This is a genomic window from Amycolatopsis sp. NPDC045836, from assembly GCF_056431745.1.
Map to the genome: position 1 here is coordinate 115,343 of NZ_JBWKKF010000003.1, position 115,343 is coordinate 230,685.

The 115,343-nt window shown below is 71.7% G+C and carries 70 protein-coding genes, 2 pseudogenes and 1 riboswitch (2 of these 73 running past the window's edge); of the genes and pseudogenes, 31 read left to right on the forward strand and 41 right to left on the reverse strand.

Annotation, left to right across the window (positions count from 1 at the left end):
* The 4 genes and pseudogenes from AC07EG_RS05600 to AC07EG_RS05615 form a co-directional block, all read right to left on the reverse strand.
* A protein-coding gene (locus tag AC07EG_RS05600) for an SDR family NAD(P)-dependent oxidoreductase (RefSeq protein ID WP_478252151.1) crosses the window boundary here: on the reverse strand, positions 1-10,177 show its 5' portion. The gene continues 5,027 nt to the left of window position 1, outside the view; only the first 10,177 of its 15,204 coding nucleotides appear in the window; the start codon lies at positions 10,175-10,177; the stop codon falls past the left edge of the window.
* Positions 10,178-10,192: 15 nt separating this feature from the next.
* Positions 10,193-15,079: pseudogene (locus tag AC07EG_RS05605) on the reverse strand (type I polyketide synthase); the annotation flags it as partial.
* A 38-nt stretch (positions 15,080-15,117) separates the two neighbouring features.
* On the reverse strand, positions 15,118-20,412 hold the full coding sequence (locus tag AC07EG_RS05610; protein ID WP_478251827.1) for a type I polyketide synthase: 5,295 nt from the start codon (positions 20,410-20,412) through the stop codon (positions 15,118-15,120).
* Between the two features lie 38 nt (positions 20,413-20,450).
* Positions 20,451-40,565, reverse strand: a complete 20,115-nt coding sequence (locus AC07EG_RS05615) for a type I polyketide synthase (protein ID WP_478251828.1) — start codon at positions 40,563-40,565, stop codon at positions 20,451-20,453.
* A gap of 1,055 nt (positions 40,566-41,620) precedes the next feature.
* On the opposite strand from AC07EG_RS05615, the gene AC07EG_RS05620 reads away from it, so the two are divergent.
* Both AC07EG_RS05620 and AC07EG_RS05625 read left to right on the forward strand, forming a co-directional pair.
* The gene (locus AC07EG_RS05620) at positions 41,621-43,054 is read left to right on the forward strand and encodes an NDP-hexose 2,3-dehydratase family protein (RefSeq protein ID WP_478251829.1); all 1,434 of its coding nucleotides are present in this window, start codon (positions 41,621-41,623) and stop codon (positions 43,052-43,054) included.
* 172 nt (positions 43,055-43,226) lie between these two features.
* Positions 43,227-43,997: an NAD-dependent epimerase/dehydratase family protein gene (locus tag AC07EG_RS05625; protein ID WP_478251830.1), complete on the forward strand. Its 771-nt coding sequence runs from the start codon at positions 43,227-43,229 to the stop codon at positions 43,995-43,997.
* 14 nt (positions 43,998-44,011) lie between these two features.
* On the opposite strand, the gene AC07EG_RS05630 is transcribed toward AC07EG_RS05625, so the two are convergent.
* Both AC07EG_RS05630 and AC07EG_RS05635 read right to left on the reverse strand, forming a co-directional pair.
* Complete coding sequence (locus AC07EG_RS05630; RefSeq protein ID WP_478251831.1) at positions 44,012-45,250, reverse strand: nucleotide disphospho-sugar-binding domain-containing protein; 1,239 nt, start codon at positions 45,248-45,250, stop codon at positions 44,012-44,014.
* A 79-nt stretch (positions 45,251-45,329) separates the two neighbouring features.
* A pseudogene (locus AC07EG_RS05635) lies at positions 45,330-46,012 on the reverse strand (TylF/MycF/NovP-related O-methyltransferase).
* A gap of 377 nt (positions 46,013-46,389) precedes the next feature.
* Here AC07EG_RS05635 and AC07EG_RS05640 point away from each other — a divergent pair.
* Positions 46,390-47,367: an aldo/keto reductase gene (locus AC07EG_RS05640; protein ID WP_478251832.1), complete on the forward strand. Its 978-nt coding sequence runs from the start codon at positions 46,390-46,392 to the stop codon at positions 47,365-47,367.
* An 18-nt stretch (positions 47,368-47,385) separates the two neighbouring features.
* Here AC07EG_RS05640 and AC07EG_RS05645 read toward each other — a convergent pair whose 3' ends face one another.
* Positions 47,386-48,618: a class I SAM-dependent methyltransferase gene (locus AC07EG_RS05645; RefSeq protein WP_478251833.1), complete on the reverse strand. Its 1,233-nt coding sequence runs from the start codon at positions 48,616-48,618 to the stop codon at positions 47,386-47,388.
* A gap of 499 nt (positions 48,619-49,117) precedes the next feature.
* Between AC07EG_RS05645 and AC07EG_RS05650 the strand changes: the two genes are divergently transcribed.
* Positions 49,118-49,870, forward strand: coding sequence for a thioesterase II family protein (locus AC07EG_RS05650; RefSeq protein ID WP_478251834.1), 753 nt, complete (start codon positions 49,118-49,120; stop codon positions 49,868-49,870).
* A 182-nt stretch (positions 49,871-50,052) separates the two neighbouring features.
* Positions 50,053-53,136, forward strand: coding sequence for an AfsR/SARP family transcriptional regulator (locus AC07EG_RS05655; protein WP_478251835.1), 3,084 nt, complete (start codon positions 50,053-50,055; stop codon positions 53,134-53,136).
* Positions 53,137-53,205: 69 nt separating this feature from the next.
* Here the strand turns inward: AC07EG_RS05655 and AC07EG_RS05660 are convergent, their stop codons facing one another.
* Entirely contained in the window at positions 53,206-53,343 is a 138-nt protein-coding gene (locus tag AC07EG_RS05660; protein ID WP_478251836.1) for a hypothetical protein, read from the reverse strand.
* 254 nt (positions 53,344-53,597) lie between these two features.
* On the opposite strand from AC07EG_RS05660, the gene AC07EG_RS05665 reads away from it, so the two are divergent.
* A complete protein-coding gene (locus tag AC07EG_RS05665) occupies positions 53,598-54,266 on the forward strand; it encodes an O-methyltransferase (RefSeq protein ID WP_478251837.1) in 669 nt (222 codons plus the stop codon).
* Positions 54,267-54,340: 74 nt separating this feature from the next.
* Here the strand turns inward: AC07EG_RS05665 and AC07EG_RS05670 are convergent, their stop codons facing one another.
* From AC07EG_RS05670 to AC07EG_RS05695, 6 genes are all read right to left on the reverse strand, one after another.
* Positions 54,341-55,414, reverse strand: coding sequence for an HAD-IIIC family phosphatase (locus AC07EG_RS05670; RefSeq protein WP_478252152.1), 1,074 nt, complete (start codon positions 55,412-55,414; stop codon positions 54,341-54,343).
* Between the two features lie 29 nt (positions 55,415-55,443).
* Positions 55,444-56,568: an acyl-CoA dehydrogenase family protein gene (locus AC07EG_RS05675; RefSeq protein WP_478251838.1), complete on the reverse strand. Its 1,125-nt coding sequence runs from the start codon at positions 56,566-56,568 to the stop codon at positions 55,444-55,446.
* Positions 56,561-56,854 carry an acyl carrier protein gene (locus AC07EG_RS05680; protein ID WP_478251839.1) on the reverse strand — a complete coding sequence of 98 codons (294 nt, stop codon included), beginning with the start codon at positions 56,852-56,854 and terminating at the stop codon, positions 56,561-56,563. The genes AC07EG_RS05675 and AC07EG_RS05680 overlap by 8 nt, the downstream gene beginning before the upstream one ends.
* Positions 56,851-57,687 carry a 3-hydroxyacyl-CoA dehydrogenase family protein gene (locus tag AC07EG_RS05685; RefSeq protein ID WP_478252153.1) on the reverse strand — a complete coding sequence of 279 codons (837 nt, stop codon included), beginning with the start codon at positions 57,685-57,687 and terminating at the stop codon, positions 56,851-56,853. Before AC07EG_RS05685 ends, AC07EG_RS05680 begins: the two co-directional genes overlap by 4 nt.
* A 244-nt stretch (positions 57,688-57,931) precedes the next feature.
* Positions 57,932-58,876: a ParB/RepB/Spo0J family partition protein gene (locus AC07EG_RS05690; RefSeq protein WP_478251840.1), complete on the reverse strand. Its 945-nt coding sequence runs from the start codon at positions 58,874-58,876 to the stop codon at positions 57,932-57,934.
* Between the two features lie 553 nt (positions 58,877-59,429).
* Positions 59,430-61,637 (reverse strand): AfsR/SARP family transcriptional regulator, encoded by a 2,208-nt coding sequence (locus AC07EG_RS05695; protein ID WP_478251841.1) that lies wholly within the window; start codon positions 61,635-61,637, stop codon positions 59,430-59,432.
* A 386-nt stretch (positions 61,638-62,023) separates the two neighbouring features.
* Between AC07EG_RS05695 and AC07EG_RS05700 the strand changes: the two genes are divergently transcribed.
* On the forward strand, positions 62,024-62,254 hold the full coding sequence (locus AC07EG_RS05700) for a hypothetical protein (RefSeq protein WP_478251842.1): 231 nt from the start codon (positions 62,024-62,026) through the stop codon (positions 62,252-62,254).
* Between the two features lie 305 nt (positions 62,255-62,559).
* On the opposite strand, the gene AC07EG_RS05705 is transcribed toward AC07EG_RS05700, so the two are convergent.
* Positions 62,560-63,204 carry a TetR/AcrR family transcriptional regulator gene (locus AC07EG_RS05705; protein WP_478251843.1) on the reverse strand — a complete coding sequence of 215 codons (645 nt, stop codon included), beginning with the start codon at positions 63,202-63,204 and terminating at the stop codon, positions 62,560-62,562.
* Positions 63,205-63,378: 174 nt separating this feature from the next.
* On the opposite strand from AC07EG_RS05705, the gene AC07EG_RS05710 reads away from it, so the two are divergent.
* Positions 63,379-64,635, forward strand: a complete 1,257-nt coding sequence (locus AC07EG_RS05710) for a YncE family protein (RefSeq protein WP_478251844.1) — start codon at positions 63,379-63,381, stop codon at positions 64,633-64,635.
* Positions 64,636-64,804: 169 nt separating this feature from the next.
* On the opposite strand, the gene AC07EG_RS05715 is transcribed toward AC07EG_RS05710, so the two are convergent.
* Complete coding sequence (locus tag AC07EG_RS05715; protein ID WP_478251845.1) at positions 64,805-65,470, reverse strand: O-methyltransferase; 666 nt, start codon at positions 65,468-65,470, stop codon at positions 64,805-64,807.
* Positions 65,471-65,780: 310 nt separating this feature from the next.
* Between AC07EG_RS05715 and AC07EG_RS05720 the strand changes: the two genes are divergently transcribed.
* Entirely contained in the window at positions 65,781-68,627 is a 2,847-nt protein-coding gene (locus AC07EG_RS05720) for an AAA family ATPase (protein WP_478251846.1), read from the forward strand.
* On the opposite strand, the gene AC07EG_RS05725 is transcribed toward AC07EG_RS05720, so the two are convergent.
* The 4 genes from AC07EG_RS05725 to AC07EG_RS05740 all read right to left on the reverse strand — a co-directional run bounded on the left by AC07EG_RS05725 (position 68,624) and on the right by AC07EG_RS05740 (position 74,145).
* Entirely contained in the window at positions 68,624-71,566 is a 2,943-nt protein-coding gene (locus AC07EG_RS05725; RefSeq protein ID WP_478251847.1) for an AfsR/SARP family transcriptional regulator, read from the reverse strand. The two genes, AC07EG_RS05720 and AC07EG_RS05725, sit on opposite strands and share 4 nt — an antisense overlap.
* Positions 71,567-71,704: 138 nt before the next feature.
* Positions 71,705-71,953, reverse strand: a complete 249-nt coding sequence (locus tag AC07EG_RS05730) for an RICIN domain-containing protein (RefSeq protein ID WP_478251848.1) — start codon at positions 71,951-71,953, stop codon at positions 71,705-71,707.
* A 249-nt stretch (positions 71,954-72,202) separates the two neighbouring features.
* Positions 72,203-72,943, reverse strand: coding sequence for an MBL fold metallo-hydrolase (locus AC07EG_RS05735; protein WP_478251849.1), 741 nt, complete (start codon positions 72,941-72,943; stop codon positions 72,203-72,205).
* Between the two features lie 29 nt (positions 72,944-72,972).
* On the reverse strand, positions 72,973-74,145 hold the full coding sequence (locus AC07EG_RS05740; RefSeq protein WP_478251850.1) for a PP2C family protein-serine/threonine phosphatase: 1,173 nt from the start codon (positions 74,143-74,145) through the stop codon (positions 72,973-72,975).
* Positions 74,146-74,252: 107 nt separating this feature from the next.
* Here AC07EG_RS05740 and AC07EG_RS05745 point away from each other — a divergent pair, with 107 nt between their 5' ends.
* The 4 genes from AC07EG_RS05745 to AC07EG_RS05760 are packed head-to-tail and all read left to right on the forward strand — an operon-like array spanning position 74,253 to position 77,679.
* Positions 74,253-74,726: a MarR family transcriptional regulator gene (locus AC07EG_RS05745; protein ID WP_478251851.1), complete on the forward strand. Its 474-nt coding sequence runs from the start codon at positions 74,253-74,255 to the stop codon at positions 74,724-74,726.
* Between the two features lie 42 nt (positions 74,727-74,768).
* A complete protein-coding gene (locus tag AC07EG_RS05750; protein WP_478251852.1) occupies positions 74,769-75,461 on the forward strand; it encodes a hypothetical protein in 693 nt (230 codons plus the stop codon).
* Entirely contained in the window at positions 75,458-76,498 is a 1,041-nt protein-coding gene (locus AC07EG_RS05755; protein ID WP_478251853.1) for an anti-sigma regulatory factor, read from the forward strand. The genes AC07EG_RS05750 and AC07EG_RS05755 overlap by 4 nt, the downstream gene beginning before the upstream one ends.
* Positions 76,495-77,679 carry a PP2C family protein-serine/threonine phosphatase gene (locus AC07EG_RS05760; RefSeq protein WP_478251854.1) on the forward strand — a complete coding sequence of 395 codons (1,185 nt, stop codon included), beginning with the start codon at positions 76,495-76,497 and terminating at the stop codon, positions 77,677-77,679. Before AC07EG_RS05755 ends, AC07EG_RS05760 begins: the two co-directional genes overlap by 4 nt.
* A gap of 10 nt (positions 77,680-77,689) precedes the next feature.
* On the opposite strand, the gene AC07EG_RS05765 is transcribed toward AC07EG_RS05760, so the two are convergent.
* The 3 genes from AC07EG_RS05765 to AC07EG_RS05775 all read right to left on the reverse strand — a co-directional run bounded on the left by AC07EG_RS05765 (position 77,690) and on the right by AC07EG_RS05775 (position 79,587).
* Positions 77,690-78,094, reverse strand: coding sequence for an anti-sigma factor antagonist (locus tag AC07EG_RS05765; RefSeq protein ID WP_478251855.1), 405 nt, complete (start codon positions 78,092-78,094; stop codon positions 77,690-77,692).
* A gap of 47 nt (positions 78,095-78,141) precedes the next feature.
* Complete coding sequence (locus AC07EG_RS05770) at positions 78,142-78,609, reverse strand: ATP-binding protein (RefSeq protein ID WP_478251856.1); 468 nt, start codon at positions 78,607-78,609, stop codon at positions 78,142-78,144.
* A 90-nt stretch (positions 78,610-78,699) separates the two neighbouring features.
* Positions 78,700-79,587: a MerR family transcriptional regulator gene (locus tag AC07EG_RS05775; protein ID WP_478251857.1), complete on the reverse strand. Its 888-nt coding sequence runs from the start codon at positions 79,585-79,587 to the stop codon at positions 78,700-78,702.
* Between AC07EG_RS05775 and AC07EG_RS05780 the strand changes: the two genes are divergently transcribed.
* Genes AC07EG_RS05780 through AC07EG_RS05795 form a run of 4 tightly spaced genes read left to right on the forward strand, consistent with a single transcriptional unit; the run spans position 79,586 to position 83,281 of the window.
* Positions 79,586-79,906: a hypothetical protein gene (locus tag AC07EG_RS05780; RefSeq protein ID WP_478251858.1), complete on the forward strand. Its 321-nt coding sequence runs from the start codon at positions 79,586-79,588 to the stop codon at positions 79,904-79,906. The genes AC07EG_RS05775 and AC07EG_RS05780 overlap by 2 nt on opposite strands.
* A 38-nt stretch (positions 79,907-79,944) precedes the next feature.
* Complete coding sequence (locus tag AC07EG_RS05785) at positions 79,945-80,700, forward strand: carotenoid biosynthesis protein (RefSeq protein WP_478251859.1); 756 nt, start codon at positions 79,945-79,947, stop codon at positions 80,698-80,700.
* Positions 80,697-81,812, forward strand: a complete 1,116-nt coding sequence (locus tag AC07EG_RS05790) for a glycosyltransferase family 2 protein (RefSeq protein ID WP_478251860.1) — start codon at positions 80,697-80,699, stop codon at positions 81,810-81,812. The genes AC07EG_RS05785 and AC07EG_RS05790 overlap by 4 nt, the downstream gene beginning before the upstream one ends.
* The gene (locus AC07EG_RS05795; protein ID WP_478251861.1) at positions 81,812-83,281 is read left to right on the forward strand and encodes a phytoene desaturase family protein; all 1,470 of its coding nucleotides are present in this window, start codon (positions 81,812-81,814) and stop codon (positions 83,279-83,281) included. The genes AC07EG_RS05790 and AC07EG_RS05795 overlap by 1 nt, the downstream gene beginning before the upstream one ends.
* Here AC07EG_RS05795 and AC07EG_RS05800 read toward each other — a convergent pair.
* Complete coding sequence (locus AC07EG_RS05800) at positions 83,243-83,929, reverse strand: CDP-alcohol phosphatidyltransferase family protein (RefSeq protein ID WP_478251862.1); 687 nt, start codon at positions 83,927-83,929, stop codon at positions 83,243-83,245. The two genes, AC07EG_RS05795 and AC07EG_RS05800, sit on opposite strands and share 39 nt — an antisense overlap.
* 29 nt (positions 83,930-83,958) lie before the next feature.
* Between AC07EG_RS05800 and AC07EG_RS05805 the strand changes: the two genes are divergently transcribed.
* Entirely contained in the window at positions 83,959-84,771 is an 813-nt protein-coding gene (locus AC07EG_RS05805) for a YhjD/YihY/BrkB family envelope integrity protein (protein ID WP_478251863.1), read from the forward strand.
* Here AC07EG_RS05805 and AC07EG_RS05810 read toward each other — a convergent pair.
* From AC07EG_RS05810 to AC07EG_RS05840, 7 genes are all read right to left on the reverse strand, one after another.
* Complete coding sequence (locus tag AC07EG_RS05810; RefSeq protein WP_478251864.1) at positions 84,752-86,272, reverse strand: hydroxysqualene dehydroxylase; 1,521 nt, start codon at positions 86,270-86,272, stop codon at positions 84,752-84,754. The two genes, AC07EG_RS05805 and AC07EG_RS05810, sit on opposite strands and share 20 nt — an antisense overlap.
* Positions 86,269-87,207 carry a phytoene/squalene synthase family protein gene (locus AC07EG_RS05815; RefSeq protein WP_478251865.1) on the reverse strand — a complete coding sequence of 313 codons (939 nt, stop codon included), beginning with the start codon at positions 87,205-87,207 and terminating at the stop codon, positions 86,269-86,271. The genes AC07EG_RS05810 and AC07EG_RS05815 overlap by 4 nt, the downstream gene beginning before the upstream one ends.
* Positions 87,204-88,685: a phytoene desaturase family protein gene (crtI, locus tag AC07EG_RS05820; RefSeq protein ID WP_478251866.1), complete on the reverse strand. Its 1,482-nt coding sequence runs from the start codon at positions 88,683-88,685 to the stop codon at positions 87,204-87,206. The genes AC07EG_RS05815 and crtI overlap by 4 nt, the downstream gene beginning before the upstream one ends.
* A gap of 65 nt (positions 88,686-88,750) precedes the next feature.
* Entirely contained in the window at positions 88,751-89,593 is an 843-nt protein-coding gene (locus AC07EG_RS05825) for a nucleotide disphospho-sugar-binding domain-containing protein (RefSeq protein WP_478251867.1), read from the reverse strand.
* 36 nt (positions 89,594-89,629) lie between these two features.
* A complete protein-coding gene (locus tag AC07EG_RS05830; protein WP_478251868.1) occupies positions 89,630-90,790 on the reverse strand; it encodes a TetR/AcrR family transcriptional regulator in 1,161 nt (386 codons plus the stop codon).
* A gap of 270 nt (positions 90,791-91,060) precedes the next feature.
* The gene (locus tag AC07EG_RS05835; protein ID WP_478251869.1) at positions 91,061-92,134 is read right to left on the reverse strand and encodes an alcohol dehydrogenase catalytic domain-containing protein; all 1,074 of its coding nucleotides are present in this window, start codon (positions 92,132-92,134) and stop codon (positions 91,061-91,063) included.
* Positions 92,131-92,616 carry a DUF4334 domain-containing protein gene (locus AC07EG_RS05840; RefSeq protein WP_478251870.1) on the reverse strand — a complete coding sequence of 162 codons (486 nt, stop codon included), beginning with the start codon at positions 92,614-92,616 and terminating at the stop codon, positions 92,131-92,133. The genes AC07EG_RS05835 and AC07EG_RS05840 overlap by 4 nt, the downstream gene beginning before the upstream one ends.
* A gap of 180 nt (positions 92,617-92,796) precedes the next feature.
* On the opposite strand from AC07EG_RS05840, the gene AC07EG_RS05845 reads away from it, so the two are divergent.
* Complete coding sequence (locus tag AC07EG_RS05845; protein ID WP_478251871.1) at positions 92,797-94,002, forward strand: oxygenase MpaB family protein; 1,206 nt, start codon at positions 92,797-92,799, stop codon at positions 94,000-94,002.
* A gap of 104 nt (positions 94,003-94,106) precedes the next feature.
* Here AC07EG_RS05845 and AC07EG_RS05850 read toward each other — a convergent pair whose 3' ends face one another.
* The gene (locus AC07EG_RS05850; RefSeq protein WP_478251872.1) at positions 94,107-95,114 is read right to left on the reverse strand and encodes a HEAT repeat domain-containing protein; all 1,008 of its coding nucleotides are present in this window, start codon (positions 95,112-95,114) and stop codon (positions 94,107-94,109) included.
* Positions 95,108-95,773, reverse strand: a complete 666-nt coding sequence (locus AC07EG_RS05855; RefSeq protein WP_478251873.1) for a HEAT repeat domain-containing protein — start codon at positions 95,771-95,773, stop codon at positions 95,108-95,110. Before AC07EG_RS05855 ends, AC07EG_RS05850 begins: the two co-directional genes overlap by 7 nt.
* Positions 95,774-96,031: 258 nt before the next feature.
* On the opposite strand from AC07EG_RS05855, the gene gad reads away from it, so the two are divergent.
* The 6 genes from gad to AC07EG_RS05885 all read left to right on the forward strand — a co-directional run bounded on the left by gad (position 96,032) and on the right by AC07EG_RS05885 (position 103,079).
* On the forward strand, positions 96,032-97,405 hold the full coding sequence (gene gad, locus AC07EG_RS05860) for a glutamate decarboxylase (protein ID WP_478251874.1): 1,374 nt from the start codon (positions 96,032-96,034) through the stop codon (positions 97,403-97,405).
* A 4-nt stretch (positions 97,406-97,409) separates the two neighbouring features.
* Positions 97,410-98,570 (forward strand): cytochrome P450, encoded by a 1,161-nt coding sequence (locus tag AC07EG_RS05865; protein WP_478251875.1) that lies wholly within the window; start codon positions 97,410-97,412, stop codon positions 98,568-98,570.
* Between the two features lie 382 nt (positions 98,571-98,952).
* Positions 98,953-100,848 carry an asparagine synthase-related protein gene (locus tag AC07EG_RS05870; RefSeq protein ID WP_478251876.1) on the forward strand — a complete coding sequence of 632 codons (1,896 nt, stop codon included), beginning with the start codon at positions 98,953-98,955 and terminating at the stop codon, positions 100,846-100,848.
* Positions 100,776-101,366, forward strand: coding sequence for a lasso peptide biosynthesis B2 protein (locus AC07EG_RS05875; RefSeq protein ID WP_478251877.1), 591 nt, complete (start codon positions 100,776-100,778; stop codon positions 101,364-101,366). Before AC07EG_RS05870 ends, AC07EG_RS05875 begins: the two co-directional genes overlap by 73 nt.
* Positions 101,299-101,574: a lasso peptide biosynthesis PqqD family chaperone gene (locus tag AC07EG_RS05880; RefSeq protein WP_478251878.1), complete on the forward strand. Its 276-nt coding sequence runs from the start codon at positions 101,299-101,301 to the stop codon at positions 101,572-101,574. The genes AC07EG_RS05875 and AC07EG_RS05880 overlap by 68 nt, the downstream gene beginning before the upstream one ends.
* A gap of 5 nt (positions 101,575-101,579) precedes the next feature.
* Positions 101,580-103,079 carry an aKG-HExxH-type peptide beta-hydroxylase gene (locus tag AC07EG_RS05885; RefSeq protein ID WP_478251879.1) on the forward strand — a complete coding sequence of 500 codons (1,500 nt, stop codon included), beginning with the start codon at positions 101,580-101,582 and terminating at the stop codon, positions 103,077-103,079.
* Here AC07EG_RS05885 and AC07EG_RS05890 read toward each other — a convergent pair.
* Positions 103,072-103,380, reverse strand: a complete 309-nt coding sequence (locus AC07EG_RS05890; RefSeq protein ID WP_478251880.1) for a hypothetical protein — start codon at positions 103,378-103,380, stop codon at positions 103,072-103,074. The genes AC07EG_RS05885 and AC07EG_RS05890 overlap by 8 nt on opposite strands.
* Before the next feature lie 377 nt (positions 103,381-103,757).
* Here AC07EG_RS05890 and AC07EG_RS05895 point away from each other — a divergent pair, with 377 nt between their 5' ends.
* The 5 genes from AC07EG_RS05895 to AC07EG_RS05915 all read left to right on the forward strand — a co-directional run bounded on the left by AC07EG_RS05895 (position 103,758) and on the right by AC07EG_RS05915 (position 106,819).
* A complete protein-coding gene (locus tag AC07EG_RS05895) occupies positions 103,758-104,762 on the forward strand; it encodes an alpha/beta fold hydrolase (protein ID WP_478251881.1) in 1,005 nt (334 codons plus the stop codon).
* Positions 104,763-104,850: 88 nt separating this feature from the next.
* Entirely contained in the window at positions 104,851-105,021 is a 171-nt protein-coding gene (locus tag AC07EG_RS05900; RefSeq protein WP_478251882.1) for a hypothetical protein, read from the forward strand.
* Positions 105,018-105,440 carry a GNAT family N-acetyltransferase gene (locus AC07EG_RS05905; protein WP_478251883.1) on the forward strand — a complete coding sequence of 141 codons (423 nt, stop codon included), beginning with the start codon at positions 105,018-105,020 and terminating at the stop codon, positions 105,438-105,440. Before AC07EG_RS05900 ends, AC07EG_RS05905 begins: the two co-directional genes overlap by 4 nt.
* 61 nt (positions 105,441-105,501) lie before the next feature.
* On the forward strand, positions 105,502-106,461 hold the full coding sequence (locus AC07EG_RS05910; RefSeq protein ID WP_478251884.1) for a TIGR03557 family F420-dependent LLM class oxidoreductase: 960 nt from the start codon (positions 105,502-105,504) through the stop codon (positions 106,459-106,461).
* 58 nt (positions 106,462-106,519) lie between these two features.
* Entirely contained in the window at positions 106,520-106,819 is a 300-nt protein-coding gene (locus tag AC07EG_RS05915) for a hypothetical protein (RefSeq protein ID WP_478251885.1), read from the forward strand.
* Positions 106,820-106,901: 82 nt separating this feature from the next.
* Here AC07EG_RS05915 and AC07EG_RS05920 read toward each other — a convergent pair whose 3' ends face one another.
* From AC07EG_RS05920 to AC07EG_RS05950, 7 genes are all read right to left on the reverse strand, one after another.
* Positions 106,902-107,954, reverse strand: coding sequence for a glucose 1-dehydrogenase (locus tag AC07EG_RS05920; RefSeq protein ID WP_478251886.1), 1,053 nt, complete (start codon positions 107,952-107,954; stop codon positions 106,902-106,904).
* An 84-nt stretch (positions 107,955-108,038) separates the two neighbouring features.
* A complete protein-coding gene (gene metE / locus AC07EG_RS05925) occupies positions 108,039-110,342 on the reverse strand; it encodes a 5-methyltetrahydropteroyltriglutamate--homocysteine S-methyltransferase (protein WP_478251887.1) in 2,304 nt (767 codons plus the stop codon).
* Between the two features lie 118 nt (positions 110,343-110,460).
* A riboswitch (cobalamin riboswitch) is annotated at positions 110,461-110,708 on the reverse strand.
* Positions 110,709-110,723: 15 nt separating this feature from the next.
* Complete coding sequence (locus AC07EG_RS05930; RefSeq protein WP_478251888.1) at positions 110,724-112,322, reverse strand: 3-hydroxyacyl-CoA dehydrogenase family protein; 1,599 nt, start codon at positions 112,320-112,322, stop codon at positions 110,724-110,726.
* A gap of 74 nt (positions 112,323-112,396) precedes the next feature.
* A complete protein-coding gene (locus AC07EG_RS05935; RefSeq protein WP_478251889.1) occupies positions 112,397-112,594 on the reverse strand; it encodes a hypothetical protein in 198 nt (65 codons plus the stop codon).
* A gap of 78 nt (positions 112,595-112,672) precedes the next feature.
* On the reverse strand, positions 112,673-112,822 hold the full coding sequence (locus tag AC07EG_RS05940; RefSeq protein WP_478251890.1) for a hypothetical protein: 150 nt from the start codon (positions 112,820-112,822) through the stop codon (positions 112,673-112,675).
* Positions 112,819-114,168, reverse strand: a complete 1,350-nt coding sequence (locus AC07EG_RS05945; RefSeq protein ID WP_478251891.1) for a HAMP domain-containing sensor histidine kinase — start codon at positions 114,166-114,168, stop codon at positions 112,819-112,821. The genes AC07EG_RS05940 and AC07EG_RS05945 overlap by 4 nt, the downstream gene beginning before the upstream one ends.
* Positions 114,165-114,833 (reverse strand): winged helix-turn-helix domain-containing protein, encoded by a 669-nt coding sequence (locus AC07EG_RS05950; RefSeq protein ID WP_478251892.1) that lies wholly within the window; start codon positions 114,831-114,833, stop codon positions 114,165-114,167. Before AC07EG_RS05950 ends, AC07EG_RS05945 begins: the two co-directional genes overlap by 4 nt.
* 357 nt (positions 114,834-115,190) lie before the next feature.
* Here AC07EG_RS05950 and AC07EG_RS05955 point away from each other — a divergent pair, with 357 nt between their 5' ends.
* Positions 115,191-115,343: the 5' end (the start) of a hypothetical protein gene (locus AC07EG_RS05955; RefSeq protein WP_478251893.1), read on the forward strand. It continues 384 nt past the right edge of the window; only the first 153 of its 537 coding nucleotides appear in the window; the start codon lies at positions 115,191-115,193; its stop codon lies off the right edge, out of view.

Here is a 115,343-nt window from a genome sequence, read left to right on the forward strand (position 1 = left end):
TCTCCACACCCTCCGGCATCACGCAGGAGCGCAGGCCGTGTTCATGGTTCATCACGCCCGCGAACACCCCGGTCGCGCTACCGCGCAACGACTCCGGGTCGATCCCGGCCCGTTCGAATGCCTCCCACGAGGTTTCCAGCAACAACCGCTGCTGCGGATCCATCGCCAACGCCTCACGCGGCGAAATTCCGAAAAAGCCAGGATCGAACTCCACCGCGTCATACAAGAACCCGCCCGCACGGGCATAACCGTTCTCGGATTCAGGGAGCTCCCAGCCTCGGTCGTCCGGAAAACCAGAAATAGCGTCTCGCTCAGCGGACACCAGCTCCCAGAACGCTTCCGGTGAATTCGCTCCGCCGGGGAAGCGGCAGGCCATTCCCACGATGGCGATCGGCTCCTCGGTGGACTTGGCCACCACAGCCGGTGCGGCAGGCCGGGTGTCGGCGCCGACGAGCCGGGTGCACAGGTAGCGGGCGAGGGCGGTAGGCGTGGGATAGTCGAAGACGAGAGTCGCGGGGAGCCTCAGGCCGGTGCCGGTGTTCAGGCGATTGCGCAGTTCCAGCGCGGTCAGCGAATCGAATCCGAGATCGGCGAACGCCCGACCCGCCCCGATCGCCTCGGGCTCGGTGAAGCCCAGTACACCGGCCACCTGCGTGCGGACCAGCTCAACCAACAGCTGTTCCCGCTCGGCCTCGGCCACGCCGGCCAACCGTCGCCGCCACACCTCCGCCGAACCAGAACCGGACCTGCTCGCGCGCCGCGCCGGCCCTCGCACCACACCGCGGAACAAATGCGGAACCTGCTCACCAGCCCGCAGCGCACTCGTGTCCACACCCGCTGGAACCAGCACTCCGTCCCCCGCGCCGAGGGCTGCGTCGAACAACGCGAGCCCTGCCTCGGTGGTCAACGGGACGACACCGTGCGCGGCCGCTCGATCGACATCCACGTCGCCGGTCATCTCACTGGACTGTTCCCACAAACCCCACGCCAACGACACGGCCGCAAGCCCCTGCGCCCGCCGGTACTGCGCCAACCCGTCCAAGAACGCATTCGCCGCCGCATAACTGCCCTGGCCCGCACTGCCGGACACCCCAGCCAACCCTGAGAACAGGATGAACGCCTCCAGGTCGAGGTCGCCGGTCAACTCGTGCAGGTTCACCGCCGCGTCCACCTTCGGGCGCAACACGGCGTCGAGACGCTCCGGGGTGAGCGATTCGATCACACCGTCGTCGAGCACTCCGGCGGCGTGCACCACACCGGTCAACGGGTGCTCCGCCGGAATGCGGGCCAGGAGATCCGCCAACGCTTCCCGATCAGCCGCATCACACGCCGCGACCGTCACCTCAGCACCCAACTCGGTGAGCTCAGCGACCAGCTCAACCGCACCCGGCGCCTCGTTCCCACGCCGACTGGTCAACACCACGTGCCCCACGCCGTGCGCTCCCACGAGATGCCGAGCCACCAAACCACCCAGGGTCCCAGTACCCCCAGTGATCAACACGGTGCCCTGCGAGGCAAAACCGGGAACACCGCCCTCGTCGAGCACCCGATCGGACAGGGCCGCTGCGCGTTGCAACCGCAGCACCCGCACCACACCACCACTGATCGCCACCTGCGGCTCGTCCAACGCAAGCGCCGCCGGCAACGCCTCGAACGACTCCCGGTCGTGATCGACATCGGCCAGCACGAACCGACCCGGGTGCTCCGACTGCGCCGACCGCACCAAACCCCACACCGCGCCGGCCGCCGGGTCCCCACCATCCACCGCGCCCCGCGTCACCACCACCAGCCGAGCATCCGCCAACCGCTCATCCGCGAGCCACGACCGGAGCACGCCCAGCACGGAACCCACCACACGCCGCACCGCATCCGCACCCACACCGCCGGGCAGGCACTCGACCAGCACCACATCCGGCACCGCATCCTCAACCAGCGAAGCCACGTCACCGTGCCGAACCACCGCCAACCCAGCCACATCGGACAACTCAGCGAGCTGATCACCCAGCACACCCCACCGCGCCGGCACGACACCAGCAACACCCGACGGCTCCACCCACTCAAGGCGGAACAACGAACCGTCATCACCACGGCGCGCCGCCCGCAACTGCTCCACCGACACCGGGCGCGTCACCAACGACTCGACCACCCCCACCGCAACCCCGTCGCCGTCGGCGAACTCCACCGACACACCACCCGGACCCACCGGAGCCAACCGAGCACGCAACACCGACGCACCACGCGTGAACAACGACACCCCGGTCCACGCGAACGGCAACCGCGTTCCACCCCGCTGCCGAGCCCCAGCCAGGCCCATCGCGTGCAGAACCGCATCCAGCAACGCCGGGTGAATCCCGAACGAACCCGCCTCGCCGGCCCCGTTCTCACCCAGCGCCACCTCGGCGAAGACCTCGTCCCCGTGTTGCCACGCCGCCGTCAGACCCTGGAAAACAGGCCCATAATCGAGCCCGGCCTCGGAGAACCGATCGTAGAGATCGGCGGTCTCCAACGGCACAGCCCCCGCAGGCGGCCAGGCCGTCAGGTCGAACGACGCCGTCTCGGCTCCGGTCCCCAGGACACCCGTGGCGTGCCGGGTCCACGGCCGCTCCAGCCCGTCCCCGGCCACGAAGTCGTTCGGCCGGGTGTGCACACTCACCGACCGGCTACCGGACTCATCGGCGCCCCCGACCACGACCTGGACCTGAACCCCACCCTGATCCGGCAAGACCAGCGGGGCTTCCAGAGTGAGCTCCTCGACCACATCGCAGCCAACCCGATCACCGGCCTGGAAGGCGAGCTCGACGAACCCGGTCCCGGGGAACAGCACCGTGTCCATCACGGCGTGGTCCGCCAGCCAGGGTTGTGCTTCCAGGGACAGACTGCCCGTGAACACCACGCGATCCGAATCGGCCAGCCCCACGGCGGCACCCAGCAACGGGTGGTCGGCCGCGATGAGACCGAAGTCGCGCGCGTCCCCGGCCGGGGCGCGTGTGTCCAGCCAGTAGCGTTGCCGCTGGAACGCATACGTCGGCAACTCCACCCTGCGTGCGCCGGTGCCGGTGAAGAACACCTCCCAGTCGACCGCCGCGCCGTGGGTGTGCGCCTCGCCCAGCGAGGTCGTGAACCGGTCCAGCCCACCGTCATCACGACGCAAGGTCCCCACCGCCGCCGCGGCGAAACCAGCGTCCTCGATGGTCTCCTGGATCCCCACGGTCAGCACCGGGTGCGGGCTCGATTCCACGAAGACCCGGTACCCGTCGGCCAGCAACGCGCGGGTGGTGTCCTCGAATTCCACGGTGTGCCGCAGATTGCGGAACCAGTACTCCGCGTCCAATGCCGCCGTATCGATCAACCCACCGGTGACCGTGGAGTAGAACGGAACACCACCGGTCACCGGGGTGATCGGCGAAAGGGCCTCGACGATGTCGTCGTGGAGGGCCTCCACGTGCGGCGAATGCGACGCGTAGTCCACCGGCACCGGACGGACCCGCACCCCCTCGTCCAGACACGCGGCGACCAGCTCGTCCAGCGCATCCACATCACCCGACACCACCGCCGAACCCGGACCGTTCACCGCCGCCACCGACACCCGGCCGCGCCACGCCTCGATGCGCCGGCGCACCTGTTCTGTCGGTTCGGCCACCGACACCATGCCCCCAGCACCAGCCAAGGCCACCAGCGCCTGGCTGCGCAACGCCACCACCCGCGCGCCGTCCGCCAGCGACAACGCCCCCGCCACACACGCCGCCGCGATCTCACCCTGCGAATGCCCCACCACCGCGGCGGGCACCACGCCACACCCGCGCCACAGCTCGGCCAGCGACACCATCACCGCCCACAACACCGGCTGCACCACATCCACCCGACCCAAATCCGGTGAGCCCTCCACCCCGCGCAGCACGTCCAGCAGCGACCAGTCCACGAACGGATCCAACGCCGCCGCGCACTCGCCCAGGCACCGCGCGAACACCGGACTGGACTCCAGCAGGTCCACGGCCATGCCGGTCCACTGCGAGCCCTGGCCCGGGAACACCCACACCACACCACCAGCACCCTCCGCCGACACCGCCGGCACCTCACCGGCGGCAACCCCCTCCAGACCACGCAGGAACCCATCCCGATCACCAGCGGTCACCGCAGCCCGATACTCCAGCGACGCGCGCGTCGTCGCCAGCGAAAACGCCACATCCAGCGGCGAAAGGTCCTCATCAGAACGCACCGACGCGGCCAGCCGCCGAGCCTGCTCCCGCAGGGCTTCCGGCGTCTTGGCCGAGAGCACCCACGGCACCACACCCAACTCACGGTCCGGCCCCTCGGCAGGGGCAGCCACCGGCCGCGGTGCTTGTTCCAGGATCACATGCGCGTTGGTGCCGCTGATCCCGAACGACGACACCCCAGCACGCCACGGCCGCCCCACGACCGGCCACGACCTCGACTCCGTCAACAGCTCCACCGCACCCGCCGACCAATCCACGTGCGACGACGGCTCGTCGATGTGCAGGCTCTTCGGCAACACCCCATACCGCATCGCCTGCACCATCTTCACCACACCCGCCACACCCGCAGCCGCCTGCACGTGACCGATGTTCGACTTCACCGAACCGAGCCACAACGGACGATCCACCGGCCGATCCCGGCCATACGTCGCCAGCAGTGCCTGCGCCTCAATCGGATCACCGAGGGTTGTCCCGGTTCCGTGCGCCTCCACGGCGTCCACGTCGGACGGATCAAGGCCCGCGTTGGCCAACGCCGCCCGGATCACCCGCTGCTGCGACGGACCATTGGGCGCCGTCAGCCCGTTCGACGCACCATCCTGGTTCACCGCAGAGCCACGCACCACAGCCAGAACCTCATGCCCGTTGGCCTGTGCATCCGACAACCGCTCGAGCAGGAGCAGCCCAGCACCCTCACCCCAACCCGTGCCGTCCGCGGCCTCGGCGAACGACTTGCACCGCCCATCCACCGCCAACCCGCCCTGCCGCGAGAACTCCACGAACGCACCGGAGTTCGCCATCACCGTCACCCCACCGGCCAGCGCGACCGTGCATTCGCCCGCCCGCAGGGATTGGGCGGCCATGTGGAGGGCGACCAGCGACGACGAGCAGGCCGTGTCCACCGTCACCGCAGCACCCTCGAACCCGAAGACATAGGAGAGGCGACCGGACAGCACGGAGCTCGCGTTTCCGGTCATCAGGTGGCCGGCGAACTCCTCCGCGGTCCCGCTGAAGTCGGTGCCGTAGCCGGAATAGCCGGAGCCGACGAAGACACCGGTCCGGCTGCCGCGCAGCGAATGCGGGTTGATGCCGGCCTGTTCGAAGGTCGCCCACGCCACCTCGAGGAGCAGGCGCTGCTGGGGGTCCATCGCGAGGGCTTCGCGTGGCGAAATGGCGAAGAAGCCAGGGTCGAAGTCGGCCGCGTCGGTGAGGAATCCGCCTGAGCGCGTGTCACTGGTGCCCTTGTGCTGCGGGTCCGGGTGGTGGAGCGCGTCCAGATCCCAGCCCCGGTCGGTGGGGAACCCGGTGATGGCGTCGATGCCGTCGGACACCAAACGCCAGAACTCTTCGGGGGTGGCCACCCCACCCGGCAGGCGGCAGCCCATCCCGATGATCGCGATCGGCTCGCCCGGGTCGGCCGCCACCGTCACCGGTGCCGCGGCCTGTTCGGCCAGGCCGAGCAATTCCATGCGCAGGTATTCGACGACCGCGTTGGGGGTCGGGTGGTCGAAGACCACGGTGGCAGGCAGCTGGGTCCCGGTGCTCGCGCCGAGTCCGTTGCGGAACTCGACCGCCATCAGGGAGTCGAAGCCGAGGTCGCGGAACGCCCGGTCGGGTTCGACGCTTTCCGGGCCCGGGTGTCCCAGCACTTTCGCGGTCTCTGTGCGGACCAGTTCCAGGAGCACGCGGTCCTGCTCGCCAGGGGGCAGCCCGGCGAGGCGGTCGTCGAGCAGCGAGCCACCGGCGCCGGTGTTCGGTTCGTCGAGTGCCTGTCGCACTTCGGGCAGGTCACCGAGCAGCGGGCTCGGGCGGGCCGCGTTGAAGGTCGGCGCGAACAGCTCCCAGTCCACGTCCGCGACGACCACGTTCGTCTCGTCCGCTTCGAGCGCCTGCTGCAACGCGGTGATGGTGAGTCCGGGCGCCATCGGCGTCACCCCGCGGCGGCGCAGCAGCCCGGCCCCTTCCGCGGTGACCATCCCGCCTCCGGCCCACGGGCCCCACGCGATCGCGGTCGCCGCGAGGCCCCTGGAACGGCGCTGCTCGGCCAACGCGTCCAGGAACGCGTTCGCCGCGGCATAGGCCGCCTGGTTGGCGCTGCCCCACACCCCGGCGATCGACGAGAACAGCACAAAGGCATCCAGCGGCCGGTCGCCCAGTAGCTCGTCCAGGTTCGCCGCACCGAGGGCCTTCGCCGCCAGTGCTTCCTGGAGGTGGTCCGGGGTGCCGGCGACGAGCGGGGCCGAGTCCGGTGATCCCGCCGCGTGGACAACTCCGGTTATCGGGAACCCGGCAACCAGCTCCGCCGCCGAGTCGCGGTCGGCGACATCGCACGCCACGATCGTCACCCGAGCTCCCAGCGCGGTCAGCTCCGCCTCCAGCTCGTCAGCGCCCGGCGCCTCCCGGCCTCGGCGGCTGGTGAGCACGAGGTGCTCCACGCCCTGGCCGGCCAGCCACCGCGCCGCCCTCGCACCCAACGCACCGGTACCACCGGTCACCAGGACCGTGCCCCTCGGCGTCCACTCACCGCCGGCAGCCGGGGATCCGGCATGCGCCAGCCGCCGGCCGAACACCCCGGCCTCGCGCACCGCCACCTGGTCCTCGGCGCCCGACAGCACCTCGGCCAGACGGGCGATCGCCGGCTCGTCCCACCGCTCGGGCAGATCGACCAACCCACCCCAGCAATCCGGGTGTTCCAGTGCCACCACCCGGCCCAGGCCCCAGACCGCGGCCTGAGCGGCGCTCGCCACGCCCTCCGCGCGTTCCACCGACACCGCACGTCGGGTCACCGCCCACATGCGCACACCACAGCCGGCCGTGTGCAACGCCTGCACCAGATCGACCGTCTTCGCCAACCCGGAAGGCACCGCCGGGAATCCCGCCAACGGCTGTTCGTCGAGGGCCAGCAAGGACAGCACGCCCGTCACCGGACCCTCGGCCAAGGCTTGACGCAGGCGGTCGGTGATCACCTCGGGAGCATCCGAGCCGGAAACCACCATTCGGCGCCCCGGCAAACCCTGCAGGACAGCGCTCGCCCCCGCGTCCTCGGCATGGCTGCCGGGAACCACGACCAGCCAGCTGCCCGCACCCGCGGACGGCGTGGTGGTGAGCGGTTTCCAGGTGACCCGATACCGCCAGAGGTCCGCTGTGGCGTCGTTGCGCCGCGCCCGGCTGACCAGTTCCAGCCAGTAGCTCTGCCGCTGGAAGGGGTAGGTCGGCAGGTCGACCTTGTGTGCGCCGGTTCCGTCGAAGAACGCCGCCCAGTCCACCGGGCTGCCGTGGACGTGGAGCGTGGCCAGGGCTTCGCCGAGTGCTTGTGCTTCACCGCGGTTCTTCCGCTGCGCGGGGACGAGCACCGCGTCGGTGGTGAGCGATTCGCCGATCATCGAGGTCAGCGCGCTGCTCGGGCCGATCTCCACGAACCTGGTGACACCGTGCGCCTCCAGAGCGCGCACCCCGTCGCTGAACCGCACCGCTTCCCGCACGTGCCGAACCCAGTAGTCCGCCGAATACGCCGCAGCGAGTTCACCGGACACATTGGACACGATCGGGATTCGCGGGTCACTGTACCCGATACCCTCGGCCAGCCTGCGGAACTCGTCGAGCATGGGTTCCACGTGTGGTGAATGGAACGCGTGGCTCACCCGCAATCGCTTGGTCCGGCGCCCCTCGGCCGCCCACCGCGCCGCGACCTCCAACACCACACCTTCGTCTCCGGACACCACCACCGAGTCCGGTGCGTTGACCGCCGCGATACCGACCTGGGATTCCTTGCCCGCCAGCGACGGCCGCACCTCGGCCTCGGTCGCCTGAAGCGCCACCATCGCACCGCCCACCCGTCGCCCATCGCCACCCCCAACGGAGCCGCTGCGCGACACTGGATCAACTCCGGGCAACGCCTGCATCAACCGCCCCCGCGCGGCCACCAGCAGGCTTGCGTCCTCGAGCGTCAGCACTCCGGCGACGTGCGCGGCCGCCAGCTCACCGATCGAATGCCCGCCCACGACATCCGGTGCCACGCCCCAGGACTCCAGCTGGCGGAACAACGCCACCTCGAAGGCGAACAAGCCCGCCTGGGCCCACAGCGTCTGGTCCAGCAGGTCACCACCGGCGAAGACGACCTCCTTCACCGGCTGGTCCAGGTGCTGGTCCAGCTCCGAGCAGACGGCATCGAACGCCGCCGCGAACACCGGATGAACCCCGTACAACTCCCGGCCCATCCCCGCACGTTGCGAACCCTGACCGGCGAACAGGAACGCGGTCTTCCCCCTGGCCGCCGAGCCTTCGGCCACCCCTGCGGCGCCGCGTCCCTCCGCGAGGGCCCGCAACCCCGCCAGCAGGTCGTCCCGGTCGCCGCCCACCACTGCCGCACGGCGCTCCAGACCCGCACGCGTCGTCGCCAGCGAATACCCCACATCCACCGGCGAAAGCCCAACCTCACGGTTCACGAAGGACACCAAGCGCTCAGCTTGCGCCCGCAACGCCTGCGAGGTCCTTGCCGAGATGACCCACGGCACCACCTCCAGGCCACGGCCCGGCGTCTGCTCCTCGGCAGGCGCCTCCTCCGGCGCCGGCGCCTGCTCCAGGATCACGTGCGCGTTGGTGCCGCTGATCCCGAACGACGACACCCCGGCGCGCCGCGGCCATTCCGCCGCCGGCCACCGTTTCGCTTCGGTCAGCAACTCGACCGCGCCCGCCGACCAGTCCACGTGCGACGAGGGCTCGTCAATGTGCAAGCTTTTCGGCAGCATCCCGTGCCGAATCGCCTGCACCATCTTCATCACCCCGGCGACACCCGCAGCCGCCTGCGTATGGCCGATGTTCGACTTGATCGACCCAAGCCACAACGGACGGTCAGCCGGCCGATCCTGCCCGTACGTCGCCAGCAACGCCTGCGCCTCGATCGGATCACCCAACGTGGTGCCGGTGCCGTGCGCCTCCACGACATCGACCTGATCAGCGGGAACCCGCGCGTTGGCCAGCGCCTCCCGGATCACCCGCTGCTGCGAGGGACCATTCGGCGCCGTCAGCCCATTCGACGCACCATCCTGGTTCACCGCCGAACCCCGCACCACAGCCAGGACCTGGTGCCCGTTCCGCCGGGCGTCCGACAACCGCTCCACCAGCAGGAGGCCGACACCCTCACCCCAACCGGTGCCATCGGCGGACTCGGCGAACGACTTGCACCGCCCATCCGACGCCAGGGCACCCTGCCGGGAGAACTCGGCGAAGGCCAAGGGGGTCGACAACACGGTCACCCCACCGGCCACCGCCAGCGAACACTCGCCCTGGCGGAGGGACTGCACCGCCAAGTGCAGCGCCACCAGTGACGACGAACAGGCCGTGTCCACCGTCACCGCCGGACCCTCGAAACCCAAGGTGTACGAAACCCGACCCGACAGCACACTCGCCGCATTACCGGTGCTCCAGTGCGCCTGGCTTTCTCCCCCGGGTTCGCCATCCAGCCGGAAGAGGTAGTCCTGCCCGTTGGTGCCGACGAAGACCCCGACGTCGTCGCCGCGCAACGACTGCGGGTCGATGCCGGCCCGCTCGAACACCTCCCACGACATCTCCAGCAACAGCCGCTGCTGCGGGTCCATCGTCAACGCCTCACGCGGCGAGATCCCGAAGAAGCCGGGATCGAACGCACCCGCGTCGGACAGGAACCCACCCTCACGAAGGGAGAACTGCGCCAAGGAATCCGCCGCGTCCCAACCGCGGTCGTCCGGGAAGGCCGAAATCCCGTCGGCACCATTGGCGACCAGCTGCCACAAGCCCTCCGGCGAACTCACCCGGCCCGGGAAGCGGCATGCCATCCCGACGATCGCGATCGGCTCCCGTGCACTGTCCTCGACCTCGCGCAGTTGTTTCCGAGCCTGCCTGAGCTCGCCCATCGCCCACTTGAGGTGGTCGAGCAGTTCCTGGTTATCCGCCATCGGTAAAACTCCCGTTCGAGGCCAAAGAAGGATTCACGCTCGCGGTGGTCAAGGTCGACCGAACTCTTTTTGCAAGATCTCGTAGAGCTCGTCCTCCGTCGCCGATGCGATGTCGTGCCCGGTAGCAGCTTGATCCTGGCTTTCCTTCCAGCGCGTGAGCAGGTTCTGCAGGCGGACGGTGATCGCGGTGCTTTCGCTTTCGCTGACGGTCGCGGTGAACAAGCTCGCCTCGAACCGGTCCAGCTCGGCGTCCAGGCCGTCCTCTTCCGCCGGGCCGTCCGCCGCGAGTTCGCCGAAGAGGTACTCCGCCACGGCGACCGGGGTGGGGTGGTCGAACACCACCGTGGCGGGCACCCGGATGCCGCTCGCCGAACCGAGCCCGTTGCGGAACTCCACCGCCGTCAACGAGTCGAACCCGAGCTCGTCGAACGCCCGCTCCGGTTCGATGCTCTCCGTCGACGGATAGCCGAGCACCTTCGCGACTTCCTCCTGGACCAAGGTCAGCAGGACTTCGAGTTGATCGTTTTCGGACAGCCCGGTGAGCCCTTCCCGCAACGAGCCGGCCTCGCCGGAGCCGGTCCGCGCCACGTCCCGCACCTGCCGGAACTCCGGCAGGTCGGCGAACTGCGGGTTGGGTCCGGCCGCGATCAGCGAAGGCGTGAGCAGTTCCCAATCGAGGTCCGCGACCGTGACCGTCGTCGTGGCGTGGGCCACCGCGTGCTCGAGGGCCGTGATCGCCAGCTCCGGCGGCATCGGTGTCGTGCCACCCCGCCGCAACCGGTCGGTGACCGCGGCGCTTCCGGTGGCCATGCCGCTGTCCGCCCACGGGCCCCAGGCCACCGCGGTCGCGGCCAGCCCCAGCGCCCTCCGCTGCTCGGCCAGCGCGTCCAGGAAGGCATTCGCCGCAGCGTAGTTGGCCTGACCGGCGCTTCCCGCGACGCCGACGATCGAGGAGAACAGCACGAACATGCCGATGTCGGTGTCCTTGGTGAGTTCATGCAGGTTCACCGCGGCGTCCACCTTCGGGCGCAGCACCGTGTCGAGCCGGCCGGGCGTCAAGGATTCCAGTACCCCGTCGTCGAGCACCCCGGCCGCGTGCACGATGCCGCTCAGCGGGAACTCCGGGGGAATCCTGGCCAGCAGCTCCGCCAGCGCATCCCGGTCGGCGGCGTCGCATGCGGCCACCGTGACCGTGGTCCCGAGTTCGCTGAGTTCCGCTTCGAGTTCGGCCACGCCGGGGGCAGCGCGCCCCCGGCGGCTGGTGAGCACCAGGTGTTCGGCGCCCTTGCGGGCGAGCCAGCGGGCGATGTGCGCACCGAGCGCACCGGTACCACCGGTGATGATGACGGTTCCGGAACGGGGAGCCCACCCGTCGGCAAGATCATCATCCGGTTGCGCGCGGATGAGCCTGCGCACGAGCACCCCGGAGTCACGTACGGCCAGCTGGTCCTCGTCGCCCATCCCGCTCAAGGCGTCGACGAGGTGGGAGATCGAACGGTCGTCCACGGCCTCCGGGAGGTCGACGAGCCCGCCCCAGCGCTCCGCGTGTTCCATCGCCACCACACGGCCGAGTCCCCACGCCTGCGCCTGCGTCGGATTGCGCATGGCGTCCGAGGGCCCCACGGACACCGAGCCCTGGGTGACGCACCACACCTTGAGTTCGGCTGCCATGTCCCCCAGCGCCTGAACCAGCCCCATGGTCGCGGCGAGACCACCGGGCACCGAAGGCGACGCTGGATGTGGCGTCTCGTCGAGGGCCAGCAAGGACACGATGCGGGAGACCGGCTCTTCGGCCGTCAGTTCGCTCAAGCAGGTGGAAATCGCCTCGCGATCCGCACCTTCGGGCAGCGTCAACGTGCGTACCAGCGCGCCGCGTCCGGTCAGCTCCCGGACGAGGGAGTCGGTCCACCCGCCGGCGGGCAGGTTCGGCGGCCGGACGACGAGCCAGGTCCCTGACACGTTCTTCGCCGGGGCCTCGTTCGACGGCTTCCAGACCACCCGGTACCGCCACTGATCCAGGGTCGACCGTGTGCGGTGCTGCTGGTGCCAGGACGACAGCGCGGGCAACAACGCGGTGACCGAAGCCCGTTCCTGGGCGCCGTCGAGCGCCAGCACCTCGCACACCGCGTCGCCGTCCTCGCGCTCGACGGCTTGCCAGAAGCCGCTCTCCGCCGAAGTCACCAGATCGGCCTGCCTGCCCTCCCCTGTGGCCGGTTCCAGCCAGTAGCGTTGGCGTTGGAAAGCGTATGTCGGCAACTGCACCCGGTGAGCACCGGAAGGGCCGAAGAACGCGGCCCAGTCCACAGCGCAACCATTCACGTAGACCGTGGCCACAGCCTCGACAAGCGACCGCGACTCACCCCGGTCCGCCCGCAGCGCAGGAACCAGCACCGCACCATCCCCGCCGAAGGAATCACTCATCATCGAGATCAACGTGCCGGCTGGACCGATCTCCACGAACCTCGAAACACCCTGCGCCTCCAGCGCGCGGACACCAGCACAGAACCGCACTGTCTCCCGCACATTCCGAACCCAGTACCCGGCCGAGAACTCGGTGATCAGCTCACCGGACACAGTGGACACGATCGGGATTCGCGGCCGCCCATACTCGATCCCCTCCGCGACCCCGCGGAACTCCTCCAGCATTCCCGCCATCCGGGGAGAGTGGAACGCATGACTCACCCGCAGCCGTTTCACCTGGCGGCCCCGCTCCCGCCAGTACGCCACGATGTCCTCGACGACGTCCTCGTCACCGGACACCACAACGGAATCCGGTGCGTTGATCGCCCCGATCGCGGCCTGGGCCTCCCGGCCGGACAACAGCGGCAGCACCTCGGCCTCGGTGGCCTGAACAGCTGCCATGGCGCCACCGGCAGGCAGTTCCTGCATCAACCCCCCGCGCGCCGCCACCAGCACCGCCGCGTCCTCCAGCGACAGCACACCGGCGACGTGCGCCGCGGACAGCTCACCGATCGAATGCCCGCCCACGAAGTCGGGAGTCACTCCCCACGACTCCAGTAGCCGGAACAACGCCACCTCGATCGCGAACAAGGCCGTCTGGGTGAACACCGTCTGGTCCAGCAGCTCGGCGTCCGCCGAACCCCCGGCGGCGAACACCACCTCCCGCACCGAACGGTCCAGGTGCTTGTCCAACTGCTCGCACGCCGCGTCGAAGGCATCGGCGAACACCGGGAACCGGTCGTACAACTCCCGGCCCATACCCGGGCGCTGCGAACCCTGGCCGGCGAACACGAACGCCGTCTTCCCCTTGGTCACCACGCCCTGGATCACCTCGGTGGCACCACGCCCCCGAGCCAGCGCCGCCAGCCCCCGGTGCAACGGCTCCCGGCTCTCACCGACGACGACAGCACGGTGGTTCATACCGGCACGAGTCGTCGCCAGGGAGAATCCCACGTCCGCAGGTGACCACTCACCCACATGGGACGCAAGGCGTTCCGCCTGTGCTCGCAACGCCGCGGCGTTCTTCGCGGAAAGCGGCCAGGGCGTGACGGGAACCGGCGCACCGGCACCGCCGGATGCCTCCGTCTCGATCTCGGGAGCCTGCTCCAGGATCACGTGTGCGTTGGTGCCGCCGATGCCGAACGAGGACACGCCTGCCCGGCGCCGTTCACCGTTCTCCGGCCACGGCACGGCTTCGGTCAGCAGCTCCGCCGCACCGGCCGACCAGTCCACCTCGGAGTTCGGCTCGTCGCTGTACAGGCTCTTCGGCAGCACGCCGTGCCGCATCGCCATCACCATCTTGATCACGCCGGCCACCCCGGCAGCCGTCTGCGTGTGACCGATGTTCGACTTGATCGAACCGATCCGCAGCGGCCGGTTCCGCGGCCGATCCTGACCGTAGGCCGCCAGCAGTGCCTGCGCCTCGATCGGGTCACCGAGATTGGTGCCGGTCCCGTGCGCCTCGACCACGTCGACCTGATCGGCCGACAACCGGCCGCTGGCCAGAGCGTTCTTGATCACCCGCTGCTGCGACAGCCCGTTGGGCGCGGTCAGCCCATTGGACGCGCCATCGTGGTTCACCGCGGAACCGCGCAGCACGGCCAGCACCGGCCGGCCGTTGCGCACCGCGTCGGACAGCCGCTCGACCAGCAGCAACCCGACGCCCTCGCTCAAACCGGTGCCGTCCGCCGCGGCGGCGAAGGACTTGCACCGGCCGTCCAGGGAAAGGAGGCCCTGGCGGGAGAAATCCACGAAGCTGGTGGGCCTCGACATCACCGTCGCGCCACCGGCCAGCGCCAGCGAGCACTCGCCCCGCCGCAACGCCTGCGCCGCCCAGTGCAACGCCACCAACGACGCGGAGCAAGCCGTGTCCACCGTCACCGTGGGGCCTTCGAAACCGAACACGTACGCGATGCGACCAGAAAGGACGCTCAGGGAGTTGCCGGTCAGCACATGCCCCGCGACGTCGTCCTGCTGCTGTCCGCCCACCGTCTCGTAGCCGTAATAGGTGGCGCCGACGAACACGCCGGTCTCGCTGCCCGCGAGGGAGCTCGGGTCGATCTCCGCCCGTTCGATGGCCTCCCACCCGGTTTCCAGCAGCAGCCGCTGCTGGGGGTCCATCGCCAGCGCTTCGCGTGGCGAGATGCCGAAGAAACCCGCGTCGAACTGGGCGGCCTCGTGCAGGAAGCCACCCTTGCACGTGTAACTGGTGCCGGGGCGGCCGGCGGGGTCGTACAGCGCTTCCATGTCCCACCCCCGATCGAGCGGGAAGCCGGAAATGGCGTCGCCGCCCGCGGCGACCAGATCCCACAACTCCTCCGGGGAACTCACACCGCCCGGGTACCGGCAAGCCATGCCCACGATCGCGATGGGCTCCCGATCCTTTTCTTGGACCTCCTGCAGCCGATCGCGGGTCTCGTGCAGGTCGGCGACGGCCCGCTTCAGGTAGTCGCGGAGCTTCTCTTCGTTCGACATCAGGCATTCCCCTTGACCAGCAGAGCTACTGTGAACATCTAGTTCCCGGGTTTGTCGTCGATGAGGGCGAAGAGTTCATCGTCCGTTGCCTCACTCAGCCTTTCCGCCACCGAACCCGTGCGGGGCTGGGCGTTCTTCTCCGGCAGCCGGGACAGCATGTCGGTCAGCCTGGTCGCCACCCGTTCCCGCGCCTGCTCGTCCTCGGCGACCGCCGCGAGGACCGTTTCCAGCCGGTCCAGTTCCTCGAGTGCGGTGACCAGACCCGATTCCCCGGTCGGGGCCGCCAGCTCCGCACGCAGGTAACGGGCCAGCACGGTCGGTTTCGGGTAGTCGAACACCAGCGTCAGCGGCAACCGGAGGCCGGTAGCGGAGCTCAGCCGGCTGCGGAGCTGGACGCCGGTCAGCGAGTCCAGCCCGAGGTCCCGGAACGCCTTGGTCTCATCGATGGCGTCCGCGACGTCGTAACGCAGAACCGCCGCGGTGTGCGTCGCCACCAGTTCAGCGAGTAGTTCTTCCTGTGCTTGTTCGGACAGGCCCGCCAGACTCTGCCGCAGATCGGCTTCCGTGGCCACCCCACCACCCGGGGCGGGCTCAGGCGGGACACGGATGTGCCCGCGCAGCGAAGCGGGGAGCGCGCCCGACGCCGCCAGCGACGCCAGCTTCGCGGTGTCCAGGCGGACCGGGACCAGCAGCGCGTCGCCGGCAGTGAGCCCGGTGTCGAACAGCGCGAGCCCGTCCGCCCGGGACAGCGGCTCGACCCCGCCGGGTGCGGCCGGCGCGGATTCGCCGTCACCGCCGGACCGGTTCCACGGTCCCCAGGCCAGCGACACCGAGGGAAGTCCCACCGCCCGGCGGGACTGGGCCAGCGCATCGAGGAAGGCGGCCGCCGCCGCGTGGCTGCCCTGACCGTGCCCGCCGAGCACGCCGGCGACCGACGAGAAGAGCACGAAACCGCCCAGATCCCGGTCCTTGGTGAGGTCGTGCAAGTTCAGCGCCGTGTCGATCTTCGGCCGCAGCACGGCGTCGAGACGTTCCGGGGTCAGTGAACCGATCACCCCGTCGTCGAGTACGCCGGCGGCGTGCACCACACCGGTCAGCGGGTGCTCCGCCGGAATCCGCGCCAGCACGTCCGCGAGCGCGCGGCGGTCGGTGGCGTCGCACGCGGCGATCGTGACGTCAGCACCGAGCGCGGTGAGTTCCGCCTCCAGTTCCGCGGCACCGGGGGCCTCGCCACCCCGCCGGCCGATCAGTACCAGGTGCCGCACCCCGTGCTCGGCCACCAGGTGCCGCGCCACCACACCACCCGAGGCGCCCGTGCCGCCGGCGATGAGCACGGTGCCGCCCGGGGCGAAGGCGACGCCGCCGGTTCCGGACGCCGCACGTTCGAGCCGTGGTACCAGTACGACACCCTCGCGCAGCGCGAGTTGCGGTTCGTCGACGGTCAGCGCGGCCGGCAGGGTGCGGAAGGAGCTCTCGCTGCCGTCCAGGTCGATCAAGGTGAACCGCCCCGGGTGCTCGGCCTGCGCCGAGCGCACCAAACCCCAGACCGCGGCCCCCGGCAGGTCCCCGATGGTCTCGCCCACTTCGGTGGCGACCGCACCCCGTGTCACCACGGCCAGGTGGGATTCGGCGAACCGCTCATCGGCCAGCCACGATCGGATCAACGCGAGAACGGACTTGGTGACCGCGTACGCCGAGCCGGCCTCGTCACCCGGACCGGATTCGGCGAACACCACGTCCGGCACGCCCGCTTCGGCGATCGAGGCCAGGTCGCCGTACCTTGCGGCCTTGACCCCTTCCAGCCCGAAAATGCCTTCGAGCAGGTCCGGTCCGTCGCCGAGAACCGCCCACCGGCACACATCGGGGGCGGAATCGGTCTCCGCCCCGCGCCACGTCAGGCGGAACAGCGTGCCCGCACCGTCCGGGCGGGCGGCTTGGAGCGCCCCCGCGGAAACCGGCCGGGACACCAGGGACCGCGCCGCGGCAACCGGGGCACCGCGCTCGTCGGTGATCTCGAGGGACAACTCGTCCGGCGTGCTGGCAGCGATCTTCACACGGAGCGCGGAAGCTGCCGAAGCGCTCCAGGAGAAGCCGTTCCAGGCGAACAGGAGCCTGGTCTGCACGGGCGAATCAGCGCCCATGATCCCGGTGACGTGCAGGGCGGCGTCCAGCAGCGCCGGGTGCATCGCGAACGAGTCCGGGTCAACACCGGCGTCTTCGGGAACCCGGATCTCGGCGAACAGCTCTTCCCCACGCCGCCAGCCCGCGGTCAGCCCCCGGAAGGCGGGACCGTAGTCGATCCCCACGGTGGACAGCTGCTCGTACACGCCTGGGATGTCGATCGGAGTGGCGTCCGCAGGCGGCCAGTCGCCGAGGTCGACCGTCAGCTCCTCGGCAGCGGTGGTCAGCGTACCGGTGGCGTGCCGGGTCCAGATCGTGTCGGACTCGTCGCGGTTCCCTGCTTCCGAATGCACGCTCAACGACCAACGGCCCGATTCCTCGGCGCCGACCACGACCTGGAACCGAACGCCGCCGTGCTCGGGCAGCACCAGCGGCGCTTCGAGGGTGAGTTCCTCCAGCAGCTCGCACCCGATGCGGTCACCGGCGCAGATCGCCAGTTCGACGAACACCGATGCGGGCACCAGAACGGTGCCGAGCACCACGTGGTCGGACAACCAGGGATGGGTTTCCAGGGACAGCCGGCCGGTGAACAGCATCCCGTCCGAATCCGGCAGCGGTACGGCCGCGCCCAGCAAGGGGTGCTCCGCCGGGAGGAGACCGAGCGTGCTCACATCGCCGGCCCCCCAGGACGTCCGGGGCCAGTAGCGGCGCCGCTGGAACGCATACGTCGGCAAGGCCACCCGGCGAGCGCCCGAATCCGCGAAGAAGCGGTGCCAATCCACGGCAACGCCCCGCGTGTGCAGTGTGGCGACGGCTTCGGTCAGCGCCACGGCTTCGGTCAGCGTCTCGCGCAGCGCCGGAACCGGTGCCACGTCCTGATCGGTCAGGCATTGCGGGATCAGCGCGGTCAGCACCCCGCCCGGGCCCACTTCGAGGAACGTGGACGCCCCTTCCGCAGCCAGGGCGCGAACACCGTCGCGGAACCGGACGGTTTCGTGCACCTGCCGCACCCAGTGTTCGGCCGAGCACAGCTCGGCCACCGTCCCGAGCCGGCCAGACACATTGGACACGACTGGGATGCCGGGTTCGTGGTAGGCAACGCCTTCCGCCGCTCGGCGGAAGTCCCGCAGCACGGCGTCCAGGTGCGGCGACTGGAACGCACGACTCACCTGCAACCGGCTGCGCGCCGCCACCAGCGCGGCTGCGTCGGACAGCGACAGCACCCCGGCCACGTGCGCCGCCGAGAGCTCGCCGATCGAATGCCCACCGACGAAATCGGGCGTCACACCCCACGACTCGAGGAGGCGGAACAGGGCGACCTCGACGGCGAACAGACCGGCCTGCGCCCACACCGCCTGGTCCGGCAACTCGCCACCGGCGAACACGACCTCCCGCACCGACCGGTCGAGGTGCTTGTCGAGTTCCTCGCACACCGCGTCGAAGGCCCGTGCGTAAACCGGATACTGCTCAGCGAGTTCCCGGCCCATACCCGGCCGCTGCGAACCTTCGCCGGGGAACACGAAGGCCAGCTTGCCTTCCGCGACCACGTCCCGGATCGCTCCGGCCCGTGCCGCACCGCCGGCGAGCACGTCCAGCCCGCGGAGGAGTCCGGCGCGGTCCCCGGCCACCACCGCTGCCCGGTGGTCGAGCCCGGTACGGCCGGTCGCCAGCGAGTACGCGACATCCAGCGCTTCGAGTCCGGGGTGGGACCGGACGTGCTCGGCAAGCCGCTCCGCTTGCGCCCGGAGTGCATCGCCGCTGGTCGCGGACAGCACCCACGGCAACACCGGAATCCGCGCGGTCGCCTCCCCGACCTCGTCCTCGGGTTCCGGGGCCTGTTCGAGGATCACGTGCGCGTTGGTGCCGCCGACGCCGAATGCGGACGCCGCGGCCCGGCGCGGTCGTTGCGCCTCCGGCCACGGGACCGGCTCGGTCAGCAGGCGAACCGCGCCGGCGGACCAGTCCACGTGCGGCGATGGCGCATCGATGTGCAGGGTTTTCGGGAGCTCACCGTGCCGCATCGCCAGTACCATCTTGATCACCCCGGCCATCCCGGCGGCGGCCTGGGTGTGCCCGAGGTTGGATTTCACCGAGCCAAGCCACAACGGACGGTCGTCCGAATGGTCCTGGCCGTAGGTGGCGAGCAGTGCTTGGGCCTCTATCGGATCGCCCAAGGTCGTGCCCGTGCCGTGCGCCTCGACCGCATCGACCTCACCGGCCGATATCCCCGCGTCGGCGAGCGCCTGGCGGATCACCCGCTGCTGTGACGGGCCATTCGGCGCCGTCAACCCGTTGGACGCACCGTCCTGGTTCACCGCGCTGCCCCGAACCACCGCGAGGACTTCGTGCCCGTTGCGCCGCGCGTCCGAGAGTCGCTCCAGTAGCAGCAGGCCGACACCGTCGGAGAACCCGGTGCCGTCGGCGGCCGCGGCGAACGGCTTGCACCGCCCGTCCGCGGCGAGCCCGCGCTGCCGGGAGAATTCCACGAACGCGATGGGGGTGGAAGTCACGGTCACCCCACCGGCCAGTGCGAGCGAGCATTCGCCGGACCGCAGCGACCGCGTGGCCAGGTGCAGCGCGACCATCGACGACGAGCACGCGGTGTCCAGGGTCACCGCGGGCCCTTCGAGCCCGTACACGTACGACAACCGGCCCGAAGCAACCGCACCGGCACGGCCGACGATCAGGTGGCCGTCGACCCCCGCGGAATCCCCGGCGAAGAAATCATCGTAGCCGGATTGACCGGCACCGACGAACACCCCGGTCGCGGTGCCGCGCATCGAGCGCGGATCGATCCCGGCCCGTTCGAACACCTCCCACGAGGTCTCCAGCAGCAACCGCTGTTCCGGATCCATCGCGAGCGCCTCACGCGGCGAGATGCCGAAGAAGCCGGCATCGAAGTCGGTCGCGGCGTCGATGAAGCCGCCCTTGCGCACGTAGGACTTCCCGGACCGTTCCGGGTTCGGGTCGTAGAGGCGCTCGACGTCCCACCCGCGATCGTCGGGGAAGTCGGTGATCGCGTCCCTGCCGTCGCGGAGGACCTCCCAGAACTCGTCCGGTGACCCCACTGAACCGGGAAAGCGGCAGCCCATGCCGATGATGGCGATCGGCTCGCGATCGCGGTCCTCCAGCTCTCGCAGTTGTCTGCGGGTGTCGTGCAGATCGGCAGCCACCCGCTTGAGGTAGTCACGGAGCTTTCCGTCATTCGCCATGCAACCCTGCCTTGTTCGGGCTCGTCCGGGACCGGGGATCAAGCGAGTTCGTTGTCGATGAAATCGAACACCTCCTCGTCCGAGGCGGATTCCAGTAGCTCGGCCGCGGAAACCGGGCTCGTCTCCTGGTCGTCGTCCAGCTCGCGCAGCAACGCCTCGAGGCGGGTCCTGACCGCGCTGCGCCGGTCGCCGTGCCGGTCCATCGCGGCGATCGCGTTCTCCAGCCGGTCCAGCTCCGACTCGATCACGGGTTCCGCGTGACCGACCAGCTCGGCGCGCAGGTGCCGCACGAGCGCGGTCGGCGTCGGGTGGTCGAAGACGACGGTCACCGGGAGCGTGAGCCCGGTTGCCGAGTTCAGCCGGTTGCGCAGGTCGATCGAGGTCAACGAGTCGAAACCCTGGTCCTTGAACGCCAGTCCGGCCGCGACCGAGTCCTCCCCGCCGTGCCGGAGAACGGTCGCGACGGCCGAGCGCACCAGGCCGAGCAACAACTCCTCCTGCTCCTCGGGCGACAGGCCGGCCAGCCGGTGCGCCAAGGCACCGCCGTCACCGGGCGCCTCGTCCTGGGTGGCCTGGGTGGCCGCGAGGATCTGCCGCACCTCCCCCAGTTCCTTGAGCAACGGCCGCTGCCGCGCCACGGTGAAGGTGGGCACGAAGCGTTCCCAGTCCACCTCGGCGACCGCGAGGAACGTCTCGTCCTGCGCCACCGCCTGCCGCAGCGCCACCATCGCCAGTTCGGGCCGCATCGGCAGGACACCGCGCTTGTTCAGGTACTCCACGGTCGAGCTTTCCGCCGCCATCCCGGATTCGCCCCAGGCACCCCACGCGACCGAGGTCGCGGCCTGGCCACGGTCGCGCCGCTGCTGGGCGAGTGCGTCCAGGAACGTGTTGGCCGCCGCGTAGGCACTCTGGCCGCCGCTGCCCCACACGCCCGCGTTCGAGGAGAAGAGCACGAACGCGTCCAGCTCCCGTTCGCCGAGCAGCTCGTCGAGGTTGATCGCGCCACCCACCTTGGCGGCCGTGATCCGGGCGAAGTCGGCGAGCCCGGTTTCGGCCAGTGGGGTCACGTCCACGACGCCGGCCGCGTGCACGACGGCGCGCACGTCCGCGAGACCATCGAGGAGCGCCGCGAGCGCCGCACGATCGGCCACGTCGCACGCCGCGATCGTCACGGTGGCTCCGCACGCTTCCAGCTCGGCGCGCAGCTCGTTCGCTCCCGGCGCGTCCTGGCCGCTTCGGCTGGTCAGCACCAGGTGTTCCGCACCGTCACGGGCCAGCCACCGCGCCACGTGCGAGCCGAGCGCTCCGGTGCCGCCGGTGATCAGCACGGTCCCCCTCGGCCGCCAACGCGCCGTCGTGCCGGAGTCCTGGTAGGGCGCGCGCACCAGCCTGCGGGCGAACACGCCGGAGGAACGCACCGCGAGTTCGTCCTCGCCGAGCTCACCGGTGAGCAGGCCGACGAGCCGTTTCAGAGCGCGGGCCTCGAGCACGGCGGGCAGGTCGATCAGCCCGCCCCAGGTGTCCGGGTGCTCGAGCGCGACCACCCTGCCCAGCCCCAGGACCTGCGCCTGCACCGGGTTGGACAGCGGGTCGCCGGTACCGGTGGACACCGCGCCGCGCGTGAGGCACCACAGCCGCGCCTTCACCCCGGCGTCGGTGAGCGCCTGCGCCGCGACCACCGTCGCCGCGAGGCCGAGTTCCACCCGGTGCAGCGGGTGCTGCCCCTCGGCGAACGCCAGCAGGGACAGCACCCCGGCAGCCGGGTCGGCGTCGAGCACACCGCTGAGGCGTTCGGCGAGCACCCCGCGGTCGGCGGCCGCCGCGTCGATGACCATCGGCGTGGTCCTGGCGCCGTGTTCGGACAGCGCGGCGAGCGTCTTCACCACGGGTTCGCTGTCTTCGAGTCCTGCGGGTACCAGCACCAGCCACGCATTGGCCAGGGCAGCCGCGGTGGGCTCGGCGACCGGACGCCACACCACCCGGTATCGCCAACTGTCGACGATCGATTGTTCCTGGCCGCGGTCGCGCCAGGAAAGCAACGCGGGTAGCACGGCCTTCAACGAATCCTCGTCGTCGACGCCCAGGACGGTTCCGAGAGCCTCGTGGTCCTGCCGCTGGACCGCCTGCCAGAACCGGTCGTCCGCCAAGGGGCGCGCGACCGGTTCGGTACCGCCCTCGGTCTCCGGCCAGTAGCGTCGGCGTTGGAAGGGGTAGGTGGGCAGGTCCACCCGGTGCGCGCCGGTTCCGGCGAAGAAGGCGTTCCAGTCCACGCTCGCGCCGTGGGCGTGCGCCTCGGCCAGTGAGAGCAGGAACCGGTCGAATCCGCCTTCGTCGCGGCGAAGGGTTCCGACGGCCGCCGCGGCGGTACCGGTGTCCTCGATCGTCTCCTGCAAGCCGAGCGTCAGCACCGGGTGCGAACTGACCTCGACGAACACCCGGTGACCGTCGGCCAGGAGCGTGCGCGTCACCTGTTCGAACTCCACGGTGTGCCGCACGTTGCGGTACCAGTACTCGGCGTCCAGGGTCGCGGTGTCGATCAGCTCACCGGCGAGCGCCGAGTAGAACGGAACAGCACCGGACCTCGGGGTGATCGGCGCCAGCGCCTCGAACACCTCGTCGCGGATCTGTTCGACCTGGGCCGAATGCGCCGAGAAGTCCACGCCCGGAACCGTCCACCGCATCACCCCCGCCTTCCTCAGGACCCGGCCCAGTTCCCGCAAGGCGTCCGGGTCACCGGTGACCACCACCGACTTCGGGCCATTGACCGCCGCCACCGAGATTCGTCCGCCGAACGGCTCGATCTGCTCCCGCACCCACTCGGCCGACGCCACGATCGACAACATCTCACCGTGACCCGCCAACGCCAACAGGGCTCGACTGCGCAACGCAGAGATCCGGGCCCCATCCTCCAGCGACAACCCACCAGCCACACACGCCGCAGCGATCTCACCCTGCGAATGCCCCACCACCGCCGCGGGCACCACGCCGTGCGCACGCCACACCTGCGCCAGCGACACCATCACCGCCCACAACACCGGCTGCACCACATCCACCCGATCCAACGACGGCGCACCCGCAACGCCACGCAGCACGTCCAGCGGGGACCAGTCCACAAACGACGACAACGCCGCGGCACACTCACCCAGCCGTTCCGCGAACACCGGACTGGACTCCAGCAGTCCGAGCGCCATCGCGGCCCACTGCGACCCCTGACCCGGGAACACGAACACCACATCGCCGGAGCCCTGAGCCGAGCCCTGCACCACGCCCTGGGGCAACTCACCTGCGGCAACCGCGTCCAAGCCACGGAGGAACCCGTCCCGATCACCGGCCACCACCACCGCGCGGTGCTCCAGCGCTGTCCGGGTCGTCACCAGCGAGTACGCCACATCCACCGGCGACACGTCCTCATCACCCCGCACCCGCGCGGCCAACCGCCCAGCCTGCTCACGCAGCGCTGCCTCGTTCTTGGCCGACAGCACCCACGGCACCACATCCGGTTCAACACCGGACGAGTTCGGCGCGGGAGTCTCCTCCGGGGCTTGTTCCAGGATCACGTGCGCGTTGGTGCCACTGATCCCGAACGAGGACACCCCGGCGCGCCGCGGATGCGCCTCCGCCAGCCACGGCCTCTCCTCGTTCAGCAACTCCACCGCACCCGCCGACCAATCCACCCGCGAGGACGGCTCGTCGATGTGCAGGCTCTTGGGCAACACCCCACGGCGCATCGCCTGCACCATCTTGATCACCCCGGCGACCCCAGCAGCCGCCTGCGTGTGCCCGAGGTTCGACTTCACCGACCCCAACCACAGGGGGCGATCCGCAGGCCGATCCCGTCCGTAGGTGGCCAGCAACGCCTGCGCCTCGATCGGATCACCCAGGGCCGTCCCCGTCCCGTGTGCCTCCACCGCATCGACCTGCTCGGCCGACACCCCGGCGTTGGCCAAGGCTTGGCGGATCACCCGCTGCTGCGCCGGACCATTCGGCGCGGTCAACCCATTCGACGCACCGTCCTGGTTCACCGCCGAACCCCGCACCACCGCGAGGACTTCGTGGCCGTTGCGCCGAGCATCCGACAGCCGCTCCACCAGCAACAGGCCCACGCCCTCAGAAAAACCAGCACCATCCGCCGACTCCGCGAAGGGCTTGCACCGCCCATCCGGCGCCAACCCACCCTGCCGGGAAAACTCCGTGAAGATCTCGGGCGTCGACATCACCGTCACGCCACCGGCCAACGCCAGGGCACACTCCCCCGACCGCAACGACTGCGCCGCGAGGTGCAACGCCACCAACGACGACGAACACGCCGTGTCCACCGTCACCGCAGGACCCTCGAAACCGAACACATAGGACAGCCGCCCGGACAGCACACTCGCCGCGTTCCCGATACCCGCGTGCCCGGTGGACTCCGCCGCGCTCGCCGCCAGCAGGTTGAGGTAGTCCTGACCGCTGCTCCCGGCGAAGACCCCGACGTCACGCCAGGTTCCGGGGTCGATTCCAGCCCGCTCGAACACTTCCCACGCGGTTTCCAGCAACAACCGCTGCTGCGGGTCCATCGCCAGCGCCTCACGCGGCGAAATACCGAAGAAGTGCGCGTCGAAATCCGCCGCGTCGTACAGGAAACCGCCCTCGCGGGTGCGGCTGGCACCCTCCCGCTCCTGGTCGAGCAGCGCAGCGAGATCCCAGCCGCGGTCGGCGGCGAACGCGGAGATCGTGTCGGTCCCATCGCTGATGACCTGCCACAGGTCTTCCGGCGAACGCACGCCGCCGGGAAAGCGGCAGGCCATGCCGACGATCGCCAGCGGCTCTTCGGTCACCGTCCCCGCCGCGGCCGGGGTGTCGACCGGGGCTCGGGTACCGAGCAGCTCGGCGCGCAGGTGCTGTGCCGCTGCCACCGGTGTCGGGTAGTCGAACGCCAGGGTGACCGGGAGGCGCAAGCCGGTCGCCGCGGCCAGCCGGTTGCGGAATTCGACGGCGGTCACCGAGTCGAAGCCGAGGTCCTTGAGGGACCGGCGCGGCTCGACCTCCTCCGGCCCGGGATGACCGAGCACGACCGCCGCCTGGGTGCGGACGAGGTCGAGCAGCACCCGGCTCTGCTCCGCTTCGGCCAGGCCACCGAGTCGCCGGGCGAGGGAGTCCTCGTCCGCCGTGGTCTCCGCCGTCCGCGCGGTGGCTCGCGTCAACTGCCGGGCCTCGGGCAGCTCGGCGAGCAGCGGGCTGGGACGGGTCGCGGTGAACGCGACGAAGAACCGCTCCCACTCGATGTCCGCGACGACGAGGGTCGTCTCGTCGTCGGCCAACGCCTGTCGCAGCGCGGCGAGGGCCAGGTCGGGAGCCATCTCCGGCACCCCGTGCCTGCGGAACACCTCGCCGACCGCACCGGCGGCCATGCCACCGTCCGCCCACGGGCCCCAGGCGATCGAGGTCGCGGCCAACCCGGCTGCCCGCCGACGCTCCGCCAGGGCGTCCAGGAACGCGTTGCCCGGTGCGTAGTTGCCGAGCCCCGGTGTGCCGATGACGGCCGAGGTCGAGGAGAACAAGACGAACAGGTCCAGGTCGTGTGCTCGGGTGAGCTCGTGCAGGTTCACCGCGGAGACCACCTTGGCCCGCAGCACCGCGTCCATGCGGGCCGGCGTCAGCGAAGCCACCGCGCCGTCGTCCAGCACACCCGCGGCGTGCACGATCCCGGTGACCGGGAACCGGGTGAGCAGCTCAGCCACCGCCTCCCGGTCGGCGACGTCACAGGTCACGATGTCGGCCCGGACTCCGAGCGCGGTCAGCTCCGCTTCGAGGTCCGCCGCGCCCGGTGCCTCCCGGCCGCGGCGGCTGGTCAGCACCAGGTGCTCGGTGCCGTTGTCGGCCAGCCAGCGCGCGACCCGGGCACCCAACGCCCCCGTGCCACCGGTCACCAGCACGGTGGCGGGCGCCGACCAGTCCCCGTTGCGGGCGGGCTCGGCACGCACCAGCCGGCGCCCGAACACTCCGGACGCGCGCACCGCCACCTGGTCCTCGGCACCGGCCAGCACCGCGGCCAGCCGGGTCAGCGCGTGCTCGTCCAGCTCCTCGGGCAGATCGACCAACCCACCCCACCGATCGGGGTGCTCCAGTGCCGCGACCCGGCCCAGCCCCCACACCAGGGCCTGCGCGGGCCCGGCCGCGTTCGCCGAGTGCTCCACCGGCATCGCGCCCCTGGTGGCCACCCACATCGGTGCGTCCTCGTCGATCTCGATCCACGCGCGGAACAAACTCACGGTCGCGGCCAGTCCGCGGGGCACGGCGCCGAACTCCGCCAGCGGCTGCTCGTCCAGCGCCAGCAACGACAGCACACCGGCCACCGGGCCGTCGGCCAGCGCTTCCCGCAACCGCCGGGTGATCGTCTCCGGATCATCGATGGCCGACACCACGACCCGGCGGCCCGCCAGGCCGGACATCCACTCGTCGTTGGCTTGGTGGTCCGGAACGACCACCAGCCAGGTGCCCGAAGGCGTCACGGGCACGGGATCGGGCAACCGCTTCCACCGCACCCGATACCGCCAACCACCCACCACAGACTTCAGCGCACGCCGCTCCCGCCACGAAGACAACACCGGAAGCACCACACCCAGCGACGAACGCACCTCATCGCCGTCCACCGCCAGCGCCGTAGCCACCGCATCAACATCCGCCCGCTCCACCGCCCGCCAGAACTCCCCCTCCACCGGCTCCACCCCACCAGCCGCAACACCCGCCTCCAGCCAGAACCGCTGCCGCTGGAACGGGTAAGTAGGCAGGTCCACCCGGCGAGCACCGGTCCCGGCGAAGAACGCCTCCCAATCCACCGCGGCACCATGGGCGTGAGCCGCACCCAGCGAGGTCACGAACCGGTCCAACCCACCATCGTCACGACGCAAGGTGCCCACGGCCGCCGCCGCGGTACCGGTGTCCTCAATGGTCTCTTCAATACCCAACGTGAGTACCGGATGCGGGCTGACCTCCACGAACACCCGATACCCATCAGCGAGCAGCGTGCGAGTCACCTGCTCCAACTCCACCGTCTGCCGCAGGTTGCGGAACCAGTACTCCGCACCCAGGCCCGCGGTATCGATCAGCGCACCGGTCACCGTCGAATACATCGGGACCGAAGCCGACACCGGCGACACCGGAGCCAGGACTTCCCGCAGCTGCTCATGGATCTGCTCCACCTGCACCGAATGCGAGGCATAGTCCACCGGGACCCGGCGGGCCCGCACACCCCCCGACTCACACGCCGTGATCAACTCGTCCAAGGCACCCGGATCGCCCGACACCACCACCGAGGACGGGCCGTTCACCGCCGCCACCGACACCCGGCCGGTGAACGGTTCGATGCGCTCGCGCACCCGCTCGGCCGGCTCCGCCACCGACACCATGCCGCCACGACCAGCCAAAACAGTCAACGCCTGACTACGCAGCGCGGAAATCCGGGCACCATCCTCCAGCGACAACCCACCAGCCACGCACGCGGCGGCGATTTCACCCTGCGAGTGGCCGACCACAGCCGAAGGCACCACCCCGTGCGCACGCCACACCTCGGCCAGTGACACCATCACCGCCCACAACACCGGCTGCACCACATCCACCCGATCCAACGACGGCGCACCCTCAACACCACGCAGCACATCCAGCAGGGACCAGTCCACAAAGGCGGACAACGCCGCAGCGCACTCACCCAGCCGCTCCGCGAACACCGGACTCGACTCCAGCAGCCCTACCGCCATCCCACGCCACTGCGACCCCTGCCCTGGGAAAACGAACACCACATCCCCAGCCCCCGAGGCCGCCGCTACCGGCCACTCACCCCCAGCAACCGCATCCGCACCCCGCAGCAACCCGTCACGATCACCAGCCACCACCACCGCGCGATGCTCCAGCCCCGCGCGACCAGTGGCCAACGAGTACGCCACATCCACCGATGAAACGTGCTCATCGCCCCGCACCCGCGCGGCCAACCGCCGAGCCTGCTCACGCACCGCAGCCTCGTTCTTGGCCGACAGCACCCACGGCACCACATCCGGTTCGGCACCGGGCGAGTCCGGAGCGGGGGCCTCCTCCGGCTCCGGTGCTTGTTCGAGAACGACGTGCGCGTTGGTGCCGCTGATGCCGAACGAGGACACCCCAGCCCGCCGCGGCCACTCAGCCTGCACCCACGGCTTGTCCTCGGTCAACAACTCCACCGCACCGGCAGACCAGTCCACATGCGACGACGGCGCGTCAATGTGCAGGCTCCGCGGCAACACCCCGTGCCGCATCGCCTGCACCATCTTGATCACCCCAGCGACCCCAGCGGCAGCCTGGGTGTGGCCGATGTTCGACTTGATCGACCCCAACCACAACGGACGGTCTTCGGGCCGATCCTGCCCATAGGTCGCCAGCAACGCCTGCGCCTCGATCGGATCGCCGAGCGTGGTGCCCGTCCCGTGCGCCTCCACCGCATCGACCTGATCGGCAGAAACCCCCGCATTGGCCAAGGCTTGGCGAATCACCCGCTGCTGCGACGGACCGTTCGGCGCCGTCAGCCCGTTCGACGCACCATCCTGGTTCACCGCCGAACCCCGCACCACCGCCAGCACCTCATGCCCCAGCCGCCGGGCATCCGACAACCGCTCCAACAACAGCAATCCGGCGCCCTCACTCCAACCGGTGCCGTCCGCCGCCTCCGCGAACGGCTTGCACCGCCCATCCGCCGCCAACCCACCCTGACGCGAGAACTCCGTGAAGATCTCGGGCGTCGACATCACCGTCACCCCGCCCGCCAACGCCAGCGAACACTCCCCCGACCGCAACGACTGCACCGCCAGGTGCAACGCCACCAACGACGACGAACACGCCGTATCCACCGTCACCGCAGGACCCTCGAAACCGAACACGTACGACAGTCGCCCGGACAGCACGCTGGACGCGTGCCCGGTCAGCAGATAGCCGTCGACCTCGGCCTCGACCTGGTCGTTGTTGCCGTATCCGGAACCACCGGAACCGACGAACACGCCCGTCGCGCTGGTCCGCAAGGTCTGCGGGTCGATGCCCGCGTTCTCGAAGACCTCCCACGAGGTTTCCAGGAGCAGGCGTTGCTGCGGGTCCATCGCCAGCGCTTCACGCGGTGCGATGCCGAAGAACCGCGCATCGAAGTCCGCCGCGTCGAAGAGGAAACCACCCTCGCGGGCGTAGCTGGTGCCTCGGCGTTCCGGATCCTGGTCGAACAACCGCCCGAGATCCCAGCCACGGCCGTCGGGGAAACCCGTGACCGCGTCCGTCCCCGAGGCGACCAGCTCCCACAGCAGGTCCGGCGAGGTGACGCCGCCCGGGTAGCGGCAGCCCATCGCCACGATCGCGATCGGTTCTTCCGAAGCCGTGCCCACCGGCGTGACCGCGGCGGCTTCCGGTTCCGAGCCGACCAGTTCGGTACGCAGGAACTCGGCGAGTACCAGTGGTGTCGGGTGGTCGAACACGACGGTGGTGGGAAGGCGTACCCCGGTCGCGACGTTCAGCCGGTTGCGCAGTTCCACCGCGGTCAGCGAATCGGAACCCAGTTCGCGGAACGTCTTGGTCACCTCGACGGACTCGGCCGAGGGGTGGCCGAGAACGCGCGCCGTCTCCTCGCGCACGAGACCCAATAGCACGCGGTTCTGTTCGTCCGCCGCGTGTCCGCTCAGGCGTTGCTGCAGCGAGGAAGCCTTCGCGGTGGAGCGACCGGCTGCGCCGGCCCGCCGGGCCGGCGACCGCACCAGTCCGCGGAAGATCGGGGGAACTGCCGACTGGCCACCGATCGTGGCCAGATCGACGGACATGGCCACGACCGCACCGCGGTCGCCGGCGAGCGCGGCGTCGAACAGCGCGAGACCATCCGAGTCGGACAGTGGCAGGGTTCCGGCCCGCGCCAGCCGGGCCATATCCGCCTCACCCAGTTCTCCGGCCATCCCGCCCGAACGCGCCCACGCGCCCCACGCCACCGACACCGCGGGGAGACCGAGGTGGCGCCGGTGCCGCGCCAGCGCGTCGAGGAAGGTGTTCGCGGCGGCATAGTTGCCCTGACCGGCGGCACCCAGCACGCCCGAACTCGACGAAAACAGGACGAAGGCGGCCAAGTCCTGGTCTCGGGTGAGCTCGTGCAAGTTCACTGCCGCGTCCACCTTCGGGCGGAACACCGCGTCGATCCGCTCCGGCGTCAACGACTCGATGACACCGTCGTCCAGCACCCCCGCGGCGTGCACCACCCCGGTCAGCGGGTGCTCGGCCGGAATGCTCCACAGCAGGCTCGCCAGCTCGGCACGGTCGGCCACGTCGCAGGCGGCGACGGTCACTTCGGCGCCGAGGGCGGTCAACTCGGCCTCCAGCTCCGCGGCGCCGGGGGCTTCCGGACCGCGACGGCTGGTCAGCACCAGACGCCGCACCCCGTGCTCGGCCACCACGTGCCTGGCCACCAGCGCACCCAGCGCACCGGTCCCGCCGGTGACCAACACCGTGCCCCGGGGATCGAGTTCCCTCGGCGGGGTGAGCACCACCTTGCCCACGTGCCGTGCCCGGCTCACGAACCGGAACGCCTCGTCAGCGCGCCGCACGTCCCATGTCGTCACCGGCAGCGGCCGCAACGCCCCGGCGCCGAACAACCCGGCCAGCTCGGCCAGCATCTGCCGGATCCGCTCCGGTCCCGCCTCCAGCAGGTCGAACGCCTGATAGGCCACGCCGGGGTACTCGGCCGCGACCTGCTCGCCGACCCGGACATCGGTCTTGCCCATCTCCACGAACCGGCCGCCCCGCGGCAGCAGGCGCAACCCCGCGTCGACGAACTCCCCCGCCAGCGAGTCCAGCACCACGTCCACACCGCGGCCGCCGGTGACCGAGAGGAACCGCTCCTCGAATTCGAGGGTGCGCGAGGAGGCGAGGTGCTCGTCGTCGAAGTCGTGTGCCCGCAGCACGCCCCACTTACCGGGGCTGGCGGTACCGAAGACCTCGGCGCCCCAGTGCCGCGCCAACTGCACGGCGGCCATGCCCACCCCACCGGCGGCGGCCTGCACCAGCACCGACTCACCCGGCCGCACGTCAGCCAGGTCCCGCAGGGCGTAGAACGCCGTCAAGAACACCAGCGGCACCCCGGCCGCCTCCGCGAACGACCACCCGGGCGGCACGCGCGTGACCAGCCGCTCGTCCGCGACCGCGACCGGGCCGAAGGCACCGGAGAGCAGGCCCATCACCCGGTCCCCCACCGAGAACTCGGACACCCCGGGACCGACCTCGGTCACCACACCCGCACCCTCGAGCCCGGGCAGCCCCGCGTCGCCGGGATACACGCCCAAAGCGTTGAGCACATCCCGGAAGTTCACCCCGGCCGCCCGTACCGCGATCCGCACCTGGCCCGCGCCCAGCGGAGCCGACGCCTCCGGGTACTCCACCAAGCGCAGGCTCTCCAGCGTGCGCTGATCCGACACCGCCAACCGCCACGCGTCCGCGCCGGCGGGTGGCACCAGGCCGTCCCCGCCCGGCACCCGCGCCAGCCGCGGCAGCCGCACCACCCCGTCGCGCACCGCGATCTGCGGTTCGCCCAGGCTCAACGCGGCGGGCACCCGGTCGAGCGAGGCCGCGCTGTCGTCGAGGTCCAGCAACACGAACCGGCCGGGGTTCTCCGACTGCGCCGACCGCACCAGACCCCATACGCCGCCCGCCGCCACGTCCCGCACGTCCTCGTGCGGCTCGACCGCCACCGCGCCCCGCGTCACCACCACCAGCCGCGAGCCCGCGAACCGGTCCGCCGCCAACCACTCCCGCACCACACCCAAGACCTCGCTGGCCACCGCGTGCGCGGCCTCGGCGGCGGGTTCACCCTGCGAAACACACTCGACGAGCACCGTCTCCGGGGTCGCACCGCTGTCCACCAGCGCCGCCAGGTCCCGGTACCGGTCGGCCTCGACGCCCGGTACCGACTCCCCCAGCACCGCCCAGTCGGACAGGCCGGCCGCCGAGGGCGCAACCGCTTCGACCCAGTCCACCCCGAAGAACGAACTGCCGACCCGGGCCGCCTTGCCCAGCTGGTCTCCGGAAACCGGCCGCAGCACCAGCGACTCCACCGCGGCGACCGGCGCGCCGGTGTCATCGGCGAGGTGGAGGGACACCTCGTCCGAGCCGGTGGGAGAAAACCTCACGCGCAGTGCCGAAGCACCCGTGGCGAACACGGTGACGCCGGTCCAGGTGAACGGCAACCGCGTCCGGTCCGCCTGGTCGGTGGTGAAGCCGACCGCGTGCAGCGCGGCGTCCAGCAAAGCCGGGTGCAACCCGAAATCCGCGGCTTCGGTCGCATCGGGCAGGGCGACCTCCGCGAACACCGTGCCGCCCTTCTCCCAGGCCGCGGTCAGCCCCTGGAAGGCCGGACCGTAGGCCAGTCCCCCGGCTGCCAGCCGGGGATAGAGATCCTCGACCGGCAGTGCGGAAGCGCCTTGCGGTGGCCACTCGGCCAGGTCGAACTCCGGTGCCCGCCCGCCGGGCGAAACCACACCGGTGGCGTGCCGGGTCCATGGCCGGTCCGCCGCGTCCGATGCCGCCGGGTCGTCCGGCCGGGCGTAGACGTCCAGCGGCCGGGCCCCGGCGTCATCGGGCTCGCCGACCTTGACCTGGACCTGGACCCCACCCCGGTCGGGCAGCACCAGGGGAACCCGCAGGGTCAGCTCGTCCAGCACCCCGCAACCGAGCTCGACGCCGGCCCGCGCCGCCAACTCGACGAAACCGGTGCCGGGGAACAACACCGACCCCAGCACCACGTGATCGGCCAGCCACCGCTGGGTTTCCACCGACAACCTGCCGGTCAACACCACGCCAGCCGAATCCGGCGACGGCACGGCCGCCCCCAGCAACGGGTGCTCGGCCGGTACCAGGCCCACGCTGCGGGCGTCGGCCTTCGCCCCCGGCATCAGCCAGTACCGCTGCCGTTGGAACGCATACGTCGGCAGGTCCACCCGGCACGCACCGGTACCCGCGAAGAACGCGGTCCAGTCCACTGCCCTCCCGTGGGCGAACAACCGGCCGATGGCGTCGACCAGCGCACGCGATTCACCGCGGTCGTTGCGCAGCACGGGGACCAGTACCGCGTCGGCGGTGATCGAGTCGCCGATCATCGCGGTCAGCACACTGCCGGGCCCGATCTCCACGAACCGGGTCACGCCCTGCGCCGCCAGCGCGCGGACACCGGCGCAGAACTGGACCGCTTCCCGCACGTGCCGCACCCAGTAATCGGCCGAGAACTCCGCGATCAGTTCGCCAGAGACGTTGGACACCACCGGCATCCGGGGTTTGCCGTGCTCGATCCCCTCCGCCACCCGCCGGAAGTCCTCGAGCATGTCGTCCATCCGGTGCGAATGGAACGCATGGCTCACCCGCAGCCGCTTGACCCGCCGCCCCCTGGCTTCCCAGTGCCCCGCGACTTCCAGCACCCGGTCCTCGTCACCGGACACCACCACCGAGCCGGGCGCGTTGACCGCCGCGACGTTCGCCCGCCCGTGCCCACCGGACAGCAACGGCGCGACTTCGGCCACGCCGGCCTGGATGGCCACCATCGCTCCGCCCGCAGGCAATGCCTGCATCAACCGGCCCCGCGCGGCCACCAACCGGCCCGCATCGCCCAGCGACAGCACACCGGCCACGTGCGCCGCCGTGAGTTCCCCGATCGAATGACCGCCGACGAACTCCGGCGTCACCCCCCACGACTCCAGCAACCGGAACAGCGCGACCTCGACCGCGAACAACCCGGCCTGGGTCCACACCGTCTGGTTCAGCAGATCCGCATCCGCCGATCCGGCGGCGGCGAACACCATGTCCCGTACCGGACGGTCCAGGTGCTTGTCGAGTTCACCGCACACCTCGTCGAAAGCCCGCGCGAACTCGGGGAACCGGTCGTGCAGTTCCCGGCCCATGCCCGGACGCTGCGAGCCCTGACCGGCGAACAAGAACGCCGTCTTCCCCCCGTCCTGCGCGCCTTCTCCGGATCCGCCGTCCGCCACCGCGCCCAAGCCCGACAGCAACTCCGCTCTGTCCGCACCCACGACGACGGCCCGGTGCGCCAACCCGGCGCGACCGGTGGCCAGCGAGTACGCCACGTCCACCGGGGAGAGCGCAGGCTCGGCTTCCACCAGGGAGAGCAAGCTGTCGGCCTGTGCCCGCAACGCCTCCGGCGTCCCGGCCGACAGCACCCACGGAACCACGTCCAGCGAGCGACCCGGTGCCTCCTCGGCAGCCGCCTCCGGTGCTTGCTCCAGGATGACGTGCGCGTTGGTGCCGCTGATGCCGAACGAGGACACCCCAGCCCGAAGCGGACGTGACACCTGCGGCCACGGCCTCGCTTCGGTGAGCAACTCCACCGCCCCCGCCGACCAATCCACGTGCGACGACGGCGCATCGATGTGCAGGCTCTTGGGCAACACCCCATGCCGCATCGCCTGCACCATCTTGATCACCCCAGCGACCCCAGCGGCAGCCTGCGTGTGCCCGAGGTTCGACTTCACCGACCCCAACCACAACGGACGATCCGCAGGCCGATCCTGCCCATAGGCCGCCAGCAACGCCTGCGCCTCGATCGGGTCCCCGAGAGTCGTCCCGGTGCCGTGCGCCTCCACCGCATCGACTTCATCGGCCGACACCCCGGCATTGGCCAACGCCTGACGAATCACCCGCTGCTGCGACGGACCATTCGGCGCCGTCAAACCGTTCGACGCACCGTCCTGGTTCACCGCGCTCCCCCGCACCACCGCCAACACCTGATGACCGTTGCGCTGCGCATCCGACAACCGCTCGACCAACAGCAAGCCGACACCCTCGGAGAACCCAGCTCCGTCAGCCGCATCGGCGAACGACTTGCACCGCCCGTCCGCCGCCAAACCGCGTTGACGGGAGAAGTCCGCGAAAACCCCGGGGTTGGACAGCACGGTCACCCCACCGGCCAACGCCAGCGAGCACTCCCCCGACCGCAACGACTGCACCGCCAGGTGCAACGCCACCAACGACGACGAACACGCCGTATCCACCGTCACCGCAGGACCCTCGAAACCGAACACATACGACACCCGGCCCGACGCCACACTCCCGGCGTTCCCGTTCCCGAGATACGCCTCGACACCCTCCGGCACCACACCGGCATGTGCGCCGTAGTCGTGGTACATCACGCCCGCGAAAACGCCCGTCGCACTGCCGCGCAACGAATGCGGATCAATCCCGGCGCGCTCGAAGGTCTCCCACGCGGTCTCCAGCAACAACCGCTGCTGCGGATCCATCGCCAGCGCCTCACGCGGCGAAATCCCGAAGAACCCCGGATCGAACTCCGCGGCGTCGTACAAGAACCCACCCACCCGGGCGTAGCCGTTGGCGGAATCCGCCACCTCCCACCCTCGATCGGCGGGAAAACCGGAAACCGCGTCACGACCGTCCTTGAGCAGGTCCCAGAACGCCTCCGGCGACACCGCCGTCCCCGGGAAGCGGCAGGCCATGCCCACGATGGCGACCGGTTCGCCCAGCACCGCGCCCGCCGGGGCCGGGGTGGCCTGCCGGGTGCCGGTGCCGAACAGTTCGGCGCGCAGGAACGCGGCGACCGCCGAGGGGGTCGGGTGGTCGAACTGCAGTGTGGTGGGCAGTCGCAGGCCGGTGGCGGCGGCCAGCTGGTTGCGCAGTTCGACGGCGTTGAGCGAGTCGAAGCCGAGCTCGCGGAAAGTGAGGTTCGGCCTGATCGCCGAGTCGGTCCGGTGCCCGAGGATCGCCGCGGACCGGGACCGGACGAGTTCCAGCAGTGCGTGGTCCTGCTCCACCGGGGACACCGCCGAGAGCCGGCCGACGAACTCGGTTTCGTTCGGGGCGAGCTCCGGGGTGGCCTGGGCGATGTGGTGCAGGACGCGGACGGCTTGCGGTACGCGGCTGAACAGGTTGCTGGAACGGGTCGAGACGAAGGCGGGAACGAACCGTGTCCAGTCGACGTCGGTGATGGCGACGGTGGTGTCGCGATGACCGATCGCCTGGGCCAGCCCGGCAAAGGCGAGGTCCGGGTCCATGGACCGCAGCCCGCGGCGGCGCACCGGCTCGGCGGCGGCCTCCCGGGGTCGATCACGCGGGCTCGGTGAGCCCCACATGCCCCAGGCCACCGAGATCGCGGGGTGCCCGCGGTCGCGGCGGTGCCTCGCCAGCGCGTCGAGATAGCTGTTCGCCGCCGCGTAGGCGCCGTGTTCCGCGCTGCCCCACACCCCGGCGATCGAGGAGAACAGCACGAACGCGTCCAGTTCGTGGTCACGCAGGAGGGCGTCCAGGTTGGCGGCTCCGCGGGCCTTGGCCGAGACGACCTCCGCGAACTCCGCGAGGCTGGTCTCGGCCAGCGGGGCCAGCCGCATCACCGACGCGGCGTGCACCACCGCCCGCAGGGTGTCGCCGCCGGCGGCCAGTCCGGACAGCAGCGCTTCCAGCGCGGCGCGGTCGGTCACATCGACCGCGACGACCGTGACCCGGGTACCCAGTTCGGTCAGCTCCGCACGCAGTGCGGGCAGGCCGTCCGCCGCCTCGCCGCGGCGGCTCGTCAGCACCACGTGTTCGGCCCCGTGACCGGCCAGCCACCGCGCCACCAGCGGACCGAGCTCACCCGTCGCGCCGGTGACCAGCACCGTGCCCCGCGGCGCCCACCCCGGCTGCGGGTCTTCGCGGAGCGGGGCGGGTTCGAGGCGGCGGCCGAACAGCGCGGACGGGCGTAGCGCGAGCTCGTCCTCGCCGTCGATGCCGCCGAGCGCATCGCCCAGCCGGGTCCGGGCCCGGTCGTCGAGGGTTTCCGGCAGATCGACCAGCCCGCCCCAGCGGTTGGGGTGTTCCAGAGCGGCGACCCCGCCGAGGCCCCACAGCATGGCCTGGGCGGGATTGGTCACCGGGTCGGACTCCGCCACCGAGACCGCGCCGCCGGTCGCCACCCAGATCCGTGCCGGTGCGTCGAGCACCGCCTCCGCCTGCAGCAGCGCGATCGTGCCGGCCAGGCCCACGCTGAGTGCCGGGTGGTCGTGGTGTTCCCGCTCGTCCAGCGCCCACAGGGACAGCACCCCGGCGACCGGTTCCGGCACCTGCTCGAGCAGCACGGCCAGCGCCTCGCGGTGGGTGTCGGCCTCGGTGACCTCGACGACGCGGGGGTGCGCGCCGCGCTCGGTCAGCGCTCGCACGCACCCGGCCACCCGGGGATCGCCCGCCTGCCCTCGCGGTACGAGCACGAGCCACACCCCGGTCGGACGGGCGACGGGGCGGGTGGTGACCTCCTGCCAGCCGACCCGGTACCGCGAGGAATCCAGCGCGGACAGCTCCTGGTTCCGGTGCCGCCACGACGACAACGCCGGCAACGCCTCGCTCAGCGGCACACCGGCGTCCACCCCCAGGACCGAGGGCAGCTCACCGCGATCCACCGCGTCCCAGAACTCGGCCTCGAACGGCTGCCGGTCCGGCCCCGCCTTCGGTGCCGCCGGGGCCGGCCAGTACCGCCCGCGTTGGAACGCATACGTGGGCAGCTCGACGCGCCGGGCTTCCGGCAGGACGGCGGTCCAGTCGATCCGGACACCGCTGACGTGCGCGGCGGCGACCGAGGACAGCAGGCGCTGGTTGTCCCCTTCACCCAGGCGAAGGGTGTGCACCGCCGCGACCGGCTTGTCGTGATCGTCGGCGATCTCCTCGACCGGAACCGCCAGCATGGGGTGCGGGCTGGGTTCGACGAACACGTCGAACCCCCGGTCCAGCAGGGTACGCACGGCCTGGTCGAAACGCACGGTCTGGCGCAGGTTCCGATACCAGTACTCGGCGTCCAGTTCACGGGTGTCCAGGACGCCGCCGGTCACGGTCGAGCAGAACAGCGTCTGCGAGCTCCGGGGACGCAACCCCTCGACCGCGGCGCGCAGTTCGTCGCGAACCGACTCGATCTGGGGTGAGTGCGAGGCGAAATCGGACTGGATCCGGGCCGCCGGCACACCGGCCCCGGCCAACCGCTGCGCCAACCGGCCGATCGCCTCCGGATCGCCCGCGACGGTCACCGCGCGCGGGCCGTTCACCCCGGCGACAGCCAGCCCGCCGCCCGCTTCCGCCAGCCACCCCTCGACCTCGGCCACCGGGCGGGACACCGACAGCATCGCCCCCCGGCCGGACAGCCTCGCCGCGATGATCCGGCTGCGCGAGGCCACCAACCGCGCCGCGTCCGCCAGGGACAACCCCCCGGCGACGTGCGCCGCGGCGATCTCACCCTGCGAGTGGCCGACCACGGCCGCGGGCACCACGCCCAACGACCGCCACACCGCCGCCAGCGACACCATCATCGTGAACAGCGCGGGCTGCACCACATCCACCCGCCTCAGCGAGGCCGCACCACGACGCCCCCGCACCACGTCCACGAGCGACCAGTCCAGATGGGGCTCGAACGCTTCCGCGCACGCCGCCACCGACTCCGCGAACACCGGCGACGAGTCCCACAGGCTCGCGCCCATCCCACGCCACTGCCCACCGGCGCCGGAGAACACCATGGCGATCCGGCCACGTCCGGCTGCCCCGTCTGGTACCGCACCGCGCACCACACCCGCGTGGGCCCCGCCGGCGGCCACCGCGTCCAGTCCGGCCAGCAGTTCCGCACCGCTGCCGACGACCACCGCCCGGTGCTCGAACACCGACCTCGCGGTGGCCAGCGAACGCGCCACGTCCGCCGCGGCCAGTTCCGGTCGTTCGCGGACGTGTTCGGCCAATGCCGCCGCCTGCGCACGCAACGCCCCCTCGGACCGCCCGGAAATCAGCCACGGCACCGGACCGGCTTCGGCCGAGGGGTCAGCTGCGGCCGCATCGGGTGGCTGCGGCGGTTCGGCGAGAACGACGTGGCAGTTGGTGCCGCCCATCCCGAAAGCGCTCACCCCGGCCAGCAACGGCCGGTCCGCGCTCGGCCACTCGCCCGGTTCCCGCTGGACGCGCAGGTTCATTTCGTGCAGTGGAATACGCGGATTGGGGGTTTCGTAGTTGAGGCTCGCCGGTATCCTGCGGTGCTTGATGGCGAGCACGGTCTTGAGCAGACCCGCGATTCCCGCGGCGGCGGCGAGGTGCCCGATGTTGGTCTTCACCGAGCCGACCAGCAGTGGGGCGCCGGCCGCCCGACCGAGTCCGGCCACCTCCTGGAGCGCGGCCGCCTCGACCGGGTCCCCGGCCCTGGTTCCGGTGCCGTGCAGCTCGACGTACTGCACGTCCGAAGGGTCCACGCCGGCCCTCCGGTACGCCATCCGCAGGTTTTCCGCCTGGGCTGCGGGATTCGGCACCGTCAGGTCGTCGCCCGCACCGTCGTTGTTCACCGCGCTGCCGCGGATCACGCAGTAGACCCGGTCTCCGTCGGCGATCGCGCGGGACAGCGGTTTGAGCACGACCGCACCGCCACCCTCACCCAGCACGGTGCCGTTCGCCCTGGCGTCGAAGGTGAAGCACCGGTCGTCCGGGGAGAGGGCACCGAGCTTGTCGAGCGCGACGCGGTAGTCCGGGGTGACCGCCAGGTTCACCCCGCCCGCGATGGCCAGCGTGATTTCCCCACGACGCAGGCTCTCGCTCGCCAGGTGCACCGCGACCAGCGAGGAAGACTGCGCCGAGTCCACGGTGAGGCTGGGACCGTGCAGGCCCAGCGTGTACGAGACGCGGTTGGAGATGATGCCGCGGTTGGTTCCGGTGGCGGTGTGCGCGGCGACGTCAGCCGCACCGTTCCGAAAGAGCAGCTTCTCGTAATCCCCGGAACTCGCACCCGTGAACACCCCGGTCTGACTCCCGCGGAGGGTGGCGGGCACGACACCGGCGTCCTCGAGCGCCTCCCAGCTCAGCTCGAGCATCAACCGTTGCTGCGGATCCATCGCCACGGCTTCCCCCGGCGATATACCGAAGAAACCCGGGTCGAAGCGATCGATCCCGTCCAGGAAACCGCCCTTGCCGAGTCGGGGGCTCCCCGCCCCGGACGGATCTCCGGCGTACCAGGCGTCGGCGCCCCATCGATCGACCGGGGGTTCCGCGATGCTGTCCAGCCCCTGCTCCAGCAGGCGCCAGAACGCCGCCGGGCCGGGGGCCTTCGGCATACGGCACGCGATGCCGACCACAGCGACCTCATCGTCCTGCGCGAAACTCCCTGCACGATCCAGATCAGCCACGACAGCACAACCTCTACAATCCGTGCCTGGTCGACACATCGCGGTGCCGCCGTGACCGGACAGCACAACGGCCGCATGACAGCTTTACCGAATTTGTCAACAACGAGTCCGAACGCCGCACCGCGACGAGCGCTTTCCGGCCAACCCGGAAATCCGAAAAGGGATCGAGTTCCACGTTGCCGCCCGAGAACCACCGTCCCCAGGGCCGGCACCACGGGGGAGCTTACGGCTCAGCATGTCACCCGTAAAGCACCACGACCGGGCATGAATCACCGGGTGCAGTTGAGCGTTCTGGCAGTTCCGGGTGAATGAATCGCGCGACAAGAAATATTACTCAGCATATTGCGATTAATCCAACGACCGGAACGGGGTCACGGCAGCCAGGCGGTCCGGGACGAGCGCGGGGGAGCTGAGCCAGCGCGGCAGCACGCGGCCGGACTCGCGCTGCCGCCGGGACGGGTCGTTGGCCAGTTCGGCCGGGCACAGCGCTCAGCGGCCGGGTCCGCCCGTCCAGCTCCACCCTGTTCAAGTGATCATTTTGCGCGGTTGAACAGCTCCGGATCGCGCCGGGCGCGGGGCGTCCACGCCCGCCAGGCGGGGCGAGTCAGCGGGCCGCAACGCACCGGGGGGCGCCGAAACCGTGCGGCCGCGTTCCGCCGCCTCCTCCGGTTCCGGCCGGCTCACCCCGGGCAGCGAGGCAGTCCGCTCGCGGATGGGCACCGCCTCGTTGTCCACCAGTCCCCCAACACTTCAGGTCCTTCGCCACCGCCGTGCCGACTCGGCTCGGCGAGCAGGTTAGCAATGACGGATTTCACGCCAATAACACCAATGACCGGCTCCGGGTCGTCGTGCCGAGGAGCCGCAGGTAGCTCCGGGCCGCACCGCCCCCGGCGTATTGCCACAATCGGCCCGGCAGGCAATGATTGGCGCGAAGTGGTCGTTGGAACCGGAAACCAACGTGGTTCAGCGATCCTCGCCGGAGCGAGCTGGGGTATCACCCGCCCCGCCGCAGCACGGTCAGCACGCGGAGATCCACACCGTGGTGAGGAGACCCAATGGCACCCCCGTTCGGAACCGGGTTGCTGCGCAAGCCGGACACGACGTTGCCGTACCGGCTGGCGCGCTCGGCGCGCACCGTGCAGGACGCGCTGATCCCGACCCCGCAGCTGCGCGACTGGATCGCCGAGCGCAACGCCGCGCAGTTGCACCACGTCGAGCGGATCCCGTTCGCCGACCTGCACAAGTGGCAGTTCGACGACACCACCGGAAACCTCACCCACGACAGCGGCAAGTTCTTCAGCGTGCAGGGACTGCGGGTGCGCAGCGACTACGGGCCGGTACCGTCCTGGACGCAGCCGATCCTCAACCAGCCCGAGATCGGCATCCTGGGCATCCTGGCCCGGGAAATCGACGACGTGCTGCACTTCCTGGTTCAAGCCAAGACCGAACCGGGCAACGTCAACGGCGTGCAGCTCTCCCCCACCGTGCAGGCGACCCGCAGCAACTACACCCGGGTGCACCAGGGCGATCCGGTGCCGTACCTGGACCACTTCCGCCACGTCGGGGCCCGGCACGTGCTCTGTGACGTGCTGCAATCCGAGCAGGGTTCCTGGTTCTACCGCAAGCGGAACCGGAACATGGTGGTGGAGGTGCGTGAACCGGTCCCCGAGCACGAGGACTTCCGCTGGGTCACCCTGGGACAGCTGCACGAGCTGCTGGTCGAAGACAACCTGGTGAACATGGACGCACGCACGGTGCTGTCCTGCCTCCCCGGCGGCTTCGAGGGGTCCGCTTCGGACGATTCGGAGCTGGCCGCCGCACTGGCCCGGTCCTGCGATCCGCTCCCCGGGAGCTTGCACACCACCTTGGAGGTGCGCAGCTGGATCGTCGCGCAGCAGTCCGAGCACTTGGTGCACGCTGAACTGATGCCGCTCAACGAGGTGCACCGGTGGCGGTGCGCGCCGGAGGAAATCCATCAGGAGCAGCACAACTTCTTCAGCATCATCGCCGTCGACGTGCGCAGCAACAGCCGCGAGGTCGGCCGCTGGACCCAGCCGCTGCTGCGGCCGCACGGCACCGGCATAGTCGCGCTGCTGGTGAAGCGGGTCGACGGCGTGCTTCACGCGCTGATCAATGCACGGGTCGAACCGGGGTACTTCGACATCGTGGAACTCGCGCCGACGGTGCAGTGCACCCCGGAGAACTACGAACGCCTGGAGGTGGACTACCGCCCGCCGTTCCTGGACGTGGTGCTCAACCGCGCACCGGAGCAGGTGCTGTTCGACACCGAGCTCTCCGAGGAAGGCGGCCGGTTCTACCAGGCCCGCAACCGGTACCAGATCATCGAGGTCGCACCGGACGCGCTGGACACCGACCTGCCGGGCTACCGGTGGCTGGCCTTGTACCAGCTCATCGAACTCCTCCAGTACCGCAACTACGTCAACGTGCAGGCCAGGAGCCTGATCGCCTGCCTGCGGGGGTTGTCATGAGCCCGGTGCGCTCCGGTGCCGCACGCGCTTCCCGATGAGTGGACGCGGCGGTCTCCGTGCAGTACAAAGAAGAGCTGGGTGCCGACGAAGGGCCCCCAGCGAGAAGGCGCGAATCGCACCAGCCACACCCCGGCGAAGCCCGGCTCGTGCGCCCTGCCAGGACGGGAACCGGATGGAGATCATAGGCAACGGCTTCCTGGCGCGGCACCTGGCTGCGCCCTTCCACGACACGCACCCGGAGGTCACGGTGATCGCCGCCGGGGTGTCCAGCGCCACCAGCACGGACCTCGCCGCCTTCGACCGGGAGAGCGAACTGGTCACCGAGGTGCTGCGCCGCTGCCGTCTCACGAGGCGCACGGTGGTGTTCCTCTCCACCGCCTCAGCCGGCATCTACGGTGCGGAGGACTCGCCGGGGACCGAGGACGGGCCGGTGTTCCCGCCCACCGCCTACGGACGGCACAAGCTGGCGCTGGAACGGGTGTGCGCGCTCTCCGGAACGCCGCACCTGATCATCCGGCTGGCCCACGTCATCGGTCCCGGGCAGCAGCCGAACCAGCTGCTGCCCGCGCTCACCCGCAGCGTCCTCTCCGGGGTGGTCACGGTGCAGCCCGGCGTGTACCGGGATCTGCTGGACGTGCGGCACGTCGCGCCCACGCTGGACGCATTGCTACGGCGGGGTGTGTGCGACGAAGTGGTGAACATCGCCTCGGGGGCGCCGATCCTGGTGCAGGACATCGTCGACGCGCTGGAGGCCAAGCTGGGCATCCGGGCGGAGCGGCGCGTCGTCGCGGGCCAGCCGGGGCGGACCGTGGTCAGCACGGAGAAGCTGCGCCGGCTGGTGCCGGAGTTCGCCGCGCACGACTTCGGCCCCGGCTACCTGGACGAGCTGCTGGACCGCTACTTGAGCTCGTTCGTGCAGGACGCCCGCGCGCTCAACGTCTGACCCCCTGAGCTGCTTCAACCCACCAGATCCCGCAGTTCACCGACCACATCGGACGGTGGTTGCAGCGCGTTGGCCGACTCCGCGAGCTCGCGAGCCGACGTGGTGAACGACGACTCGCCGAGCAGCCTGCTCAACGCCGACTTGATCCGGTCGGCATCGGCCTCGTGGTTGGGGATCTCCAGACCCGACCCGGAATCGGCGATCCGGCTCGCCACGGTCGACTGGTCGAAGCCGCAGGGCAGCAGGAGCTGCGGAACACCGGAGACCACCGAGGTCATCGTCACCCCGCCGCCGCCGTAGTGCACCACCGCGTCACAGCCGTGGAGCACCAGGCTCAACGGCAGGTTTTCGCCCACGTGCACGGTGTCCGGCAGCGGGCCGGCCTCGGCGGCATCGCTGGGGGTGGCCAACAGCAGCACCTCGGCTCCCAGTGCGGTCGCCGCCGCCACGACCTGGGACATCTTGTTCACCGAGGGACCGAAGATCTGCGAGGCCGAACGGCCCCACACCACGCACACACGCGGGCGGTCACTGCGCTCGGGCAGGTCCAGCGGCACCGCGCCCGGGCCGTTGTAGGGGATGAACCGGCTCGGGATCCGCTTCGCCTCGCTGAGCGGGCGGATGGCTTCCGGACACGGGTCCAGCACGTAGTCGACGCTGTCGGAGCTCATGTCGCCGAGGCCATAGCGCTCGAAGGCCCCGCTGAAGTCCAGCGTCGGCTTTTCGGGTTTCCCCGGGTCCCCGTTGATCGGGTTGTACTGGTCTCCCGTGCTCCACGGTCCCCACAGCTGCAGCACGTCCGGCACGCCGGTGACCTTCGCGGCGAGCGCCCCTTCCAGGCTCGCGATGTCGTGCACCACCAGGTCCGGCTTCCACGAGCGCGCATACGCCACGGCGGCATCGGTGTTGTGGGTGGCGTTTTCCAGCATCTTGGGCGAGAAATCCTCGTACCAGGCGGCGAAGTCGAACGCCTCGAAGTCCACCGGTTCCGCGGTGTCCGGGTGCAGCGGCGGAACCGGGTAGGGCCAGGCGCCGTGCATCGCCAGGAGCAGGTTGACCAGCCGCGCGCCGCGCATCAGTTCCGTGGAGACCAGCACCGGCACCGGCGTCATCCCCGCCCGGGTCAGGTGCTCCACATCGGTCCCGCTGCACAGCACCTGCACTTCGTGCCCGGCCGCGCGCAGCGCCCAGCCGAGCGGGACCATCGGGAAGTAGTGCCCCGGCCACGAGGACACCACGAACAACACGCGCATGCGCTTTCTCCTTTTCGTGTGATGCCGCGGATCCCGGTGGTCGACACCGCGGCGGGCTCGGACTTCACCGTTCAACCGCTTACCATGAACACTTGTACGGCATGGGGCAGAAGCGCCCACTGCGGAACCGGAAGCGCCGAAACGGCGGGCAGGTGCTGCGTCGCCGGAAAACGCTGTGGTCGTCGATCGCTTCCAGTGGGTCATCGATTCGTTCGGTGTCGCGGAATTGCTCGACCGCCTTCCGGCAGGCCGGGATGGAGTGGCCGTCGAGGCGCATCACGGCCAGTTTCCCGATGGGGGCGCTCGGCAGCGTGTCTTCGAACCAGCCCGGCAGGAACCGCACCTGCTCGTCGAGGGGGTCGGAGCGCGTGAAGTTCTCCCTGACGGTCTCCGCCGAGACGCCGAGGACCTCGTTCTGCTGGTGCAGGACCAGCTCCCGGTCCATCGGTGCCCGTCCTCGCCGGTCCGGGATGCCCTGGAAGGAGTCAGCCACCCAGACCCGGCGATCGGTGATGCCGTGCGCCTTCAGGAATCCCTGGCGAAGATGCGGGCACCACCGCGCCAGACGCCGGTCTCGATGGAGTCGCCCGGCACGCCGTCCGCGACGACCCGGTCGAGGCGGGAGCGGACGTTCCGCACCCGCTTGAGGCCGACCACGGTGGGCGCCTCGCTGGGCCGGTCCACCCCGGTTTCCCGGTGCTCGCGGGTGAAGTGCTCGTTGGGAACCCAGGTGTTCGGTATCGGGTCGTCGCCGTAGCTCATGCTGGTGACCACCTGCTCCAGGAGGTCGAGGTACGACCGCTCGGTTCCATCTTCGGCCCCTTCTTCCGACGGCTTGACCGCGTGGTGTGCACGGCCGCGAGACCCGGTGCCCGCATGGCAACGATCGAGAACTGGGTGGCGTGGGTGCACGATACCTTCGGTGCCCAGGTGTGGGAACGCCCGATCAGGCCGCCTTTACGCCTGCGGCCCGGTGTGTAGGCTCCACTCGGGAATGGTGGGCCCTGACCCTTCCGGCACCGGGGCCGGTGAATTCAGCGGTTCGGCGGCCTACTGGGAGGCGCCCCGCAGGTGAGCGCCGCTACCCGACCGAACGGGAGACCGCGAAGATGACCGCATGGCCCGATCAACCACCGCAGGTGAAGCTCGGTCGGTCCGCGCTGCGCACCGGCAAGCTCTGGCTGGGCACGGTGAACTTCAGCGGGCGCGTGGCGGACGCCGACGCGATGCGCCTGCTGGACCACGGCCGCGACCGGGGGATCAACTGCGTCGACACCGCCGACATCTACGGCTGGCGGATCCACAAGGGACACACCGAGGAACTCGTCGGGGCCTGGCTGGCGCAGGGCGGCGGGCGGCGCGAGGACACCGTGATCGCCACGAAGGTCGGTGAGCCGATGAGCGACCGGCCCAACGACCGCGGCCTGTCCGCCCGGCACATAGTCACAGCCTGCGAAGCATCGCTGCGCCGGCTGAAGGTCGACTGCATCGACCTCTACCAGATGCACCACATCGACCGCGCGGCCCCGTGGGACGAGGTGTGGCAGGCCATGGACCTGCTGATCTCCAGTGGGAAGGTGTGCTACGTCGGCTGTTCCAACTTCGCCGGCTGGCACCTCGCCGCCTGCCAGGAGCACGCGCTGCGCCGGAACGCGCTGGGCCTGGTTTCGCTGCAGTGCCTGTACAACCTGGCGGTCCGGCACGCCGAACTCGAGGTGCTGCCCGCCGCGCAGGCCTACGGAGCCGCGGTACTGGCGTGGTCGCCGCTGCACGGCGGCCTCCTCAGCGGCGTGCTGGAGAAGATCGAGGCCGGCACCGCGGTGAAGTCGGCGCAGGGCAGGGCGCAGAGATCGCTTCCCAGCCTGCGGTCCTCCGTCGAAGCGTACGAGGTGTTCTGCCGGAAGGTCGGCATGCCGCCCGCGGAGGTCGGCCTGTCCTGGGTGCTTTCCCGGCCGGGCATCAGCGGAGCCGTCATCGGGCCGCGCACCCCGGACCACGTCGACTCGGCGCTGCGAGCGGCCGCGACCGTGCTCGGCGAGGGGGAACTGGCCGAGCTCGACGCGATCTTCCCGCCGGTGGGCCGCGGCGGCCCGGCGCCCGAAGCCTGGTCGGGCTGACCCGGCGCCGCCGGCTGCTCAGACCACTTCGAGATCCGGCAGTGGGAAGACCAGCCTGCCACCGCCTGCCAGGAACTCGCGTTCCCGTTCGACGAACCCGTCCCGGTAGATCCACGGCAGCACCAGGAGCTGGTCGGGACGGCGCGAGCGCGCCTCCTCCTCCGAGACGATCGGAATGCCCGTACCGGGGGTGAAGGTCCCGGTCTTCTCCGGGCTGACCTCCCCGATGCAGGGCAGGTGTTCCTCGGTGAGCCCGCAGTACTGCAGGATGACGTTCCCCTTCGTCGACGCACCGTAGCCAAGGGTCAGCCTGCCCTCGGCGGCCGACCGGTCGAGGAACTCGCACAGCTGTTCGCGCTGCCGCCGCGCACGCCGCGCGAATTCCTCGAACGGCTCCGACGAAGCCAGCCCCGCCGCCGCCTCCTTGGCGCGGAACTCCGCCAGCGCGGCTTCGTCCGGGCGGTGCGGACCGGCGTCCTTGGCCAGCACCACGCAGAGGCTGCCACCGTAGACGTCGACGACCTCGGCCGAGATGACCCGCAGCCCGGTCCGCTCGGCCATCCACTCGATCTGGCGCAGCGCGTAGTATTCGAGGTGCTCGTGGCACACGATGTCGTAGGCGCCGCTGCTCAGCATCGACGACAGGTAGCTCATCTCCAGCAGCCAGATGCCGTCATCGGCGAGGATGTCCCGCACCTCCCGCATGAACCGCGTGGGATCCGGCAGGTCGTAGAACATGGCGACCGAGGTGACCACCTTCGCCCGGCGGTCGCCGAGTCGCTGCTCGAACGCCTCACTGGAGAAGAATTCGGCGATCAGCTCGGCCTTGGGCGGGTAGTACTCCCGGAACTTCTCGCCGACCGGGTCGAACCCGACCAGCAGCGGCCCGTCCGGCGGGTAGGCGCGCAGCAGCGTCGAGTCGTTGCTGCCGATGTCGACCACCACGTCCCGCGGTCCGAGTTCCACTATGCCGCGCACCTTCTCCACCTTGCGTGCCAGGTGCCGTACCATGAACGGGCGGATCCCCGACCGGTAGCCGTAGCCGTCGTGGTACATCAGCTCGAGCGGCGGCTCGTGGCGCAGCTGCACCAGTCCGCACCCGATCGGCGAGCAGCGCACGAGTTCGAGCGGGAACGAGGGCACCACCTCGTCCCGGCTGCGCGGGAACACTCCGGTAAGCGCCTGATCACCCAGCTCGAGCACGGAGACGAGTTCGCGGTTCCCGCAGATGCGGCATCCATTGATTTCCACCAGGACTCCAGATTCGTGAGTTGAGCTCAGCGCCCTCGATAGCACTCGGTCAGTCGTTCCACGGCCGGGACGACCTCCGCGGCGGTCAGCTTGCCGGAGTCCGCGACGTGGCCGCCTGCCCCTCGCTCGTGCGCCAGCGCCGCGAGCGTCCCGGATCCGCCCGCCGAGCACACCGGTACACCGCACTCGAACTCCTTCGACGTCGAACGAATTGTTCGTCCACAACGCACTGGTCAGGGAAGAGCCGACGGGTTACCAGGGTATTGCAAGAATACGCGGTACAGAAGAACGCGGAAGCCGCTGCGCCACGGACTGGACGGGCGGGCCAGCAGCGTGCGGCCTCGACGTTGGCGTAGTGGCTGTGCTTGTCCAAGCCGTATTCGAAGTGCAAGAATTTTCGTGGCCGAGCTGTATTCCAGCGTCGCGGGTGACCAACGCGCTGGACTCGATCCGATGTGCCGCAGAACCGGCCGGAAGAGTGGAGAGGATTCCCTCCCAGATGTCAAGAACTTCCGGAAGCAGCCCCTGGATCCGGCGTTTCCACCCGGCTCCGGACGCGCCCGCGCGCCTGGTCTGCTTCCCCCACGCCGGCGGTTCGGCCAGCTTCTACTTCCCGGTGTCGCAGGCGCTGTCGGGCAGCCTGGACGTGCTGAACCTCCAGTACCCCGGCCGCCAGGACCGGCGACACGAACCCCTGGTCGACGACCTCGCCGAACTGGCCGACGAGGTGACCGGCGTCCTGCGCCCCTGGCTGGACCGCCCGGTGGCCTTCTTCGGGCACAGCATGGGCGCGATCCTCGCCTTCGAGGTGGCCCTGCGCCTGGAACGCGGATCCGGCCCCCGCCCGGTGCGCCTGTTCGCCTCCGGTCGGCGCGCGCCGTCGACCCACCGGGACGAAACCGTGCACCAGCGTGACGACGAAGGCGTACTCGCCGAGATGAAGCTGATGAGCGGGACCGACGCCCGCCTCCTCGGCGACGACGAGATCCTCCGGATGATCATGCCGGCCATCCGGGGCGACTACCGGGCGATCGAGACCTACCGGGCCCAGCCGGATTCGGTGGTGCACTGCCCGATCGACGTGCTGGTGGGCGACGACGATCCGAAGACCACGGTGGACGAGGCACGGGCCTGGCGGGAACACACGACCGGCGGCTTCGACCTCCGGGTGTTCACCGGCGGCCACTTCTTCCTGGCCCACCACCAGCAGGAGATCAACGCGCTCATCCGGGACCGGGTGGCGGGCGGCTAGACGGCGGTGTGCAACCGCGGGAATCCAGCGGTTGCACACCGCTTCCACTGGACGTCCGGATTATACCCGGCCCATCTCCTCGTCGGCAGCTGATTGTCGGAAAATCACGACCTCGTGGACTTCACCCGCAGGTCGGTGCGTTTGTTCTAGAGTTCCCCTAACCAAACCCTTGGGGAGCATCGGTGATTCACCCACCTTTCGAGTTCGGCGTGCTGGGGCCACTGGAGTTGCGTGCCCAGGGTGCGCCGGTGCCGGTCAACGCGCCGAAGCAGCGGGTCGTGCTCGCGGCGCTGCTGCTGCTGCGCACGAACCGGGTCGTGACCCTCGGCGAACTCACCGAAGTGGTGTGGGACGGTGGCGCACCCGCCCAGCCGACGACCGCGCTGCGCGTCTACATCATGCGGCTGCGCCGCCTGCTCGGGTGTCCCGAGATCATCCGGACCACGCCGACCGGCTACCTGCTGGAGGTCCCGGACCAGGCGCTCGACCTGCACCGCTTCCGCGATCTCACCGGCCGCGCCGGGCGGGAAGCGGCGTCCGGTGAACTCGAACGCGCCGTCCGGCTGTGGGACGAGGCCCTGGCGCTGTGGCGGGCCGAGCCCCTGCTGGACGTGCCCTCGGATGCCCTGCGCCGGTCGGAAACCCCGCAACTGGTGGAGATCCGGCTCCGAGCCGAGCGTGAGCGGATCGACGCGAAACTGCGCTTGGGCGAGCACCACGAGGTGATCAGCCATCTCCGCACGCTGACCACCGAATACCCGTTGCGCGAGCAGTTCTGGCACCAGCTCATGCTCGCCCTGCACCGCGCCAACCGGCAGGCGGAGGCGCTCTCCGCGTACCGCACGATCGCCGACGCGCTCGCCGACAAGCTGGGGGTCGAGCCGGGCCGGGAGCTGCAGGAGCTGTTCCACGCCATCCTCAACGGCGATCCGGACCTCACGGCGCCGTCGGCGGCGGTGGTCATCCCGAGCCCCCGGCGTCCCGAACCGGCCCCGGCGGTGTCCCAGCTGCCCCCCGCCCTCGGCCGCTTCGTCGGGCGATCCGCCGAAACCTCGCAGCTCACCACACTGCTGGAGACCAGCGGGAACGGGGCGGTGCCGGTGGTCACCGTGTCCGGCCCGCCCGGCGTCGGCAAGACCGCGCTGGCCGTGCGGGTGGCGCACAAGCTGCGTTCCCGCTTTCCGGACGGCCAGCTCTACGTCGATCTGCGCGGCTACTCGGCCAAACCGGCGCTCGCGGCCACCACCGTGCTCGCCCGCCTGCTGCGCGCGCTCGGCCTGCCCGCCGAACAGGTCCCGGTGGCGGAAGAGGAGCAGATCGCCGCATACCGCGCAGCGATCGCCGGCAAGCGCGTGCTGGTCACCCTGGACAACGCCGCGTCGGCCGGCCAGGTCCGGCCGTTGCTCCCGGGCGCGCCGGGATGCGCCGTGCTGATCACCAGCCGGCGCGAGCTGCGCCCCCTCGTCGCACTGGACGGCGCGCGTCTGCTCCGGCTCGACCCGCTCGAGCCGGCGGCTTCGGTGTCCCTGCTCGGCACGCTGCTCGGCGAGCGGACCATCCGGGACCAGCCGGAAGCCGCCGCCCAGCTGGCCGATCTCTGCGGTCACCTGCCGCTGGCGCTGCGGATCGCGGGCGGCAACCTGGTGGGCCGGCCCCGGCCCGACCTCAGCGCCTACAACCGGTCCTTCGCGGACGGGTTCCCGGCCGAGGCGCTGACCGTGGACAACGACGAGGACATCGCGGTCCACCAGGCGTTCGACCTTTCCTACGCCGGGCTGGAACCCGATGTCCGGACGGTGTTCCGGCTGCTTTCGCTGGTGCCGGGCGCCGATTTCACCGCCGAGGCCGCCGCCGCCCTCGCCGATTCCACGCTCGCCGACACGGTGCGCCCCCTGGAACAGCTGGCCGAGGCGAGCCTGCTGCAGCGCGTGCCCGGTGGCCGGTACCGGATGCACGACCTGCTCAGGGACTACGCGGCGCGGCGCGGGGAGCCCGGCGACGATCCGGACCTCCGGGCCCGGGCGCAGGCTCGCCTGTACGGCTGGTACCTGCGCACCGCGGAGCGGGCGGTCCGGACGCTCTACCGCGAACTCCCCCTGTTCGCCCGGCCGCGCCCGGCCGCCGCCCCGGGAGCACCGACTTCCCGGGGACGTGCGGACGCGCTGCGCTGGCTCGACGCCGAGCGGGCCAACCTGGTGGCGGTGGTGGAGCACTGCGCCGAGAACGGTCCCGCCGAAGTGGCCTGGCAGCTCACCGAGACGCTGGCCGCCTACCTGAGCCTCACCGGTCACCACACCGACCTGTTGGCCGCGGCGACGGCCGGCCTGCGTGCCGCCCGCCGGGCGGGCGATGCCGCCACCGAGGTCGCCATGCTGCTCCCGCTGATCCGCGAATGCCAGGTGACCGGCGAGCTGGCGGCGGCGCAGCGCTACCTCGACGAAGCGCTGGACGAGGCCAAGGCGAGCACCCCGGGGTGGCCGATGGTGCTGGTCCTGGACGGGAGCGTCCGGCTCGACCTCGGCGAACTGGACGCCGCGCACACGCGGTTCCGCCAGGTCCTCGAGCTGGCCGAGACCCGGCCGCGGGAGCCGACCGTGCGCATGAGCGCGTTGCTGGGGCTGGGTCACGTGCACGTGCTGCGCGGCGAGTTCGCCACCGCGCTGCCGCTCCTGGAGCCCGCGCGGGAACTGGCCGAGCAGACCGGGGCGACGATCCAGCTGGTGGAGACCCTGCTCCTGATCGGGCGCTGCCAGCTGGCACTGGGCGAGCCCGGGCTCGGGTTCGAGTACCTCCGTGAGGCGTCGTACCGGGCGAATGCCTCCGGAACGCGCTACCACCACGCGGAAGGTCTCGGCCTGCTCGCGATCGCGCTGCTGGAGGCCGGCGATTCCGCCGACGCCGCCGCCACCGGCGAACGGGCCCTCGCGTCCGCCGTGCGACTGGGCAATCCGCGCACCACGGCCAACGCCTGGAACGTCCTCGGGACCGTCCGCCGCCGGATGGGTGAGCTCGACGAAGCCGTGCACGCGCACGAGAACGCGCTGGAGCACTCGACCCAGAGCGCGGCGCACCACTACGGCAGGCTCGAAGCGCTCCTCGGGCTCGCCCGGGCACACGCCGAAGCCGCGCGCCACGCGGACGCGTTCGGCCACGCGTCCTCCGCCCTCACCGGCGCCCGCGACAGCGGCTACCGCTACCACGAAGGCGAGGCGAATCGGATCCTCCTGGAGATTCCGTCCGGCGCCGTGCCGCAGCCGCTCCGCTGAGGGTGCGGGACGGACCGCCGTGAGCGGTCGGACCGGTTGGCACCAGCCGGAACACTCGTGATCGGGAACTCAGCTCGGCAGCAACAGGATCGAGTCCGGGGTGGCGAGCCGGAGGACCGTCCGGCAGCTGCGCGCGGCCGCGCCCCCGGGCTGCTGGGCCCAGATCGGGCGCAGGAGGGTCAGCCAGGTGGTCAGCGAGGTGGTCATCAGGCCCGCGAGCCATGAGGGCCGAAACGACCGACAGGTACATCAGTACCTCGTGCATTCGGGGTGCCTTCCTTTCACCGGCTGCGCCGGGCCGGGGTTCACGGGACCGTCCGTTACGGACAGATCAGGACGGGCGGAAGACCCCCGCCATTCTCGCGAATAGGCTAACCGGACGGTTCTCGAGCCACAAGAACACAATGTTCTCCAGTCGGCCTCACCGTCCGGAATAGCCGTCGAAGCGATAGATTGGGCGCATGGCCACTCAGCTCACCATTACCGAAGAACTGCTCGACTACGTCCGGGAAATTTCCGGCTCCGAGGACGAATTGCTGGCCGAACTCCGCACCGAGACCGCCGGGTTGCCCGGCGGAACGGCCATGCAGGTGCTTCCGGAAGAAGCGCGGTTCCTGGCACTGCTGGTGCGGTTGACCGGCGCCACCAGGATCCTCGAAATCGGCACGTTCACCGGGTACAGCACGCTGTCCATGGCCCGCGCGCTCCCCGCAGGCGGGCGGGTGATCACCTGCGACCTCAACCCGAAGTGGGTCAAGTTCGCGAAAACCTACTGGGAACGGGCCGGCGTCGCCGACCGCATCGAACCGCGGCTCGGTGACGCGGGCGCCAGCCTGGACACGCTGGCCGACGAACCGGGCGCGGGTGGTTTCGACCTCGTCTTCATCGACGCGGACAAGGCGAACTACCCGAAGTACTACGAGAAATCCATCGAGCTGGTCAAACCCGGCGGCTTGCTCGTCCTGGACAACACGCTGTTCCTCGGCCGGGTGGTCGATCCGGCTTCCGACGATCCGGACACCAACGGCATCCGCGAGGTCAACCAGCTCATCCGCAAGGACGACCGGGTGGAGATCTGCGTGCTGCCGCTCTCCGACGGCGTCACCCTCGCCCGCCGCAAGGACGCCTGAGAGCGGGGTCGTGAGTGGGCAGACCGGTCAGCACCGGTCGGCACACCCACGCCCCCGCAGGCAGCCCACCGGGCTCACGCCGGGCTGGCCACCCCGGCGCCGAGTTCCGGCGCGATCAGCCGCATGGTGGTGGGCGGGTTGCGCCGGGCGGCTTCCAGGTGGAGCCGCTGGACGCCGTCCACCCCGGCGCCGGTGAGGTCGCCGCGGCACGCGCAGTCCTGGTCGTCGAACCCGGCGAACCGGTAGGCGATCTCCATCATCCGGTTCCGGTCGGTCCGCCGGAAATCGGCGACCAGGTGCGTGTTCGCCCGCGCGGCCTGGTCGGCCAGCCAGTCCAGGAGCACCGCGCCCGCGCCGAAGGACACCACCCGGCACGAGGTGGCGAGCAGCTTCAGGTGCCACGCCCTGGCGAGCTTTTCCACCAGCAGCACGCCGACCGCACCATGCGTGCCGAACCGGTCCTGCAAGGTGGTCACCAGCACCTCGTGCGCCGGATCGGCCAGCAGGCCGCGCAGCGCTTCGTCGGAGTAGTGCACCCCGGTGGCGTTCATCTGGCTGGTCCGCAGCGTGAGTTCCTCGACCCGGCTCAGCTCCACCTCGGTGGCGCGGAAGATCCGCATCTCCAGCTCGAGCGAACGCAGGAACTCCTCGTCCGGTCCGGTGAACTCGGCGCGCTCGGTGTCGCGGCGGAAACCCGCCTGGTACATCTCGCGCCGTTTGGCCGAATCGACCGTCCGCGCACGCGGGGTGAACTCCGGGAGGTCGAGCAGGCCGGTCGCCTGCTCCGCCTCGTAGCACCGCACCTCGGGCAGGTGGAACTCCACCTCGGCCCGCTCGGCGGGCTGGTCGTCGATGAAGGCGATGGTCTTGTGCGCGAAGTTGAGCTTGTCCGCGATGTCGCGCACCGAAGCCGATTTGGGGCCCCAGCCGATCCGGGCGAGCACGAAGTATTCGGCCACCCCCAGCTCCTCCAGGCGCTGCCAGGTCGGTTCGTGGTCGTTCTTGCTCGACACGGCCTGCAGGATGCCGCGCGCGTCCAGTTCGACGATCACCCGGCGGATCTCGTCGGACAGCCGCACTTCGCCGTCCTCGATCAGGGTGCCCTGCCACAGCGTGTTGTCCAGGTCCCAGACCAGGCACTTGACCATCACCGGCTGGGCCGCGGAACTCTTGTCGCTCAACGATCTTCTCCCCGTTTCGCCCCGACGAGCACGTGCTCGGACAGGATCAGCTGGCAGATCTCGTTGCTGCCTTCGATGATTTCCATCAGTTTCGCGTCCCGGTAGGCGCGTGCGACCGGGTGGCTGTCGCGGGCGCCCCGCGACGCCAGCACCTGGACCGCCGAGGCCGCCCCGTCGGCCGCGTGCCGGGAACTGACGTACTTCGCCATGACCGTGGCCACCACCATTTCCGGTGACCGTTCGTCCCAGCGGCGGCTGGCGTGTTCGCACGCGCGGGTCGCGGTCTGCTCGGCCACCAGCAGGTCCGCCACGTGCCGCGCGACGAGCTGGTGCTGCCCCAGCGGTTTCCCGAACTGCTCACGGGCGCCCGCGTGCCGGGTGACCTCGGCCAGGCACGCGCGCAGGATCCCCACGCACCCCCAGGCGACCGAGATGCGGCCGTAGGCCAGCGCGGTGGTGACCAGCATGGCGGTGGACTGGCCGACGCCGCCGAGCAGGTTCCCGGCCGGGAGCCGGACGCCGTCGAGCCGGATGTTCGCGTGCCCGGCGGCCCGGCAGCCCATGGGTTCGGGAACGCGCTCCACCCGCACCCCGGGGGCCGTGGCGGGCACCACGACCGCCGCGGCGCCGCCCTCGTACCGGCCGAACACCACGAGCAGGTCGGCGTAGTCCGCGGCGGTCACCCAGACCTTGTGCCCGTCGACGACCACCGAGTCGCCGTCTGGCCGGATCCGGGTGGCCATCGTGGACAGATCGCTGCCCGCGCCCGGCTCGCTGAACCCGACGGCGGCCAGTTCGCCGCCGGTGAGCCGGGGCAGGAACTCCTTGCGCTGCGCCCGGTCCCCGAGTCGCTGGATCGTCCAGGCGGCCATGCCCTGCGAGGTCATCAGGCTGCGCAGCGAGCTGCACCGGCTGCCCACCGAAGCGGTGAGCTCGCCGCTGTCCGAGTTGCTCAGGCCGAGGCCGCCGTACCGGGCCGGGACCTCGGCGCACAGCGCACCGGCCCCGGCGAGCTCGCGCACCAGGTCCTCGGGGATCACCCCGGCCCGGTCCCACGCGTCGGCCCGGTCGCCGATCAGGTCGTCGGCGAGGGCGATGAGCCCGGGCAGCTGGTCAGCCACGGCCGTCCTCGGCGTCCTCCGCCCGCAGGCGTTCGACCAGGCCCACCATGATCCGCGCGGTGCGGAAGTTGGCCAGTTTCAGGTCGGGGCCGGCGATCTCGAGGTCGAAGGCACCTTCCAGGAACACGACCAGTTCCATCGCGAACATCGAGGACACCGTGCCCGAGTCGAAGAGGTCCACCTCGGGCTCCCAGCGAACCTTGGTGCGCTCCTCGAGGAAGTCGAGGATCTTCTCCTCGATCACCGCGGAGGTGAGTTCGGTGCGCTGTTCCGGCGTCGTGGTCATGACTGTTGGCCCCCGTATTCGTAGAATCCCCGGCCGCTCTTCTGGCCGAGGTGGCCTTCACGGACTTTTTCCAGCAGCAGTTCGTTCGGTTTGCAGCCCTCGTCGCCGGTCCGCTCGTGGAGCACCCGGAGCGAGTCGGCGAGGTTGTCCAGGCCGATCAGGTCCGCGGTGCGCAGCGGGCCGGTGCGGTGGCCGAGGCAGCCCTCGAACAGCGCGTCGACGGTTTCCGGCGGCGCGGTGCCCTCCTGCACGACCCGCACCGCGTCGTTGATCATCGGGTGCAGCACCCGGCTGGTCACGAAGCCCGGGTTGTCCCGGACCACCAGGGCCTTGCGCCCGAGCCGCTCCAGCGCGGACCTGAGGGTCTCCTCCACCGCGGCCCCGGTGCGCCTGCCGCGGATCACCTCCACCATCGGGATCAGGTACGGCGGGTTCATGAAGTGGGTGCCGATGAAGTCCTCGGGCCGGGCCACCGAGTCCGCCAGCTCGTCGACCGGGATCGACGAGGTGTTGGTCACCACCGGGGTCCCGGGGCTGACCAGCGCGGAAACCTTGGCCAGCGCGGCGGCCTTGACGTCGGCCAGCTCGGTCACGGCCTCGATGACCACGGTCGCTTCCGCGCCCCCTTCGGCCGACACCGTCGTGACGAGTTCGCCGTGGGCGGTACCGGCGGGCAGCGTGCCCATGATCTGCGCCAGCTTCAGCTGCCGGCGGATCTTCTCGCGGGCCAGCGCCAGCGTGCCCTCATCGACGTCGACCAGGGTGACCGGCAACCCGAACCCCAGTGCCAGCGTGGTGATGCCCACGCCCATCACACCCGCGCCCAGAATCATCAGCCGGTGGGCTGTCTGGTCCTCCGACACGACACCTCCATCGAAAAAAATCGCCTGTCAGCTTTTGCTCGGGATCCGGAATATCCGTTCTCGGGCAACACCGTTGCCCACCCCGGTTCGCGGAGGGTTCCCGTCGCGGAAACCATTCGCCGGCCACGTGCCCGCGGCTCGACGATACTCAGTCGTGGCCGGGCGGTCGATGAACGCGCTTGTTCGCCCGGCGTCGTGGTGGATTCCCGTTCTCTCAGGCGCTGGCCCGGCCCCGCTCCTCCAGTTCATCGGCGAACCGCTGCCAGGTACCCGCGCAGCGCAGCGCGAGCCTGCGTACCGACTCCACGCCGTGCCCGGGGACCGCATCCATCAGCTGGTCGAACTCGTCCGGCAGGATCGACTGGAAGCTGAGCCACCGCAGCAGCGCTCGCCCGGTTTCGGTCAGCCGCAGGGACGGATCCCTGGCCAGCTTCTGCCACTGCAGCAGCAGGTCGGCCTCGTTGACACCGTCCGCGGCCTTCTTCTCGGGTGGCGCGGGCCGTTGCGCGGGTACGGGGATGTTCGTCGTCCCGGCCGGCCGCAGGCCCGCGGGGATGGGGCTTTCCCCCCGGCTGAGCCGCTGGCGCACGTCCCGCGCGGTGCCGACCGAGATCCCGGCCTCCCGGGCGACTGCCCGCAACGAGGCGTCCGGCCGCGCCGCGATCACCTCGCTGGCACGCAGCCTGCCCACGACGCTGTTCAGCGGGCGGATGCGGCCGTCCAGCCCGACCCTGGCGTTCAACTGTGCATTTCCAGCGGTTGAACCCGTCCTGATCACGCTGACCGTCCGCGCGGCGAGACCGGTCCGCGCCGCGATCGCGCGGTCCGACCAGTGCGGGTAGGACTCGATGACCCGCGCGGCCGCGGCCTCCCGGTCGGCGAGGGAGAGCGGCAAGCCACGGCCGACGTTCGACTCGACGGCGAGCACGAACGCCTCTTCCGGCGTCCCTTCGAAGAACTGGGCCTCGATCTTGTCGAGCTTGCGCCGCTTCGCCGCCCACAGGCGGTGCATCCCGTCGATCACGCGCATCGTCGGGCGGTGCACCAGGATCGGCGGCAGGATCGCATTGGTCTCGGCCAGCGCACGGGTGTGTGCGCAGTCCTCCCCGGCGAGGCGCGGCGAGTCGGCGGGCAACAGCGCGTCGACCGGCACCAGCACCGTACTGCTCCGCCGCTCCGGGTGGTGGAAATCTTCCGGAACCGGGTCGCGGATTTCCGCGGGAGTCGGGAACTCCCGGTGGTCAAGCACGGAGTTCCACCCCCTCCGACGACGCTCCGACCGGTACGCGTGCCGACGTCTCCGCCCCGCACACCAACCGCATACCCCGAAAGGTCATGTGACCACTCCCCAGCGAATTCGGTGTGGCTACAGCACCTGTCAACCCACATTCACCGCAATTTCCGGCGTTCCGGCACCCAGCGGCTTCGCGGTGCGACGACTACGAACGAAAGCTATCAGCAGCCAATTACAGCACACTAACAACCTTGCGCAGCCATCTGCGACCACACCTTCGGCAAGCCCGCGACCTGGCAGCACAGCGGCCGTTCCGACGGGCGACGCGGCCGTCAGCAGCCGCGATTACAGCTGGATAACCGGCCGAGAAGGGGGACGTATTGTCGGGTTTCGGACGCACTTACCAGCAAATGGCAACCCAATGGAACGACCAATTGAGCGAGATTCAAATCACGATCGTCCCGGCGCGGCGCCTGGTTCAGCCGCCGGAGCCCATCGCGCCGATCACCTGGTTCCACCACAGCCGGCCAGCCGGGCGCGCGGTAACCCACTTCGCCGGCGCTGTCCGCTGCTTCCCGCCCGCGGTCCCCGCGGCTTCGGTCACCACCGCCAGTTCCGCGTCGCACCGGTTCCTGCCGAGGTAGACGCTGAACCTCTCGACGAACTCCCGGCACGCGGTTTCCCGCGGAGCGCTCTCGGTCCACTGCCGAGCCACCGCGACGAGGGTCGCCCGCTCGGTTTCCAGCCAGGCGCGGGCCGCCACGCGGTCGACGATCCCGGGAACGGGCACGTCGGCGACCGGGCAGCCGGGCACGGCCCTCGAAGCGTCGGGGTACAGGAGCCCGACCGCCCGGTCCGTGGCGAAGCGGTACCACTCGAACAGGCGCTGCCGATCCCGCTTCCGTTCCGCCACCTCGGACCCCGGCGGCATCGCCGCGTAGTCCGCGAGCAGCCCCTGCACCCGATACCGGTCGTGCGGCCGGCGGTGCACGAGGCTCGCGCCGGCGAGCCGCTCCAGCGCGCAGCCGGCCTCGGCGACCGCCCAGCCCGTGGCCGCGGCGACCGCGTCCACGCTGAAGTCCGCCTCGGGCAGCAGCCCGAGCAGGCGGAACACCCGCTTGGCCGGGGGGCCCAGCGTTCGGTGGGAGTGGTCGAACGCGGCGCGGAGGGTGGCCGCGTCGCCGCCGCCGGCCGACAGCACGCGGACGCGGTTGCCGGTGCGCAACTTCGCCGCGTACGACTCGAGGTCGGATTGCGGCCTGCCCACGAGGTCGCTCGCCGCGATCCGCAGCGCCAGCGGAAGCCGGCCGCAGAGATCGGCCAGTTCGCCGGCGGTCTCCGCCGGAAGCGCCGGGTCGTCGCCGAGCGCGGAGCTCAGCAAACCGGTCGCCGCGCCGCGCGGGAGCACGTCGAGCTGGACCCGGCCCGCGCCGTTCAGCACGGTGAGCCCGCGCAGTTCGTCCCGGCTGGTGACCAGGACCGCGCAACCCGGCCCGCCGGGCAGCAAGGGGTGCACCTGCCCGGTGCCTGCCGCGTTGTCCAGCACGACCAGCACCCGGCGGCCGGCCAGCACCGTGCGGTAGGCGATCACGAGTTCGTCCTCGTCGTCCGGGATCTCGCCGGCCGGAACCCCGAGCGCCCGGAGGAAACCGGTCAGCACGGCGGTGGTGCCCAGCGGCGGGCCGACGGCGTGGCCCCGCAGGTCCACCGACAGCTGACCGTCGGGGTACCTCGCGCGGAGCTCGTGGGCAACCCGGGTGGCGAGCGCGGTCTTACCGACGCCAGGAGGGCCGCACACGGTGACGATCGGCACCGAGAGCCGGTCCGGGGCCGGTTCGAGCAGTTCGCGGATCTGCCCGGCCTCGACTTCGCGGCCGAAGAAACGGGTGACGACCGGCAGCTGGCGGGAGGCGACCGGGAGCGGGGCAGCCACGGGCTGCGGGCTTTCCCCGACCACAGCCCGGTAGACCGCCCGCACCTCGGCACCGGGGTCGACACCCACCTCCTCGGCGAGGCGACGGCGCACTTCGCGGTACGCGGCGAGCGCGTCCCCCTGCCGGTTCGAGCGGTGCAGGGCGAGCATGAGCTGTGCCCAGAACTGCTCGCGCAGCGGGTACTCCTCGGTGAGGCGGCGGAGTTCTCCGATGACTTCGTGGTGCCGCCCGCGCTGCAGGTTGACCTCCACCCGCTCGGCGGCGGCGCGCAAGCGGTCCTCCAGCAGGAGCGGCACCTCGACCTGCTGAAGCGATTCCGACGGCACGTCCGCCAACGCCGGTCCACGCCATTCGGCGAGCGCGCGGTCCAGCAGGTCCGCCGCGCGGTCGAGCTCACCGGCCGCGCGGGCAGCCTTGGCGCGTTCGGCCAGCCCCCGGAAGCGCAGCAGGTCGAGTTCCTCGCTGCCCACTTCGATCAGGTAGCCGCTGGACGTGGTCCGGATCAGCCCCGGCTCGCCGAGCGAGCGCCGCAGCCGCATCACGTAGACCCGCAACGCCGGAACCACCTCGTGGGGTCGCTGTCCACCCCACGCGTGCCGGACGAGAGTTCGGAGCGGGACCTCGCGGTTCGCGCGCAGCAACAGCGACGCCAGCACCACCCGGTGCCTCGCCGAACTGACCGGCACGGCCTGGCCACCCACGCGTGCCTCGAGCGGGCCGAGAACGCCGAAACGCAGGTGAGATTTCCGCATGACCCGCCCCCCGGTCAGGCATCGATGCTGATCGTCTCGCGACGTTACCCGAAGCCGGGTCAACCGAAAACCCGGTTGAGTGGGCTGCCTCCGGCCATCGGTCGCACGCCCGCCCGATGGAATTACACCTTCGGGGTAGTCAAAGAAGTGACTCGTCACGATTGACGGTGTCGATCCCATCCACACTTCCCCGAACCGGTATCGCTATCCGCCGTTCGGTTGGCAGAGAATCACTGAGGGTGTCGGCAGCGGTGTTCCACCCGGCGGCAGTGCCCGGCAGCCGGGAAAGCGATCAGGCTGCACAGAGGTTGCGAAACACCTCCACCGGGTTCAGGAAGCGACGCGCAGGACGAGCTCGCTGCGGGTGCGGTTGGCCCTCGCCACGCGTGTGCGCTGCGGCGGCCTGCTCGAGCGGGAACGGTGTCACCCGCCTGCCCTTCGCCTCGGCCGCGGCGGCCAGTTGGGGCGACACCCCGGGCCGGGACGGCGACGGGCAGCCCACCCGGGCGCAGCGCGTCCAGCGACCGCGTGCTGGTGTCCTGGAGCTCGCCGACCAGGTCGAGCACGACGTCGACGCCGGAAACCGCGTCCTCGGACCGGACAGCGGTGTCGTGTGAGCCGGTCGTGGCGGGCGGCCCTGGCGGTGCCGATCACGTGCGCGCCGAAGTGCTCGGCGAACTGGGCCGCCAGGTGCCCGCCGCCCCCGCCGGCGGCGTGGATCAGCACGCGCTGCCCCGGCCGGACGTGCGCGGTGTCCACCAGGGCCCGCCACGCGGTGAGCGCGGCGAGCGGCACCGCCGCGGCCTGCTCGGGGCTGACGCTCGCGGGCTTGCGGGTGGACTCCCAGTCCACCGGATTGATCCCGGCCGCGTGCACCCGGCAGGGAGTCGGCCCGGAGGTGCTGCTCCAGACGCGGGCCGGTTCACGTGGTGATCCGGTAGCGGCCCAGGAGGAACTGGAGGAGTTCCTCGGCGATTTCGTCCAAGGAGGCGTCGACCCAGCCGACGACCCAGTCGTGCATGAGGCCGTTGACCGCACCGATGAACGCCGCGGCGGCGATCTGGTGATCACCGGGCGGCAGCTCGCCGCGCTCGATGGCATCGGCGCCCATGGTGCGGATGAAGTCGATCCAGCCGGCGCGGCGTTCCAGACGCTGCAGGTCCATGCGGGGGCTGACGCCGATGATCTCCACATAGGCGATCCGGGCGTGCCGCCGGTCGGCGGCCGCGCCCTTGACGTAGGCGCGGAGCAGCCGGGGGACCCGCTCGGCCAGCGGGAGGTTCCAGACCGCGGGCAGGATCTCGTCGACGGCTCGCTGGGCCACGTCGTTGACCATCAGGTGCAGCTCGGCGAGCAGGTCCTCCACGCTGTGGAACTCCTCGTAGAACTGGCGGCTCGACAGCCCCGCCTCCTTGCACAACGCGGCCAGGCGCGTCCTCCGGTAGCCCGGCTCCCCGCCGAACAGCTCCAGGCCCGCCTCGAGGAACCGAGCGCGCCGCTCCGCCTGCCGCTGAGCCGCGTCCTTGCCGCCGTACCGACCCTCCGCCGGGGTGAATCTGCCCGCCACCATGCCTCCGATCAGTGATGGGACATTTTCTCCCATCCGGGGTTGTGGCCGCCGCCCCCGAAACCTACTATCCAGTAACTGAGTCTGAACTCAGTTGGTTTCGAAGTTCAGACTGCTCTGTCGCACAGCCCACGAGATCCTGCAACGACGCACCTCTCACCCTGTGGAGCTCTCATGCACACCCTGCCCCGCATCGCCGGCCGCCGAGCTCTGCTCGCCGCCGGCGCCGCCGCCGCGGTGCTGGCGACCGGCGCCTCGGTCCCCGCCCCCGTCCACGCCGCTCCGGCACTGCAGGAGGTGATGTTCGTCGGCAACAACTGGGAAGGGACCGCGACCGTCATCAAGTCTCGCGGCGACTTCGCCAGGGTCGGCCGGATCAACGTCATCCCCGACAAGGACCAGCGGCTCCGCGAGATCTACCTCGACCCGATCAAGCTGCTCTTCTTCCTCGGCATCCGCGAGACCGCGGGCGAGGGCCACGACCAGTTCGTCGACGACATGTACGCCACACCCGACGGCGCCGCCCTGGTCGCCTCGCGGCCCAGCTTCGCCGATGTCGTCTCCATCGACCTGGCCACCGGCCAGCTCAGGTGGCGCTTCCCCGTCTCCGGCTTCCGCTCCGACCACATGGCCGTCTCCCCCGACGGCACCCGCGTCGCGGTGTCGGCCTCGACGTCGAACACCGTCCACGTCCTCGACATCAACACCGGCCGGGAACTCGGGAAGTTCACCACGGGCGACAAGCCGCACGAGAACATCTTCTCCAGGGACGGCAAGCACCTCTGGAACATGTCGATCGGCGAGGTCAACAACGACTTCGACGCCCCGTGGCAGGACTTCCTCAAGGGCGACCGCAAGGTCACCATCGCCGACACCGCCACCTTCGAGGTCGTCAAGACCATCGACATGCGCCCCCGCCTCGACGCCGCCGGCCGCAAGGACCTGTCGGACGCCGTCCGCCCCGCCGCCCTCACCCCGGACGAGACCAAGCTGTACTTCCAGGTCTCCTTCTTCAACGGTCTGGCCGAGTACGACGTCGCCACCGACCGGATCACCCGGGTGAAGACCCTGCCCGGGAACCCCGGCACCAGCGACGACCGCACCACCTACGTCAACGACTCCCGCCACCACGGCCTGTCCATGAGCCCCGACGGCAGCAAGCTGTGCGTCGCCGGGACCATGGACGACTACGCCACCGTCGTCAACCGCACGACCCTGCAAGAGGGCCCGCTCGTCCCCGCCGCCAAGCCCTACTGGGCCACCGTCAGCGGCGACGGCACCGCCTGCGTCATCTCCGAAAGCGACGCCGACCAGGTCACCGCCATCGACTTCGCCACCGGCCAGAAGATCATCTCCGTCCCGGTCGGCGACCACCCCCAGCGCGTCCGCCTCGCCCGCATCCCCGCCGGCTGGACCTCCCCGGCCCCCTGACCCCGCGACACGGGGTCATGACCGGGTATCGCGTTCCGGCGACCGGGTCCGGGCCGTCCGGCGAGGCGGTACCCCGGGCACGATCCCGCCACCCACCCGCCTTCGACCGCACCGCCTGCACACGCCGCAGCGTGGTCGAACGCTGCTCCGACCGGCTCGAGCGACTGAGCTACTTCACCCTGCGCGCCAGCGTGATCCCGTCCGCGCTGGCGAGCAGGGACATCTCCACCCGGTCGTCGTCCCGGATGAACTCGTTGAGCTCCCGCAGGGCGACGGTGTCCGGATCCTGGATCTCCGGGTCGAACACGCGACCGAAAAAAAGCGTGTTGTCGAGTACGATGAGACCGCCTTCGCGGACCAGGGTCAGCGCCGATTCGTAGTATTCGCGGTACCCCGTTTTGTCGGCGTCGATGAACACCAGGTCGAACGCGCCGGGACCGCGTTCGGCGATCAGCCCGGCCAGCGTCCCCGCCGCCTCGCCGATGCGCACGTCGATGCGGTCGGCGACCCCCGCCCGCGCCCAGTACGGCCGGGCGATGTCCGGCCACTTCGCACTGATGTCGCAGGTCACCAGGCTGCCACCGACCGGCAGCGCCCTGGCCATGCACAACGTGCTGTACCCGGTGAACGTACCCACTTCGAGCACGTTCCCGGCCTGGACGAGACCGACCAGCAAGGCCAGGAACTGCCCCTCCTCCGCCATCACCTGCATGGCTTCGCCCATCGGCAACTGCGCGGTCTCGTGCCGCAGTTCACGCAGCACCTCGTCGTCGCGCAGCGAGACTTCCCGGACGTAGTCGAGCAGCTCGGCGGAGGAGTCGATCTGGTTCGCCATGAATCCACGATAGAGCCAGGAAGCCGCTCCGGCGAGCAGATCCGCCCACTACCGGGTAAGTTCCCGGACTTAACAAAGTGCGCCGATCGGGGCTGGTGGAAAATTCAACTGAAGCACCCGTGATGAATGTCATGGGTCATCCGCGTTAAAGGACGACCGTCCTGTGGACACTGTCCGTAATAACTTTACGAATCGGATACTTCGACTGTAGGTTCGAAGCGTGGAATCAGCCCCACCAAGACCAATCGATCACTTTGCGTTACCAGAAATCACGGCGGTACCGCCGACGGGCCGGGGAGGACGGGGGACCATGGATCTGGCGGACCGGCACCAGGAACTTGCGGCGCTGCAAGCATTGTTCGACCGCTGCCGACGCGGCCAGGGCCAGATCGCGTTGCTCACCGGCGGCGTCGCCAGCGGTAAAACGACATTGCTCAACGCATTCGCCGACAACGCGCTGGCCGACGGCGCGGTGGTGCTCACCGCCACCGCGTCCAGGGCCGAACGGACGCTGCAATTGGGCGTGCTGGACCAGTTGTGCCAAACCGCGGATTTCCCGGGTGAAGCGGCCATAAAAGTGCGGCGGCTGCTCGATGCGCACAGCTCGGCGGACACCGGGGAAAACGAGGGCGAATCCATTCCACCACCGCCGCAGGTGATGCGCGGGGTGTCGGCCGCGCTGCTCGCCCTCGCCGCCGACCGGCCGGTGGTGCTGGGCGTGGACGACGTGCAGTTCGCCGACAGCCAGTCCCTGCAGGTGCTGCTCTACCTGCAGCGGCGGATGCGTTCGGCGGCGGTGCTGGTGGTGCTGACCGAGTGGTCCCAGCCGCGGCCCCGGCAACTGCCGCTGCACACCGAAATCGCGCGGCTGCCCTACTTCAGCCGGATCCGGCTGGCCCCGCTCTCCCCCACCGGGGTCGCCGCGGTGCTCGCCCAGCACTTCGACCCGCCAACGGTCCGCCAGCTCGCGCCCGCCTACTACCAGACCAGCGGCGGCAACCCCCTGCTGGTGCACGCGCTGATCGAGGACTACCTGAGCACCGAGCACCCGGCCACGCCCGGCGTGCCGGCGGCGCCGGTGGTCGGCGAATCGTTCGCCCAGGCCGTGCTGGCCTGCCTGCACCGCTGGGAAGCCGGGCTCGGCCAGGTCGCCCGCGGCCTGGCGCTGCTCGGCGAAGCCGGTTCACCGCACCGGCTCGGGCGGCTGCTCGGCATGACCGCCGACTCGGCCGCGCAGGGTCTCGACGTGCTCACCATGGCGGGCCTCGCGGTCAACGGCGGCTTCCGGCACCCGGGGGCCAGGGCGGCGGTGCTGCGCGACCTGCCGCCCGACGAGCGCTCGGCCCTGCACCTGCGGGCCGCCGAACTGCTCTACCAGGACGGCCAGTCGGCGACCGCGGTGGCCGGCCACCTGATCGCCGCGGACCGGGCGGGCAGCCGGTGGGCGGTCGGTGTGCTGCGCAACGCCGCCGAACTGGCGCTGGAGGAGGACGAGGAGGAGCTGGCCTCGGCCTGCCTCGAACTCGCCCAGCGCGAGTGCACCGACGAACGCGACCGCGCGCTGATCACCGAACTGCTCGCCAGAGCCGAGTGGCGGTCCCGCCCGAACACCGCGGACCTGCGCATCTACGGGCTGCGCAAGGCGCTGCGGGACGGGCACCTCGGCGCCCGCGACTCGCTGACCCTGGTCAAGTACCTGCTCTGGCACGGCAGCCCGGACGAGGCCGCCGAAACGCTGGGCGCCCTGCTGGACACCGCCGCCCCCGAGGACCGGCTCGAACTCCAGCTGACCTACCTGCTGCTCTCGTTCTCCCACCCGCCCCACTTCCCCGGTCACCCCGCCGCGCCCGCCGAGGTGGCCGGGAACGGCGCGCTGCCCCCGGCCGAGGAACCGTGGCGGCGGGCGGCGGCCGCACTGGCGGCCGTGCTGACCGGTGGCCCCACCGAAGCCGCCGTGGGCGCGGCCGAGCACGTGCTGCAGACCTGCGCGATGACCGACCGGACCCTGGACTCGCTGCTGTGCGCCCTGCTGGCGCTGCTGCACGCCGAGCGGTCCGACCGCGCGGCCGTGCTGTGCGACTCGCTGCTGGACGAGGCCGCCGACCGGCGCGCCGGCGTCTGGCGCACCCAGCTCGGCGTGGTCCGGTCCGACCTCGCCATGCGGCTGGGCGACCCGCTGCTGGCCGCCGAACACGCGCGGACGGCCCTGCGCCGGCTCAGCGCCAAGGACTGGGGCATCGGCATCGGCACCCCGCTGTCCACCCTGATCCTGGCCACCACCGCGATGGGCGAGCTCGGGGAGGCGGCGGCCCTGCTGAAGCGGCCGGTGCCCGAGGAGATGTTCCAGACCTGGTTCGGCCCGCCCTACCTCTACGCCCGCGGCCAGTACTTCCTCGCCACCGGGCGCACCGCCACCGCGCTGAGCGATTTCCACCAGTGCGGCGCGCTGCTGAGCGGGTGGGGCATCGACCACCCGGCCATCGCGCCGTGGCGCAGCGGGGTGGCCCAGGTCCAGCTCCGGCTCGGCAGACCGGACCGGGCCAGGCAGTCGGTGGTCGACCAGCTCGCGCTGCCGGGCGCGGGCCTGCGCACCAAGGGCGTTTCGCTGCGGCTGCTCGCCGCGGCCTCGCCCGCCGAGCGCCGGGTGCACCACCTGGAAGAGGCCGTCGAACTGCTCCGGGAAGCCGGTGACCGGCTCGAACTGGCTGCCACGCTCGGGGCGCTGGCCGAAGCCTGCCGGGCCCGCGGCCAGTTCGGCCGGGCCCGCACCACCATGGGCCAGGCGGTGGACCTCGCCCGCGCCTGCCACGCGTCGGCGTTGCTCCAGCAGCTGGTCTCCAGCGCCCGTGAACTGGGTGACCAGGACAGCGATCCGCGGGAGGAACGCGAAGGGGTGGCGGCGCTGAGCAAGGCCGAACGGCGGGTCGCCTCGCTCGCCGGGCTGGGCCACACCAACCGCACGATCAGCCGCAAGCTCGGCATCACCGTGTCCACAGTGGAACAGCACCTCACCCGCGTCTACCGCAAGCTCAAGGTGCAAAGCCGCGCCGAACTGCCCGCCGGGCTGCCCCTGCACCCGCTGGCGGAGGCGGGTCAGCCGGGGTTCCGCGGCTCGGTCACCCCGCTGCACCGCCGGACCACCGCCGCCAACGGTTAAGCGCTGTCCGGGACCCGCCGCAGCGCCGCGGCGAGTTCTCCGGCCAGTTCCCCGGCCTTCGCGGTCAGCTCCAGCTCCCTGGCCAGCCCGAGCGCGGTCCGGAGCAGGGACACGGCTTCGACGTGCTGGTCCAGCGCCAGCCGGTGCAGCGCCAGCCGGTGCCGGGCCGCCACCTCACCACGGCGGTCGGCGAACTCCTCGAACACCCGCAGCGCGCTCTCGACCAGTGCGATCGCGGCCCGGTGGCGGCCACGGCGCTCGGCGATCCGGCTCTGCGACAACCGGACGTAGGCCCGGCCGACCGGCTGGTCCAGCGCGTCGAGCAGGTCCAGCGCCCGGCGGCAGGCCCGCTCGGCCGAGTCCAGCTCGCCGAGCGCGGTGTAGGTCTTGGTCAGGCTGCTCAGCACGACCGCCTCCAGATCGGCCTCGCCGATGCCCTCGGCGGTGGCCAGCGCCCGGCGCAGCGGGGCGACCGCGCCCCCGGGGTCGCCGAGCGCGGTCCGCACGTTGCCCAGCTGCCGCAGCGCCCGCACCTCGCACTGGCGGTCCCCGGCCAGGCCGCCGATGTCCAGCGCGTCGCGCACGAGCCGCTCGGCCGACCGCGGGTCCCCCAGCTGCAACCGGCAGAAGCTGAGCAGCACCAAGGTGTTCATCAGGGCGGAGAACTCGTCGTGGCGGTCGAAGACTTCGGCGCACGAAGCCAGGATCGCGGCGGCGTCGGCGAGGAGACCGCCCATCGCGGCGGCGTGCGCCCGGCCGAACTCCGCCCGCGCCGCGACCGGCTCGTCCGCCGCGGCCGCCCGCGCCACCGCCGAGTACAGGCGCTCGATCTCGCCCATCCGGTGCTTCATCGCGAGGAAACTGCTCAGCCGCTCGGCCGCGTCGAGCGCTTCGCGGTACCAGCCCAGCTCGGCACCGCGGACCAGGACCTCCAGCAGCAGCTCGCATTCCGCCGCGCACCAGGCCGCCGGATCCCGCAGCACGGCATCGGCCGTGCCACCAGGCAGCGGCGGGAGCACCGCCGACGGGAGGGGCCCGATCGGCTTCAGCCAGCCCGCCGGGGGCGGCAGGCGGCCGTGCGCCGCCTCGATCAGCAGCCGGGCGCGGTCGAACAGCCGCCGGAAGGCCGCCCTGGCGCCGGTGCCCGCGACCGCCACGTGCCCGTCGTGCGCCCGAGCCCGTTCGGCGGCGAACACCCGGACCAGGTCGTGCATCGTGTACCGCTCCGCCCGCGCCGCCGCCGGTTCCAGCAGGTGGCTCTCCAGCAGGTGGTGCAGCGCCTGGTCGAGGCCGGGGTCGTCGGCCACCAGCGCGGCCAGCGCCCACGGTGCCAGTTCGGCGGTGTCCACCAGGGTGCTGCGCCGGAACACCAGCCGTTCCAGCTCCCCGAGCGCCTCGTGGGAGACGGTGAACCCGGCGCGCACGTCCAGTTCGGACACCGCCAGTTCGTCGAGCACCAGGCGGCGGTCACGCATCTTCGCCAGCAGCGCCGCCATGGACCACGCGGGACGGGTGAGCAGCCTGGCCACCACCACCCGGATCGCCAGCGGCAACCGGCCGCACAGCTCGACCAGTTCCGCGGCCGCCGCCGGTTCGGCGGCCACCCGGTCCTCACCGAGCACCCGGGCCAGCAGGCGAAGCCCTTCCCGGCGGCTGAGCGGGGCGAGCGGGAAGGAGGTCACCCCGGGCAGGCCGGCCAGCCGGCGGCGGCTGGTCACCAGCACCCCGGCACCCGCCGAGCCGGGCAGCAACGGGCGGAGCTGGGCCCAGTCCGCGGCGTCGTCCAGCACGACCAGGGTGCGCCGCCCGGCGAGCCTGCTCCGGTAGAGCGCCGCCCGCTGCTCGACCCCGGCGGGCACCGCCGGGTCCGCCACGCCGAGGCCGCGCAGCAGGTCGGCGAGCACGTCCGCCGGCGACCGCGGGGCCCCCGATCCCCCGCCGAGGGCCGCGTAGAGCTGCCCGTCGGGGAACCGGTCCGCCAGCCGGTGACCGGCCCGGATCGCCACCGCGGTCTTGCCGGCACCGGGCTGCCCGCTGACCACGACCACGGCCACCGCCTCCCCGGCGCGCTCCGGATCGAGGATGCCGGCGATGTCGGCGAGCACCTCCTCGCGGCCGGTGAAGTCCGCCGTGTCGGCGGGCAGTTGCCGCGGTGGCGCCACCTGCGCGGGCGGCCCGTCTGGTGAACGGTCGTCGCGCAGGATGCGTTCCTGCAGTTCCCGCAGTTCGGCGCCGGGTTCGACCCCGAGCGCGTCGATCAGGGCCTGCCTGGTCGCCTGGTACGCCTCGAGCGCGTCGGCGCGGTTGCCGCCCAGCCAGAGCGCTCGCATCAGCAGGCCGGTGAACTGTTCCCGCAGCGGGTGCTCGGCGACGAGGCCACGCAGTTCGGCGACCACGTCGTCGTGGCGGCCGAGTTCGATCTCCGCGGCCAGGCAGTCCTCCTGCGCCGAAAGGCGGGTGTGCTCCCACACCTGGACCAGCTCGCGCAACCACGGGGACACCGCCGCACCCGGCCAGGACGCCTCACCCCGCCACAGCCCGATCGCCTGCCGCAGCACACCGGCCACCCGTTCCTGGTCACCGAGGCGCGCCGCCGCCTTGCCCGCCGCGACCAGTTCCTCGAACTCGAGCAGATCGCACTCGGCGGGCGAGAGGTCCAGCTGGTAACCGTCGAGCACGCGCCGCAAGCGGGCGCCGCCGTCCGCGCCCGCGCGGCCGAACGCCGAACGCAGCGCCCACACGTAGTTGTGCAGGCCGGCCATCGCCGTCCGGGGTGGCCGCTCACCCCAGAGCGCCAGCACCAGCCGGTCGGTGGTGACCAACCGGCCGTGGTTGCCCACGAGCAGCAACAGCAGCACCGCCGCCTTGCCCCGGGGGATCGCGATCTCCGACCCGTCGTCCCCCCGCAGGCACAACCGCCCCAAGACCCCCAAGTGCACGCCGCCCCCAGTGACCGTGTGGTGTCAGCTGTAGCCGCCACACTATTGACACCCGGGCGGGGTACCAACCGTTTTGTCCGTTTTCCGAGTTGTGCTCGTCACACGAAATGCCGCTTCAGAGCGGTTTTGTATAGGCCGTTATACGGATCGCTGGATCGGTGCGGCCGATCGGCGCAAGGCGCCGGTGACGTTCGTCATCGGCCGGCGCGGCGGGGCCCGCGCCCCGTTGTGGAACGACGAGTTCTCGATCTCCAGGCACTTGAAGCCGTTGCGGTTGACCAGGTACCAGCCGTACGGGCCCTTTTCCCGCTTCCACTGCATGGTGCGCAGGTTCCCGCACCGCCACTGCTGCACGCGGGCCCCGTTGTCGACGGAGGAGTTCTCCACTTCGCGCTGTTGGCGTTGAAGAGGTGCCACGCCTGCAGGCCCGGCGCCGGAGCGACGAACGGGTCCTCGTCCACGGCCGCGTTCGCGGCGGACACACCACCGAGCAGCATCACCAGAGTGGCGAACGCGATTGCCGGTCCTCTCATTGCTTGGCCCTCGTTCGGCGAAAAAGAACTCGCCGAGTACCTCCGCGGCGCGAGGCGCGGAGCCAGGGTCCGGTCCGCTCAACGGAACGGCCGGTGCCCCGGACTACGAGGGGCCGTGGCGGCGCGCCAGTTCGGCCATCTCCGCCGCGCCGTCCGTCCACGGTGGACCGTGGCCGACCAGCACGGTCCCGGCGCCGGTGGCGGCGATGACCGCCAGCGACCCCAGCGCCCGTTCCTCGTCCACCGTCGCGGCGCCGGAGACGATCTGCGGGCCGGTGGTGCCGCGGTACGGGTTGAGCGTGACCACGGCGTCGCCCGCGATCACCGCGTCCCGCTCGGGGAAGTGCAGCGCGCAGTGCCCGAGCGTGTGCCCGGGGGTGAACAGCACCCGCGGGCTCCCCGGCACCGGCAGCACCTCGTCCCGGATCCGCTCGACCCGGCGCAGCGGCTTCGGCCACCACGCCCGGCGCGCCAGCAGCCCCGCCACGATCGGCATGGCCCGGAACTGGGTGAGCAGGTACCCGGTCAGCGGCCTGGCCCGGCCGTACTGCCGCGGGTGCCGGGTCAGCGGCACGTCGTTCTCGTGGATGTACACCGGCACCCCCAGCTCGGCCCGCACCCGCTCGGCGATGCCCAGGTGGTCGAAGTGGCCGTGGGTCAGCACGAGGGCGGCGATGTCCCGCGGCTGCCTGCCCAGTTCGGCGAGCGCCGCCGCCAGGTGGCGCCACGAAGTGGGCAGCCCGGCGTCGACCAGCAACAACTGCTCCCCGTCCTCGACGAGGTAGAAGTTGACGTGGGACTCGGTCACGCAGTGGATTCCCGGAGCGACGTCCTTGGTCAGCATGCCGCGGCGAGTACCCCGCGCGGCCGCGGTCAAGCCTTCCTGGCCGAGACCGGGCCGAACCAGTCCAGGCACACCACCATGGCGTCGTCCTCGGCCCGGCCGTTTTCGCGGCGGGTGGCCAGTTCCTTGAGCACGGCTCCCGGCACGTGCGCGGCCGGGAGGTCGGTGGTGGCCAGCACCGCTTCGATCAGCTCGGCGTCACCGTAGAGCTGCCCCTGCGGGCCGACGGCGTTGTAGACCCCGTCGCTGACGAAGACGAACCGGTCGCCCTCGGCGGCCTGGAAGCGTTCGACCTCGTACCGGGTGTCCTCGAAAGAGCCGAGCGGGAGCTGCTCGTCGAAGTGGATGCGCTCGACCTTGCTGTCCCGCAGGCGCCACAACCGGGGTGACCCGGCGTCGAGCGCGCCGAAGGTGCCGTTGGTGAGGTCGAACTCCAGCAGTAGCGCGGCGACGTGCTCGCCGCCGCGGTAGTGCGCGTAGATCGCCTGGTCGGCGAGTTCGGCCTGGGCGTCGAGGGTGACCCCGGCTCGCCGTGCGTTGCGCAGGGCGTTGATCGCGAGGTTGGTCAGCAGCGCGGCTTCGCTGCCTTCGCCCATGCCGTTGATCAGCGTCACGGTCAGCTTGTGCGCCGAGGCCGACCAGTCGAAGCAGTCGCCGTAGATGGCGTAGGCGGGTTCGAGCTGCCCGCCGAGGGCGAACTCCGCGCGGGTGCAGGCCCGGCCGGGGAGCAGCTGCCACTGCATCTCCGCGGCCAGGGTGAGCCGGGAGGACCGGCGGGCCTGCACGTAGAGGTCGGTGTCGCGGTCGGCGACGAACAGCTCGTGCGCCAGCGTTTCGGCGAACCGGCCGAGTTCGGCCCACACCGGCGGCTCGGGTTCGGCGGGCAGCGTGACAGCGAGCACACCGAGCCGGTCACCGCGGACGGTGACCGGGAGGTACCCGGTGATCGAGGCACCCGCCGGTTCGAAGGTGGCGGTCTGGGTGACGAACGCCGCACCGGGGACGCTGCCCTCGACCGGCATCGGCTCGGTGGTGTAGGGCAGGGTGCCCACCCGGCACAGCTCCGTCAGGGAGTAGTCCGCCATCAGCAGCTCGACCGCCTGCGCGCCGAAGTGCTTCCCCAGCGCGGCACGCAGCGCCGCGGGTAGTTCGTGGGGCGGGACGTCGCGAAGCCCGCGTTCCACCGCCAGGGATCTGTCCACCGTGTCCTCCTGCTCGCCCGTCTCGCCCACCTCGGGGGATGTCCACGTGCTGCATCGGCCGGCCACGGTCTCGAGCCAAGCTGACAGCTCAGCATATGGATGCCACAGTGGACACCGTGAACCGGTCTCGCGAGCAGGGCACCACCGATGCCGCCGCCGCGGTGACCGACCTCGCCGAACTGCTCGAAATCATGTTCGAGCAGGCGAGCGGAGCCTCGGCGCGGCCGTTGTCGCTGTCCCAGCTGCGTGCCGTGGTGGCGCTCGACCGCCACGACGGGCTGAACCTGCGCACGCTGGCCGACCTGCTCGGCTCCACCCCGCCCCTGGTCAGCAGGCTCTGCGACCGGTTGCAGGCGGTCGGCTTCCTCGACCGCCTGCCCAGCTCGCACAGCCGCCGGGAACTGACCCTGCGGCTGAGCGAACGGGGCCGCGCCTACCTGCAGGACCTGCGGGGGCGTCGCCGCGAAAGCGTCCAAGCCGTCCTGGCACGGATGACCCCCGACGCCCGTGACGCCCTGACCACCGGCCTGCGCGGCTTTCACACCGCCGCCGCGGAGCACACCACTCGTCCCGGCACCTGACCACACCCCCCGCCGTTGCCCGGCGAAATCGACTGTTGTTATATGACAACAGTAGCCGGGGTGCGCCGCCTGCCCCCGATCGACCTGGAGGGACCCGGTGCCGGACGAGACCCCCGCCCGAGACGTGCTCGGCGGGTGAGCGCGCTCGAAGCGGCCTTCGACCAGCCCGGGGTGGGAAGCGCCGCCAGTACCCCGGCTCGCTGCGGCGGTGACCCGGGCCGCGGTGGCGGTGACCCGGGCCGCGGTGGCGGCGGTGGCCCAGTTCGTCGCGGCGGCAGTGACCTGGCTCGCCACGGCGGCAGCGACCTGGCCCATCGCGGCGGCAGCGACCTGGCCCGCCACGGCAGCAGTGATCTGGCCCGCCGAAGGGGCAGTGGCCTGGTCCGCCACGGCAGCAGCGATCTGGCCCGTCGCGGCGGCAGCGACCTGGCCCGTCGCGGCGGCAGCGACCTGGCCCGCCACGGCGGCAGCGACCTGGCCCACCGGGGCGGCAGTGACCTGACCCGCCACGGCAGCAGTGATCTGGCCCGCCGAGGGAGTAGTGGTTTGACCCGCCGCGGCGGCAGTGATCTGGCCCACCGAAGGGGCAGTGACCTGGTCCGCTGCGGCACCGGCGATCCAGGCTCCCGTGGCGGCAGTGGCACCTTGCCCGGCGCGGAACGCGACGGCACCCGACCGGCCCGTGAAGCCCGCCCCGGCACCACGGTCACCGGCGCGCGCTGGGACCCGCGGTGACGGCCCCGACCCGGCACGTGCGGATCGACCACCCCAGCGCGGTCCACACCGCCGGGCGTGCCGCCCTCGCCCTGGCCCGCGAGGCTTCGCTGCCGGACGGACCGGCCGAACGAGCCGCCGCGGTGGCCACCGAACTTGCCGCGCACGCCACCGGCGGCTCGCTCTTCCTCCAGCGGGCACTGCTCGGTCACGGCATCGACGTACTGGCCGGCTGGCCCGCCGACAGCACCACCGCCAACCCGGGCAGCGACCACCGGCACCCGGCTCAGCCGGGCAGCGATCGCAATCCCGCCCACCGGCCGCCAACCACGCCGGACAGCGAGCACGACCCCGACCACCGGCACCCGGCCACACCGGACAGCGGGTTCGCCGCCGTCCGGCGGCTGGCGACCGCGTTCCGGGTCCGCTCCACCCCCGGCACCGGCACCACCGCTGCCGCCCGGGTGCTCGCGACCGGCCCGGAGGCCGAAGCCGTCGGGCACTTCTGCCTCCCGCGCGAAGGGGAGCGGCACTGCGGCAGCGCCATCGCGCTCGCCGAGGGCACCAGCGGCTGGACCGTGGTGGTCGCCGACGGGCTCGGCCACGGGGCCGAAGCCGCCGAGACCGCGCGCCTCGCCATCGAGGTGTTCGAGGAGAGTCCCGACCGCGGCCTGGCCACGTTGCTGACCACCGTGCACCGGGCACTGCGCGGCACCCGCGGCGCCGCGGTCGCACTGGGTCGCCTTTCCCACCGCGGCATCGAGTTCTGCGGCATCGGCGACATCAGTGCCACGGTGCTCAGCCCCGGCGGGCCCTCGCGGTTGCTGCTCGGCGTGCCGGGCGTGCTCGGGTTCGTCCTGCCCGCCGCCCTGCCCCGGCACGTCCCGCCGGTCGACGGCTCCGTCGTCGTGCTGCACACCGGCCGTCTCGGCGGCACCTGGCGCAAACCGGCCGGAGCGCCGGACGCGCTGCTGCTCGCCGCCGAACTCGCCCACCGGCACCGCGACCCGCGCGACGACGCGGCCGCGATCGCCCTGCACACCGGTCTGCTCCGGTGAACCACACCGAGCTGCCCGGCCTCCAGCAGCAGGTGCGCGACGCCTGCGGCCGCGCCGGTGTGCTCCCCGAGGACCGCGCCCGCGCGGTCCTCGCGGTCACCCTGCTCGCCGAACCGGCGCTGCACACCGGCGCGGTGGCCGATCTGCACACCGCCGTCGGCCACGGCCTGCTCACCCTCACCCTGCGGCTCCCGCAGCCGGTCCCCCAGCACCGGCGCGACCTGCTGCCGCTGCTGCCCGACACCGGCGACGGCCACACCCTCACCTGGCACCTGGCCACCAGCCCGGCACCGGCCCCGGTTCCCGGAACCGGCGAGGAAGCCACCCGCGAGGAGATGCTCGCGCTGATCTCCCGGGTCGACGCCCTGGTGCAGGAACAACGCCAGCTCAAGCACGAAATCGCCGAGACCAACAGCGGCGTGCTGGCGATGTACGTCGAACTCGAGCAACGCGACGAGGAGCTGCGCCGCGCCCACGGCCTCATCTTCCGCGAACTGGAGGACGCGCTGCGGCCACCGCCGCCCCCGGTCCCCGGCCTCGAACTCGCCGTCCACCACTCCCCCGCCGAGCCCGGCGCACCCACCGGCGGTGACCTCTACGACTGGTTCACCCTGCCCGGCGGCGACCTCCACCTCACCCTCGTCGACGCCGTCGGCCACGGTGTGGCCTCCACCCGCAAAGCTCTCACCGTCACCCACGCCATCCGCACCCTGACCCTCGACGGCCACCCCTTCGGCGACCTCGTCGCACGCGCCTCCCAGGCGCTGGCCTCCATCGAGCCCGGCGTCATGGCCACCGTTCTCCTCACCCGGATCACGCCGTCCACGGGCGAATTCCGGCTCGCCAACGGCAGCCACCCCAAGCCGGTCCTGATCACCGCCGCCGGGGAAACCCGCCAGCTCACCACGGCCGCCGTCGGGCGCGGCATCGGCTTCCCCCAGCCCGGCACGCCCAGCCTGCTCCACCACACCCTCGACCGCGGCGACACCCTCCTGCTCTACACCGACGGCCTCATCGAAAGCCGCAAGAACTTCGAAGAGGGCGAAGCACGCCTGCTGGAACTGGCCCGCTCGTACGCCGGCACCCCCACCGCGAGCATCCCGAGGGAACTCACCACCCGGATGCACGATGTGGTGTGGCACGTCGACGACACCGTGGTGATCGCCGTCCGCCGGACGTGACCCCGGCCGGTCAGGTCGGCTCGGCGGGCGCGGCCTGCTGCTCCGCGGAGTCCAGGGCCTCGTCGACGGAGTGGTACAGCTTCAGTTCGGTGTCCAAGCCGGTGATCTCGATCGGCCGGATGACCGGGCTGTTGCTGTCCACCACCAGTCGTGGCGCGGTCGCCGGGTCGTGGCGGGCGGCGTCGAGCAGAGCGGTCAGCCCGGCGGCGTTGAGAAAGCCGACTCCGGTCAGATCGACGATGCACGCCCCGGGGTGCGCGTGGTCGATGGCGTCGCGCATCGCCCGCAGGAAGGCGGGTGCGGAATCGACGTCGATCTCCCCGGAGACGTCGAGCACGACGCCACCGGCCGATTCCCGGCGGGCGATGGTGAGCCACTCCGGTGGCGGGTTCCCCCCGCCGGCTCGCTGTGACACCGCCGCTCCCTTCACGTGTGCGCGGAAAGTGCGGAAATTCCCGGGGGTCAGTTCGGCCGCGGTCCGCGTGGCGCGGAACTGAGGTGCGGCGCGTGGCCGCTGCTGCCCGGCTGGTCGAGCACGAGCTCGGCCCAGACGGTCTTGTGCCCGTCGTGGTGCTGGATACCCCAGTCGGTGGCCAGGCGGTCGACCAGGAGGAGACCGCGTCCGCCGGTCGAGTCCGGCTCCCGGAGCCGCGGCTGCTCCGGTGCGGTGTCGTCCACCTCGATCCGCAGGCGTCTTCGCCCGGCGCTCAGGCCGAGGCGGCAGGCGCGCGGTGGCGCACCGTGCCGATGGGCGTTGCTCACCAGTTCGTCGGTCACCAGGACCGCGTCGTCGACCAGGAGGCCGATCTCGGCCGAGAGCAGGTCACGGACCTGCTGCCGGATCTGCCGGTTGCTGGTCACCGCCAGGTCGCACTCGGCGTTCATCGCGACCGGATCGGTCCGCTCTTCTCCCCACGGCTCTGTCTCCACGGCCACCCACCCTCACTTCGGACAGCAGAGCAGTTGAATACGCAGGACTATTACCCCCGGCGAGGATACGGCCAAACCAGGAGCCACCGGCTAGGCGAGGTCCTGCGTGATGCGGTTCAGGGCGCCGGGGAGGTCGTGCACCCGCAGGACGCGCCGTCCGCCGGCGTCCGCCCAGCCGGGACCGGCCAGGCACACCCGGCCACCCGCACGCCGGACCCGGCGGACGAGGCCGGGATCGGCGGTGGCCGCGGTCATCGACCACAGCACCACCAGCGAGGGCGCCAGTTGCCGGGTGAGGTCGACGATCGTGTCCGGCGGGACGGCGGGCCCGGGGAACCGGGCCGGGACGCGGCGCTCGGCCAGCGCGCCGCGGAGCACTTCGAGCGGCAGGGTGTGCCGCTCGGCGGGGCAGCAGGCGAGCAGCAGCGGTGGTCCGCCGAGTTCGGCGGCCAGCGGGCGGGCATACCGTTCCAGCGCCGCGGAGATCTCTTCGCACAACGCCCATTCCACGGCGAAGCACGGCTCGTCCGCGGTCCACCTGCCTTCGAGCCGGTGCAGCAGCGGGCGCAGGATCTCCTGCCAGGTGGTCACCGGCCCGGCCGCGGCCAGCGCCTCGTCGAGCAGGGTGGCCATGGTCGCGTAGCGGAGTTCGCCCGCCGCCGCGTACAGGGCGTCGGCCGTTCGCTCCGGGTAGCCGGTCGACCGCGGACCGGCTTGCCCGGTCAGCACGAGGCGGGCGGCTTCCCTGGTCCGGATGCCCCGGTCCATCAGGCTCTGCATGTGCCGCAGCCTGGCCACGTCGGCGGCGGAATACCGGCGCTGGCGCCCGGATTCCCGCACCGAGGGGCCGAGGCCGTAACGGGCGTCCCAGCTCCGCAGGGTCACCGGTGAGATCCCGAGCAGTTCGGCGACCCGGCCCGAGGTCCACACGCGGTCGGCCGTGAGGTCTTCCCGGCTCGGCGCGGACCCGATCTTCATGACCCTGGATTTTTCCACACCGCGCCGCTGCGCGGGCAGTATCGCCGAATACCGTTGCATCGATTCCGCAGCGGTTGAACCGCCGTTCGGCGGGGTACTTCCCCGCCACGTGGCCATGGTGGACAGCGAGGTGCGAAGCATGCGTTCCGACACGGAATCGGACACGGAATCGAGAGCCGGCCAGGAGCCCGAGAGCTCCGCCCCCGACGAGACCCCGGAGCCCGGTGCGCCGCTGGAGCACCGGCCGGGGCGGCGCTCGCTCGGGGAGGACCTGTTGCACGCCGTCGCCTCGGCCCATCGCGGGCAATGCGCTCGCTGACAGCAACCCGCACCCGGCGAACGCGGAGCACGCTCTCCGTGCCGGCCGGCGCCTCGTGGTTCTTCGGTGCGCTCGCGGTGCTCGCGCAGATCATCTACTCGGTTTCCGACCCGGACCGCCGGTTCACCACCACCGCGCTGGCGGTGGTGGCCTTCGCGGCGTCCTCGGTGTTCGACGCGGCCTCCCGGTTCGGTGGCCGGGCGGCGGTGACCCTGGTCGTGGTGGCCGGTGGTGGCGGGCTCGCGGCGGAAGCCCTGGGGGTGCACACCGGTTTCCCGTTCGGTGACTACGCCTACACCGGCACCCTCGGCGTGGCGGTGTTCTCGGTTCCGGTGCTGGTGCCGCTGGCGTGGATCATGATGGCGTGGCCAGCGCTGCTGGTCGGGCGCGCACTGGGCACCGGCTGGCCGGTGGTGCCGCTGGGTGGCTGGGCGCTGGCGTCGTGGGACGTGTTCCTCGACCCTCAGATGGTCGACGCCGGGCACTGGCGGTGGTACGACGCCTCGGTGACCCTGCCCGGTGTCGACGGGGTGCCGCTGTCGAACTTCGCGGGGTGGCTGCTGGTGGCGGTGGTGCTGGTGTTCTCCGTGCACCGCTTGCTGCCGCCCGAGCGGGACAAGCCGCTGGTCCTGCGCCGTGGGGCGGCGCCGGTGCTGTACCTGTGGACCTACTTTTCGTCGGTGTGGGCGCACGCCGCGTTCTTCGGCCGCCCCTGGGTGTCGCTGGTGGGCGGGGTGCTGATGGGTCTGGTGGCCTTGCCGTTCGTGCGTGCGGTGTGGCGGGCCCACCGGTGAACCCGTGGAAGTGGGCGGTGCGCACGGGTGCCGGTGCGGCCGCACTGGCGACCGCGCACACGCTGGTCAACGCCCGCCTGGTGCGAACGCCCAGCCGGCGACCGGCCGAGTGCCTCGAACCGGTGTCCGTGCTCATGCCGGCCCGTGACGAAGCCGGTCGCATCGGCGCGGCGTTGCGTTCGGTGCTGGCGCAGCGCGGGGTGCCGTCGCTGGAGGTCCTGGTGCTGGACGACGAATCCGCCGATGACACCGTCGCGGTGGTGCACGCCGCGGCAGCCGGGGATCCGCGGGTCCGGGTGCTGTCCGGCACCGCGCTGCCCGAAGGCTGGCTGGGCAAACCGCACGCCTGTGCGCAGCTCGCCGCGGCGGCCCGCGGAACGATCCTGGTTTTCGCGGACGCCGACGTGGTGCTCGAACCACACGCGGTCGCGTCCGCGGCGGAATTGCTGTCGCGGCACCGGCTGGACGCGGTTTCCCCGTTCCCCCGCCAGGCGGCCGACGACTGGGCGGCCCGGTTGCTGCAGCCGTTGCTGCAGTGGTCGTGGCTGACTTTCCTGCCGCTGCGGCAGGCCGAACGTTCGCCGCGGCCGTCGCTCACCGCGGCCAACGGGCAGTTCTTCGTGATCACCGCGTCGATGCTGGAACGCAGCGGGGGCTTCGCCCGGGTGGCCGGAGCGGTGCTGGACGACATCGCGTTGATGCGCGCGGTCAAGGCCGCCGGTGGCCGGGGCGTGGTGGCCGACGGGAGCACGGTGGCCACCTGCCGGATGTACCGGGGGTGGGCGGAAGTCCGCGGTGGGTATGAGAAGTCGCTGTGGTCGGCGACCTCGAGCCCGGTCAAGGCGGCGGCGCTGGCGGCGGCGCTGGTGTGGGTCTACGTCCTGCCCGCCCTCGCCGCCTGCACCGGTTCCCGGGCCGGGCTGGCCGGTTATGCCGCGGCGGTGGCCGGGCGGGTGATCACCGCGGTGCGCACCGGTGGCCGGAGGTGGCCGGACCCGCTGGCGCACCCGGTTTCGGTCTCCGCGCTCTTGCTGTTGCTGGCGCGGTCCTGGCGGGCGCGCCGTCGCGGGCGGCTGGTGTGGAAGGGCCGTGCGTTGCGCGGGGTGCGCTGATGGCGCGGACCCTGGTGATCGGTGCCGGTATGGGTGGCTTGGCCGCGGCTGCGCGGCTCGCCGCGGCCGGGCACCGGGTGACCGTCGCAGAGGCGGCCCCGACCCACGGGGGCAAGCTCGGCACCACTCGGCTCGGCGGGTTCACCTTCGACACCGGGCCCTCGCTCCTGACGATGCCCCAGGTGTACCGCGAGTTGTTCGCCGACACCGGGTCCGCGCTCGACGAGCACCTGGAGATCGTGCCCGCGGAACCGACCTGCCACTACCGCTTCGCCGACGGGTCTGCTTTGGACATGCCGCACGAGCCGGCCGCGGTCGGGCCGGCGTTGGCCCGGGTGTTCGGTCCCGCCGCCGCGGCCCGGTGGACCCACCTGATGGACGACGCGGCGAAGACGTGGGCACTGGTGGAACGGCCGGTGCTCCGGGAACCGCTGCGCCTGGCCGATCTGCTGCGCCACAGCGCCCATCCCCGGAACCTCCACCGCATCGCGCCCTGGCGCACCCTGCGAACGCTGGGCACGCGGCGGCTCGACGACCCGCGGTTGCGCATGGTGCTGGACCGCTACGCGACCTACAGCGGCTCCGACCCCCGCCGCCTGCCCGCGGTGATGGCCGTCGTGCCCTACATCGAGCAGCGCTTCGGTGGCTGGTACGTGCGGGGCGGACTGCGGCGGCTGGCCGACGCCCTGTTCACGCGGTGCACCGAACTCGGCGTCGGCTTCCGGTTCGGCACGCGGGTCACCGCGGTGCGGACGGCGGGCGGTGCCGTCAGCGGCGTGACCGTCGCCGGCGGCGAGGACATCGACGCCGAGGTCGTCGTCTCCGACGCCGACGCCACCCGGTTGTACGAAGACCTGCTGCCGGGTCGCCGCACCCGGCGGCCACGGCGGGCACTGGCGGCCGCCACCCCGTCGTTGTCCGGCTTCGTGCTGCTGCTGGGCCTGCGCGGGCGGACCCCGGCGCCCCGCCACCACCGCGTGCTGTTCCCCGCCGACTACGACGCCGAATTCGACGCCATCTTCGGCGCACACCCGCGTCCGGTGGAGGACCCGGCCGTCTACGTCTGCGCACCCGACGACCCCGCCGTCGCCCCGGCAGGCGACGAGGCGTGGTTCGTCCTGGTCAACGCCCCACCGCAGGGGCCGGTGGACTGGACCAGCCCCGGGCTGGCCGACGACTACGCCGAGCACGTGCTGACCGTGCTGGCCCGCCGCGGGCTCGACGTGCGGGACCGGATCGTCGAACGGGCCGTGCGCACGCCCGCGGACTGGGAACGCGACACGGGCAGCGCGGGCGGATCGCTGTACGGGTCGTCTTCCAACGGTGCCCGCGCGGCGCTGCTGCGGCCGTCGAACCGGAGCCCGGTGCGCGGGCTGTACCTGGTCGGCGGCTCCGCCCACCCCGGCGGCGGGCTGCCGCTGGTGGCGTTGTCAGCGCAGATCGTCGCCGGGCTCGTCGGCCATGCCTGAACGCCCCAGCTCCCGCCGCAGACCGGCGATCAACTGCGCACCGCCGAGCACCGCGCACCCCGACCACAGCGCCAGGCCCACCCCGGCCCACGGCCAGTGCGTGACCGGCGTGCCCGCCGGGACCACCGCCGCGCCGAGGCAGCTCACGGCGACCAGGATCACCCGCGTCGGCCGTTCCGCGACGGTGATCGCCCCGGCTCCCCGCATTCCGGCGCCCTGCGCCCGTGCCCGCGCGTACTCGTGCAGGAACATCGCCACCACGACCCCCGCCGCCCACCGGAAGTCCCCGCCGAGCGCGACGAGCACCAGGGCCAGGCTCACGTCGGAGAGCCGGTCGGCCACCGCGTCGACCACCGCGCCCAGCGGGCGGGCGCGCCCGGTGCGCAGCGCCACCGCACCGTCGACCCCGTCCAGCAGCCCGCCCAGCACCACCAGCCCCAGCGCGGCCCACGGCCACCGCGCCGCGACCACCACCGCCCCGGCGGTGCTCAGCACCCCGGCCGCGGACAGCGCGTCCGGCGGCACGCGCGAAACCGGTCGCGCGAGCACGTGCACCAGCCGGATCCACCCCACCGCGAACCGATTTCCGGAGACGTCCTGACCATGCAGCCGCACCCACCCGGAGACCGCGTCCTCGTCCTCGCTCACCCGGCACCTCCCGCCCGCGGGGGTGTCCGGTGATCGTGCGCGAAGCCGTGCGCCACGCGATCGGTGCGCTGCGCGGCCGTGATGTCGCGCTCTGGGCGGCCGGGCTGACCTTCTTCGCCGTCCTCGGCCTGGTACCCGCCGTGTTGCTCGCCCTGCGCGGGGCGGCCGAACTCGCCGGGCACGACGTGGTGGTGCGCGGCGCCGGTGCGCTGGCCTCGGCCGTGCCCGCCGCGCAGGACGCCGGGGCGGCGGTCACCACCCTCACCGACGCGGCCCTGCGTGCGCCGTGGCCGGTCCTGCTCGCCATGTTGTTCCCGGCCAGCTTCTACGGCGAGGGCTTGCGGCGCAGCCTCACCCAGGCGGCCGACCGGCGGCCGGGCAGCTTCCTCGGCTGGAAGGGCAGGCTCGGCTTCCTGCCGGTGATCCTGGCGGGCCCGGTGCTGGCCGCCGTGGTGCTGGCGCTGGCCCCCTCCGTCGCGGCCCGCTACACCGCGGGCGGCTGGGGCACGGTGGCCGGGATCGCGTTGTCGTTCCACATCGACTGGCTCGCCATCGCCGTGGTCGTCGCCCTGGTCCACACCACGACCGCGTCCACCGTGGTCCCCGCCGGGTGGGCGGTCGCCGGTGCGCTGGCGATCAGCACCGTGCTCAGCGGTTTCCTGCACGGTTTCCTGTTGTTCCTGGCGATCCCGATCGACTGGAGCCTGCCCTTCGCCGGGCTGCGGCCGGTCGGGGTCACCGTGGCGCTGGCGCTGTGGCTCTACCTGCTCCACCTGATCCTGATCGTGGGTTACCGCCTGCTGCTCAGCGTGCACCGGGTGGTCACCGAGCGTCCGGAGTAGGCTTCCGGGCGGCCACCGCGCGCAACGGGGCCAGGCGCCCGTGGTTGGGCACCGACCAGGTCGGGTGGCCACGCAGGCCCCACCCGGCGAGCAACCGGTTGGCCGCGTGCCAGCCGGTGGTGGCGGCGCGTTCCATCAGCGCCACCGGCAGGTCGACCCGGATGCCGTCCCCGGCCAGCACCAGGCCGGGCACCGGCGTCTCCACGCCGGGGCGCCGGGCGAAGTCACCGAGGCCGAACAGCGGGCAGTCCTGGCGCCACTGCGCCAACTCCCCCACGATGCGCGCGTCCCGGGTTTCCGGGTAGATCTCGTGCAGCCGGGCCAGCAGCCGCCGCGGCAGGTCCCCGGTGCCGCCTTCGACGGCGTAGGCGTGCAACTCCACCACCGAGCCGCCGGTGCGCCGGGCCCACTGCGCGGCCTGGGCTTCGAACCGGTCGAGCAGGCTGATGTTGTCCAGCGGGGGCAGGCTGCCGGTGCCGAGGAACGGCGGGCGCCGGGCCTCGAGCGGGCGGTCGAGCCAGAGCCGGCGCACGTAGAACGGGGGCGCGGACCGCAACCCGTGCACCCGTGCCCGCCAGTCCGCCGTGCCCAGCTCCGCAGAGGCATCGACCACGGCACGCAGACCGGGCACGTCCAGCGCCAGCACCACCGCGTCCACCGGTGCGTCGGCGACCCGGAAGCCCGCGCCGTCCGGCCGCACTCCGTCCACCGGGGTGCCGAGGTGGATTCGCACGCCGAGACCGGTGAGGTGGGCGGCCAGCGGGTCCCACAGGCTCGCCGGATAGGTGTCCTCCGGCACGTCGAAGATCAGGCCCTCGGACGAACCGAGGAAGTACAGGTGGAACATGGTCACCAGCTCGGCGGCCGACAGCTCCGACGGCGAGGCGAAGAAGCTGCGGGAGAACACCTCGAACGCCAGGTGCCGGGCGCTGGCCGGGAAGTTGAGCCGGTCGAGGAAGCTCGCCGCGTCGAGGTCGTCCAGCTGGTGGTAGGTGCCGGGCACGGACACCGTGGCCAGCGCCAGCGCCGGAACCGGGTCGACGCGCACCAAGTCGCGCAGGCGGAACGTGGGGCTGCGCAGGGCGAACACCAGCGCGTTCCACGGCGGGCTGCTGGGCAGGCCGCGGAAGGTGTCGATCCGGCCCTGTGCGTCCAGCAGCGGGTAGTCGGGCACCGGCCGCAGCCGCCGCAGGTCCGGATCGGTGCGCCGGAGCAGGGCCCGCAGGTTGTAGTACTGGCGGAAGAAGGCGTGGAAGCCCCGGCTCATCGTCACCGGGGTGCCGTCGGCGAGTTCGGTGTCCCACCCACCGGCCCGGCCGCCGAGATGGGTCTCGCGTTCGTACAGGTCCACCTCGACACCGCGTTCGGCGAGGCCGGTGGCCGCGGTGAGCCCGGCGATCCCGCCGCCCACCACCGCCACCCGCGGGCGCCGCTGCAACAGCGTGGCGTGCTCGAAGCCGGGCGGCGCCGGGTAGTGGACCCGGCGGCGGTCGTGGCTCATGCGCGACGCCCCAGTCGCACGGCCAGCACCCTGGCCGCGGCGATCCCGGCGACGGCCACGCGGCGGCGGCGCGAAACGGTGGCCCGCCGCGCGAAAACGTTGTGGTCCGCGGCTTCGATCGCATCGAGGATGCGTGAGTACAGCCTGAAAGCGGTGTCCACGCACGGTCGTGAAGCCGGGTGCAGCATCGCGACCCCGGGGCGGGCGCGGCGGTAGACGGCCCGCGTTTCGGCGATCTGGTGGGCCAGTGCGTGGCGCACCGGTGGATCGGCCCGCCGGTGCGCCACGCACCACTGCAGCCGTTCGCGGTCCACGCCGAACGCGGCGAGTTCGTCGGCGGGCAGGTAGACCCGGCCGCGGTCGAGGTCCTCGGCGACGTCACGCAGGAAGTTGGTGAGCTGGAAGGCGGTGCCCAGTGCCGCCGCGGGCCCGGCCGCGGTCTCCCGGCTGGTGACCGTGCCCAGCACCGGCAGCATCTGCAAGCCGATCACCTCCGCGGAACCGTGCACGTATTCGGCCAATTCGGTGCGCGTGGCGTACCCCGTGGTGGTCAGGTCCATGCGCATCGAGCGCAGGAAGGCGTCGAACAGCGCCCGGTCGAGGTCCAGGCGGTGCGCGGTGTCGGCCACGGCCACCAGCGCGGGCTCGGTGACCCGTGCCCCGCTCAGCGCCGCGCCGAGGTCCTTGTCCACGCGGTCGAGGCGCTCCTCCAGTTCCGCGGTGGGGGTGCCCGGTTCGGGTTCGTCGACCAGGTCGTCGACCCAGCGCGCGAAGCCGTACAGCGCGTGCACCGCCGGTCTGCGGGCCGGGCTCAGCAGCCGGGTGGCCAGGAAGTAGGTGCGGCCGTGCCGGGCGTTGAGTTCGCGGCAGCGGGTGTAGGCGGCCCGCAGATCGGGACCGGTGATGCCCGCCGCGTCCAGTTCGGCGCGGGTCACCGGACCGCTCCGGTGATCCGGTCGGCGGCCAGGCGCCCGGACAGCAGCACCGTCGGCACCCCGACCCCCGGCACGGTGCCCGCCCCGGCGAGCACGGCGTTGGCAACACCGCGGACCCGGTTCGCCGGGCGGAACGGGCCGGTCTGGGCGAAGGTGTGCGCGTAGCTGAACGGCGTGCCCGCGACCATGCCCCGCGCGGCCCAGTCGTCGGGGGTGAGCAGGTGGGTCCGGTCGACCTCGGTGGTGAAGCCGGGCAGCAGCCGCCGCTGCACGTGCCGGGTCAGTTCGTCGGCGTACCGCGGGCCGAGCGCCTGCCAGCGCTGGCGGCCGCGGTCGAGGTTGGGCACCGGCGCCAGGATCGAGTACAGCTCGTGCCCCGGTGGCGCGAGCCCGGGATCGGTGGCGGTGGGCCGGGTGATCAGCAACGACGGATCGCTCATCAGCGAGCCCTGCTTGATGATCTCGTCGAAGGTGCGGTGCCAGGCGGAGCCGAACATGATGGTGTGGTGCGCCACTTCGGGCCGGGACCGCGTGGTCCCGGCGTGCAGCACCACCGCCGACGGCGCCGGGCGCAGCGGCACCAGCCGCCGGGGGGTGCGGCCGAGCAGCCGGTAGCTCTGCGCCGGTTCGGTGGTCAGCACGACCGCGTCGCACGGCAGCCGCCGTCCCCCGGCGGTCCGGACCGCGTGCACCCGCCCGCCGCTGATCTCCAGTGCGACCGCGGGGTCGCCGTGGTGGAAGGTGGCACCCGCCTTGGCCGCCGCCGCGGCGAGCGCGACCGGCACCGCGCCCATCCCGCCACGGGGGAAGAACACACCGCCCACGGTGTCCATGTAGGAGATCACCGCGTACAGCGCCAGCGCCCGGCGCGGGGACACCCCGGCGTAGAGCGACTGGAAGCTGAACACCCGCTTCAGGCGGGGATCGCGCAGGAAGCGCCCGACCGCGCCGTCGAGGCTGCGGAACGCGCCCATGGCCACCAACCTGGCCAGCTGCGGGGAAACCAGCGACAGCGGCGAGTCGAAGTTCGACGCGATGAACCGGTCGAACTCCACCGAGTACAGCTCGCTCAGCCACGCCCGCAGGCGCAGGTACCCGGCGGCTTCGGCCGGACCGGCGAACGCGCGCACCGCTTCGGCCATCGCCTCGGCCTCGGTGTGCACGGCCAGCTCGGACCCGTCGGCGAACACGGCGCGGTAGGCCGGGTCCAGGCGGATCAGGTCGAGCCAGTCGGCCAGCTCCTCACCGAGCGCGGCGAAGGTGTCACCGAGGATGCCGGGCATCGTCAGCACGGTGGGCCCGGTGTCGATCGAATAGCCCTCCAGCTGGTGCCCAGCGGCCCGCCCACCCGGGCCCGCGCGGTCGTCCAGCACGGTGACCTCCCGGCCCCGGCCGGTCAGGTGCGCCACCGCGGCCAGCCCCGCCAGTCCGGCGCCGACCACCACCACGTGCCCGCCCGGCATCCCTCGCTCCACCATCGCTCATCCCCATCCCGGCGAGACCCGCACCACGAAATCGATGCACTAACGCTGCAAACCGCAGCCTAGAGCCGCGGGCCCGGCGGCGCAGCGTTCGATCCCGCCACCGGCTGGCGCCGGTGCGCGGCGGTCAGTTCCGCCAGCACGGGCACGAGGTCGTTCGGCGACGGCATGGCGCGGACCTCGGTGCGCAGCTGCCGGGCGTTCGCCGCGTACGACGGGTCGTCCAGCACCGGTTCCAGGCTGTGCCGCAGGACCTCCGCGGTCAGCTTCCCGGCGTTGGCCGCGTAGCTCCCGGCACCGCGGGCCGCCAGGCCCTCGGCGATGGCCACCGGGCCCAGCCACTTCTCCACGGTGAAGTCCTGCGGCACGATGACCTGCGGCACCCCGTGCTCCAGCGCCCCGGAGAAGGCGCCGCTCCCGCCTTCGTGCACCAGCGCCGAACAGGTGGGCAGCAGCGCGTTCAACGGCACGAAGTCGACCGCGCGCACGTTGTCCGGCACCGTCGCCGTCCCGGGCTGCTCGGCGGTGAAGGTCGCGATCACCTCGGCGCCGAGATCGGCCACCGCGTCCAGCAGTTCACCGATCGAGGCCGAGCCGCCGAGCGCGGTTTCGCGGTGCGCGACGCCCAGGGTCAGGCAGATCCGCGGGCGCGCGGGCGGGTCGAGCACCCAGTCCGGGATGATCGACGGCCCGTTGAACGGGATCCGGCGCATCGGCACGTAGTGCGCCCCCGGGTACTGCGGGATCCAGGCGGGCAACGGCGAAACCGTCCACTGCCCCACCGCGATCGCTTCGTCGAATTCGTGGCCGTGGCGGGCCAGCACCGGCTCGAGCCACTCCCGCAGCGGATCGGCCGGGCCCGGCTGGTTCCGGCAGGCTTCCCGCAACTGGGCGATCCGATCCACGGCGAACAGCTGGGCCGCTGAAGCGGGCGAGACGGGTCAGCAGCCCAGCGCACCGACGAGCAGGGCGGCGACGGCGTCCCGGTGCGCCGGGCTGTCCCGCCACCGCAGCCGGCGGCCGGCCTCGACCACCACGCCGAACCCGGCGTGCACCAGCACCCTGGCCTGGCGTGAGTCGAGTTCCGGCCGCGCCGCGCGCAGCCGCTGTTCCCAGACGGCGATGTGCTCGCGCTGCGCGGTGACCAGCGGCCGCCGCAGGTTGGCGGGCAGGCCGGCCAGTTCGGCGTTCGCCACGCTGGTGAGGGCGGTGTGCTCGAAGCTGTAGGCCACGTAGGTCGCGGTCAGCGCGGCCACGGCGGCCTGCGGGCCGCTCACCCCGCGCAGGTTCTGCTCCACCGCCTGGGCCAGCAGTCCGGCGGCCTGGAGGCAGGCCGCGGCCAGGATGTCGGCCTTGCCGGGGAAGTAGCGGTAGAGGGCGGACGGCACCAGCCCGACCGCCTCGGCGATCTTGGCGTTCGTGACGTTGGCGAAGCCGTCCCGTTCGAACAGGGCGATCGCGGCCTCGAGGATTTCCGACCGCCGGGTGCGGGTGGCGGGCTGGCTGGGCAGTTCGACCGGGGGCGTGCCGGTCGCCGCCGTGGGGTCGGTGGCGACCACCCGCGTGGCGGCCGACACCAGCAGTTCTTCCAGCCGCCGCTGGGCGATCGACACGCGGTGCATGGTGATGGACCCGATCGCGCCGAGGGCCGCCGCGGCTCGCAGGTGGTCCTCGGGCAGCGGGTGCTCGGCCCGCGCCACCCCGGTCACCCGCTCGACGATGTGGCCGAACTTCGCCCGCAGCACGTGGCGGTCGGCCCGGTGGAGGAACCGGGACTCCCACCGGTACAGCCCGCCGGCCGCGCGGTGGGTGATCGTCAGCCGGGTGGCGGCGGTGAGCACGTCGGCCAGCGTGCCGTCGGCTGGCACCCCGTCGACGGCGGCGACGAGCCGGTCCACCATCACGTTCGCGCACTCGGCGAACAACGCGTACTTGTTCGGGAAGTGCCGGTACAGCGCCGCCGCGGTGATGCCCACCCCGGCGGCGATCTCCTCCATCGACGCCGCGTGGTAGCCGCGCTCGCTGAACACCCGGCCCGCCGCCTCGACGATCAGCTGCTTGCGGTTGCGCGGCCGGACGGCCGCCGCCGGACCGGCGGTCACCGGGGCGTTCCGGCGGGCGGACGGGCGGTGGAGGCCATGTGCGCCAGTCAACCACGAACCGCGGCCCTGGCGGGCACCGCTCGGCACCGGGTGCTTTCCGATTGACTTGTTGGTTCCCGAACAGCGGCTTCCCCCTGGTGGCTCGCCGCCGGCCTGGCCGGTCGCGGGGCCACCGACGGCGACCGCGTGGCGCTGCTGACCCTGAACCAGCCGTGCTTCGTCGAAAGCGTGGTCGTCGGCGAACTGCCCCGCAACGCCGGCGGAAGGTGGTCAAGGGCGCACTGCCCGCGATGGACCCCAGGGCAGGAGCACCGGCTTGAGCGCCGTTCCGGCCCGCTGGTCGGCGACCGCCCGGTCGAACCCGGCCAGCGGGTAGGTGCGCACCAGGCGGTCGAGGGGCAGGCGGCCGGCCTGGTGGCGCCGGACCAGTTCGGGGATGAGCACGGCAGGCTGCGCGTCGCCCTCCACGCAGCCGAGCACCCGGAGTCCGCACGACACCAGGGATCGCACGTCCAGGGTTGCTTCCGCCGGACCGAGGCCGACGAGGACCAGCACACCGCGTGGTGCGAGCAGGCTGAGCGCGCGAGCGATCACGTCGGGACGGCCCGTGGTGTCGAGCGCGCGGGTGACCGGGGGCAGCGGCTCGCCGAGTGAGGCGACGGCCTTGGCGCCCAGCGAAACGACGAGGTCCCGCCGCGCCGCGATGGGTTCCGCCACGACCACCTCGGCGCCTTCGGACAGGGCGGTCAGCACCGCGGCGGCCCCCACGCCACCGGCGCCCGCCACCAGCAACCGGTCGCCCGGCCCGGGACGCAGCACGTTGAGCACCGCGCCCGCACCGGTCAGGAAGCCGCACCCCAGCGGGGCGGCGACTTCCGGTGGCAGGTCGCCGACCCGGACGCAGGAACGAGCTGGGACCACCGCGTTCGCGGCGAACGACGACTGCCCGAAGAACGCCGCGAACACCGGTTCACCACTGACTCGGACCGTCGGCGACCCGTCCGGCCGCCGCCCCGAGTCGTTCAGCTCGCTCGCCGAAGCGCAGTAGGCGGGCTGACCGGCTCCGCACGGCCCGCACCCACCGCAGGAAGCGAAGGAGAGCACCACCCGGTCCCCCACCGCGAGCGTGCCGGCCTCGGCGCCCAGCCGCTCGACGACGCCGCAACCTTCGTGGCCGAGCACCGCGGGCCTGCTCCCGAGCGCCCGCCGGGTGAGGAGGTCCGTGTGGCACACCCCGGCCGCCTCGACCCGGACGATCACCTCGTCCGGGCGCGGGTCGTCCAGTTCGGCCTCGACCACCTCGCTGGGCGCGGTGCCGCGCGAGAGCAGTACCGAGGTCCTCAATCGCGCTCCAGGCCGAAGTAGAAGTGGCGGCCGTTCGCGAGCGCGGCGCCGGGTCTGCCGTTCATCACGCCCATCAGCGTGTGGTCGTCGACGCGCTTGAAGTGGTCGAAGACCGGCATGCCGTCGTAGACCATCGTGGCGGTCACCTCACCGCGGAACTCGACGTTCCACAGGCTCGCTTCGCCCTTGCCCGCGAGGGTGTCGGAGTAGAGGCTGCCGTCCTCGGCCCGGCAGATCAGCGGTTTGGCGTCGTCGAGGGCGTCGAACCGCTTGCCGTACCACCGGCTGCTCACCAGCACGCGCTCGACGGGGTGCCCGGTCGGGAGGGCGAACCCCCGCCACGCCCCGAGGATCGACGCCGCGTCGACGGCTTCGAGGTCCGCCCAGAGGGTGTCGAGGCCGTCCGGGTCCAGCGGGCCCGGTGCCGCCCGCAGTTCCCGCCAGCGTTCGATCCGGCGCTGCTCCAAGTTGATGCGAGTCATGCGGACTCCTTCGCGTTTCGCGGACCGATTCAGCCTGCCCAGGCCCTTGCCGACGGACGGCCCGCGTCGCTATGTTAACGAGGAGTCTCATATCGAATCAAGGGCGGGAGCAGGCCGTTCACCCCGCTGGCACCTGCGAGAAGCCGCATTGCACGCCTACCGAGGAAGCTAGGTAAGTAAATGAGCAGTCTCAGCAGAAGGAAGGTCCTCTCGCTCGGCGTGGCGCTGGGCCTGGTGAGCGCGGTGGGCGTGGCTCCCGGGCCGGCCTCGGCCAAGGCGGGCGTCGCGGCCGCGGGCACCGACCCGTGGTGGGTCTGGGACGAGGAAATCGACGGCATCATGGCCTCGCTGCTCGACTCCGGCGGGGTTCCGGCGGTCAACACCGCGATCGAGCCGTGGGTGAACAACAACCACGAGCTGCCGAGCGGGCTGCCGGGTGACCTCGCCGCCCACCTGGCCAAGGTCAACAAGCTGCCGTCCTGGGCCGACCCGGCGAAACTGCGCCTCGCCGCCGACTTCAACCGGCGCAAGGACACCTACCTGTTCATGCTCTACGGCCTCGGCAGCGGCATCATGAGCACGGTCATCCCGCGTGAGGCCAAGTCGGTCTACTGGTCCGCCGGCGGCGCCGACATGCAGGACCGGGCGGCCAAGACGTTCACCTTCGGCTACGACCTGAGCGACCTCAACGCCTTCGAACCCGGTGGCCAGTTCGTGGTCACGGCCAACAAGACGCGCCTGGTGCACGCCGCGGTGCGGCACCTGCTGCCGCAGTCACCGCACTGGTCGGCGGTCGCGGACGAGGAGGGCCGGATCCCGATCAGCAACGGCGACATCCTGGTCACCTTCCACAGCCTCGGCACGTTCGTGCACAAGAAGCTGACGGAGTGGAAGGTGCCGATGACGGCCGCGGACGAGGCCGCCTTCCTGCACTCGTGGCAGGTCGCCATGCACCTGCTGGGCGTGCGGGAGGAGTTCATCCCGAAGACGTGGGACGCCGCGTACGCGCAGTCGGCGCAGGCGCTCACCCCGATCCTGGCGCCGTCGTTCGAGGGCAAGGAACTGGCCGAGGACCTGCTGGGCCTGACCGCGCAGGTGGATCTGGGCGTCACCAGGGGGTTCCTCAACGAGTTCGTGCGCTACGTGCTCAGCGACGCCATCGGCGACTGGCTGAACCTGCGCCGCGACCCGGCCGCCGCGGCGCTCATCCGCACCGGCTGGCCCGCCTACATCGCCTTCCGCGAGGGCCTGCTCCCGGTGATGCCGGTCGGCTTCTACCTGTTCGACCAGCTGGTCCGCGGGATCGCCATGCTGTTCCTGAACAAGCTCACCTCCCCGGCCACCACCCCCATCACCATCCCGACGGGGAACCGCCCGGGAGCCTGACCCGGCGGTTCGAGGAGAGGAGCCCGGGCGCGGCTGCTTCGGCGGACGCCGGGTTCGAATGGGCTTCGACTCCGGCTGGCGCGGCACCCCGCGTGCCCGAGGCGTCAACTCCCGGAGCCTTGGCCCAACACGCGCAACAACGCCGACGCGAGCAGAGCCACCGGCCGATCACCATCCCCGGCCAACCCCGCCAGCACCACACGGGCACGAGACGGCGGCATCTCGGCAAGGGCCTGGGTCACTCGCAGCCGCACCGCGGATTCCGCACCGGCGAGTTCCTCGGTCAGTGCCGCCATGACCCGGTCGGCGCAGCCGGGGTCCTGCGAAAGCGTCCCCAGGACCTCGGCTGCCTCGACGTCGTTCGTGCCGGTGACGACCATGGCGACGAGGGCGGGCACGGCCGCGGTCGCGCCCCGCTTGCCCAGCGCCAGCGCGGCGTGCTTGCGCACCACCGGATCCGCGTCGTCGAGGACCTTCGACAGCTCGGCGGTCGCCCGGTCGCCGGGTAGTTCGGCCAGGGCCAGGACGGCGCGCCGCCGGATGTCGGCGTCCGGTGAGGACGCACCGGCCGCCACGGCGGCCACGCCGTCCTCGCCCGCCCTGGCCAGCGCCCAGCGCAGGGCGCCGGACACGTTCGCGTCGGCTTCGGTGAGCAGCGCCCTGGCCAGCACGTCGGCGGGCACCGGCAGGTCCTCGGCCGGGGCGAGCACCGCCTGCTGCCGCCGGGCGGCACTGGGTGAATCGAGCCCGTGCAGCAGTTCGACCACCCGCAGCACACCTTCCCAGCCGCCCGGTGCCGAGGCGTCGACGGTGCGAAGCCGGTCGAGCAGCTCCTGTTCCCGCCGCAGCCGCTCCTCGGTCCGCCGGATGAGGTCACCGACCAGGGTGGCCGGGGCGAAGGCCGGATCCTCCAGCGCCCGCCCGATCTGCCGCAGCGACAGGCCCAGCGACCGCAGCCCCTCCACGTGGAAGATCCGGCGGATGTCCTCGGCGGAGTACTCCCGGTAGCCACCCACGGTGCGACCGGTCGGCCGCACCAGCCCGAGCGAGTCGTAGTGCCGCAGCATCCGCGTGCTCACCCCGGACCGGCGGGCCACCTCGCCGATCAGCACGCCGCTCCCCCGGCCCGCTCCGGGCCGAGCGCGACGATCCGCTTGGCCTCCTCGGCGGCGAGGTCGAACCCGGCGTCCGGGTCGCGCAGGAGCCGCTCGGTGGCACGGGCGTGCGCCCGCACCGCCGGGTCGGCGCCGGCCGAACCCCGCCGCAGCACCGGCTCGATCACCTCGCCGAGGGCGACCAGCGCGCGGCTGAGGCTCAGCTGCACGTTCCGGTCACCGCGGCCGAGCTGGGCGGCCAGGTCCGCGGCCAGCCGCGCCCGCTCCCCCGGTGGCACGAGGACGACGGCAGCACGCCAGGCGCTGCGCGCGACCTCTTCGTCGGCGTCGTGCAGCAGCGACCTGGTGATCGCGGGCCAGGCGCGGGCGTCCCCGATCTTGGACAGCGTGTGCAGCGCCTGGCTCCTGGCCTGGGCGCGCTCGGCACGCAGCTCCGCCAGCAGCCTCGGCACGGTGGCCTCCGGCGGCAGGCGGGTCAGCGCCCAGGTGAGCATGTCGCGCACGAAGAAGTCCGGCTCGATCGCGCACCGGCCGACCAGCGCGTCGAGCAGCCCCGGGTCGGGGTGCGTGCCCGCCGCCAGCGCCGCCTGGAGCCGCGTCGACGAGTCCGCGGCACCCAGCGCGCCGGGCAAGTGTGTGGTGTTGATCGTGACCACCTCCTGCGCCCAGTGAAGACCTTGTCACAGTGTCAAGGTCAAGCCCGCGACGCCCCGGCCCCGGGAAAGGGGCACGCACGACCCTTTCGTGAAATCGGCGGAAGCAATTCTCATGATCGTTCCGACGATGGGTGAAAAGGTCCTCAGCCAGTCGAGTTCGGCGCGAACCCGTCCGGGTTGCGCGTTCCCGCGGCGATTTCCCGGCACCGGCGCGGCTGCCACCATTGTCGGAATGCCGTCGAAATCCGGAGGTCAACGATGAGCCTGCAACGCGTCATCACCGATGAACAGGACCTGCAGATCGCTCCCGTTTTCGCCCAGCGGATCAGCGAGGACGTGGTGCCGAAGGGCAGACTGCCGGAGAACCCGATGCCCGCGAGCGTCGCGGCGGGCATCGTCCGCTCGCGGTTGCTGCTGGACGGGCGGGCGGCGCTGAACCTGGCCACGTTCTGCACCACGGCCGCCGAGCCGGAATTGGAGCAGATCTACGCGGAAACCGCGTCGATCAACCTGATGAACCGCGAGGAGTACCCGGCCAGTTCGCACATCGAGCAGGAATGCATCAACGCGCTGGCGGATCTGTGGCACGAGGACGACGGCCAGTTCGTCGGCTGCTCCACCAGCGGCAGTTCGGAGGCGGCCATGCTCGCCGGGCTGGCCATGCTGCGCCGCTGGCGGGAGCAGGGCGGTACCGGTAAGCCGAACATGGTGTTCGGCACGCACGTCCACGTCTGCTGGCCGAAGTTCTGCAACTACTGGGACGTCGAAGCCAGGATGATCCCGCTCGAAGAGGGCCGCACCACCCTGGACCCGAAACTGACCGCCGAGGCGGTCGACGAGAACACCATCGGCGTGGTCGCGGTGCTGGGCAGCACGCAGGACGGGCGCTACGACCCGGTCGCCGACATCGCGACCGCGCTCGACGGCGTGGCCGCCGACCGGGGTGCCGACGTGCCGCTGCACGTCGACGCGGCCAGCGGCGGATTCGTCGCGCCGTTCCTCGACGTCGACTTCGCCTGGGACTTCGCCCTGCCGCGGGTGGTGTCGATCAACGCGTCCGGGCACAAGTTCGGGCTGGTCTTCCCGGGTTCGGGGTGGTGCCTGTGGCGGGATCCGGAGTACCTGCCGGATTCGCTCGTCTTCGACTGCAACGTGCTCGGCGGCCACCACCCCACGTTCACGCTGAACTTCTCCCGGCCCGCCTCCGGCGTGATCGCCCAGTACTATCAGTTCCTGCGCAACGGCCTGGCCGGTTACCAGCTGGTCGCCCAGCGGTGCCAGGAGGTCGCGCGGTACGTCGCGAAGACCGTCACGGCCATCGGCCCGTACGAGGTCATCGCCGACGGTGAGGACCTGCCGGTGGTGGCGTTGCGGCTGCACGACCCCGAAGCCGTGGGGTTCACCGTGTACCACCTGTCCGAGGCGCTCAAGGGCGACGGCTGGCACGTGCCCGCCTACAGCCTGCCGCCGAACCTGGAGCACGTGGACGTGATCCGGGTGGTGTGCCGTCAGGGCTTCACCCTCGACCTCGCGGAACGGTTCCTCGCCAGCCTGGTCAAGCACACCGAGCGCCTGGCCGGGCACCCGTTCCCCCTGCCGGAGGTGGCGGCGGCGCCGACCTTCGCCGACTGACCCGGTGGTCACGCTCGCCGAACTGGAGGCCGACCCCCACCCGGCGTACGCCAGGCTGCGCGCGAGCGAGCCGGTCACCTGGGTGCCGGAGGCCGGGCAGTGGCTGGTGACCCGGTGGCGGGACGTGCACGCGGTGCTGGCCGACGCCGGGCGGTTCACCACCGACCAGCCGGGGTCGCCGATGCTCGCGCTGTGCGGTGGCACGCCGTTGCTGATGCGGGAGGGAGAGTCCCACGAGGACCTGCGGGAGGCGTTCCGGCACGACTTCGCCCCGCACCGGGTCACCGACTTCGTCGACGCGATCGCCCGGCCGGTCGCCTCCCGGATCGCCGACGAGGTGTTCCCGGCCGGCCGGGCCGACCTGGCCGCCGACTACTTCGAGCCGGTCGCGGTGGCGGCGGTGTCGAGGCTGCTCGGGCTCGACGGGCCGGGCGCGGATTCGGCGCGGCGGTGGGGGAAGTCGCTGACGGCGGTGGCGAACGACTTCGGGCGGGACCCGGCGGGCGTGCGGGCCGCGGCCTCGGTGCTGGCCGAGGACGCGGCCGTGACCGCGCTCGTCCACCGCCTGCGGGAACGGCCGGACCGCTCGGTGATCGCACACCTGCTGCACCACGACCGCGGGCCGGGAGAGGCACGACCGGACGCCGACGTGGTGCCGGTGCTCAAGCACCTCGGGCTGAGCGTGCTCGAGCCCGGCTGGCTGGCGGGCTGGACGCTGGTGGCGTTGTGGTCGGCGCCCGCGCACTTCGCCGCGGTCCGCGCCGACCGGGCGCTGCTCGGCGCGGTGGTCTACGAAGCACTGCGGTGGAGCGGCCCGGTCGGCGTGCTCGGCAGGCGCACCACCCGGCCGGTGACGCTGGGCGGGCGGGAGATCCCGGCGGACAGCGTGCTCGCGGTCGCCATCGCGTCGGCCAACCGCGACGAATCGGTGTTCAGCCACCCCGACCGGTTCGACCCGCACCGCGACGCCCGCACCCACCTCGGCTTCGGCGCCGGCGGGCACCACTGCCCCGCCCACCCGGTGGTCACCGCGCTGGCCAGGACCGCGCTGGACGTGCTGCTCGACCGCCTGCCCGGCCTGCGCCCGGCACCCGGCGCCCGGATCACCCCGCACGGCTGGAAACTGCGGCTCCCCGGCCCGCTCGACGCGGTGTGGGACCGGTGACGCCGGGTGACATCCGGCGCCCGGAAAGCGGGTGCCCACCCGTTGATTCGGTTGAGCCGACTCCGGAATGGTGACCGGCAAAAGAAATCCAATTTTCATTTTTTTTCGCCGTCACCCCAGCACCCGTTCAGTTGACGTGCCCGGACGAACCTTGTCACGCCTCGGCCCGTGTGCGGAAACTGTCAGGTGCCGGTCGCCGAACCGGAAAAATCCAACGGAGGGTCTGAACAATGATGCAGGACAACACGGTGCGGCCGCCCCAGGCCGCGGAGAGCCGAGCCGGTTACGAGCCGCCCACCCTGGCTCCGTACGAAGCCCCGATGATGTGCAATGTGGGCGGATACGCGTACCTGACGACGGGTTGCGGATTCAACTTCTTCGAATGGCCGGCGCAGCACAGCAACTGCGGCTCATGGTGAGGAGGTTCGAAACGGGCAGTGGTCGCCAGAGCTGGTGCCTGGTCCTCCCGGACACGGACACCGCACTGGCGGCGACTGCCGCTTGGCGGGTCCGCGGGCTGGACGTGCTGCACCACCCGTCCGGGCGGCCGTGGCTGCTCGGCCGGTGGCAGCGGAACGACCTGACGCCGTTCACCGGCCGCGAATCCTCGGTGGTCCTCTTCGGCGAAGCCTCGTCGAGTGCCCGCGGTCTGGCGGAAAGGCTCGCCGGCCTCCGCGACGTGGCCGACGCCGACCAGGTCGGCGCCCGCATTCCCGGCAGCTACCACTTGCTGGTTTCGGCCGGCGGAAAAGTGCGGGCCCAGGGCAGCGTTTCCGGGCTCCGGCGCATTTTCCACACCACGCACGAGGGCAGCGCCTTCGGTTGCACGCGGTCCGACGTGCTGGCCGGACTCGTGGCCGCCACACCGGACGAGGAATTGCTCGCGGCCCACTTGATGGCGCCGGGGGTCCCCTATCCGCTGGCCGACCGGTCCGTCTGGCGCGGGGTCCACTCCGTGCCCGAGGACAGCCACCTGGTGCTGGACCGGGACGGCCGCGCCCACGTCCGGCGCCGCTGGACCCCGCCCGACCCGGTGCTGCCGCTGCGGGACGGGGTGCCGCTGATGGCCGAAGCCCTCAGCGACGCGGTTTCGGTCCGCACCGAGCGCGGCGGGGTGGTCAGCGCCGACCTGTCCGGTGGCATGGATTCGACCTCCCTGTGCTTCTGCGCCGAGCGGGGTCCGGCCAAGCTGGTGACCCTCACGCGGCTGAGCACCGACCCGGCGAACGACGACGGGACCTGGGCCAGGGACGCCGCCTCGCGGCTCGAAGACGCGGAGCACCTGTTCGTGCACCCGGACGAACTGCCGGGTTTCTACGCGGAGCTCCAGCGGGCCGGCGAGGGCATGGACGAGCCGGTGCTCACCGGCCGGGTGCGCGCCGAGTACGAAGTGGTCGCCCGGTGGCTGCTCGACCGCGGGTCGCGGGTGCACCTGTCCGGCGAAGGCGGCGACCAGATCCTCCAGGGGCGGCCCGCCTTCATGCACACGATCGTGCGCCGCTCCCCGCTCACCGGCCTCCAGCACACCCGGGGTTATCTCGCGCAGAACCGGTGGCACTGGCGCTCGACCCTGCGGGCCCTGGCGGACAACCGGAGCTTCGGGCGGTGGCTGGCCGACTCGGCGGCCGATCTGTCCCCGCGTTCCGCCCACACCAAGCAGGCCCAGCTGGGCTGGCAGGCGCCGCCGCAGCTCCCGCCCTGGGTCCGGCCCGACGCCGTCGAGGCGGTGTCGCGCCGCCTGCGCACCGAAGCCGGCCGGACCTCGCCACTGGCGCCGGAACGCGGGCAGCACAGCGTGCTCTGGACGATCCGCGCCGGAGCCAGGCTGGACCGGCACCTGTCCGAGATCACCGCGGCCGAGGGCGTGCCGATGAGCTTCCCGTTCTACGACGACCGGGTCGTGGAAGCGGCGCTGGCCGTGCGGCTGCACGAGCGCGCCGACCCGGTGACCTACAAGCCGCTGCTGGCCGGGGCCATGCGGGGCATCGTGCCGGACGACCTGCTCGGCCGCAGCACCAAGGGCGAGTACGGGGCGGACGTCCGCGCCGGCCTGTTCGCCAGGCGGGCCGAACTCGAAGCCCTGGTGGACCAGCCGGTGCTGGCCGAACTCGGCCTGATCGACGCCGGCGCGCTGCGCCGCGCCTGCTTCACCCTGATGCCACCGCACCTGACGGTGGCGCGGCTGGAGTCGACCCTGCTCCTCGAATGCTGGCTCCGCGCCCACACCGGAAAGCAGTTTTCGCCCGTCCGCCAAGCGGTTTCGGAGGTGCACCCGTGAGCTTGCCCGTTTCCCTGCACGCCCGCGACCGGCTGCCCTGGTACCGCGCCGCGGCCGTGAAGGCGGTGATCGCCCTCGCCCACGTCATCGGCCGGACCCGGCCACGCACGATCCGCCGTTTCCTCCAGCTCTGCGCCGGTGGGGCCCGGCCGGCGGCCTACCAGGAGGCCGAACGAGCACGGCAACTGGTGGTGAGCGCGAGCATCCGGTGCGCCGGAGCCGGGTGCGTGCCGCGGTCGATCGCCACCGCGCTGCTCTGCCGGCTCGGCGGCACCTGGCCCACCTGGCAGAGCGGGGTGCGGCTCAACCCCTTCTCCGCGCACGCCTGGGTCGAGGCCGACGGGCACCCGGTCGGCGAACCGGCCACCACGCTCGAAGTGAAACCCCTGCTCACGGTCCCGGCAGGCGGGACCCGGAATCACCGTCAACTCACCGGAAGGTGGACGAAGCATGTCCCTGCGATTGGCGAACAGCGTCAGCCAAGCGGAAACCGACGGCGGCCTCGCGCTGCTCGATGAGCGCTCCGGCCAGTACTGGCAACTGAACGAGACGGCCGGACTGGTGCTCCGGTTGCTGCTCGACGGGGCCAGCAAGGAGGAAGCCGTCGCCGAACTCACCCAGCGGTACCAGGTGGAGCCCGCACAGGCGGGCGACGACGTGGGTGCCCTCGTCGCTTCCCTGGAAGAAGCCAAATTGGCGAGGTACGCGACCCGGACCGAGGGGTGATCGAGTTGACCGCGGAACTCGATCGACGGCTTTCGGAAAGCCGCCCGTTCGGAAACAGCGCCGGAATCCGGGAGAAGTTCGAAGCGGGCCAGGTGCACTGGCTCACCCGGATGGGCAACGGCAGCCCCGCCGCCGCCGAACTCGCCGGCCTGGTCCGCCTGGCCGGACCGCGCCAGCGGTACCGGACGCTCGGGGACACCGCCCTGCGGTCGGTCATCGTCCGCTACATCGAGCGGGCCGCGGCCGGAGCGGACCCCTCGGCCATGCCGGACGACGACAGCGAGGTGCTCCGCCAGTCGATCGCCGGGCTCACCAAAGGGCGGGCGCGGTGCCTGCTGGCCGGCGACGGCACGGCGGACAACCGGCTGGGCGCGAACTGGTACCACGGCTGGGTCTGGCTGAAGGACACCTTCGACACCGCACCGGGGCGGGTGACCCGGCAGGTGCTCGAGAAGTACTCCCGGATCCCGCTCGACGCCCCGACCGCGACCGAAGTGGACGCGCTCCGGAAAGGGGTCGCCCTGCTGGAAACCCTGTTGCCCCGCCTCACCGGCAGCGCGTTGAGCCACACGCACGTCGCCGCCGTCATCGCCCCGGCCGGGCACTGGGCGGACATGCGCTCCACCTCGCTGTTCCAGATCGGCGGCGGGGTGTTCCTCGGCAAGACCGCGCTCCGCAACCCGTGGGTGACCGCCGAGTGCCTGCTGCACGAGTCCGTGCACCAGAAGCTCTACGACTTCCGGCACGGTCACACCCTGCTCACCCGGGACTTCGCCACGGAAGACCTGGGACCGCAGCCCGCGGTCGTGGTGCCGTGGCGGTCGCCGGGAAGCGGGCGGGAAAACGCCTGGGACACCTTCCGGGCGCTGTCGGCCGTGCACGTCTACGTCCACCTCGCGGTGCTGGGCAGGGCGGCGGAAGCGCGGGAAGCCGAACTGAAGGGGGAATTCGGCGGCCTGCGGGACGCGCAACCGCGGATGGTCAGCGCACGCACGGCCGCGGAACGGGCGCACTTCCTCGCCGAAGGGCTCCGTGAGTCCTGTTGGGACGAACTGGGCCCGGCGGGCCGCCTGCTGATCGACTGGCTGCAGGCCACCCTGGCGTCCCACGACCCGTGCCCGCCGCCGAAGGGGGCCGACCTGCACCTGCTGATGGACCGCTACCTTGGCGAAGCCAGGACGGTGGCGGCCCGGAGCGTTCCCGCGGAGTTCCTCGCCCGGCTGGCCGTGCTGATGGCCGACGAGATCGCGGTCGTCCAGCGCATCCTGTCGGCCGCCGGCGACGAGCAGGCGAGGGCTCGGTTCGACCAGCGCATTTCCCGGCTTCCGCAACACGGCGGCGAACTGCGTTTCGTCGAAATGAGGACGGTGATCGCCGATTCCCTGCGCGATCTTTCCCAGGACGGTTATCGCCTCATCCCCGCGGACGGCGGTGACGTGCACGGGTCGCTGCGGAAGATGATCGACGAATCCAGCAACCGGATCGCCGTGGAAATCCTCAGTTGAGGGACCGCCTGCCCAGCCGGGAACGGCGCCGGATGCGCACGAGGGCGACCACCGTGCAGATCAGGCCGAGCGGGACGAGCACCAGTTCCCAGAACACGACATCGCCTGCCGTCGCGCCGTCGCGGGTGGCCGCGAGCCCCCAAGCCGCCAGGGCGAGCGCCACCAGTGCCCCGAGCACCACGCGCACGGGGTATCTGGTGGCCCACACCTCGGTCCGCTTCGGGCGCACGGCAGCCAGGCCCGCGGCACGGCGGTAGCGGAGCTTCCGACCGAGTTTCCGACCGATTTCGTAGCCCACCACGGCAGTTCTCCTTTCCGCGTGCGGCGGGAGTAACCTCCTACGCCGTTCGCCAAACCTCGAACTCCGCGGTGCGGCGGGGGCCTCGTGATGTTGACCAGCCGCGAACGCGCGGGCACCTCCGGCTGACGCGCCATGGCCCACCGCCACCGGCCGGCCTCGCGCTCACCAGTCCGGAGGTCCAGGCGACAGGGTTACCACGTCAACGTTCCTCGACGAGGGACTAGCACTTCGCCGAGGGGTTCTCCTTCTCCCAAATTGCCGTCATTGGTCCGCGCTTTGGGCTTGTTGCCCCGTCTCCGCGTGGACTACCTTGTCGGCACTGCCAGTTGATCTTCCGCGTGGACGATCGTTTTTGGTGCTATCAAAGGAGAATCCCAGTGTTCCGAAGAGACGGGGCCGAGCGGCGCGCCGGTCGCGGCTGGTACGCCGCCGTGGCCGCGGTCGTGCTCCTCCTGCTCGGCTCGGCGGCCAGCGCCACGCCGACGGCGACCGAGCGCACGGCGCAGCAGTACCTGCCGGGCTTCACCCACGGGTCCGTGGCCGTGCAGGGCACCACGCTGCACTACGTCCGCGGCGGGTCCGGGCCGCCGCTGGTGCTGCTGCACGGCTGGCCGCAGACCTGGTGGGAGTGGGCGAAGGTGATGCCCTCGCTCGCCGAGCACCACACCGTGATCGCCTTCGACCTGCCCGGCGCGGGTGACTCGAGCATCCCCGGCGGTGGTTACGACAAGGCGACCACCGCGAAGCGCATCCGTGAAGGCGTGCACAAGCTCGGGTACAACCAGGTTTCGCTGCTCGGGCACGACACCGGCGCGCTCGTCGCCTACCCCTACGCCCGCGACTACCCGGCCGAGGTCGTCCGGATGGCCGTGCTGGAGACCCCGCTGTCCGGCTTCGGGCTCGAGGACGTCAACGGCATCAGCTTCCACCTCGGCCTCAACCAGACCGCCGCGCCGGTCCCGGAGAAGCTGATCGACAACGACGACGTGCCGACCTACCTCGGCTGGCTGTTCAGCGGCGCGCGGCACCCCGACCGCATCGACCAGGCCGCCTTCTTCCAGGCTTACGCGAGCCCCGCCCGCCGGACCGCCGGTTACGAGTACTACCGGGCGTTCGCGGCCGACGCGGCGCACAACCAGGCCAACGCGCACAAGCGCCTGCCGATGCCGGTGCTGGCGATGGGCGCCGAATTCGCCTTCGGCCCGCTGGTGGCCAACTCCTTCGGCCAGGTGGGCGACGACGTCCGCGGTGTGGTCGCGCCGGACAGCGGGCACTGGATCGCCGAGGAGAACACGCCCTTCCTGAGCGCGTGCGCCGAACTGTTCTTCGGGCCGCAGGGCGTTCCCGCACCCAGCCCGGAACTGGCCAACTGCGTGGCCTGACCCGCCCCCACCCCGGTCCCGCCCGCGCGGGACCGGGGTGCGCGCAATTCGGGTGCGCCCGGCGCCGGGTCCGGCCCATGGTCCGGCGGTGAGCCACACCTACCCACCGCTGAACCTCGCGGTGCGCACGCCGCGCCTGACCCTGGCCGGGGCGACCGACGACCTGCTGGAGCGGCTGGTCCCGCACGTCCGCGCCGGCGTCGCCAACACCCCGCCGTGGCCCTTCGACGCGGCATCTGGGCGGGACGGGCCCGGGTGAACCAGAGCTTCTGGCGGCTGTACTTCGCCGTGCTGCTCGACGGCGAGCCGATCGGGATGCAGGACCTGATCGGCTCCGAGTTCTCCAAGTACGGCTCGGTTTCCACCTTCTCGTGGCTGGCCCCCGGCACCCGTGGGCGCGGGCTCGGGATCGAGATGCGGGCGGCCGTGCTGCACCTGGCCTTCGCCGGGTTCGGCGCGCGGGAGGCCACCAGCGACGCCTTCAGCGACAACCGGGCCTTCAACCGGGTGTCCGAGGCACTGGGCTACCAGCGCAACGGCACCGACTGGGACACCCGCCGGGGCGAGATCGCCTTGATCCAGCGGTGGCGGCTGCCCCGGGAAGCCTGGGTCCGGCGTGACGACATCGAACTGTCCGGCGTCGGGGAGTGCTTCCCCGCGCTGGGGCTGACCGGGTAGCGCGGCTCACCCGGCCGGGCCGATCCCGTTTGACCGGGAGCGGCCGGGGAAGCCCGGCGGCATGGTGAGCATCGGGTACTTCCTGTCGTGCGAGGAATTCGGCCCGCACGAGCTGGTCGAGCAGGCCCAGCGGGCCGAGGCGGCCGGGTTCGAGCGGTTGTGGATCTCCGACCACTTCCACCCCTGGCTGGACGAACAGGGCCAGAGCCCGTTCGTCTGGTCGGTGCTCGGTGCGCTCAGCCAGGTGACCAGCCTGCCGATCACCACGGCGGTCACCTGCCCGCTGATCCGGCTGCACCCGGCGGTGGTCGCCCAGGCGGCGGCCACCGCGGCGGTGCAGTGCCGCGGCGGCTTCACCCTGGGCGTCGGCACCGGCGAAGCGCTCAACGAGCACGTCACCGGGCAGCCGTGGCCCACCCCGCCGGTGCGGCTGGAGATGCTCGAAGAGGCGATCGAGGTGATCCGCGAGCTGCACACCGGCAAGCTGACCAGTCACCGGGGCAAGCACTACACCGTGGAGAACGCGCGCATCTACACCCGTCCCGAGCAGCCCGTGCCGATCTACGTCTCGGGGTTCGGCCCGGCCGCCACGAAGCTCGCCGCCCGGGTGGGCGACGGCTTCTGCACGGTGGCCCCGGACGCCGAGGCGGTGGCCCTCTACCGCCGGGAAGGCGGCGGCGACCGTCCCGTGCAGGGCGGCATGAAGGTCTGCTGGGCGGCCTCCGAGGAAGAGGGGGTCCGCACCGCGCACCGCAAGTGGCGCAACGAACTGCTCCCCGGCAAACTGCCCTCCACGCTGCCGAACCCCGACGACTTCACCGCCGCGGCCGAGCTGGTCACCGAGGACATGGTGCGGGAGCAGTTCGCCTGCGGCCCGGACCCGCAGGCCCACCTGGCCAAGGTGCGCGCCTTCGCCGACGCCGGGTTCGACGAGGTGTACGTCCAGCAGATCGGCCCGGAGCAGGACGCCTTCTTCGACGCCTGGCAGACCGACGTCCTCCCCCGGGTGCGCGGCAGCTGAGCACGACACCCCGGTTGGCGGCTGGTTTCGAAGGCCCGCCGGGACGAACGTGGACAGGATGAGAAGACGATCCGTCACCACGCTGGCCGCCGTCGCACTGGCCGCCGCGGGCGCCCTGCTCGCGCCGGCCACCGCACAGGCGAGCGGTGCCACCCACAGCTGCCAGAGCGCCACCCTGCACGACTTCCTGGCCAACAAACCGGTGATCGGCTTCCCGTGCACGGGGCCGGTCGGCACGCAGCCACCCGGCTCGGTGTACGACGAGACGACGGGCCTGCTCTACAGCTGCTACTACCTGGAGGGCACCGCCACCCCGGGCGGCCTCTACGTCTTCGGCAGCCTCTGCGAAGAGGTGTAGTACTCCGTACACAGTGGACGGAGCAGGCCCCTCAGCCGGGTGGTGGCGGGGGCCTGCCGGGTTGCGAAGCCGGCCGGACCAGTCAGCTGCCGGGGGTGAGCACGACCTTCACATCGTCCGGGCGGGCGCTGAACGCATCGGCGGCCTCCCCCAGCGGCACCCACCGGGTGATCATCCCAGCCAGCCAGTCCGGGTCCGCCTTCGCCAGCGCTTCGGCGGCGGCGCGGTAGTGGCGCAGGTTGGCGTTCACCGAGCCGAACACGACGTCGTTCTCCAGCACCAGGTCGCGGTTGAGCGCACCGGCGTCGACCTCGATCTTCCGGCCGCCGGAGGACATGCCGGTGAGGCAGGCGATGCCGCAGGCCGCGTTCCGGCGCATCACGTCCAGCACCACCTGGCCGGCGCCGGTGGCCTCGATGATCACCTCCGGCTCGACCCGGTCGGCCACCTCGTCGAACCCGCGGTGGTGGTAGGTCGCGCCGAGACCGGTGACCAGCTCGGGTTTCGGGCCGTCGGTGACCTGGTCGAGCACGTGCACCCCGAGCCCGCGCTGGGTGCCGAGCAGGGCGGCGAGCAGGCCGATCGGGCCGGCGCCGGTGATCAGCACCCGGGACGGCTCGAACCACGACCGGGCCCCGATCCGCTCGATCTGCTCCCACGCCTTGGCCACCACGGAAGCGGGTTCGACCAGCACCCCCAGCTCCCCCAGCGCGTCGTCGACGGGCACGGCGTACTCGGCCGCCACGGTCCACCGGCTGCTGCCGTAGCCGGGCAGGCCCTTGATGCCGCGCTCGGTGTACCGGCCGTTGCGGCACATGTCGAACTCGCCGTGCGCGCAGGCCCCGCAGGGCTCGGGGTCCGGCCGGCGCACCACCCCGGCGACCAGCTGGCCGGGCCGGAACCCGCTGTCCTCGGGGGCCCGCCGGACACGGCCGAGGGATTCGTGCCCCAGCACCAGCCGCTGTTCGCCGTGGGGTGCTTCACCGTACTCACCGGCGACGATCTCCTTGTCGGTCCCGCACACGCCGACGGCGAGACCGTCCACCAGCAACTCCCCCGCGGCGGGTTCCGGATCGGGCACCTCGATCACCTCGAGTGAATCCGGCTGACGCGGGACGACGGTCAAAGCTCGCAAGATCGGTCCTCCTTGCCCTGGCGTTCCCACGAGCCCTACCCACGTCTCCCGTCCCGGAAACCGCCGCGGCGGGGGCCGCTCCGGTTACGAGCGCAACCGGCCGGTGGCCTCGACCAGGTTGGCCAGGGTGGCCCGCACCTCCGGGTACCCGCGGGTCTTGAGCCCGCAGTCGGGGTTGACCCACAGCCTCTCGGCCGGGAACGCCGAGGTGGCGGTGCGCAGGTGGGCGACGATCTCCTCGACGGACGGCACGCGCGGCGAGTGGATGTCCCAGACACCGGGGCCCGCCTCGTTGGGATATCCGGCCCGGGCGAGGTCGGCGACGACGGCCATGTTCGACCGCGCCGCCTCCAGGCTGATCACGTCGGCGTCCATGTCGATGATGGCCTGCAGCACGTCACCGAACTCGGCGTAGCACATGTGCGTGTGGATCTGGGTGTCGTCCCGCACGCCCGAGGTCGCCAGGCGGAACGAGGCGACGGCCCACGCCAGGTACGCGGCGCGGTCGGCGTCGCGCAGCGGCAGGGTTTCCCGCAGCGCGGGCTCGTCGACCTGGATCACCGCGATCCCGGCCCGCTCCAGGTCGGCGACCTCGTCGCGCAGGGCCAGCGCCACCTGGCGGGCGGTGTCGGCTTCGGGCTGGTCGTCGCGGACGAACGACCAGGCGAGCATGGTCACCGGGCCGGTCAGCATGCCCTTGACCGGCCGTTCGGTCAGGCTCTGCGCGTAGGTGGCCCACTCGACGGTCATCGGCGCGGGACGGGCCACGTCACCGGCGATGATCGGCGGCCGGACGTAGCGGGTGCCGTAGGACTGGACCCAACCGTGCTGGGTGGCCAGGAAACCGGTGAGCTGCTCGCCGAAGTACTGGACCATGTCGTTGCGTTCCGGCTCCCCGTGCACCAGCACGTCCAGGCCCAGCTGCTCCTGCTCGGCGATGACCGAGCGGATTTCGGCCCGCATCGCTTCGGTGTAGGCGTTCCGGTCCAGCTCGCCGGTCCGCAGCGCCGCGCGGGCCCGGCGCAGTTCCGCGGTCTGCGGGAAGGAGCCGATCGTGGTGGTCGGCAGGCCGGGCAGCCGGAGGCGGTCCCGCTGGGCCCGGCGGCGCTCACCGTACGGGCTGGTGCGGCGGAGGTCGGCCTCGGCGATCGCGGCGACGCGCTCGCGGACGGCGGGCACCCGCACGATCGGCGAGGCCGCGCGGGCGGCCAGCCGCTCGGCGTTGGCCCGCAGCGCGTCGCCGACGGCGGCGTGGCCTTCGGTCAGGCCCCGGCGCAGCGTCACCAGTTCGTCGAGCTTCTGCCGCGCGAAGGAGAGCCAACCGGCGACCTCGGGATCCAGCCCGGTGTCGAGGCGGACGTCGAGCGGCACGTGCAGCAGCGAGCAGGACGCCGCCACGTCCACCGAACCGGCCAGCCCGAGCAGCGTGCCGAGGGTGGCCAGGGCGGCGCCCAGGTCGGCGGCCCAGACGTTGCGGCCGTTGACCACGCCGGCGACCAGCCGCTTGTCCTGGATGCCCGACGCGGTGGCCACGGCGTCGAGATCGGCCGCGGCGGCACCGGTGAAGTCGACGGCCAGCCCGTCGACCGGGGACGCCGCCAGCACGGGCAGCGCGTCACCGAGGCGGTCGAAGTACGAGGCGACCAGGATCTTCGGCCTGGCCGACTGGGCGGCCAGTGCCGCGTAGGTGTCCGCGACCCGGCCGAGCACCTCGGCGGGCTGGTCGGTCACCAGCGCGGGTTCGTCGAGCTGGACCCACTCGGCGCCCGCCTCGTGCAGCAGGCGCAGCAGTTCGGTGTACCGCGGTACCAGCTGGTCCAGCAGGTGCAGGGGCTGGAAGCCGCCGGTGGCGGTCGGGTCCTTGGCCAGCAGCAGGAAGCTGACCGGGCCGAGCACCACCGGCCGGGTCCGGCTGCCGTGCTCGAGCACCTCGGTGAACTCGGCGAGCGGCTTGCTCGCGTCCAGCGTGAACCGGGTGCCGGGGCCGAGTTCGGGCACGAGGTAGTGGTAGTTGGTGTCGAACCACTTCGTCATCTCCATCGGCGGCGCGTCCGCGGTGCCCCGCGCCATGGCGAAGTACCGGTCCAGCCGCCCGGCCTCGCTCGAGGCGTCCGGAACGGCGGCGAGGTGGCGTTCCGGGACGGCGCCGAACATCCACGCGGTGTCGAGCACGTGGTCGTAGAGGGAGAAGTGGTTGCTCGGGATCTCGTCGATCCCGGCGTCACGCAGTTCGGCCAGGTTCCGCAGGCGCAGTTCACGGGCGGTGCCGAGCAGCGAACCGGCGTCGGCGCGGCCGGCCCAGTAGGACTCGATCGCCTTCTTCAGCTGCCGGTCGGCGCCCTGGCGCGGGTAGCCGTACACGGTGGCGCGGCTGGGTTCCGGGGTCACGGGCTCTCTCCTTCGCGAGTCCCTGTGGACCTGGCGGGAGGAGCGCACGGCAGGTACCGGCCGACAGCCGGTACCCGGCGATGACCCGACCCACGAGGTCTCCACCAGCACCCCACGGTCGTGGGGCGCACAGCGGGCAGGTCTTCGGACTCGCGGGCACTTCCGGCGCGCACGCCGGGTTCCTACTGGCCGTCGCTTCCCAAGCCCGTGGGCTCAGTGCTGTCGTCTCCGCGGAGGCAGTGGAGACAGACGGCGGTCGTTCCCGCTCACCGCTGCGGGGCAGTTCCGGGTTTCCACCGGATTCCCTCTTGCCTCGAGCACCGCCGTGCTGCTCGCGGTGCTCGAACCAGCTGCGCCGCCACTCTAGCGCCCGCCCGGCCGTCAGGGGTAGGCGAGGAAACCGCGGCCGGTCTTGCGCCCGTAGTGCCCGGCCGAAACCAGGTCCGCCAGGTAACGGGCGGGCGGCGCGGCCTCGCCGGGGAACGCGTCGTGCAGGGCCTGCTGGATGGACAGGGACACGTCGAGCCCGATGAGGTCGAGCAGCGCGAGCGGGCCGAGTGGATAACCGCAGCCCTGCGCCATGGCGGTGTCGATGTCCGCGACGGAGACCGGGCGTTCGCGCAGCATTTCCGCGGCCCGGTTCAGGTACGGGAAGAGCAGCGCGTTGACGATGAACCCCGCGCGGTCGGTGCAGTCGACCGGGTGCTTGCCGAGTTCACCGGCCACGCGGCGCGCGGTGACCGCCACGTCGGCGGCGGTCAGCTCGGTGCGGACCACCTCGACCAGCTCCATCCGCGGCGCCGGGTTGAAGAAGTGCATGCCGATCACGTCCTGCGGCCGGGCGGTCGCGGCGGCGCAGCTGAGCACGGACATGCTGGAGGTGGTGGTGGCCAGCACCGCGCCGGGTTTGGCGACGCCGTCCAGTTCGGCGAAGACGCCGCGCTTGACGTCGAGGTCCTCCACCACCGCTTCGACGATCAGGTCGGCGTCGGCCAAGGCACCGAGGTCGCCGGAGGTGTCCAGCCAGGCGAGCACCCCGTCCACGTCGAGCGCCGGGTCACGCCGGGCGGCGCGGTCGAGTGAGCGTTCGATCGTCGCGCGGCTGTCCTTGCCGCGGACCTCCGACCGCGCGACGAGCGTGACCGGCAGCCCGGCCCGCGCGACCACCTCCGCGATGCCGGTGGCCATCGTGCCGGAGCCGACCACGCCGATCCGCCGCACCGGCCTGCCGCCGGTCGCCGGGGCGGGCACCGCGGCCGGGGCCCGTGAGCCGTAGAAGCCGGTACCGCACTTCACCCCGAGCTTGCCGTCGGCGACCATGCGCCGCAGTACCGGTGCCGGGGCGTAGGCGCGGTCGCCGGTGCGCTCGTGCAAGGCCGTCAGCGCGTCGTGCACGGTGTCGATGCCGAGCGCGTCCAGCCGCGCCAGCGGGCCGGGCATGCCGCAGCCGTGGATCATCGCGTGGTCGATGTCGTCGCGGGAGGCGTAGCCCTCGTCGAACATCCTCGCCGCGTCGTTGAGGTAGGCCAGCAGCAGGCCGCTCGCGATGAACCCGGGGTGGTCGCCGACATCGATCGGTTCCTTGCCGAGTTCACGCAGCAATCCGCCGACGGTGGTGAGCACGGCTTCGTCGGTGATCGCCGTGCGGACCAGTTCGACCGCCTCCGCCTCCGCCAGCGCTTCCGGATCGGGCAGGTTCAGGCCGACGGTGCGGGACATCCGCCCGCCGCGGGCGGCGATCTCGGTGACCGAAAGCCCGGTCGTGGTGGTGACGAACACGGTGCGGTCCGGGCAGCGGCGGTCCAGTGCGGCCAGTGCCGCGACCTTGGTCTCCAGGCGGTCCGGCAGGGCTTCGACCACCAGGTCGACGTCGTCGCACGAGTCCGTCACCTCGAGCCCACCGGCGGTGCACAGGCCGGCCAGCGCGGCACCCGCCGCCCCGGAGCCGATGATCCCGATCCTGCGCACCCGCTCGGACATCACCGAACCGCCCTCCACCTGGTTTGCCGGTGCGGTCCACGGTAGGAGTGGCGCGGGGAGGAAACCCCTAGGTTTCAGGCCGCGCAGGCGGCGCAGTAGTGCGGCCCGATCGCGCGGTCGTGCCCGCGCCAGCCGTCCTGGTGGGCCCGGCCCCACAGCAGCAGCCACGCCTCGTGGTGCGGCAGGCGTGGTTCGGCGTGCGGGCCGCTGGCCCCGCACCCATCGCAGATCAACCGCAGCGCGATGGTGCCGTCCACGGGCACCGCGGTCATCCGGGTAGCCCGCGCACGCTGATCACCCCAGCATCCTGCCGTGCGCGCGGCCGGTTCAACCTGACGATTGCCTGACGATCACCGGGTGCTGGGGTCGGGCACCTGGGTGACCGAGGGCGCGGGCTCCGGCACCCGGCTCACCGGCGGCAGCTTCTCGGGGTGGTCCTGGGTGCTCACCCCGCAGCCTGCGCAGCACACCAGCACGACCGCGGCGATCAGCTTCCTCATTCCGCCTCCGGCAGCTCGATGACGAACCGGGCACCGCCGCCCGGCCGGTCCGTCACCCGCACGGTGCCGCCGTGCCGGGCGATGTGGTCGGCCACGATGGCCAGCCCGAGACCGCTACCGGGCCCGGTGCCCTGCCCGCGGGCCTGACCACGGGTGAAGCGTTCGAAGATCCGCGACCGCAGCTCTGCCGGCACCCCGGGCCCGCGGTCGTCGACCTCCACCCGGACCCGGCCCTCCCGGGCGGTGACGGCGATGCGCACCACCCCACCGGCGTAGCGGTCGGCGTTGTCCAGCAGGTTGCCCACCACCCGGTCCAACCGGCGCCGATCGGCCAGCACCCGCGCGGGCACCTCCTCGGCCACCACGTCCGGCTGACCGCGATGGGCCAGCACCTGCCGGACCACGTCACCGAGATCGACCAGTTCCCGGGACTGCTCATCGCCCTCCTCCCGGGCACGGGAGATCTCCAGCAGATCCACCACCATGCGCTGGAACCGCCGCACCTCCCAGACCAGCAGGTCCAGCGCCCGGCGGGCCGGTGCGGGCAGCGCCTCACGACGCCGGTCGAGCACCTCGGCGGCATTGGCCATGGTCGTCAACGGCGACCGCAGCTCATGGCTGACGTCCCCGGCGAACCGCGCGTCCTGCTGCACCCGGTGCTCCAGCGCCTCGGCGGTGGCGTTGAAAGTGGCCGCCAGCGGCGCCAGATCCGGATCGGTCTGCTCGGGCAACCGGGCCCCGTGGTCCCCCGCCGCGATACGCGACGCCGCACCGGTCAGCGTGGTCAGCGGCCGCAGCGCCCGGCGGCTGGCCCACCACCCCAGCCCACCACCGAGCAAACCACTGGCCACCGTCGCCGCGGTCAGCACCACGCTCAGGAACCGCATCGTGCGATCCAGTTCGACCAGGGGGAACAGCTCGACGTAGAACCCGCCCCCGGACACCACCGGCAGCACCACCGCCAGTACCGGGATCTCTCCGGCGACCACCCGCTGGCGGGCCGGTTCACCCGCCCGTCCGAGGTCGAGCAGCTCGGCGGGCAGCGCCTGCGGCGGGATGGGCCGTCCGCTGGTCAGCCACCGCCCCGGCCGGTACACCAGGATCGACGAGTCCGGGCCGGTGGTCAGCCCGGTGAGCAGCTGGTCCAGCCTGCCCGCCTGCCCGATCGCGGCGTCCACCAGCCGCACGTTGGCCTCCGCCTGCCGCACCGCGGCCCGCTCGCGCTGGTCGAGCAGGTACCCGGTGGCCAGGTTCCAGGTGGTCACCGCGAGCACGCTGACGATCAGCAGCGAGCCGGCGCCCAGCGTCGCGGTCACCCGCCACCGCAGCGACCACCGCCGCTTCACCGGGGCACCCGGTACCCCACCCCGCGCACGGTCAGCACCAGCGCCGGCTCGTCCGGATCGGCCTCCACCTTCCGGCGCAGCCGCCGGATGTGCACGTCCAGCAGCCGGGTGTCGCCGAAGTAGTCGTAACCCCAGACCCGCTGGAGCAACTGCTCCCTGGTCACCACGTCCCCGCCGGCCGCGGCCAGTTCCGAGAGCAGCCGGAACTCCGTCCTGGTCAGGTGCACCGGCTCACCACCGCGTTCGACCTCGCCGGTGCCGGGGTGGATGGTCAGCGCGCCGACGGCCAGTGCCGCCCGGCTGGGCCCGCGGCGCCGCAGCAGCGCCCGGATCCGGGCCGCCAGTTCCCCGGCGACCAGCGGCTTGGTCACGTAGTCGTCGGCACCGGATTCCAGCCCGTCGATCACGTCGCGGCTGTCGGTGCGGGCGGTCACCATGATGATCGGCAGGTCACCCCGCGAGCGCAGCGACCGGCACACCGCCATGCCGTCGATCCCGGGCAGCACCAGGTCCAGCAGCACCACGTCGACCGGGGTGGACTCGACCACCGACAGCGCCTGCTCCCCCGACACCGCCTCCACCACCTCGAAACCGTGGTCGGCCAGCGACAACCCCAGCGCCTCGCGAATGCGCTCGTCGTCCTCGACCAGCAGCACCGCCGTCATCCACCTCACCTCCGGCGGTCGATTGTCGCACCGGCCCCGCGCGGCGTTGACGGCGGCGATCCGGCGGCTCGACGATCAGCGGTCGCCGGAGGAGGGGGAATCACGGGCAAAACGGGTCTGGCACGGTGCTGGCCGGGGTGGACCTGGTCGGCGTGGTGCTGGCGTCGCTGCCGGCAGGCGTGGCGGGGTCGGCGAGCGCGGCCACCACGGTGCCGATCTCCGCGCCGGGTGGTTACGCGAGCGACCCGTCGAGCACCCCGTCCGGGGCGGAGCACACCCGCGCGCTCGGGGCACCAGCACCGTTCCGGCCGGGCAGACCGCCGCCGCCCCGGGCAGGCGGTCAACGCGGCGCAGCTGGTGAGCGGGCAGAACGTGCTGGCGAACACCCCGATCACCCTGCTCACCCGCGGTTTTGTCACCGCCCCCGCCGACAGCGCGCTCTACGCCCACTTCGTCAACCACGCGGCCGACGTGAACGGGCACATCACCGTGCTGCCCTCGTCGCACCGG

Coding starts and splice junctions, on each gene's coding strand:
- AC07EG_RS05610 (WP_478251827.1), bottom strand. CDS start 20,412: ATGGCGAATGACGGAAAGCTCCGTGACTACCTCAAGCGGGTGGCTGCC.
- AC07EG_RS05620 (WP_478251829.1), top strand. CDS start 41,621: ATGGCACCCCCGTTCGGAACCGGGTTGCTGCGCAAGCCGGACACGACG.
- AC07EG_RS05625 (WP_478251830.1), top strand. CDS start 43,227: ATGGAGATCATAGGCAACGGCTTCCTGGCGCGGCACCTGGCTGCGCCC.
- AC07EG_RS05630 (WP_478251831.1), bottom strand. CDS start 45,250: ATGCGCGTGTTGTTCGTGGTGTCCTCGTGGCCGGGGCACTACTTCCCG.
- AC07EG_RS05650 (WP_478251834.1), top strand. CDS start 49,118: ATGTCAAGAACTTCCGGAAGCAGCCCCTGGATCCGGCGTTTCCACCCG.
- AC07EG_RS05660 (WP_478251836.1), bottom strand. CDS start 53,343: ATGACCACCTCGCTGACCACCTGGCTGACCCTCCTGCGCCCGATCTGG.
- AC07EG_RS05665 (WP_478251837.1), top strand. CDS start 53,598: ATGGCCACTCAGCTCACCATTACCGAAGAACTGCTCGACTACGTCCGG.
- AC07EG_RS05670 (WP_478252152.1), bottom strand. CDS start 55,414: ATGGTCAAGTGCCTGGTCTGGGACCTGGACAACACGCTGTGGCAGGGC.
- AC07EG_RS05680 (WP_478251839.1), bottom strand. CDS start 56,854: ATGACCACGACGCCGGAACAGCGCACCGAACTCACCTCCGCGGTGATC.
- AC07EG_RS05685 (WP_478252153.1), bottom strand. CDS start 57,687: ATGATTCTGGGCGCGGGTGTGATGGGCGTGGGCATCACCACGCTGGCA.
- AC07EG_RS05695 (WP_478251841.1), bottom strand. CDS start 61,637: ATGCGGAAATCTCACCTGCGTTTCGGCGTTCTCGGCCCGCTCGAGGCA.
- AC07EG_RS05710 (WP_478251844.1), top strand. CDS start 63,379: ATGCACACCCTGCCCCGCATCGCCGGCCGCCGAGCTCTGCTCGCCGCC.
- AC07EG_RS05715 (WP_478251845.1), bottom strand. CDS start 65,470: ATGGCGAACCAGATCGACTCCTCCGCCGAGCTGCTCGACTACGTCCGG.
- AC07EG_RS05720 (WP_478251846.1), top strand. CDS start 65,781: ATGGATCTGGCGGACCGGCACCAGGAACTTGCGGCGCTGCAAGCATTG.
- AC07EG_RS05735 (WP_478251849.1), bottom strand. CDS start 72,943: ATGCTGACCAAGGACGTCGCTCCGGGAATCCACTGCGTGACCGAGTCC.
- AC07EG_RS05750 (WP_478251852.1), top strand. CDS start 74,769: ATGACAACAGTAGCCGGGGTGCGCCGCCTGCCCCCGATCGACCTGGAG.
- AC07EG_RS05780 (WP_478251858.1), top strand. CDS start 79,586: ATGACCCTGGATTTTTCCACACCGCGCCGCTGCGCGGGCAGTATCGCC.
- AC07EG_RS05775 (WP_478251857.1), bottom strand. CDS start 79,587: ATGAAGATCGGGTCCGCGCCGAGCCGGGAAGACCTCACGGCCGACCGC.
- AC07EG_RS05795 (WP_478251861.1), top strand. CDS start 81,812: ATGGCGCGGACCCTGGTGATCGGTGCCGGTATGGGTGGCTTGGCCGCG.
- AC07EG_RS05810 (WP_478251864.1), bottom strand. CDS start 86,272: ATGAGCCACGACCGCCGCCGGGTCCACTACCCGGCGCCGCCCGGCTTC.
- crtI (WP_478251866.1), bottom strand. CDS start 88,685: ATGGTGGAGCGAGGGATGCCGGGCGGGCACGTGGTGGTGGTCGGCGCC.
- AC07EG_RS05840 (WP_478251870.1), bottom strand. CDS start 92,616: ATGACTCGCATCAACTTGGAGCAGCGCCGGATCGAACGCTGGCGGGAA.
- AC07EG_RS05845 (WP_478251871.1), top strand. CDS start 92,797: ATGAGCAGTCTCAGCAGAAGGAAGGTCCTCTCGCTCGGCGTGGCGCTG.
- gad (WP_478251874.1), top strand. CDS start 96,032: ATGAGCCTGCAACGCGTCATCACCGATGAACAGGACCTGCAGATCGCT.
- AC07EG_RS05870 (WP_478251876.1), top strand. CDS start 98,953: ATGGCCGGCGCAGCACAGCAACTGCGGCTCATGGTGAGGAGGTTCGAA.
- AC07EG_RS05875 (WP_478251877.1), top strand. CDS start 100,776: ATGCTGGCTCCGCGCCCACACCGGAAAGCAGTTTTCGCCCGTCCGCCA.
- AC07EG_RS05880 (WP_478251878.1), top strand. CDS start 101,299: ATGTCCCTGCGATTGGCGAACAGCGTCAGCCAAGCGGAAACCGACGGC.
- AC07EG_RS05910 (WP_478251884.1), top strand. CDS start 105,502: ATGGTGAGCATCGGGTACTTCCTGTCGTGCGAGGAATTCGGCCCGCAC.
- AC07EG_RS05915 (WP_478251885.1), top strand. CDS start 106,520: ATGAGAAGACGATCCGTCACCACGCTGGCCGCCGTCGCACTGGCCGCC.
- AC07EG_RS05930 (WP_478251888.1), bottom strand. CDS start 112,322: ATGTCCGAGCGGGTGCGCAGGATCGGGATCATCGGCTCCGGGGCGGCG.
- AC07EG_RS05935 (WP_478251889.1), bottom strand. CDS start 112,594: ATGACCGCGGTGCCCGTGGACGGCACCATCGCGCTGCGGTTGATCTGC.
- AC07EG_RS05940 (WP_478251890.1), bottom strand. CDS start 112,822: ATGAGGAAGCTGATCGCCGCGGTCGTGCTGGTGTGCTGCGCAGGCTGC.
- AC07EG_RS05950 (WP_478251892.1), bottom strand. CDS start 114,833: ATGACGGCGGTGCTGCTGGTCGAGGACGACGAGCGCATTCGCGAGGCG.